Here is a 113,364-nt window from a genome sequence, read left to right as displayed (position 1 = left end):
TTCCTAGAAGTGACCTCAATGCCCCTGCAGGGGCATTGGGGATCTTCGTCTTTCGATCAGGAGCGAGCGTGATTATTTCCAGGCAGTTAACCAGGTTGAGCCTTGCCGGTGTGTTGGTGGGCTTGAGTCTTGCGGCAAACGCGCGCAGCCAGCCGGAGCAGGCGACTGCCGACATCCGCCGCACCAGTTTCGGCGTGCCGCACATTCGTGCCGAGAACGAGCGCGGACTCGGCTACGGAATTGGCTACGCCTACGCGCAAGACAACCTGTGCCTGCTGGCCAACGAGATCATCACGGTCAACGGTGAACGTTCGCGGTACTTCGGCCCGAATCAGTTCACGGTCGAAGAGCGCGAGAATCAGGTCAGCGATGTGTTTTTCAACTGGCTGAACACCCCGCAAGCCGTCTCCGCTTTCTGGCAGGCGCAAACCCCGGAAGTCCGTCAACTCATCGAAGGCTACGTGGCGGGCTTCAACCGCTCACTGACGGAACGTCGAGCCGAGGGATTGCCGCCGCAATGCCAGGGCGCCTGGGTGCGCGAGATCACGTCTCAGGATCTGGTCAAGTTGACCCGGCGCCTTTTGGTTGAAGGCGGCATAGGGCAGTTTGCCGAAGCGCTGGCCGGCGCCACCCCACCCAAGGCCGTCGCGGAAAAAACCGCGGCCCCGGCGTCGTTCCAGGTGGCCGCTTCGCGCCTGCAGCGTTTTGCCCTGGATCGTGGCAGTAACGCGGTTGCCGTCGGCAGCGAGCGCTCCTTCAACGGTCGCGGCATGTTGCTGGCCAACCCGCATTTTCCGTGGGTGGGCGGCATGCGTTTTTATCAGATGCACCTGACCATTCCCGGCAAGCTGGACGTGATGGGCGCGGCGCTGCCCGGTCTGCCAATGATCAACATCGGTTTCAACCAGCACCTGGCCTGGACCCACACCGTGGACTCGTCCAAGCATTTCACCTTGTATCGCCTGCAACTCGATCCCAAGGATTCGACCCGCTACCTGCTCGACGGCAAGTCCTTGCCGATGAAAAAACAGACCGTGACGGTTAACGTGAAACAAGCGGATGGCCAGAGCAAAGCGGTTAGCCATGTGGTCTACAGTTCGCAATTCGGCCCGATCGTGCAGTGGCCCGGCAAGCTCGACTGGGACAACCAGTTCGCTTACAGCTTGCGCGATGCCAATCTGGAAAACGACCGGGTGCTGCAGCAGTGGTACGCGATGAACCGGGCTGTCAGCCTCAAGGAATTGCAGGCCTCGGTGCACACGATCCAGGGCATCCCGTGGGTCAACACCCTGGCGGCGGACGATCAAGGCCAGACGCTGTACATGAACCTTTCGGTGGTGCCGAACGTCAGCGCCGACAAACTCGCCCAGTGCAGCGACCCGCGAGCCGGGTTGCAGATGATCGTGCTCGACGGCTCCAACAGTGCCTGCGCCTGGGACATCGATCCGCAGGCGGCGCAAAAAGGAATCTATGCGTCAGACCAGTTGCCGCAACTGTCGCGCAAGGACTTCGTGCAGCACTCCAACGACTCGGCGTGGATGGCCAACCCGGCGCAACCGCTGACCGGATTTTCACCGCTGATCAGCCAAGACAGCCAGCCATTGGGTTTGCGCTCGCGTTTTGCACTGGATCGCCTGAGTACGCTGAACAAGGCCGGCCCGATTGCGGCGACAGATTTGCAACACATGGTGATGGACGACCAGGTGTATCAAGCCACCCAAGTGATGCCGGATCTGCTGCAATTCTGCGCGGCCGAACTGGGCGCCGATGCGCCAACGCTCACCCCGCTGTGTGCCAGTCTCAAGGCCTGGGATCGCAGTGCGAACCTGGACAGCGGTTTGGGGTTTGTGCATTTTCAGAACGTCATGGAATCACTGCAATCAGCACCGGATGTGTGGCGAGTCGGCTTCGATCCGAAAGACCCGCAACACACGCCGCGTGGCCTGGCGGTCGATCGCCCGGAAGTCGCCAAGGCGGTTCGGGAAGCGATGCTGGCGTCGGTCGAGCAGGCCAACAAAAGGGGGCTCAAGGCGGATAGCCGCTGGGGCGATATTCAGGTGGTCAGCAGTGGCGGTGAACAGACGCCAATTCACGGCGGGCCGGGCACGCTGGGGGTGTATAACGCGATTCAGAGCGTGCCCGGAACCGACGGCAAACTTGAAGTCGTCAGTGGCACCAGCTACTTGCAGGTCGTGACCTTCGACGACAAGGGACCGCACGCCCAGGGGCTGTTGGCGTTCTCGCTGTCCAGTGACCCGGCCTCGAAACATTCGCGAGACCAGACGCTGGCGTTTTCGAAGAAGCAGTTGAGTGTGTTGCCATTCACTGAACAGCAGATCACGTCCGATCCGCAGTACCAGACGCGGACGATCCGCGAGTAGGAGCTCGCTCCTAGAGAGATCGGCATTACGCACGGATGAAGGCCGCAACCCATAAGGGGCGCGGCCTTCAGCTTTTTGGGGCTTTCTGCGGAATGGAGTTGAGGACCGGGTTGCCGTCCTTGTTGCGGGTCAGGTACACCGGCAATACCTTGGGCAGGGACGACACCAGACTGTTGAGCTCTTTGATGTTGTAGATGCCGCCAATGCGGATCGAACCGGTGCTGTTGTCGGCAACCATCAGCGGTTTGTTCAGGTAACGATTGATCAGTGGCAGCGCTTCGGTCAGCGCCAAATCATCCAGTACCAGTTTGCCGCTACGCCAGGCCAATGCGTTGTCATGGTCATAGGTCTGACTGATCCGAGGAATCAAGTCGCCGTGGCCGTAGCTCGCCTGCATCGCAGGCCCGAGACGCAAACCATCCCCCGGAAGGTCATCATTGCTGGTGACCAGCACCGAACCTTCAATCAGGTTCACTTTCACTTGATCTTCATACATCCAGACGTTGAATTGAGTCCCGGTGACCCGAATCCGGCCTTCGGCCGCCTTGACGACGAAAGGGTGGCGGGTGTCGTGGCTGACGCTGAAGAAGGCTTCGCCTTTTTCCAGCGTGACCCGACGTTGATCCTTGTAGTTGCTGAACGTCAGCTCGGAACCGAGGTTCAGTTCCACCTCGCTGCCATCACTCAGCGTGACGTGGCGGACATTGCCGGTCGCCTCGAAGTATTGATATGAATTGGGCAACCAGCCCAGGTTCCAGCCGCTATACGCCGCCAGTGGCAACGCCAGGGCACACACCGCGGCCGCGATGCCGAAGGTGCGCCAAGGCATTTGTGGCTTGAGGCGAGTCACCGGCACGGCGGCCTCGGGGTGCGGCAGATCACCGGCCACATCCCAGATCTCCAGCATGGCCTCGTACTCGAACGCGTGAAGCGGATGAGCGTCACGCCACTGTTCGAACTTCAGCCGTTCTTCAACGGTGCAGTCAGTGGCGTGCAGACGCATGCACCAGTGCGCTGCGGCATCGGTGATGGCGTCATATTGGGCTTGCGAGAGAGGGTTGTCGGTCATTGACTCATCCTGATTTCGTGCATTCTAACCTTGAGGGGAAGTCTGCGAGAACAGTCGTCATGGCAATTACCCATCAAAGTTAAGCAATTTTCACTTCAGAACCCTGAAAAGCAGGCATCGGATCCAGTTGTCGTCCCATTTCACAAATCAAAAATGCAATTGAATCGGCATTGCGCAAAATGATATCCACCCGCGTGTCAGGGTTCTGTCGGTTGAAAAAAGCGTCGCGCGCGGCCTCCATGGTCTTGGCGCCAGCGATTTTCAGGACTTCCTTACCCACGTGAGTGGCCCCCGGAATCGAATCAAGACTGATCCATGATTGCAGCGTGTTGTTCCAGCGGGCGAACAATTCCTCCCTGGGTGTCGCCAGGGACAAGGCTTCTCGCTGGAAAACCAGTTGGGTTTGCTTCAGGGCTTGGCCATAACCGGTGATTGGCGCAACGAGATCACTGAAGGGGCGCCTGGCTTCAAGTGACGCCACGTCCACCGTTTTCGAAAACAGATGAGAAAATTCGTGTATCAACGTGGCGGCCTGACTATGCCCGTCGACATTGAACGGTTCAGTCAGACAGGACTTGTACCAATCGAGTTGCTGATCGAAAAATTTCTCGGTGAAATGCACAGTCTTCCGGGAGTCCTGCTCCACCACGAACGCGATCAAATCGGCATGCGCGTGTTTGTTTGAGCCGACGACAAAGCGTTCGGTATTCATCAAATCTTCGTCGGGATCAACCAGCGCCGTACAGATGGGAACGATGGCCTGTTTGATTTTATCCAGAAGGACGCTATCAACATTGTCGACATCAAAAAAGCCTTTGAGGAAGGTATCCAGCCGCGTGCCGGGGACGCGGTGCCTGAGCTGCGCCATGTTGTGCAAACTGTTGAGCGCGTAATAGCGAGCCATGTCGATGGCCTGCACGATCATGCGCGCTTTTTCCGGGTGGTTGGCGCGGATGGCTTGCATGCCCCGCGCTTCGATATTCAGTACCTGGCTGACCTCGTAGCTGGTCGCGTATTGATTGTGCATTTTCGACAGGGCTTTGCCGTAATGCACGGTATGCACGTCCGGATCGATCACCAGTTGCCGCGTCGGCGTTGTCTGCAGTGAAGGCCCGGCCTGTTCGGCATCGCGGATCTGCCAGACAGCACCGGGTTTGTCGACGCGGTAGACCTTTCCTGCAATGGGCGCGTACTGGTGTTTGCTGACCGGGTCGAGGTAAGTGCCATCGGCCGGTTTTTTTTTCAGATCCTTCAAGGCCACGGTCGGTGCTTCGAGCGGCTGCAAGGCCGTACGCTGCGGCGCTGTCGGCTTTATAGCCGACCATTTCGGCTCGACCACGGCGCTCTCGACAGGGGCCGTTTCGGCCGCCACCGGCTCGGTCGCCGCCGAGGCCTCCAGCGACAAGCGTCCCACGGCCACCATTTGCACGGCACCGGCAATAAACGCCTGCAAGGCCCGTTTCCAGTGGTGGTCCTGCAGCGCTTCGGCGGAGTCTTCGAAGTCTTTGAAGCTTTGCCACAAAAACAGTCCATAGGCGAGTTTGCCCGGCAACAGGCTCCCGACCATTTTGATGCCGGAGGTGAACAGATTTTTAGCGGCCTCCCAGTCTGCCTGGCCGGTGGTTTTGGACTGACTGCCGAGCATCCGCGCCAGAAGGGCAGTGTTGTCGCTGAACAACCGGACAAGCAGGTTTCCATCGATGGGGAAGAGGCTGAGCGTGATCTCGCTCAGTTGCCCGACAGTGGACTTGAAGAGGTTGTTGAACGTCGATTGCTGATTCTCGGGCAAACGCCGAATAATCAGGTCCTGGAGCGCCCCGGGCACGTTGATCGCCGCGACAACGCTGGCCTCGTTGTTGAATTCCGTGAACACCGAACCGGCGTGGTACGGCGCATACAGGATTTGCGGCCCGTCGTGCCCGGCGCCGGGGCCGATCAGGTACAAACCGAGGGTTTTCACCGCAGCGGCACCGGCTGTCTTGATCAATTCCAGCGGACGGACGATGGCATGCGCGCCTTGCACGGCCGCCCGGGCCATCGCGTCCGGCATGTCCAGCACTTGCTGGATCAGGTCGAAAGCGCCGGCGGAAAGACGTTGCTGCAGTTTCAACGCATGGGCATGTTGCAGTAATTGCCACGGCAGTTGCTGCACAAAGCGCCGCGTGCGACTGTCAGCGTCGGCACCGGCCTGGGTCAACTTATCCGTCACCAACTTGGCGTAGTCACTCTGGATGTTCAGTGATTGCAAAAGCTGTTGGACGGCCTCCTGGTTCAGACGCTCAGGCAGGGTTTGGGTGGTGGTCGACGCAATCGTGAACCCTGTGCCCTGGGCAATGTTGACGTGGTTGAGGGCAAACTCGGTCAGGGTCCGGGAAGGCCCGGCCAAGGCCAGGTTGGGAATGATTTCGATGTGGTCGGGGTCAAGCCGCGCCCCGGGAAATCGGCTGTTGAGCAGTGATTCCAATCGGTCATGGACGAAGGACGCCAGCGTTTGGATGTCGTGCAGGTAGTCTTTGTCGTCCGTCACGTTGTTGCGGTATTGCTCAAGCAATTCAAGGTGCAACTGCTGCTCTTCGACAGGAGCCATGCCGAGCCAGGCGGGCAGGGACTGCTGTCGGGCGATCGCTTTCGAGATCAGCGTGGCCCTGCGCAAGTTGGTATCGATGACCGTCTTCGCCTGTTCTTTCAGCGCCTTGTGCTTTTTTGCATCGGTCAGGTCCTGCGAGCGTAAGTGTTCGCTGGCCGCCAAAAAATGCTCGATAGATGTCTGCGAAAGGTGGTGAAGGACGTTGCCCTCGATCAGTCGCAACGCATTGAGCGAGTAGCGCTGGTGGAATTTGCGCTGGGTGGGGCTGAGGTTTTCCAGGAGTGCCAGGCGCTTGCGCGGATCAAGCAGGCGCCGGTTCAGTTCCAGTTTCGCGGCGCTGATCGAATCAAAGACTTCCAGCCCCCATGCGGGCGTCCACAGGACGGCACGTCCGGAATTCCCGGCGTCGATTCCGCCGCGCTCGGTCAACACCAGGCAATTGGCCAAGGGCAGTACATTCCTTTGGCCGGAACACTCAAGGACCAGCGAATAGGCGTCAGGCCGGAAACCATTGAGCGCAAGACGGCTGTTCCGATCCGGCTTGTCCGGGTTGAGCACCGTATCGACAATCGCCTGATCGGCGCTGCGTAACGAGGCGTCGAGCACCCGCAGGCTGGCTTCCCCGCGTATCCCGACGGACAGCGCATGAGCCAGTTGCGGTTTCATCTTCTCCAGGTAGACCCGTTGCAGGGCCAGCGAAACGACAGGTTGGGCCGCGAAATCGGCGCTGATCAGTGACTCGACATCGTTGAAGGTTTTCGCAAAGGCCGCTGCGGTGTCCGCCCGCACGATGGAAGGTTGTTGATTGCCCGTCAGCACCGGTCTCGTACTCCAGCGCCCTTGGGCATCCAGCGGCAGCAAGCGTTCGCTGATCATGCTGCGGATATCCAGCGCCTTGTCGAATAACGCATGGAGGTTGACGGCACCGTCACTGTGACAAAACACCTGAAGCGCGTGATCAATGTTGTGCAGTTGTTTGCTGATAATCGATTCGAACAACGTTGTAAAAATCGAACCGGCAATCACTCCACCGGTGACATGCGGCTGATCGAAACCGATGAAGCGGTTACGTTCCTCCAGGCTCAGGAGGCCGTACAGCTCATCCTCATGACCGGCCGCGCTGAATTTACTCAGCAAGGTCTGTTTCAGGTCCGAATAGTCCTTCAATACCTGTAACCCCAGCGTCGGCGTGTACAGAAAGGCGTTGGCGTGACTGATCATCAGGGAGCCCGCGAGCTCGACAAAATTGGCCTCGTGCTCCCAAAGCCGCACGGTCTCATGTGTGATCGACCGGGCCGCGTGGGGCGTTGGCTCGATCAACCCGTGCAGCGCCTGGCTTTGTTCCGCGCTGATGATGTCGGCCTCGCGGTTGAGCAACAGATTGGCTCGGGCCATTTCACGCAGGGCCCGGCTGACAAAATCGCGCCGTGACGCGCCATCGGCACTCGCCGTGTTCCAGAAGCTCTGCAGTTGCGCGCTCAGCAGACTGGCGAGTTTGCCGGACACGCCGATGACTGCGTTTTCCCAGCGTTGCCCGTCGCCGTCGGCGGGACGTTGCTTGGGATGGGAAAACTCAAGGCGCTGCCCGGTCGGCCAGCGCCGGTGACGGTAGTGCAGCAGTACGGCATCACTCAGGGACATGGCATTGATCCAGCGCTGCCCGGCGTAAACATTGACCAGGGTCTGGCGTTGATCCAGCCCGGCAAAGACCGGCGACAGCGCCTCATCCAGCGCCTGGTCGAGTAGCGACGTGAGCGTCGGCAGCTTGAGCAATTCGTCGAGCAGCGCCTGGTGGTTGCTTTGCTGTCCATTGTTAATGACCGCGCGCTGGTCATCGAACACATCGCCTTCAATGACTTCAAAGGTGACTTGAACGCGGGTGGCCGCCGCCAGCGTTTTTCGCTGAGCCAACGCCATGAGCGCCAGCAAGTCGTCGTCTTCGGTCGCACGGTTCAGTCGGCTTTTCAGGTGTTCGGACAAGGCTGCGCGGCTGTCGAATTTCTGGATGCCGCCGTACGGCGTGTAGAGAATCTCACCGTGGTCATCCGGGGTTGCGCTGAGCACGAAGCTGCCGGCCAACGGGATCGGGGCCAGGTTGCCTGTGCTGACCAGGATTTTTTCGGCGAGCATCGGCGGGCGCTGTTGGCTGCGCAACGTCTGGCTGGCCAGTTGCAGATGACTGAACCATTCAAAATCCTTTTGCGTGAGCCCGTGGGTGTTGCCAAGGTCGCTCCACAGGCCGGGTTGCTGGAACACTTGGGGGAAAAACAAGGGAGCAGGAGAGGTGGGCATCGTCGAGTCTCGTTCAGGGCGCCGCGATGTGCGCCTGTGGTTGGAGACTCGAGACTAAAAGTCGCTGCCGTGTCGCAGGTGGTAGATAGTTAACACATGCGCTGTCGGTGTTCGTGTAGGTGGGCGCTATCGAAGGGTTGACAGGTCACTCGCCGCGCGTTGTTAATCGTTCGTCTTCGTACGCTGTTGCCCCCTCCAATAATTAGTCTGGAGCTTCAGATGTCTGCGCCACACGATCATGTGTCTACTGTTGTCTCGCAAAACCTGTCCCTCGATGAGCTGACAGCCTTGCTTGAGAAGATATTCCTGCGCCACGGCACCTCGGCCGATGTCGCGCGGGTGCTGGCCGAAAACTGCGCCGGTGCCGAGCGCGATGGCGCGCACAGCCATGGCGTGTTCCGTATGCCGGGTTACGTGTCGACGCTCAAGAGCGGCTGGGTCAACGGCCAGGCAGTGCCGGTGGTCGAGGACGTGGCCTCGGGTTTTGTCCGGGTCGACGCCGGTAACGGTTTTGCCCAGCCAGCCCTCGCGGCGGCCCGCGCCTTGTTGGTGGAAAAGGCCCGCAGTGCCGGCATTGCGGTGCTGGCGATCCGTAACTCACACCATTTCGCCGCGTTGTGGCCGGATGTCGAACCTTTCGCCTATGAAGGGCTGGTGGCGCTGAGCGTGGTCAACAGCATGACCTGCGTGGTGCCGCACGGTGCCGATCGCCCGCTGTTCGGGACCAACCCGATTGCCTTCGCCGCCCCGCGCGCCGATGGCGAGCCGATTGTCTTCGACCTGGCGACCAGCGCCATTGCCCATGGCGACGTGCAGATCGCCGCACGCAAGGGCGAACGCTTGTCGCCGGGCATGGGCGTCGACAGCCTCGGCCAGCCGACGCAAGACCCGAAAGCCATTCTTGAGGGCGGCGCATTGCTGCCGTTCGGCGGGCACAAGGGCTCGGCGCTGTCGATGATGGTTGAACTGTTGGCGGCGGCGTTGACGGGGGGGAATTTTTCTTTCGAGTTCGACTGGTCCAACCATCCCGGTGCGAAAACGCCGTGGACTGGTCAGTTGCTGATCGTGATCGATCCGAGCAAGGCGGCCGGGCAGAATTTTGCCGAGCGCAGTCAGGAACTGGTGCGGCAGATGCATGGCGTGGGGCTGAAGCGGTTGCCGGGTGATCGACGCCACCATCAGCGCGCCAGGACGAACGCGGACGGCATCCAGCTCGATGCGCAGACTCTGGGCGAATTGCAGGCGCTGGCAGGACAATTGTCGGGCAGTTAATGCAATAAATGTGGGAGCGGGCTTGCCCGCGAAGGCGGTGTGTCAGGCAACATTAGTGTCGCCTGATGCTCCCTCTTCGCGGGCAAGCCCGCTCCCACAGGTTTTGTACGTCAATTGCAATTGTGGTTTTTTCGCGGTGCTTAACGACGGGCCAGCAGCAACCCCACTACCAAACCGAAACCGGCGGAGACGGCCACGGTTTGCCATGGATGACCACCGATGTAGGTTTCCGTGGCTTCGACCGCGGGCAAGGTCCGGTCTCGAACGCTGGTGACCGAGTCCCGGGCCTGTTGGAGTTTCTGGGCGATTTGCCCACGAAGCGTCTCCGCTTCCTCACCGACCAGTGAAGCACTGCTCTTGAGCAGTTTTTCCGACTCTTCGATCAACGACTGAAGTTCGCTGAACGCTTGATCCTTGATTTGATCCGAGGCGGTTTGCGCGGCGGTTTTCCGGGCCATTGAAGTACTCCTTGCAGGTGAATGGACAGTGAACAATGGAGTCCGGCGCGGGTGAAAAAGTTGCAGCGAATTTGCGCGGGGACTCGATCCTGATGAAAAATCCAACGCAGGACATTTCCGCCTACAGTGTAAGATGTCGCCTATTTTACGCAGCAGGTAATTCCCATGAGCTTCAATCTGGCCGACAAACCCCTCGCCGAGCGCGCTGCGCTGGAAGATGAGAAATCCCGTCTGTTCGATCTTTGGCAAACCAACCTGGGCAAATCCAAGGGCGAGGCCGCACGCTTGTTCGGCGAACGCGCCAAGCGCAAAGGCAAATGGGCCGAATGGGTCCGTTCCGAGCTCGACGGTATGTCGCCGCCGGAATACGCCAACATGGTGCGCAGTGAAGTCAACCGCCTCATGGCCGCCAAGTAACACGATCCCTGTAGGAGCACGGCTTGCCGGCGAAGGCGTCCTCGAGATCGCCATCGCCAACACGCCGGTTCCTACGCGCTGGCAAAGCTCGCGACAATCGCCTCGCGCACTTTCACCACCACCGGATCGAGCTGCGTGCTGGTACGCCAGCCCAGTTCGATCGGGTAACGTGGCAGCACCAGCGGGCAGGGCAGCAGCGCCAGGCCGCAGAGCGCGGCGATGCTTTGGGCCGCATGAGCCGGAATGGTCGCCACCGCCTGACTGCCCTTGAGCAAATGCGGCAACGCGGCAAAGTGCGTGGTCGAGGCGCACACCCGCCGACTCAATCCCACTGCCGCCAATCCCTCATCGGTAATCCCGATAAAACCGCCCGACGACACCAGAATGTGTTCACGGGCGACGAACGCCTCAAGACTCAGCGTCTGCTGTCCCTCAGCGAGGCTCAGCGGATCCACCAGGCACAGATAACCGCCTTCACCCAGCACCTGACGGCTGAGTAAGCGTTCGGCAAAACCGCCAGCGGTAATCGCCAGGTCGATGCTGCGTTCCATCAACGCGTGGGCGACGATCTGGCTGTGGGTCTGACGGAAAATCAGCCGCAGCTTTGGTGCGCAGATCGCGATGTGCTCGATCAAACGCCGACCGTAGGCGATTTCAAAATCATCCGACATGCCCACGGTGACCGAGCGTCCGTCGTAATGATCCGCGGCCGGATCGACCATCGCCAGGCTCTGGCGGCATTTGTTCAGCGCATCGCTCACCACCGGTTTCAACTGATTGGCCTTGAGCGTCGGGGCAAGGCCACGGCCGGTGCGCACGAACAGCTGATCGCCATACACGTCGCGCAGCCGACGCAACGCGGCGCTCACCGCCGATTGTGTTACGCCCAGACGTAACGCGGCGCGGCTCGCACTGGATTCCTCGTGCAAGGCTTCGAAGACTTTCAGCAGGTTGAGGTCGACGGAGGCGATATTCATTTGATTCATATCATTTAGCAGTGAATCGGGCTTTATTGATGATCCCGTGGCGCCAGAGAATGAGCAACACCTCATTGCTTTTCGGAGTGACTGCCATGCCCAAGTCAATCGTTGCTGCACTGCAAATCGGCGCTCTACCGGGCGGTAAAGCCGAGACACTGGAACAGATTCTGTCGTATGAAAACGCCATTCTTGAGTCAGGCGCCGCGCTGGTGGTGATGCCTGAAGCGTTGCTCGGCGGGTATCCCAAAGGCGAGGGCTTCGGCACTCAACTGGGCTATCGACTGCCGGAAGGTCGTGAAGCCTTTGCCCGGTATTTTGCCAACGCCATTGACGTGCCCGGCGCGGAGACCGAAACCTTGGCCGGCTTGTCGTCCCGCACGGGGGCGAACCTGGTGATCGGCGTCATCGAGCGCGCCGGCAGCACGTTGTTCTGCACCGCGTTACACTTTGATCCGCAGGCCGGATTGGTGGCCAAGCACCGTAAACTGATGCCGACCGGCACTGAACGGCTGATCTGGGGCAAGGGCGATGGTTCGACGCTGCCGGTGATCGACAGTCAGGTCGGGAAGATCGGCGCGGTGATCTGCTGGGAAAACATGATGCCGCTGCTGCGCACCGCGATGTACGCCAAAGGCGTGGAGGTCTGGTGCGCGCCGACGGTGGACGAGCGCGAGATGTGGCAGGTCAGCATGCGCCATATCGCCCATGAAGGCCGCTGCTTCGTGGTCAGCGCCTGTCAGGTGCAGGACTCACCGCACGCCTTGGGCGTGGAGATCGCCAACTGGCCAGCGGACCGACCCTTGATTGCAGGCGGCAGCATCATCGTCGGGCCGATGGGTGACATTCTGGCGGGACCGCTACGTGACCGCGCCGGTTTACTCACCGCGCAAATCGACACCGACGACCTGGTCCGCGCCCGTTACGACTACGACGTGGTCGGTCACTATGCACGCCCGGATGTGTTCGAGTTGACAGTGGATGAACGCGCCAAACCCGGCGTGCGCTTCAACACATAACCCCTGTGGGAGCGGGCTTGCCCGCGAAGAGGCCGGCACATTCAACCTCAATGTCGACCGGCGGACCGCTTTCGCGAGCAAGCCCGCTCCCACATTTGAATGGTGTCGGACGCGAGAACATTGGGATCGGGCGTTCGGTGCCGCGCGGGGGCGGGGCGTCGGTGTTACCAGGTGCCGGTCGTCGACGTGGGCAGGCTGAGCTTGCCACTGTCCACGAACCGCATCGTGCCAAACAGGCCGCCCGCCAGTTTGCCGCGCAGTACGTAAGGCAGGTTGTTCAGGGTTTGTGTCTGGCTCAGGCCGAGCGTCTGACGCAGCACCGAGAACGCCGAAACGCTAACGGGCACCGTCAGCACGGTCTCGGAAAAGCGTGTAATCGAGCCCGATTGATCGCTGACGCCGGAGGCGAGTGGCTGGCCGTTGACCTCCAGGTCCAGGGCGACGCCGTTGTATTCGATGGTGCTGTCATTGGGGTTCTGCACGCGGATTTTCACGGCAAAGCGCACTTCCATGTCCTGGCTTTGCAACGGCTCGAAACCCACCACGTTGATGTTCAGCGGATCGCGGTTGGGGAACAGGGCGCAGGCGCTCAGAGAGAGCAACAGAACGGAAAGAAGGACGGCGTGGACACTGCGCATGGATGTGCTCTCGTCTAAAAAAGGGTTGAACCGTCAGAGGCTCAACCCTTGAGCCTGTCTAGCGGTTCAACTGTGCGACAGCCCCGAGTGTGGCGGGTTCACCCTTGGCCGGGACATCCGGGTTTTCCATGACCTGGAGAATCGAGGCTTCCGGATCGAAATCGTCTTCTTCCAGCTCGATGAATTCCTCGGGCAGGAAAATATTCAGCACGATAGCGCACAACGCCCCGACGGTGATCGGCGATTCGAAGATGTTATGCAGCGCCTTCGGCAGCTCGCGCAATACTTCCGGCACCGCCGCCACACCCAGGCCCATGCCGAGGGAAATGGCCACGATCAGCATGTTGCGCCGATGCAGGCCGGCTTCGGCGAGGATCTTGATCCCGGCCACGGCGACGGTGCCAAACATCACCAGTTCGGCGCCACCCAGCACCGGCTTGGGCATCAGTTGCAGCACCGCGCCAATCATCGGGAACAACCCCAGCACCACCAACAGCCCGGCAATGAAGAACGCCACGTAACGGCTGGCCACGCCGGTGAGCTGGATCACACCGTTGTTCTGCGCGAAGGTCACCATTGGCATGCTGTTGAACACCGCCGCCATGGCTGAATTGAGGCCGTCCGCCAGCAGCCCGGACTTGATCCGGCGAATGTAGATCGGGCCTTTGACCGGCTGCCGGGAAATCATTGAGTTGGCGGTCAGGTCACCGGCGGCTTCCAGCGGCGACACCAGGAAAATCACCGCCACCGGCACGAACGCCACCCAGTCGAAATTGAATCCATATTTGAACGGCACTGGCACGCTCATCAGCGGTACGTCGGGCATGCTCGAAAAGTTGACGTCGCCCATGAGCCAGGCGACGACATAGCCAAGGGTCAGTCCGATGACAATCGCACCCAGGCGCAGGAACGGCACATCCACCCGGTTCAACACCACGATGGTCCCGAGCACCAGGGCCGCCAGGGCCAGATGGCTGGCGGCGCCGAGGTCCGTGGCGCCGAAACCGCCGGCAATGTCAGTCATGGCGACCTTGATCAGCGACAGGCCCATCAGCGTGATGATCGTGCCGGTCACCACCGGGGTGATCAGCATCCGCAGTTTGCCGATGAACTGGCTCAACACCACTTCGATGAAGGCTGCAAAAAAACACACGCCGAAGATTGTCGAGAGGATTTCATCGGTGCCGCCGCCGCGAGCCTTGACCATGAACCCGGCGCTGAGAATCACGCTGATAAACGAAAAACTCGTGCCTTGCAGACACAGCAACCCGGAACCGACCGGACCGAACCGCCGCGCCTGAACGAACGTGCCCAGACCGGAAACGAACAGCGCCATGCTGATCAGATACGGCACTTCACTTTGCAGGCCCAAGGCGCTGCCCATGATCAGCGTGGGGGTGATGATGCCGACGAAACTCGCGAGCACGTGTTGCAGGGCGGCGAAGACGGTCGCGGTCAGGTGCGGGCGGTCGTCGAGGCCGTAGATCAGGTCGTTGTGGCGCGGGGCCGGGGCTTTTTCGGAGGCGGTCATGGGTTTTATGCGTGCCAGAAGGCGGGCCGGGTCAGAAAATGGAGGCGCAGGATGCCAGAAAGCCCATTGGGTGGCGAGCGATGAGCCCGATACCTGGCGCAATCCCTGTGGGAGCGGGCTTGCCCGCGATGGCGGCGTATCAGGCAGCATCAATGTCGCCTGACACACCGTCATCGCGGGCAAGCCCGCTCCCACAGGGATTGGTGTGGGTTCAAGCGAACGCGGTGAGCAAGTCCTCCTCGAACGCCTTCTGTGCATCTCCCGGCACTTGCGCACGATGCCGCGCCAGATGAAACGCCACGTCGAAACTCATGTCCTCACGACGCACCGCCCGCAGCAACTTTTTGTCTTCCCAACTGCGGGCGAAGTGGCTGGGCAAGTAACCGACATGTTTACCGGACAGAATAAAGGCGAGGGTGCCTTCGACCTGCTCCGAACGCGCCGAACACCGTTTGCCCTGGAACGGCTCGTCACTGCGCAGGAAACGGTAAGGGTGATCGACCCGGTCGCAGGCCTGGAGCGCTTGATCGTCAGGCGCGTCATTCGTGAACAGCGGGTGCCCCGATGCGCAATACAAGTGTTGGGTTTCAGTGAAGAGTTGGCGGTAGTCAAACGCGCTTTGCACTTGTGAGAAATAGCCGATCGCCAAGTCCAGCCGTTGTTGCAACAGCAACCGCTCCATTTCGCCAGGCATGGCGCTGATCAGCTCGATGCGCACCGATTCGTCCCGTTCACGAAAGCGCCGGATCGCGTCCGCTACCCGTTGCAGCACCGATTGATCGAGTGCTTCGGACAAGCCCAGGCGCACTTCCCCGATCAAGCGCCCGGCGACGCCATTGGATTGATGGCGGAACGCTTCGATGGACTCGAACAACCCGCGCGTCGCGCTGAGCAGTTGTTCGCCTTTGGGGGTGACCTTGAAGCCGCCTTTGCCACGACTGCACAGGCGATAGCCGAGCCGGGTTTCCAGTTTGGCCATCTGCTGGCTGATGCTCGACTGGCTCAGGCCCAGTTCACCCTGCGCCGCGCTGAAGCCGCCGCATTCCACCACGCTGACGAAAAGTCTTAGCAGTTGCAGGTCCAGATCATGCAGTTGGCCGAGCATCAAACATTACTCCGGGATAAAGTCAGGATAACAAACTTGATATTTCGCCAATGTATCCGACGACGCATGCTGCAGCCACTTCCTCTGGTCAGGTGTTCGTCATGGCTCCCGTGTTCAAGTTGTGCTTCCCCGCGCTGTTCCTGGCCATGGCCGCGTCGGCCCAGGCTGAGGACAAGGTCGTCAACCTCTACAGTTGGGCCGATTACGTCGCCCCGGAAACCTTGCAGCGTTTCGAGCAGGAAACCGGCATTCATGTGCGCTACGACACCTTCGACGCGCCGGAAGTGCTGGAAACCAAATTGCTCACCGGTGGCAGCGGTTATGACGTGGTGGTGCCGTCGTCCAGCGTCCTGGCCCGTGGGTTGGCGGCCGGCGCGCTGAAAGCGATTCCTCACGAAGGCTTGAAGGGTTACGCCAACCTTGACCCGGATTTGCTGGCGAAACTCGCGGCGGTCGATCCCGGCAATCAATATGGCGTGCCTTATACCTGGGGCACGCTGGGGCTGGGGATGAATGTCGAAGCGGTGCAGAAGCGCTTGCCGAACGTGCCGCTGAACAGCCTCGACCTGCTGTTCAAACCGGAATACGCCAGCAAACTGAAGGACTGTGGCATCGCGATCATTGATTCGCCGCAGGAAGTGATCGGCCTGGCGTTGCACTATCTGGGCAAAGATCCCTACAGCACCGACAAGAGCGATCTCGACGCGGCGCAAGCGTTGTTGCATCAGTTGCAGCCTAACGTGCTGTATGTCGCCAGCGGCCGGCAGATCAACGACCTGGCCAACGGCAGCGTCTGCCTGGCCCTGGCTTACAACGGCGACGCGAGCATGGCCGCCGACCAGGCGCGCAAGGCCAACAAACCGTACGAAGTCGCCTACCGGATTCCCAGGGAAGGCACCCTCGTGTGGCAGGACAACCTGGCCATCCCCAAGGACGCGCCACACCCCGAAGCCGCCCGCCAGTTCATCGAGTTCATGTTGCGCCCCGAATCCGTCGCGGCGCTGACCAACACCTTGTTCTTTGCCACCGCCAACCAGGCCGCCACGCCGCTGGTGGATGAGGCGGTGCGCACCGATCCGGATATCTACCCGCCGTCCGATGTGCGTGGCCGGTTGTATGCCGACCGCAGCATGAGCCTCAAGGACATGCGTCAGCGCACCCGCTTGTGGACCACTTTCCGTAGCCGCCAATAAAAAGGAATACCTGATGGACGTCCCGATGCAAAACGATCAGGCCATGACCCGCGACAGCCTCTATGGCACTGCCGCCGAAAGTACCTACGCCGGCATCACCAGTTTCATGCGTCGTCGCTACAGTCGCGACTTGCGCGGTGTCGACGTGGCGGTCAGCGGTGTCCCGTTCGACACCGCCACCAGCAACCGTCCCGGTGCGCGTTTCGGACCGCGCGGCATTCGTGCCGCGTCCACCGGGATTGCCTGGGAACGCCACTGGCCGTGGACCTTTGATCCGTTCGATCATCTGGCGGTGATCGACTACGGCGATTGCGACTTCGATTACGGTTCGCCGCAGTCGGTGCCGGAAAGCATCGAAGCCCATGCCGAGCACATTCTCAACGCCGGCAGCGCGATGTTGACGTTCGGTGGCGATCACTTCATCACCTATCCGCTGCTCAAGGCGCATGCCCGGAAGCACGGAGCCCTGTCGCTGATTCACTTCGACGCTCATAGCGATACCTGGCCGGACGAAGAGGGCAAGCGCATCGACCACGGGACGATGTTCTGGCACGCGGCCAAGGAAGGTCTGGTGGACCCGTCGCGCTCGGTGCAGATCGGATTGCGCACCACCAATGACGATCATCAGGGATTTCAGGTGCTGGATGCGCGGCAGGTGCACCGGCAAGGGTGTGAGGCGATTGTCGAAGCCATTCGGGCGCGGGTCGGCGATCACCCGGTGTACTTGACGTTCGACATCGACTGCCTCGACCCGGCCTTCGCCCCGGGCACCGGAACGCCAGTGTGCGGCGGCTTGAGCACGGTGCAGGCGCTGGAAATCCTCGGCGGCTTGCGCGGGATCAATCTGGTGGGGATGGACGTGGTGGAAGTCGCGCCGGCCTACGACAGCGCGGACATTACCTCACTGGCGGCGGCGACGTTGGCAATGGAGATGCTGTGTTTGTATGCGGCGAAACATAAGGTCGACCGGTAATAAGGATTTTTGCTGGCTGTGAAGACGCCATCGCGGGCAAGCCCGCTCCCACAAGTACAGCGCAGTTCCTGTGGGAGCGGGCTTGCCCGCGAAGCTTGTTCAGGCGACCGGGATTATTGGGAGATCCAGAGTTTCAGCCCCGGTAAATCGCGAAAACGACCCGGCAATCGATTCATGGGGCACACCCTTCGCCACGTCACTCACGCCATCAAGCCGCGCCAACTGATCAGCACTTAACTGCACCTCCAGCGCACCCAATGTCGCGTCCAGCTGTTCGCGGGTGCGTGAGCCGAGAATCGGGATTAGCGCTGTGGTCGAGCGCCTGGCTTTTTCCCGCAACCAGGCAATGGCCACGTGAGTCGGGCTGGCAGCCAGTTCCGCGGCGACGGCCAGCAAGGCGTCGAGCAGGGCGGTTTCCCGAGCGCTCTTTTCGGCGTGAACCAGCATGCCGAGTTTGGTCGCACGGTTGTCCGCTTCGCTGGTGCGGTACTTGCCAGTGAGGAACCCGCCACCCAGCGGCGACCACAGCGTCGCGGCCAAACCCAGGGCTTCGGCCATGGGCAGTTGTTCCCGCTCGGCGGTGCGTTCGGCCAGGCTGTACTCGACCTGGATGGCCGCAATCGGCGCGAAACCACGAACTTCGGCCAGCAGATCAGCCCGGGCGATGCGCCACGCCGGGAAGTTCGACAGCCCGGCGTAGTGGATCTTGCCGGCGCGGACCAGATCGTCGAAACCGCGCAGGATCTCTTCCATCGGCGTCACGCCATCGCTCATGTGCGCCCAGAACAGGTCGAGGTGATCGGTCTTCAGCCGTGTCAGGCTTTCTTCCACGGCACGAACCATGTTTTTGCGGTTGTTGCCGGTGTGGGAAATGCCTGCGGCTGGCGTAGTACCGAGCGTGTATTTGGTGGCGATAACCAGGCGATCCCGTTCTGCGGCGATGAACTCACTGAGCATCGCTTCCGACTGGCCCGCTTGATAACCGTTGGCGGTGTCGATGAAGTTGCCGCCGGCCTCGAGGTAGCCATCGAAAATGCGCTTGGCTTCGTCGCGTTCGGCGCCATGTCCCCAACCGGTGCCGAAATTACCGGCGCCCAACGCCAGTTCGGAAACCCGCAAGCCGGTTTTACGGCCAAAGACTTTGTAGTGCATGGGATGACTCCTGAAGGAAAAGGCGTTGGGACGAAATATAAATGTCTAGTGACATGTATTAAATATGATTGCAGTAATATTCCACGTCAAGGTGCATTTTCATGCGCGGTAAAACGGCCGACCACCGGACTCACTGGCTACTGCCACTTTCTGACAGGGGCCTCTGCTAAGCTGCGGCAACTTTTACCGACAGAGCCAGCCTATCGTGTCGCGTACCACTCGTTTACTCACTTTGTTGCAAGTGCTGCGTGGCAAAAGCCGACCGGTCACGGCGGCGACGCTGGCGGGCGAACTGGATATTTCTGAACGCACGCTGTACCGCGACATTGCCGAACTCACTGCCCTGGGTGCGCCAATCTATGGCGAGGCAGGCATCGGCTACGTCCTGCGCAGCGGTTTGTTTCTGCCACCGTTGATGCTCAATGCCGACGAAACCGAAGCCATCGTGCTCGGTTTGCGCTACGTCGATCAGCGTGGGGACGAGGTCTTGAGCAAAGCCGCGACCGATGCGCTGGCGAAGATTGCAGCGGTGTTGGCCCCGGAAGCGCTGGAGGCGCTACGTAATCCGACGGTGCTGCCGGGGCCGCGCGGTTATGGCTTTGCACCGAACGCGGTGCCACTGAACGTGTTTCGCCAGGCCATCCGCGATCAGGCCAAGCTGCACATCGACTACGCCGATGCCCAGCAGGTGCCCAGCCAACGGCTGATCTGGCCGCTGGCCCTGGGGTTTCTCAATGAGGTACGAATCATCGTCGCCTGGTGTGAACTGCGCAGCGCCTATCGGACCTTTCGCACCGATCGGATCTCGGCCGCCAGCGAGCAGGGCGAGCGCTATCCGGGACGGCGCAGCGACCTGTTGCGCACCTGGCGCAAGCAGATGCAACTGGATGAAGCGGGGCGTTTCACTCCTGACAAGAACTGACACAGGCTTGTTTTAGCATGGTGCCAGAATCAACAAACAAGGAGCCGCAACCATGTCCAATTCCGCCTCTTCACTGGCGCCCGCCATCGCCGCGTACATTGCTGCCGCCAATGCACGCGACACCTCCAGGGTCACCCATTTTTTCGCTGAGGATGCCAATGTGTTCGATGAAGGTCAGCACCGGATCGGCACCCAGGCCATCGCCCAATGGATGGAAGACACCGCCCAGCGTTACCAGCCACGGGTCGAAGTGCTCGACGTGCAACTGCGCACGGGCAAGGTGCTGGTGCATAACCTGATCTCCGGCACGTTCCCCGGCAGCCCGCTGGAATTGCGCTATATGTTTCGCCTGAATGAACAGGGCAAGATCGCCCGGCTAGACATCTCCCTGTAACCGGGCCGTATACTGCCGCGCATGAATGTCGACTCCCCCCTCAGCGCCTGGCAGCGTGCCATCGAACAAAAGGGCTTCGTCCAGGACGAAGCCCAGGAGCACGCCGTCTGGGCGCTGCAAAAATGCTACGAGGCCTTGCACGAAGGACGCACGCCGATCACCGGCGTTTACCTTTGGGGCCCGGTCGGGCGCGGTAAAACCTGGTTGATGGACCAGTTTTACCAAAGCCTGAAGGTCCCGGCGCGGCGTCAACACTTTCACCACTTCATGGGCTGGGTGCATCAGCGTTCGTTCCAGCTGACCGGCACCGCCGACCCATTGAAGGCGCTGGCGCGCGAGCTGAGCGAGGAAGTGCGGGTACTGTGCTTCGACGAGCTTTTCGTCAACGACATCGGCGATGCAATCATTCTCGGGCGCTTGTTCCAGGTGATGTTCGAGCAAGGCGTGGTGGTGGTCTGCACCTCCAACCAGCCGCCGGATCAACTGTACGCGGACGGCTTCAATCGCGACCGCTTCGTGCCCGCCATCACGGCGATCAAGCAGCACATGCAGGTGATTGCCGTGGACGGTGGCGAAGATCATCGCTTGCACCCCGGCCAGGGTTTGCAACGTTACTGGGTGGCGGCGCCCGGACAGCCCGGCGCGTTGAGTGAGGTGTTCAAGGCGTTGACGGTTGGCCAGTCGGTGTCCAGCGAACCGATCAAGGTCGGTTACCGTTCGCTCAATGTGGTGCAAGCCAGTGAAACGGTGCTCTGGAGTCGTTATGCCGATCTCTGTGAACAGCCTTTCGCCGCCATGGATTTCATGGCCCTGTGCGACACCTTCAAGGCTATTCTGTTGAGTGACGTGCCCAACCTCAGCGCGCAAAAACGCGAAGGACGCATCGCTCGCGGGACTGAAGACGGTGTCGAGCGGGTGGTGGCGGGCGATCGCCAATTGCCGCAATTGTCGGTGCATGACGACGGTGTGCGCCGTTTCATCGCCCTGGTGGACGAGTGCTACGACCGCAAGGTGCCGCTGTACCTCGAAGCGCAGGTCGCCATGGAGTCGCTCTACACTGAGGGTTATCTGGAATTCCCGTTTCGCCGCACCCTCAGTCGCCTACAGGAAATGCAGCTGCAACGTTTCGCCGACGCTTGAATTCAAGGAGCCGCGAACATGAATCAGCCCCTGTCGCACCATTTGCTGACCATGGCCTATCAGAACGCCTGGGCCAATCATCGACTGGCCAAGGCCTGGAGTCAGTTGAGCGCCGCGGAATTGGCGGCGCCTCGGGTCAGTTTCTTTCCCAGTTTGCGCGCGACGCTCAACCACATTCTTACCTGCGACTGGTTCTACGTGGATGCGCTGGAGCGGGAGTTGCGCGGGGATGGCCCGCACCCGGATTGCTACGTGTTCTTCAACAACGACGAGCCGTTCACGCAGGCCGTAGACCTCAAGCGCGAGCAAGCCCTGGTGGACCGGCGCCTGATCGCCTATTGCGAGCAAATGCGCGACGCCGACCTTGAGAAAATCGTCACCATCGCCCGGGACACGCCGCAACATGACAGTCGCTTGCGCATGCTGTCCCATCTGTTCGAACACCAACTCCATCATCGCGGGCAAGTCCACGCCATGCTCAGCGGCACCTCGGTCAAACCGCCGCAACTCGACGAATTTTTCTGCGCCGGCGAGTCGGGGTTGAGGGCGGAGGATTTTGCCGAGTTGGGGTGGACCGAAGCGTTGATTTGGGGGCACTGAAAGATTGTCGGCACCCCAGCGCTCGCGATATCGTCGTTCGGCTGTCCAGTGCGAGCAGCGCGCTGGGGCTACTTGATGGGTAAACGAGGGTGGAAATGGAATCCGCAGAAATTCTTGTGCTTCAGGCCAGCTACACCAATGCGGTGCATGCCGAGGCGATTGGCCTGGTGTTGAACCATTACGCTGAAGACCCGATGGGCGGTGGACATTCCTTGCCCGCCGATGTGCTGCAACAACTGCCGGGGGAATTGGCCAAACGGCCTTATGCATTCAGCGTGCTGGCGTTCGTGGGAGGGGAGCCGGCCGGGTTGGTCAATTGCTTTGAGGGTTTCTCGACGTTTGCCTGCCGACCGTTGGTCAACGTGCACGATGTGATGGTGGTGAAGAAATTTCGCGGGCTGGGCTTGAGCCAGAAGATGCTGCAAAAGGTCGAGGACATCGCCCGCCAGCGTGGCTGCTGCAAAATCACCCTGGAAGTCTTGGAAGGTAACGCAGTCGCCCAGGCGTCCTATGGCAAGTTCGGTTTCGCGCCGGGCATGTTCGACCCGTCTCACGGGCGGATGCTGTTCTGGACCAAACCGCTGTAGTCGCAACGACGAAAAACCTTGTAGCAGCTGCCGAAGGCTGCGTCCGGCTGCGCAGCAGTCGTAAACCCTGAGTCCCCGGTGTTTCTGGTTCACCGCGTTGGCAGGATTTACGACTGCTGCGCAGCCGGACGCAGGCTGCGCCAGCGGCTACAGATTGTGTTGCGGCTTACTTCGGTTTATAGGTCTCAGTCACTTGAGCGGTTTGATCGTCCGGAACCCGGAGTTCAGCGCGCTTGCCCTCGGTGGTATTACCCAGCGCCTGCTGTTGGTGGTACCGCAGGGTTTCGAAGTAATACCGCATGCGTTCGGCGCCACCTTCGGCAAAGGCGCTTGCCGAAACGAACGTCATCAGTCCAGCGACGATCAGGGGTACAGGTTTCATGGTTTGCCTCCCACTGCGTAGATCGGGTGCGTTTTCGTCCATGAGCCAATGCAATCTCGAACGCGCCCATTATCCGCCGATTTCGTTACGTGGGAATTAATAACCCCTTAGAGCCTCCAGTCCAGGCTCAGGGTCACCGTGCGCGGGGCGCCCCAATAATTGCCGTTGTAGAACCCGACGTTCTCGTAATACTTCTTGTCGAACAGGTTATCGACGTTCAACGAGGCCGACAGCTGCCTGTCAAACGCATAACGCGACATCAGGTTGACCACGGTGTAAGCCTCCTGACGGATGTTCGCTTTTTCGGTGATCAGCTCGCCATCGGCGTCGCGTCCGACCGGGCGCCTCGCGGCGCGGAAGATATCGCTCTGCCAATTCACCGCGCCACCCACCGTCAGCGCCTGCCAGTCGCCGGGCAGGTGCCAGGCGGTTGAGAGTCTGACCATGTTCAGTGGCTGGTTGGTATTGCTGCGCTGCTTTTCGCCATTGAGCGAGTGGGTGTAGGTGTAACCGGCGGTCATGTTCCAGCCTGCCATGACCTCGCCCGAGACCTCGGCTTCGAAGCCCTGGACCTTGCTGCCTTTACCGCCGGACTTGAAGAATTCCTCGTTGGTCACCGGGTCCGGTGGCACCGAGTCGTCGAGCTCCGCGACGTTGTCCTGCTTGCTCCAGAACAGCGCGGTGGCAAGGTTCAGCCGCTCTTCCAGCAGGCTGCCCTTGAGCCCCAGTTCATAGTTGCTGCCCACCACCGGTTCGAGGTATTTGCGACTGCTGTCACGGTTGGATTGCGGCTTGAAAATGTCGGTGTAACTGACGTAAACGGTGTATTCCGGGGTGAGGTCGTAGAGCAGGCCGGCGTAGGGCGTCCACATGTCGTTGTGCTGCTGGCGGGTGTTCTCAGAGCCGCTCAGTTGCAGATTGGCGTCATAGCTATAGGACGTCTTCGAGGCTTTCCAGCTGCCATAACGGCTGCCGAGCACCGCGTGCAGTTCATCCGTCAGGCTCAGGCGAGTGGCGAGGTAACCGGCCTTTTGGCGGGTACTGTCTTTCGACGCGGGGAGGCTAGTGACCGTGTCGGGGAACTTGGCGATGTCACCCATGTATTTCCAGTCGCGGATGCTTGCGTAATCGTCGGCGATGGGGCCATCCACCGTGTAGGGATTGTCTTCACTGCGCTCGGCTTCGCCATATCCCACCATCAACTCGTGTTCCCGGCCTAGCAGCGAATAGGGGCCGGAGATATTGAAGTCATAAGCCTTCATTTTTTGCGTGCCTATCATGTGGCTGACGTTGGCGAACATGCCGCTGCGATCGGCATTCGGGAAGCCGCCACCGCCGTAGTAGATCTTGCCGTCGGTGTCGCTTTCGCGGTGGGTGTAGGCGGCTTTGAGGTGCCAACCAGCACCCAGTTGATGGTCAAGATTGGCGAACGCGGTTTTGTCCTTCAGCGGCCAGGAACTCCAGGACGTGGCCATGTTGGTGGAGCGGCCGAGGTTGGCTTTGCCGCCGTCAGAGTTCCAGTAAGGCACGGTGCCCCAGGACGTGCCCTGGACGTGTTTGTTCTGATAGTCGTAACCCACCGCCAGCACGGTGTCGTCGGTCAGGTCGGCTTCGAGAATCCCGTAGCCCACTTCCCGTTGCTGCTGATATTTATCGCGATAGGAATCGCTGTCGCGATAGGCCACCACTCCACGTCCGCGCAGCCGTCCGTCGAATGCCAAAGGGCCGCCGACGTCCAGGTAACTGTAGTAATCGTCATAGCTGCCGCCGCTGACACCGGTCTTGGCTTCCCACTGCGCCGTCGGCCGTTTGCGCACCATGTTGATGGTGGCGGAAGGATCGCCGGCGCCCGTGGTCAGGCCGGTTGCGCCGCGAACCACTTCGATGCGGTCGTAGATGATGGTGTCCGAATCGGACTTCATGTAGCTGAAGGTGTTCAGCATGCCATCGACCTGGAAGTTGTTGATCGAGTAGCCGCGGGAGTAGTAAACGACCCGGTCCGAGTCGTTGTGTTGAACCACCACGCCGGTGGTCTGGCTCATGGCTTTGGAGAGCGAGTCGAGCTTGAAATCGTCCATTTGCTGGCGAGTGACCACCGAGACCGATTGCGGTGTTTCCTTGATCGACAGGTTCAGGCGAGTGGCGGTGCTCATGGCGCCGGTGGTGTACGACTCAGTGTTTTCGGTGGTGCTGCCCAGGCCTTGGGCGGTGACGTTGGTGGCACCCAGTTCGAGGGTGCGGCCGGGCGCTTGGTCAGGCTCGGTTTCAGCCAGCACATCCAGGCTCAGGGCGGCACTGCACAGGCCCAGGGTAAAAGTCATGGAACGGGTGATAGGCGCGAACATCGCAGCCGACTCCTTGTCGTCGAGGGAAAAAATTCCGTTTGCTCAAAGACGAAGGAGGGCGGGGGGATTTAGTGATAAACGAGAATTGTTGCTATTTCAGGATGTTTCGAGGGCTCTGTAGGAGCGAGCCTGCTCGCGATGGACGTCAACGATAACGCGTATCCACTGGATAAACGCATCGCCCTAAGGCTCATCGTCGGAACGCCGCCCGGAGCAAGCTCGCTCCTACAAGTTCAGGTGCAACGGATTACTTCTGAACGACTTCCGCTGCCACCTTGGGTTTCATCAGGCTGAAGTCGATCAAGGCCTTTTGTTCGCGCTCGTACGGGTTGCCGATCATCAATGGGCGCGCCTTGAAGCTGTCGCTGACCAGGCTCTTGCTGCGGTCCAGTTCATCGAAACTCAGGCCGGCGAGGTCGGCCCAGGTATGGATCAGGTGCGAACTGCTGTACGGCCGCGACAAATCACCGGCGAAACTCCAGTCATGGGTTTCACGCCATTTCGGCGAAGCCCAGGCCATGAAGGGAATGGTGTACATCGGCGCCGTCGGTTTGCTCTCGTTGCGGCCCAGGGTGCTATGGCCAGGGGAGTCGAACACGTCTTCGCCGTGGTCGGAGAGGTACAGCAGGAAGCCGTTCGGATCAGTCTTGGCGTAGTCCTTGATCAGGCTCGACACCACGAAGTCGTTGTACAGCACCGCGTTGTCGTAGCTGTTGTACGTCGGCACCTGATCGTCGCGCACGCCGTCCGGAACACCTTTGCGATCCTTGAACTTATCGAAGGTCGACGGGTAACGGTATTGGTAGCTCATGTGCGTACCGAGCAAATGCACCACGATCAGCTTGCGCGGCGCGGCGTCGGTCAAGGCCTTGTTGAACGGCTCGATCACATCGCCATCGTACTGGGCGGCGTTCTGGTTGCGGTTGTTGTTCAGGTACACCTGCTCGTCGGCCTGCTCGGAGAAGGTTGTCAGCATGGTGTTGCGCTTGGTCATGGTCTGCTGGTTGGTGATCCAGAAGGTCTTGTAACCCGCCTGTTTCATCATGCTGACCAGCGACGGGGTCGACAGGTACAGGTCCGGGCTTTCTTCATCGGCAAAGGTCAGCACCTGCTGCAACGCCTCGATGGTGTACGGGCGCGGGGTGATGACGTTATCGAAGACCGCCAGTTGATCCTTGAGTTTGTCCAGTCCCGGGGTGGTTTCCCGAGGGTAGCCGTACAGGCTCATGCGCTGACGGTTGGTGGACTCGCCGATCACCAGCACCAGCGTCGACGGCTGATTGGCCATCGTGTCTTTCAGGTTGTGCAGCGGTGGAATCTTGCTGGCGCTGTTGAGCATGTCTTGCATGCCGGCCAGGGTGTCGAGGTAACGGTGGTAAGCCACCGCCATCTGCCAAGGCACCGCGGGCTCGATGCGCGTTTCGAACTTCTCGAAACCGGCGGCCAGGCTGCCGGTGCGCAAGGTTTGCTTGACCATCGGATAACCGATAACGGCCACCAGAATCGCGGTGGCGGCGACCAGCGCCTGACCGCGGGGCAGGTACACCGGGCGCAAGCGGGTCCACAGGAAATAGGCAAACAGCGTGTGAGCGAGGAACGCCGCCACCATCCACCAGGCGAAGTACTGCGTCATGTACTCGCCGGCTTCCGACACGTTCGATTCGAACATGATGAAGATGACGCTTTGGGAAAATTCCTGCTGATAGATGAAGAAGTAACCCAGGCTGGCCATCGAGCAAGCCCACAGCACCACGCCGATCAGCGCGGCCATTACCCGTGTTTGCTTAGGGAACAGCAACATCGGCGCCAGCCAGATGGCACTCATCACAAAGGCTTGGCGGAACCCGGTAAAACCGGAGGTGCCCGTCAGTTGGATCAGCAGTTGGGTGATGCCGGAAAAATACCAGAAGAACAGGAACAACCAGAGAAAACCTGTCCAATCAAAACCTTTCGCAGACTTACTGCTGCGTTTAAACAAAGCCATTCAGCACTCCAGCCAGAATTCACTTGCATCGCCGGGTCGCCGACGAATGGGTGGCGCACGGATACCGAGCGGCCACAATGAGCCGGAGTATCAACAAATGGATGTGAAAACTTCGTGAGCTGCCTGGATCAGGCACGGCGTGACAGGTCGGAAACAGCAGGAGGCTGCTTCCGAATTGCAGGAGGGGTCAGGCGTGTGGAGCGCGGTGGGCGACAGGTAAAGACTGGGCCTGATGGCCTTGTGTGAGCATGCGCAATTGCGCCAGCTCCCGCTTCAATTGCTCGCGCTCGTCTTTCAACTGGCGCAATTCATCTCGACGAATCGTAACGTAGAGGGTTTGTGCAGGTTCTGCTTTGTATACTGTGCCCATTGCTCACCTCGCAAATGGCTTGCCTCAACTGTAAATCGGCCCCGAAATCGGATGCTGACTTACTATCGGCCCTGATATTGATTTCTTTTGCCCCTGAAGGGAACTTTTTTATTTTTCATGGTCGTTGTGTCTTCGGCGCGATTACCGACGTTATCAATCAGGATCGGGCACAATGCCCGGAAACTATGTGCCAGCGCTCTGGACTAACCCTCATTAGTCGCGTTGGGCTATAACCTTTGACACACTTTATTTGTAGTAGGGAGCATCAGCACATGCAACTCGGGATTATTGGACTGGGCCGCATGGGCGGCAATATTGCGCGGCGCCTGATGCTCAACGGGCACACCACCGTTGTTTACGACCGCAATACCGCCTTCGTCGACACCTTGAGCGAAGAGGGCGCCACCGGCGCTGCCGACCTGCCAGCACTGGTCGCCGGCCTGGCCAAGCCGCGCGCGGTGTGGGTCATGCTGCCGGCCGGCGCGCCCACCGAAGACACCATTGACACCCTGAGCTCTTTGCTCGAAGCCGGCGATACCATCATCGACGGCGGCAACACCTTCTATAAGGACGACATCCGCCGGGCGAAAACCTTGTCGGAAAAAGGCCTGCACTACATCGACGTCGGCACCTCCGGCGGCGTCTGGGGCCTGGAGCGTGGTTATTGCATGATGATCGGCGGTGAAGCCGATGTGGTGAAGCGCCTCGACCCGTTGTTCGACAGCCTCGCACCGGGCCTGGGCGACATCCCGCGCACCAAGGACCGCAAGTCGGACGATGACCGTGCCGAGCGCGGTTACATCCACGCCGGCCCCGCAGGCTCTGGCCATTTCGTCAAGATGATCCACAACGGCATCGAGTACGGAATGATGCAGGCCTTCGCCGAAGGCTTCGACATCCTCAAGACCAAGGCCAGCACCCAGCTGCCGGAAGATCAGCGTTTCGACCTGAATGTCGGCGACATCGCCGAAGTCTGGCGTCGTGGCAGCGTGGTATCGTCCTGGCTGCTCGACCTGACGGCCGATGCACTGGCCGCCGATCCGAAGCTCGACGGTTATTCCGGCTCGGTGGCTGACAGCGGTGAAGGTCGCTGGACCATCGAAGCGGCCATGGAACAGTCGGTTCCTGTACCGGTGCTGTCGAACTCGCTGTTTTCACGCTACCGTTCGCGCGGGCAAGGTACCTTTGGCGACAAGATTCTTTCGGCCCAGCGCTTCGGCTTCGGTGGCCACGTGGAGACCTCGAAAAAATGACGCGTCTGATCCGCAATAAATCCAAGGCCGAACCTGCACCACCGACCACGCTGTTTCTGTTCGGTGCCCATGGCGATCTGGTCAAGCGTCTGCTGATGCCGGCGCTGTACAACCTGAGTCGCGACGGTTTGCTCGGGGATGGACTGCGGATCATCGGCGTTGACCACAACGCCATCAGCGATGACGCCTTCGCGAAAAAACTCGAAGACTTCATTCGCACTGAAGTGGCCACCAAGGTCGGCAAGGGCGATCAAGCCCTTGACCCGGACTTGTGGGCCCAGTTGGCCAAAGGCATCAGCTACGTCCAGGGCGACTTCCTGGACGACAGCACCTATCAAGCCCTGGCGGCAAAAATCGCCGCCAGCGGCACCGGCAACGCGGTGTTCTACCTCGCCACCGCGCCGCGCTTTTTCAGTGAAGTGGTGCGCCGTCTCGGCGCCGCCGGTTTGCTGCAGGAAACACCCGAAGCGTTCAGAAGGGTGGTGATCGAAAAACCCTTCGGTTCCGATCTGCACACCGCCGAAGCCTTGAACGCTTGCTTGCTCAAGGTGATGACGGAAAACCAGATCTACCGGATCGACCACTATCTGGGCAAGGAGACGGTGCAGAACATTCTGATCAGCCGGTTCTCCAACAGCCTGTTCGAAGCGTTCTGGAACAATCACTACATCGACCACGTACAGATCACCGCCGCCGAAACCGTCGGCGTGGAAACCCGTGGCAGTTTTTATGAACACACCGGCGCCCTGCGGGACATGGTGCCCAATCACTTGTTCCAGTTGTTGGCAATGGTGGCCATGGAGCCACCGGCCGCGTTTGGCGCCGATGCGGTCCGTGGCGAGAAAGCCAAGGTGGTCGGCGCAATTCGCCCCTGGTCGGTCGAGGAGGCGCGGGCCAACTCGGTACGCGGCCAATACGCCGCCGGCGAGGTCGATGGCAAGTCGTTGCCAGGCTATCGCCAGGAAAACAACGTGGCGCCCGACAGCACCACCGAAACCTACGTCGCGCTCAAAGTCATGATCGACAACTGGCGTTGGGTTGGCGTGCCGTTCTACTTGCGCACCGGCAAACGCATGAGCGTGCGTGACACCGAGATCGTCATCTGCTTCAAACCAGCGCCCTATGCGCAGTTCCGCGATACCGAAGTCGATGAGTTGCAGCCGACTTACCTGCGGATCCAGATTCAACCCAACGAAGGCATGTGGTTCGATCTGCTGGCTAAACGGCCAGGCCCGGCGTTGAAAATGGCCAATATCGAGCTGGGTTTTGCCTATAAGGACTTCTTTGAAATGCAGCCGTCCACCGGCTACGAAACCTTGATCTACGATTGCCTGACCGGCGATCAGACGCTGTTCCAGCGCGCCGACAACATCGAAAACGGCTGGCGCGCCGTGCAGCCATTCCTCGATGCCTGGCAGCAGGATTCGAGTGTGCAGAGTTATCCGGCTGGCGAGGATGGGCCTCAGTCTGCCGAAGAATTGCTGACCCGCGACGGTCGCGTCTGGCACAGCCTCGGATGAGTGATGTAACGCAGCACCCCGTGCGGTTTTTGCTCAGCGACATGGACGGCACGTTGTTGCTGCCCGATCACAGCCTCAGTCAGCGCACCATCGATGCGGTGCGTTCATTGCGCGAGGCCGGCGTGTTGTTCAGCCTGGCCACCGGGCGTCCGCCCAAAGCCATGTTGCAACAGATTGAAGCCTTGGGCGTCGATCTGCCGACAGCGGCCTTCAATGGCGGCACGATCGTCAACCCGGACGGCAGTTTGCTGGTGGCGCATTACTTGCCGGCGACGGCCGCGCTGACCGCATTGACGCTGTTTGCCGATCAGCCGGACCTCGAGGTCTGGGTGTTCAGCGGCGGCGATTGGTTATTGAAAGACCCGGACGGGCCGATGGTGCCGCGCGAGCAGCATGGCCTGGGCTATCCGCCAGTGGTGGTGGAGAGTTTCGAACCGTATCTTGAGCGCGTCGACAAGATCGTCGCCACCAGCAACAACGCGGCATTGCTGATTGAACTGGAGGCGCAGTTGCTGCCCAAGGTCGAGGGCCAGGCGCAGGTCTCGCGTTCGCAGCCGATCTACCTGGACGTGACCGCCATGCAAGCCAACAAGGGCGACGCGCTGGCGACACTGGCCGAGTTTCTCGGTGTGCCATTGGCACACACCGCCGCCCTGGGCGACGGCGGCAACGACCCGGCGATGTTTCATCGTGCCGGATTGTCGATCGCCATGGGCCAGGCGGAAGACGCGGTAAAACGTCAAGCGGACGTGGTCACCGGCGCCAACACCGAAGACGGCGCCGCCCAGGCAATCGAACGCTACATCCTCCCTCGCTGACACCACCAAACCCTGTGGGAGCGAGCCTGCTCGCGAAGGCGGAGTGTCATTCAACATCAATGTTGACTGACATGGCCTCTTCGCGAGCAGGCTCGCTCCCACATTTGGTCGGTGTTTACAGCCAGTAGCTCACGGCGTACCAGCCGAGAACACCCATCACCACCGTGTACGGCAACGCCATCCACACCATCCGCCCGTACGACAAGCGAATCAGCGGTGCAATCGCCGACGTCAGCAGGAACAGGAACGCAGCCTGGCCGTTGGGCGTCGCCACGCTTGGCAGGTTGGTGCCGGTGTTGATCGCGATGGCCAATGTCTCGAAGTGTTCACGGCTCATGTGACCGGACAGGAACGCCTGTTTCACTTCGGTGATGTAGATGGTCGCGACGAACACGTTGTCGCTGATCGCCGAGAGCAATCCATTGGCAATGAACAACATGCCCGGTTGTTGCTCCGCTGGCAGCGCCAGCACCCACTGGATCAACGGCGTGAACAGTTGCTGATCGTGAATCACCGCCACCACGGCGAAGAACACCACCAGCAGCGCAGTGAATGGCATGGCGTCCTTGAACGCGTTGCCGATGCGGTGCTCTTCAGTGATGCCGGTGAAAGCGGTGATCAGCACAATCACCATCAACCCGATCAAGCCGACTTCAGCGATGTGAAACGCCAACCCGGCAATCAGAATCAACGCCGCCACGCCCTGCACGATCAGCGCTGCGCGTTGGCGCGAGGTGCGTTCGGCGTTGTCTTCGGCGGCGTAGTTGGCCAGCACGGCGCGCACGTTGTCCGGCAGCAGCGTGCCGTAACCGAACCAACGCAACTTCTCCAGCAGGACGCAAGTCACCAGGCCCGCCACTAGCACCGGCAACGACACCGGCGCGACTTTCAGAAAGAACTCAGCGAAGTGCCAGCCCATCTCGTGGCCGATCAGCAGGTTCTGCGGCTCGCCGACCAGCGTGCAAACACCGCCCAACGCAGTGCCCACGGCGCCGTGCATCAACAGGCTGCGCAGGAAGGCGCGGAATTGTTCGAGGTCGGCATGGTGAAGGGTGGGCAGGTGCTGGTCGTCACCGAACGCGCTGTCCTGGCGCGGATCAGTGCCCGACGCAACGCGGTGATACACCGAGTAAAACCCCACGGCCGCACTGATGATCACGGCGGTCACGGTCAAGGCATCGAGAAACGCCGACAAAAATGCCGACAGAAAACAGAACATCAACGCCAGCAGCGCCTTGGAGCGCACCCCCAGCAGCAAACGCGAGAACAGAAACAGCAACAGGTCCTTCATGAAGTAAATGCCGGCCACCATGAACATCAGCAGCAGGATCACCGGGAAGTTGTGCACCAGCTCATCATAAAGCGCTTGGGGCGTGGTCATCTTCAGTAGCAGCGCTTCGACCAGCAACAGGCCGCCGGGCATCAATGGATAACACTTGAGCGCCATGGCCAGGGTGAAAATGAACTCAAGCACCAACAGCCAACCGGCCGCCACCGGGCCGACCGTCCATAAAACCAGCGCGTTAAGTATCAGGAAACCGACGATACTCGCCTTGTACCAGCGAGGTGAATGCCCGAGAAAGTTGTGTGCGAACGCCTGGGCCATAGAACCGGACATCGGCTACTCCTTGTATTAAGAAGCGCGCAACTTGCCGCAAGCGGAAAGGAAGATCAAGCGTAGGAAAAAAACATCGTTTCAGGTGAGGTAACGCGCCACGACTGCCCGGTAGTTTCCATCCAGCGAATAACCTCCCACGACAATCCCGCCATCGGCTTGCACGGCCAGTGAAGTGGCGATATCCAGGCTGCGACCCAGGCGGGTACGCACCCAACCGTTGCCCTCACCGAAGCGGCTGTCGAGCTGTCCGTCGGGCAAGTGCCGGGCCACAATGAAGTCGGCTTCGACGCCGCCGATCATTGCCCCAACCGTTAACACACTGCCATCCGCCAGTGCCTGGGCGGCGCTCCACTGGCAGTTGCTGTGACCGATTTTCAGCAGCTGCGGATGACCGCCGTTGCAATGACTGTCCGGGCGGCCGTTAGGGTGGACTTTCAACGCCATGCATTGCATCGGCTCGCGACTGCTGCCAAAGCATTGCAAGTCGCCATTTTCATGCTGCACGATCTGACGCACCTGTGCGCCGTGCCCCTGCGCCTTGAAGGTCATGAAACCATCCACGGCGAAACTCTCGTCCAGACTGCCATCGGTGTGATAACGGGCCAGCAAGCCCTCTTCGGGAAAGTTGATCGAGCCGCCCACCAGGATCCGGCCGTCCCGCTGCACCGCCAGGCTGCTGATCCAGGTGTTCATCAGCAAGTGCCTGATGATCACGAAACCACGACCGTTGAAAGACGTGTCCAGCGAGCCATCGACGTTGAGCCGTATCAGCACGCCAACATGATCGGCCCGTTCGAAATGATGATTGGCCAGCAACAGGATTTGACCGTCTTCCTGAACGCACACCCCACAGATTTCGGCGCCCGGGACACCGTGTGGCAGCGCGGCATCACGCACACCCAGGGACAGACCGCCCGGTAAGCGCACAATGCAGCGTCCATTGGCGCCAAACCCATGAGCCGGGCGGCCTTGAGGATCAAACAGGGCCAGGGCGGGCAGTGTCTGCTGCGCATTTTCGTAGTGCAGGCCAGCCACCAGAATGTGCCCGTCGGGCAGTACATGGACGTTGCCGGCCATGGCCTCGAAGCACGGTTCAAACTGGCCGATGACGCTGCCTTGTCTGCCGAATGCCAGGTCTGCCGAACCGTCTTCCAGCAAGCGAGCCAAGCCAAAGCGGCTGCCGCCCGGCACGCCGACTTTCGCTGCCACCAACAGCCTGCCGTGCGCATCAACGGCGATGCCATTGGCCATGCTTGACGTGGTGCCGGCGAAATACACTTGCGTTTTGCCTTGGGCGGCAAAGGTTGTATCGAGGTTTGCACCGTCGTTCAGGGTGGCAGGTACGGCAAACGCCGTCTGGAGTGACATGCACGCATCTCCTTGCGAGTCGTCCTGATCCAGGAGTTGGGGGCGGCGACTGCCTTAAGAAAAGCATTCAAACCCTGAATGAGCAGGCGCACAACTGTCGAAACCAACAGGCGGAGAGTCGCTTTGTGCCAGAAGAGTGTCTTTTCGAACCAATGGCTAGCCAGCCAAGTAATTGCGGCAACTTCGATTAAACAAACATCATCAGTGCAGAGGGCGAAAGCCAGCTAACTAACGCACGGGGGAGGAGGGTGCGGATTACCGCGAAGTAATCCGCAAAAGGCTTAGTGTGGCATCAACCACGACTGGAGTTGGTAGCCTTCCTGGCTCAATTCGGCTCGCGCTTGTTCCAGCACGTGTTCGAGTTGTGCGGGATCGGAATACGCACTGCTTGGGATTTGTGCGCGGCCGATGCGGGTGTTGGTGCGATCGATCACGGACAGGCAGAGCTCGCCATTTCCGTCTTGTGGAGCCCAGGCCACGCATTGGAACGGTTGGAATGCGCGGTTGGCAATCAAAAGAGCTTCGTTGATACGGAGCGGGGCGTTCATGGGATTTTCTCTCTCTATGCCCAATCAAGTGATGTGCCGTCGGTTGGGCTTACCGTTCGGCTGCTTACTTGTACTGATGCCCGCAACCGGGGAACGGGTCACATACAATTAAAAGAATTTTCAACTTTCTTTCAACGGTTAAAGGTTCAGACGGTTGTTGAAAGCTGAATGAAAGGGTGGAGTCGTTAGGTAACTAACAAAGTGGGTTCTTATAACTAATTAAGCAGCAGGTCTATAGTCAAACGATACAAGGGCGTGTCAAATTCTTGCTAATGTTACAGCCAGGTCCGCCAAATGACTGTTTTTAATAATATTTCCTAAAATTTGGCGCCAAGGAACAGTCATGATCGAAGCGCCTGCCTTACGACGTCTGTTAGTAGTGGACCCTTGCGACGACTGTCATCGTCTTTTGCCGGGTTTACGCTCTGTGGGTTGGGATGTTGACAGCTGCACGCTGGAAAACGCCGGTGACAAAACCTGCGACGTTGGCCTGCTGCGATTGCAACCTTTTCACCTGGAGCGCCCCGAGGCCGTCAAAGAGCTGATCAGTCGCAGCGGCACCGAGTGGATCGCTGTACTCAACCAGGAAGTCCTGCGGCTGCAAAATGTCGGGGACTTTGTCTGTGAATGGTTCTTCGATTTCCATACCCTGCCGTTCGATGTCTCCAGGGTTCAAGTGACGTTAGGCCGGGCCTTCGGCATGGCCCGTTTGCGCGGGCAGGGCACGGTTCACATTGATCAGCCTGAGCACGAACTGCTCGGCGACAGCAAACCTATTCGTGAATTGCGCAAGTTGCTGAGCAAACTGGCGCCCACCGAATCACCCGTATTGATCCGGGGCGAAAGCGGGACGGGTAAAGAACTGGTCGCCCGCACCCTGCATCGACAATCCCAGCGTCACAGCAAACCCTTTGTCGCGATCAACTGCGGCGCGATACCCGAACACCTGATCCAGTCCGAACTGTTTGGCCACGAGAAGGGCGCGTTTACCGGCGCCCATCAACGCAAGGTCGGACGGATCGAGGCCGCCAACGGCGGGACCCTGTTTCTCGATGAAATCGGTGATCTGCCCCTGGAGCTGCAAGCCAATCTGCTGCGCTTCCTGCAAGAAAAACACATCGAACGCGTGGGCGGCAGTCAGCCGATTCCGGTGGATGTGCGGGTATTGGCGGCGACGCACGTCGACCTTGAGGCCGCCATCGAGAAGAAACGCTTTCGCGAAGATTTGTACTATCGCCTGAACGTGCTGCAAGTCGCCACCGCACCGTTGCGTGAGCGACACGGTGATTTGTCGATGCTGGCCAACCACTTCTCCCATTTCTACAGCCATGAAACCGGTCGCCGCCCTCGCAGTTTCAGTGAAGACGCGCTCATTGCCATGGGCAAGCATGACTGGCCGGGCAATGTCCGCGAGTTGGCCAACCGGGTGCGCCGCGGGCTGGTGTTGGCCGAAGGCCGGCAGATCGAGGCGCGAGACCTGGGGTTGATGAGTCAACAGGCCTTCGCCACGCCCATGGGCACGCTGGAGGACTACAAGATTCGCGCCGAGCGCCAGGCCTTGTGCGATGTGCTCAACCGCCATAGCGATAATCTGAGCATCGCTGCCAAGGTGCTGGGGATTTCCAGGCCGACCTTCTACCGGTTGTTGCACAAGCATCAGATTCGTTGAACTGCACGTAAAAGCTCAACAAAAAACCCGCCTTAAAGCGGGTTTTTTGTTGAGGCCGGATTAGAAGTAGTACGGGAATTTCAGGCTGAAGGAAAAGTCCGGCGAGTCATCCGTCAGGCCAATGGACAGGTTGGGAACGATCGTCAGGTTATCGGTGGCTGCCAGGGTCATGCCGATGTTGAAGTTAGCCGAGTTGTAATCGCTGTTGGAAATCGATTGCCAATCGCCGCCGTCCGGTTTGATCTTGCTCTTGCCAGCGAACTGATCGGTGAACGAGAACGACATACTCATCTTCTCGTTCAAGGCAAACGCAATGCCCGCGCCGATTTGCCAGGAGTCGCCCAGTTTCACGTCGCCCTTGACCTTGGAGTCAACCTGCGGGCTGATGTCGCTGAAAGAGTCTTGCATGTTGTAGGTGTACGACAGGCTGCCGAACAGCACGGCCGGGTCGAAGGTCTTGACCAGCGAGATACCCGGGGTGATCGACCAGATACCGTTGCCGGTAGGCAAGCTCTCCGGTACCGCGAGGTTATCGTTGCTCGGATCCTCGACCAGCTTGATGCCGTAAGGATCTTTACCGGTTGGCGCCTTGACGCGCAGTGTAGCGACCGCGTCGGGCAGGTTGGCCGACTCATCCAGAAACTTGTAAGCCACGCCAACGTTGACGTCGCCGATGGTCGGGTCGCGCGTAACGGTTGCGTCCGACGTCACCGGGCCTGCGCCACCCGCGCCACCGGAGGAATACGTGGATTCGCGATAAACAACGGGGACGTTAATGTCGAACTGCCAGCGCTGTGCCACGTTGTAGCGGGCGGTCAGGTCCAGGGTCCAGTTGTCGGCCTTGATGCGGTCGAGGTTGATGTTGCCGAGAAAAATCGAGTCCAGAGCCAGGAAGCCGTTGAGCGTCAATGCACGGGTATCGTAGTGCGTGTAGGTCAGGCCGGTTTCGACGCTGAACTTGCCGCCGCCGAAGAAGCCGCTGGCTTCGTCATACAGGTTGGACACGCTTTGCGCGGGTTCGGAATCATCTTTGAGCGATTGGCCGTATGAACTCCCGGTGGTTCCTGGCGCACCGGCGGCCACCGCCTGACCGCCCCTGGCCGGTTCGGCGGGGGATTTGGTCAGGCGTTTGGGAGCAGGTGTTGCAGGTGCTTCTTCGACTTGGCGAACGCGTTGCTCAAGTACCATCAGCGCGTTCTGTTGTGCTTCGTAACGCTGTTTCAACTCCATGAGTTCTTGTTTTAGTAATTCGACCTGGGGGTCCGGTGCTGCGTATAGCGCTGTGGCCGGCGCCAGGCTACTCAAACATACGATAGCGTTGAACGTTAAAGATCGGTGCATGGGTTAGCCGTCCCTTCTGACTACATCTGAATGAGACTGAGCGTAGATCAGAATCCGATAGTGCGTAGGCCCCTCAGCTGGTCTAGATTGCCGTTCAGCGATCCAGCTGTCGGTGCATTGTCACGCAGCACGACATTGAGGGACGTGAGGTTTCTGACCTGGTTGCTACCGCCGAGCAACGTTGTGTTCTGCATCAGCCCGCCTTGGGCCAGGCGTTGTACGGTGCTGCCTTGGTTGTTGTTGGCAACGATGTTGAGTTGCATGCCCGAACCCGTCGAGGACACGCTCAGCGAGCCCGCGCCATTCGAGCCGACCATTGTCCCGCCTGCGGCCAGTGCCTGGCCCTGCTGTTGCGTTGTTGGCGCCTGGTTAGCCTTTGAGACATTGATATCAACGTTGTTGTAGGCCGTGTTGTTGTCGCCGGCAGCACGCACGACCTGAGTGACGCCTTCGGTGCTGTTGAGGCCGCTGCCGCCCGTGACGGTGCCGGTACCGGTGCCTTGCGAACGCGCTGGGTCGCCTTTTTCGTCGATCATTGACACATAGAACTGTGGCTGGCTGGTCGATTGTTGAATTTGCATCGAGGACGTTGCCCCAATCACGTCACCTTTGGCATTTTGCCAGGTGCTGGTCATGACCACACCGAAACTGATGATCCGGCCCGGCATGACAAAGCGGCCTCGCAGGTTCGCCAATTCCTGATCCTTGAGCTCAATGGGTTTGAAGGTCTGTGCCTGGGTCGGCAGGCTGGCGGTCAGGCAAACCACGGCCAGCCAGAGTGAAGTCTTCATTGGATGCTCCCGGAGCGTCGTGCTCCCTTATTATTAGAAGAAGTCGCTTTTGATGAATCCGAAATCCATCAATTCTGCGTCTTGCACCGGGTTGAAGGTGTTGAGGCGGTTCTTGGCGGTCAATGGCATGGGTGGGTCGAGCAACGCGTTGGTTTTGTCGTAACCCTGGCCGATGACGGCGAAGATGATGCCGTTCCAGCCTTTGACAAAGTCGTCGACTTTGTAGCGTTTATGACCGAGCACCGGATCTCCGATATAGACCCAGCCGTCTTGGACCTTCTGCATCACCACAAAATGTTTGTAGCCACGGATATCCAAGAGAACAACAACCGGAATGCGGATTTCGTTCAGCGTTTCCGTCGCTACCCGGTAGCCACGGGCCCGCATGCCGATACTTTCCACGTAACGCTTCATGTCGAGCATGGAGAAGCCCTGGACGCGGACAAGGTCTTGATCGGAGTGAGCCAGCATGCCTTCGATGATTTGTTCTTCGTTCACGTCCAGCCAATAGGCTTGGCGCAAGATGGTCGCCAGCGCCGCGGCGCCGCAACTGAAGTCGGTTTTCTGTTGTACCAGGTCGGCAAACTTGCGCTCACGTATGCTCTGGATCGGCTTATAGATCACCGCGCCGCCCGGCAGGACGGAAAGCGGCAGTTGTGCAGCCTCGATCACGCTGGCCACGCAAAGCAAAAATGCCAAGGCGATAATGCGCATTGTGGGATGCCTTCTGGTGGGGTTGAAAAAGGCCCCCGTAAGGGGGCCTCCAGAGACAACTATTAGAACGAGTTGTTGGAAATGGCCAGCGAGTTGCTTTGTTGGTTGCCCACACCAGCAGCCACGTTGACGCCCAGGTTGCCACTGCCGCCATTCACCGAACCGCTCAGGGTTGCAGTGTTGGTCACAGGGTTTGCCCAGCCAGTTGGAGTCAGCACTTGATAAGAGTAGGTGTTGCTCAAATCATAAGAGCTGCTTTCGCTGTAGCTTTTCGCTTTGTCGTATGCGGACTCGGACGATTTGCTACCCGATTTTTCGTACGAGGAGTCAGACGACTTCGTGTACGACTTGTCGTACGATTTTTCGAACGACGAATCGCGTGATTTATCGTACGAAGAGTCGCGCGATTTGTCGTACGAGGAGTCGTGCGATCTGTCGTACGATTTGTCTATCGAAGCATCAAGCGTTGCGTCGAGCGAGGCGTTAAGCGATGCCTCGGAAGACCTGCTGCGAGTGCGATCGCCCCAGCCGTTGTTGACGGTAGTGGAGCTCGAAGCCGCGGCAGCTGCGTCCAGCGTAGCGTTCAAGGAAGCACTCAAAGAAGCGCTCGAAGAACCGCTAGCACTGCTGCTGTTGGAACCGCTGGCATTGCTGCTGCTGGAACCGCTGGCATTGCTGGCGCTCGAACCGCTTATATCAACGCTTTTTGAACCGCTGGCGTCATAGCTCTTGGAACCGGCCTTGTTCCAGCTTGAAGAAGCGCTTTGACTGCCGCTTGCCTCAAACGATTTATCTTTCGAGAAACTACCGCTGGCCGAATTGGTAACGGTGATGGTATCCACACGATACGTCCGATCGGCGTTGTTATTCACAATCAGGCCAGGACCTTGTTGATCGGCGGAAGCGGTGGCCGTTGCGTTACCCAGTGGAGCATTGGTATTGGCAATCGCCATGGTGTTTTTCTGCTGGTTCAGATCGCCGCCAGCAATGTTGATCCCCATGTTGCCGCTGCCGCTGTTGCCCGATCCGCTCATGGCGGCAGAAGCAGTGCTGCCATAGTTGTCGACGCGGTTATTGTTGCTGTATTGACGCACGCTGGCGGTAGCGGAAGCAGTACCGAACACGAAGCTGTTGTCGAGACTGGAGTCTGACGCAGCGTTTGCGATGGCGGCCGCGTTGTCTTGTTGGTTGCCACTGCCTGCCGCCACGTTGACGCCGACGTTACCGCTGGTGCCGGTGGCAGAGCTGGTCATCTCGGCATCGTTGACAGTCCCTTCATTGCGGATGCGGTTGCCGGTACTGCTTTGGTTATCCCAGGCATTGGCAGTTGCATAAACCGGGATCTTGGTTGGAGGAGGGGTGTGATGACCGTTGTTATTATGGCCATTGTGGTGGCCATTATGGTGGTCGTCACGCTGCCCAGCTTGTACAGCAACAGCCATGACCGCAGCAATTGCGAAAACCAGAGGCTTGATTGCCATCGAAGGTTTCATGGTGATTCTCCGTACTTATTTTAGGTTAAGTGTTGTTTCTACCTTTTTGGGTCAATCCGCGACCCGTACGCTCAGGGTGTTGGCCGTTCGGTTTCCCACCCCGGCGCTCTGATTCAACTGAATCACCCCACGGCTACCGGTGAAGGCCTGGTCGCTGGTAGCGACCTGGCGATAGCCTGGTGCAGAAGCAGTTGGATCGGAGTTGGTGACCAGCGCCACGTTCTGTTGCCTGAGGACGCTGTCGTCGATACTTTGCGGCTGAGCACTGATGCTTATCCGCAGGGCATTGGCTTGCTGGTTGCTGGCGCCCGCGCTCTGGTTGACACCCAGTACGCCGTTGCCGTGACTGAAGGAACTACCCTGGATGCTGGAGGTGGCATCGATCGTGGGGTCGACGTGGCTGCGCAACCGTTGGCGAATCTGCGTGGTCGCGCTGGCGTTATGACCAACGGCGATGGCCCGGGCGTTAGCCTGTTGCTGCAGATCGCCGGCAGCCTGGTTAACCGCGAGGTTGCCTTGGTACTGCATGCCCGAACCGTCGATGTCGGCGTTGTTGATGACGGGAGGTTGGGCAAAGGTCGAAGCACTGCAAAACATGGCGATAATCAGCAGCGTACGATTCATCTTAACGGTCTCCCGTTATGATTTTCAGAGCACCCAGGCCTTGCTGGATGTTTGAATTGACCATGTTGGCAATACCATTGCCCGAATTTCCCGAACGTCCGGCAGGGAGGTTGGAAAGCTGGGTCTGGTTGCTGATATTGCCGCCCAGGTTGTTGGTGTTTTGAGTGATCAGGCGGGAGATGCTTGCACCACTGGCGACATTGGCAAAGTCGCCGTCGCTCAACTCGTTCGTTTGACTGAGGATCTGTTTGGACGGGTTGGCATTGACGGTCGTGGGGTTTGGATCGGGAATCACGGGTGGAATCGTTGCGTTGCGCGTTTGGACATCGCGTTTGATCGTAATAATGCCGTTGTCGGCCTGTACTGGCAGGCAGACAACTGAGCCCAGCGCGCATCCAATTAAAAGAAGGCTATAGAGGCGGTTATCAAATTTCCCCACGGCGGCAATTCCTTCTGTAAGTGGAACGCTGGGCCCTTATCAGCGTTGTGAGGGAGAGAGCAGAAGGTGTGCCGGTTTTGGTTTTCCGTTTAAAACCAATTAGTTGGATTTATTAATCGCATGGGTCAAAAAAAATTTGTAACGCCGCTGAGACAGATCCACGCAAAAGCGCCGTCCATGCTGGCGGCAGTGCTCGCTAAAGGGCTCTGAAGGCAGGGTGTATCAGTGGCGTAACATTTTCTTGCGGGCGAGCTTGAGCCGCTTTAGATCGCGGGTTTTCGCACAGAAGAGTGTTTCAGAAATGGACATTTGTGGCGGGGCCGGGATGCCCTGTCAGGCCTTGACCAAACGCGTCACGGCCTCGAATGCCGCGTCCTTGCGCTGTTTCCAGTCTCCTTGCAGCACCTGAAAAGGCTGGCGGTGCCGCTCAAGCCATTGGCGACTGGCCTGGAAAAACGCCTGGCGTTCTGTCAGTTGCGGCTGGCAACGCTGCCCGTCGTCATGCCAGGTCACGGTGTCTGGGCTCAGCAGCAGATGCAGGTCGTAGTGCCGTGCCAGCAATGCTTGCTCGATCCAGGCCGGACAAGCACTGAACAGCGTGCGGCTCCAAAGGATATTGCTCAAGAGGTGCGTATCGAGAATCAGCAGTGACGGTTGATTGGCGCGTGCTTCGTCTTCCCACGCCAGCTGGCCCTGTGCGATGGCAGTGATGTCGTCGTAGCAGGTTTCGCGGGCTTCAGTTTCGATGAAATGCCGAACGTATTCACCGACCAACAGGCCGCCAAATTGGGCCTGGATCTCGCTCGAAAGCCAGCTCTTGCCGCTGGATTCCGGCCCTGCCAGCACCAGCACTTTCATGTGCGCAACGCCGGATCGGTACGCCATTCTCGCCAGCCTTGCACGGCAATCAGGGTGAACAGTGCATAGAGGCCAGCGGTCAGGTACATGCCTTTGTAGATAAACAGTCCGACGAAGACCACATCCAGAGCGATCCACAACGGCCAGCATTGCACACGTTTTTGCGCCATCCAGAACTGCGCCACCAGGCTGAAGCCGGTCAGCGCCGCATCCAGCCAGGGTTGGGCGGCATCGGTCCAGTGCGCCATTGCCGCGCCGAGCAACAGGCTGCCGAGCGCGCCGATGGCGAGGCCGAACGCGACCGATTTGCCTTCAAGCAGGCTGACCCGCCGACCCTGATGCGATTCACCGGCACGGGTCCATTGCCACCAGCCATAGAGCTGAAACCCGGCGTAGATCACTTGTAGCAGCATGTCCGAGTACAGCTTCACCTCAAAAAAGATCCAGCTATAAAGCAGCACCATGACCAGGCCGATGGGCCAGCACCAAGGGTTCTGTTTGACCGTCAGCCAGACGGCAATCACGCCGAGGCTGGCGGCAAACAGTTCAAGCCCGGACATGGAGGTTCCTTGGGGGAAGCGAAGAGGGGGACGGATTGTACCGGCAGGCGCTGCCGAGTAAAACCAGCAGCGCCATCCCTCGTGGCAGCTTTACAAGGATCGCTGCTACACCCGGAATTGCTTGAGCAACCCGTTCAACTGTTCACTCAATTCCTTCAAGCGAACACTGGCCAGGCTCGACTGTTCCGCCGCCAGTGCCGTGCTATGCGACAAACCCGCCGCCTGGGTGACGTTCTGGTTGATGTCCTCGACCACGTGCGCCTGTTGCAGGGTCGCGCTGGCAATCGAGGCGTTCAGCCCGTTGAGGTTACGCAGCGCCTGGCCAATGGCGTTCAGGCTCGCACCGGCAAGACCGGCCTGCTCGATGGTCAATTGCGATGCGCGACTGCTGTCGCCGATTACCTTCACCGCCGCTTCGGAGTGGCTCTGCAGGCGTTCAATCATCGACTGAATCTCAGCCGTGGACTTCTGCGTGCGCTGGGCCAGTAGCCGCACTTCATCGGCCACCACCGCAAAGCCGCGACCCTGTTCACCGGCACGGGCGGCTTCGATAGCCGCGTTGAGTGCCAGTAGATTGGTCTGCTCGGCAATCGAACGGATCACTTCCAGAACGCTGCCGATCTGCGTGCTTTCGGCGGCCAGTGTGCGAATCACTTCAACCGCCTGATCGATGGTCGAAGACAACTTGTCGATCTGTTGCAGGCTGCCATCGATGTTGACCTGGCCTTGCTGCGCCTGAGACTCGGCATCGCGCATTTCACTGGCGGCGTGCTCGGCGTTTTTCGCCACGTCTTGCACACCGTAGGTCACCTCATTAATAGCCGTGGCCACCAGCTCCATCTGTTGCGATTGCTGTTGGCTGCGTTGCTGGGCCTGGGCGGCGTCGTTGCCCAAGTCGCTGGAAGACTGGCCCAGGGCACTGGCGGACAGCTGCAACTCACTGATCACCAGGCGCAATTTGGTGGTGAATGCGTTGAAGTGGCGTGCCAGTTGCGTGACTTCATCCTGGCCGTGGGTATCGAGGCTGCGGGTCAGGTCGCTCTCGCCGCTGGCGATGTTGGCCATGGCCGTCACGGTTTCCTGGAGCGGACGGACGATGCTGCGGGCAATCAGGATCACCAGCAGCGCCATGATCAGGGCAATCACCAGCCCGACGAAAGAAGCCTTCCAGACCTGGCCATAAAACTCGGCCTGCACGTCATCGACGTACACGCCCGAACCGATCACCCAACCCCAGGGCTCGAACAGTTTGACGTAGGAGGTTTTCTCGACCGGTGCGTTGGCACCCGGTTTCGGCCAGCGGTAGTCAACCGTGCCGGCACCCTTGGACTTGGCGATGGCGACCATTTCATTGAACAGCGCAAAACCGTCCGGGTCGCGGATCGTCGAGAGGTTCTGGCCTTCGAGTTTCGGGTTGGCCGGGTGCATCACCATCACCGGCGTCAGATCGTTGATCCAGAAGTAATCGTTCTGGTCATAACGCAGGCCGCGAACAGCCGTCAGTGCCTGTTTCTGCGCGACGTCACGGGTGAGCGTGCCGGCTGTTTCCAGGTCGTGATAATAAGTCAGGATGCCACTGGCGGTCTGTACCACGTGCTGGGTTTTCTGAACCTTGGCGGAGTAGAGGTCATCGTGTATCTGCTTGAGCATCAACACGCCTAACGTCAATAGCATCATCACGGCCACGATCAAGATCAGCCACAAACGGCGGCTGATCGACATACTGCGCAAGCTGTTCATAACGCTGTCACTCCGGATTCTTTTTCTTGTAGTAAATGATCGCCAGCATCCAATCACACTTTGCCAAACGGGCCTATGAGACCCAAGTCCAATACGCGGCAGCGTAAAACGGACTTGTCTGATAGGATTTCGGCCCCGCACGGAAAAACCTGAATCCAAGTTGATTTTTCACAGGATTTTTACGGCTGTGCGTGGATCTTGCGCTCGCGGGTTGTTAACCACGCTGTTCGCAGTCAAACGCTCTGAAAAATATTAACGGGGCATGCCGTGGCGCATCGCTTCTTGGGGGATTGATGGATCTTTGGACCGCCTTTCAGGCATTGATTCTTGGGGTTGTAGAAGGGCTGACGGAGTTTTTGCCGATCTCCAGTACCGGGCACCAGATCATCGTGGCCGACTTGCTCGACTTCGGTGGCGAGCGGGCCATGGCGTTCAACATCATTATCCAGCTCGGGGCAATCCTGGCGGTGGTGTGGGAGTTCCGGCGCAAGATCCTCGACGTGGTGATTGGCCTGCCGACACAGCCAAATGCTCGACGCTTTACCGCGAACCTGTTGATTGCGTTCTTGCCGGCCGTCGTGTTGGGAGTGATATTCGCAGACCTGATCCACCACTACCTGTTCAACCCAATCACCGTTGCCACTGCGCTAGTCGTGGGCGGTATCGTGATGTTGTGGGCTGAACAGCGCCAGCATGAAGTGCATGCCGAAACGGTTGATGAGATCACCTGGAAAGACGCATTGAAGGTCGGCTTTGCCCAGTGCCTGGCGATGATTCCGGGCACCTCGCGCTCCGGCTCGACGATCATTGGCGGTTTGCTGTTCGGCTTGTCGCGCAAGACCGCCACTGAGTTCTCGTTCTTCCTGGCGATGCCTACCATGGTCGGCGCGGCGGTGTACTCGGGCTACAAGTATCGGGACCTGTTCGTGCCGGCGGACTTCCCGGTGTTCGCCATCGGCTTCGTGACGGCGTTCATCTTCGCGATGATTGCTGTCAGAGGCTTGCTCAAGTTCATCGCCAGCCACAGCTACGCGGCGTTCGCCTGGTACCGGATCGCGTTCGGCCTGTTCATCCTCGCGACCTGGCAGTTTGGCTGGGTCGATTGGGCCGCGGCCAAGCCATGAGCGATTCAAGCGCGCGCCACAACCCCGGGCGCCCGTCCGGGGGTGAGATGCAGCATCTGCGCCTGAAACTCGTGGTGTTCGCGATCCTCTGCGCGCTGCCGCTGTTTGGTTCGATGTCGCTATGGCTGCGCGGGGTCTCGGTGATTCCCCTCGCGGCGTACGGCATCGTCAGCGTTCTGGCGTTCTTCCTGTACTGGAGCGACAAGCGCAAGGCGCGCGCCGACACCTGGCGCACCCCGGAGAACGTGTTGCACGCGCTGGAACTGGGCGGTGGCTGGCCGGGTGCCTTGATTGCGCAGCAGGTGTTTCGGCACAAGACGCGCAAGCTCTCGTTTCAGGTGGTGTGCTGGGCCATCGTGCTGTTGCATCAAGTGTTCTGGATCGACCAGTTGTTCCTCGGCGCCCATCTGCTCGCGCTGTTCTGAATCAGCGGGTTCTACAGCAGCAAGCCGACCTGAGTACGCTTGGGCAGTTTGCTCACCACCAGTTGATGGGAACGTTGCAACAACCCTTGTAGCTCTTCGGCACCCAGCGGGTAGGGCGTTTCCATGATGATCCACTGGGCCCGTGCCAGATAAGGCGCCGGGTGAATGCCCGGACGGTCGCAATGGCCGAGAAACAAATCCTTGTCGACCTTGAACGCCAGGGACGCGCCACGCAGGTTCTGCAAGGCGAACATCTTGTTCCCGGCAATCGAAAATACCCGCACGCCACCCCACTTGTAGTCTTCCCGCGCACCGGGCAGTGCGAGGCAGAATTGCGCGACGTCCTCTTCGCTCATGCGTCCAGCCTTCATATCAGTCGGTCCCCACAGGCATTGAAAGATTCGATCAAATGGTCGATCCAGGCATGCACGGCGGGCATCACCCCGCGACGATGAGGGTAGACCGCTTGCAGCCAGCCGCCAGGCAATGACGCGTCGGGCAGCAATCGCATCACTGCTCAATATGAACAATTTGATCCGCCTGCCTCAAGCTGTTGTCCTCTATGCATTCTTGTACGAGAGGCGTGAGCAATTGATCTGATGGGGAACGGCGGATCTGAAAGTGTTCAGAGATTGAAGGCTACCCGTAGAATGCCCTCAAGATCTTTCGGCCTGCGTCCCAACAGTTTTTCAAGCGTAGGACTGCTCTGATCGAAAGCGCCTTTATCGATAGCATTACCCCAACCGCTGAGGAAGTTCGCGAGCGATGTTGGCCAGCCTTCAGCCTCCCGAGCGGCGATGAATGCTTGAACGGACATTGGCTGGTAATGAACCGGCTTGCCCGTCAGTCGAGCCAAGCCGTCAGCGATGTCCTGGAATGACCACGTTTCTCCCGAGTTCAGCAGGCAAGTACGATTTTCATACCCTGTTTGGGTTAACAGTGCGGCACCGGCCTCTGCCAGCTCGGCATACGTGGCGAAGCTGGCTCGACCTCGACCTGTTGGGGCGCTGAAGCCTTCTTTTGCTGCATCGGCGCCGATGAGGAAGGGCAAATCGTCGGCGTATAGCGGATGTTGAATAATCGTGTACGTGAGGCCCGATTTTTCAAGCAGTCGCTCGGTCGCTATATCGCTCTCCGTCACTCCTTCAATAGGTGCCAGCTCATCGTTGATCCGTTGAATACTGGTGTAAACCACATGGCGTACACCCGCCCGGCCGGCGGCAACGATCACGTTTTTATGCTGGGCAAGACGATCACTGAACGCTACGGCTGACACCAGGTAGATTTTTTCTACGCCTTCGAATGCCGCCACCAACGAATCGTAATCGGTGTAATCCCCGTAGCGCACTTCTATACCTAGTGCAGCCAGAGGCTCAGCCTTTTCAATATCACGTGCCATTGCCACAACAGTCGATGCCGGGATTTTTTTTACCAGTGAACGCAAGACAGCATTGCCCAATCGGCCTGTCGCGCCAGTAACGAGAATTTTTGCCATGATGCTTTGCTTTCCAATCTTGATGACCAGGAGGAAGCCCATCATGACCAAAGCATCAAAGATAAATTAGTCTTCAATAGGTAGAATCAGCTTCAACCAAAAGTTGGAGATGATCGTGGAAACCCTGGGTAATCTTGAATCCTTCGTCCGTGCAGCGGAAGCCAGCAGCTTTTCCGAAGCCGCTCGGCGGATGGGGGTTACCTCTGCTGCCGTGAGTAAGAATGTGGCGCGGCTTGAAGCCAAACTGGGTACGCGGTTGTTTCACCGCAGCACGCGAAGTCTCACCCTCACCGAGGCGGGAGAGTTGTTTTACCAACAGGTCGCAGAAGGCCTGGAAACCATCCAGGGCGCCATCAACCAGATAGGCGAAGCCCGAGAAGTCCCCGCAGGGCGATTGCGGGTCAATTTGTCACCGTCATTCGCTTACGATTATGTATTGCCATTGCTCAAGACTTTTAAGCAGCGTTACCCCGCTGTGGTACCGGATTGGCACTTGGAAATCCGACGCGTAGATTTGATCGGCGAAGGTTTTGACGTCGCTATCGGTGGCGGCATGGAATTGTCACCTGGCGTTGTGGCCCGAGAACTGGCCAAACTTCATCTCGTGGCTGTCGCTGCTCCGTCATGGCTGGAAGGCAAGCTGCTACCCACTACGCCCAGCGAGTTGCAGGGGGTGGAGGGCATCGTAATGCGTTCGACCAACTCAGGGCGTTTGCTGAACTGGACGCTTCGTGATCATGGGGAAGGGCGGTTCGACCTCAACCTGAAACCAACAGCCATCATGAACGACCCAGAAGCGCTGTGCAGCTGTGCTGTGATGGGGCTAGGTGTTGCGCTGCTGCCTTTGGATCGTGCGTGGCCCTGGTTGCAACGCGGTGAGCTGATTCGATTATTACCTGATTGGTATGTAGATCTAGGCGTGGTCTCGGTTTACTACTCTTCCAAAAAATCGTTGCCGGCCAAAACACGGGTGTTCATCGATTTTCTGTTGGAGCATTTTCAAGCATCGCTCTGCCAACACTTCCGTGCCGATTGAAGCCTACGGCAATTGAGCCAGCAAAATGTCTGCTACACGCCGCAATTCAGCTTTGCTTGCCCCGGCTTTAGCTTGTACAGCCATACCCTGAGTCACCGTCATCACGTAACGTGCCAGGTCTTTTGGCACGACGCTTGGCGGTAGATCTCCCTCATCCTTGGCTTGTTGCAGACGTACGGCCAAAGCCTTTTCGGACTGCTTGCGGCGCCGGACAAGCTCCAGGCGGACGGGCTCCGAGGGCTCGGTGCATGCGATCGCGCCATTGATGCCGAGGCAGCCTTTTGCAGTTTCCTGCGCAGTTTGCAGATTGATCGAGCCACTCAGGATCGCCCCAATTACGGCTTTTGCTTTCGACAATGCAAGCGCTTGCCCCATGAATCCCATGTAGAGCGTTTCGTAGCGGTCAAGCGCTTTGAAGAATAGCTCCTCCTTGTTACCAAAAACTGCATACAAGCCGGGGCGAGCGACACCGGTCGCTGCGCTGAGGTCTGCATAGGATGTGCCTTCATAGCCCTTGCTCCAAAACTCGGTCAGAGCTGCGTCAAGTGCATCGTCGGGGCTAAATTCTCTCTGCCGTCCCATATCGATTCCTGAAAAAAAGGCGTTTCATTATCCGCCATAAACTTCGTGGATGCCTAGAAAAAATACAGATCGTTACTGAATCTGTTGACTCTGGTTCTGGTTATCAATACCGTGCGTTATCATAACGATCGGTATTTAATAGAGCCTTTCCATGCCTTCATCCTGCGAGAACGTAGAACGTCCACCGACAACTTGGCAGGCTTGGCTGGCCGTTCTCTCGGTCGCCGCGGGTACATTCCTGCTGGTCACCAGTGAGTTTTTACCGATAGGCCTCCTGACACCGATAGCAGACAGTCTCGATATCACCAAAGGAATCGCCGGCCTGAGCGTCACTACTCCAGGCTTCGTCGCTGCGTTCGCAGCTCCTGCTTTGACATTGCTGGCGGGGCGTCTGGATCGCCGCTTGATGCTGTTCTGCATGACCGTGCTGATTTGCGTGTCGAACCTGATCGTCGCATTCGCAAGTGACGTGACACTGCTGTTAGTAGGGCGGGTATTTCTAGGCGTGGCAGTTGGTGGCTTCTGGACGTTTGCCGTATCCGCGGGTCGAAGGCTCGTCCCACACGCATCAGGTGCTCGTGCTACCGCTCTGATTTCAGCGGGCATATCGATCGGCATGATTCTCGGCGTTCCAGCCGGATCCCAAATCGGCGAGTGGCTGGGCTGGCGCCAGGCATTTTTGGCAAATGCAGGGTTGGGGATGATTGTGCTGATGAGCCAGCTGGTGTTGGTGCCCTCTTTACCGGTCCATCAGTCCATTGGTCTTCACCATTTGCGCGCCTTGTTTACCGTCACGCAGGCACGGCTGGGCTTGCTGGCCACGCTGTTTCTCTTCGCTGGGCAATTCGCTGGCTACACCTATTTGGAACCGTTTCTGAAAACGTTCACGGGTGTCGATCAGTTGACCCTGACTCGCTTGCTTTTCACCTATGGCCTATTCGGCATTGCCGGAAATTTCTTTGCCGAAATAGCAGCTGACAAAAGCATTCGCCGAGCGTTCATCGCTATGTCGGTGTTGTTGGGAACCACCATTTTGCTCGGCGGATTACTCGTGCAGGGCCCTCTGTCCGCTTACCTGTTCTCGGCAGTATGGGGCTTCGCTTTTGGCGCGATCCCGGTATGTATGCAGATCTGGATGTACCAAGCCGCTCCCGACAATTACGAAAGCGGTGCCGCACTTTTTGTGAGCGTTGCCCAAATCGCGCTGGCATTTGGCGCTTTCAGCGGTGGACTGATGATCGAATCGATAGGGCCTAGCGACACACTGATTGTCGCCGGGGTGCTCTGTTTGATCGCTGCGTTGCTGCTAGATGGCCTGAGCAAAGATTCGAAAACCAAACCCATCGTTATACCCACGAAGTAGAGAAGGTGTTCCATGAGCAAGATTTTCACCGGCAAGGTTGTACTGATTACCGGCGGTTCCCGCGGTCTTGGCGCTGCCACTGCACGGGCGTTCGCTGACGAAGGCGCCGATGTCGCAATCACCTATGTCGAGTCCGAAGGAAAGGCGTTGTCGGTAGTGGCTGATCTAGAGTCGAGAGGCGTCAAGGCCCGTGCGATCAAGGCAGATCAAGGCGCCCCTGAAACAGCCGATGCATTGATGGCAGAGGTGGTCGAATACTTCGGCCGACTCGATGTTTTGGTGAACAACGCAGCCGTGGCCTGGCAAGGCAAGACGCTGGACGACCCGAGCATCGACAACGATGCAATGGATCGCCAATGGACAATCAACGTCGCAGGTGTGGTCGCCAATATCAGGGCCGCAGTGAAGTATCTGCCAGAAGGCGGTCGCATCGTTTCAGTTGGTTCCGGTCTCGGTACCCGTGCCGGATTTCCTGGAACTGCTGACTACGCCGCCACCAAGGCCGCTGTAATTGGCTACTCGAAGGGTGCCGCCCGCGATTTGGGGGCACGCAACATTACGGTCAACGTCGTCCAGGCAGGCCTGATGGCTACAGACATGGCTGCTGCCTCGAAAGATGGTTTGCCACCAAGCCTTATGGATGTACATGCCATTCGCCGCATGGCGACCGTCGAAGAAGTTGCAGCGGGTATCTTGTTCCTGGCGGGACCAACAGCCAGTTACATCACCGGCTCCGTGTTGGATGTGAACGGCGGCTACCTCGCCTGATTCATAGGTCGAGTTGTTTCGACCAACTTCAAGTGGTTGCGCTGCTCAAACGATCGATCGGGCGGCGCATACGCTGTGTAGGAAGTGACACTTGGAATACCAGATGATACAGAGCCAGTTCCCAAATGCGCCTAATGGGATAGAGAGAAGACCAAGCCCCTGTTGAAAATTTAAGCAGTCCTCGCATCGATTGGCACCAGTCTAGTGAAGGTTGTTCCCGAGCTGGATCGGCTATTCGGAATATTTCGTGAAGATCAGGTCCGTCGCAGGGGGCAATTTCGTATGGCAAGCGAAGCAGCCATTGATGATCTTTTCACTGGGATTGGGCTTGCCGTTTTCAAACTGCCCGTAACCCCATCCGCCTGTACTGGCGTAACGCTTGGAGTCTTTGACTTCGATCTGGACGTTCGTGGGCTCGCCCGCGATGAAAGACTGGTCTCGACCAAACACAGCATTGTTTTGCGCGGAGGATTCATATTTATAAGCGAGTCGAGCGATGATAGTGCCATCTGGAAATGGAAGAGTCCCATCCCTAAACGCTTTCATGGCGACATCATTTCCCAGAATTACACGGATGTCAGGTTTATCACCTTCTTCATGAGCAATGCTGACAAATTGCCAGTTCCGGTAGCCCGGTGGGAGTGTCACACCGAAAACTGGCGATCCCTCTGCGGCTGGACCAGGGGTTGAATCAGCGGATGCAACAATAGAGAAAGCTAGCCCGCAGAGAATACTGGCGGTCGCGGTTAGAACGAGCACTTTTGAAGTCATCACAAACTCTCCAACGATGAGTGTACGCAGTTTTGTCGACTACATTGTCGAGGGTCTGCAAGTGCATCCGGCCTTTCGGCCAGATGCTGGTTGAACGGAAGCCGCGACCGTTCCGTGACGGTTGCAAGCAATCGTCATTTGGCAGTGGCAGCCGCTTCAATCAGGCTGGCAACGACCTTCGGATTGGACACCATCACGACATGAGACGCGCCTTTGACCGCCACGGTCTGTTTGGCATGCGCTCGTTCAGCCATGAACGCCTGGGCTTGCGCAGGGATGTTCTTGTCCTTGTCACCGTAAACGAACCATGAAGGAATGGTTTTCCACGCGGGTTCGCTCGACTTTTCGTTGAGCGCCGCTGCGGTCACAGGGCGTTGGGTCGCAGCCATCACCTTGGCGTCGGCGTTCGATACGTCCGCGGCAAACTGATCGTGAAACTTGTCCTGTTGGATATAGAGGTCCTTACCACCGTCGGCCAATTCAACCGGTGATGCCAGGGTTGGGCCAAGCGTGTTACCTGGGAAGCGACCTGCCAGGTCTGCGGTGGACTCACCTGCATCGGGTGCAATAGCAGCGACGTAAACCAAGGCTTTGACGTTGGCATTTCCGTAGGCAGCTTCGCTGATGACCGGACCGCCATAAGAGTGCCCAACCAAGACGATTGGAGTCTTGATGCTCGCCAACACATCAGCTACCGACTGTGCGTCACCCTTGAGCGAGCGCAGTGGGTTGGAGGCTGCAATTACCGGATATCCATCCTTTTCCAGAATTTTTACCACACCGTTCCAACTGCTGGAGTCGGCGAAGGCGCCGTGCACCAACACAACGGTTGGTTTGACCGGAGCGGCCATTGCCGCGGTCGAACTGATCATTGCTGCGAGAGCAAGCCCTGCAAGTAGCTGTTTCATCGAGTGTTCCTGTGTATAGAAGATTGACGCAGTCAGGTAAATTTGACACGGGTGCAGAACCGCCTGCCCACAGGTCATCGAGCACCGATCTGCAACCTGTTACGAATGGATCGACTGCGTGGATCATGGTCTGCTTGTATCAATGGCGTGAGAACGACCAAAAAGAACAATCTAATATTTCACTCTCTGAAATGGCCGGGGGTTGAGCGTTGATACGTCGATTGCCTTCTTACTGGGCAATCACCTCCGACAGAGTGTTTCCTCTCTCGATCGGGGCTTTATCACGCAGAGTCTGGATATAGCGACGGCCTTTCAACCGTTGCTGTTACACCGCCTGGAGAGGGCTGTAGGACGGTACGATGTTGCCTGATGGCTAAATTACGAACCCGAACTTGAGCGCACAAGCAGACGAATCGCGTCAAACAGTAGAACTAAATCCCGCGGCGCAGTTTTCCCGGTGCTTCCCCGTAAAATTCCTTGAATTTCTTGCTGAATGCCGACTGCGACTGGTACCCGACCTGCACGGCAATATCGCTCAACCCCAAATGAGAGTGGCGCAGCAGATTGAACGCCATTTCCATACGAACCCGAGTCAACAGCACCCAGGGTGATGCGCCTGCCACGCGTGCAAAGGCGCGCAGAAATGTTGCGCGGGACATGCTCGCCATTTCCGCCAGTCCTTCAACGGTCCACTCGAATGCAGGGTCGGCCAACATGGCCTGCCACGCGCGTCCAAGGCGTTTATCGCTGAGCAAGGCGATTGAGCCGGTGGTCTGGCCATCGCTTGCCAGGTGCGCTCGCAGGATCAAGGTGAACAACGCCTGGGATAGCGCGTCGAGCATGAATCTGGAGCAGACCTGGTCGCCGTCCGCTTCACCGCGCAGCATTTCCACCAGCGCAGGCAACTGCCCAGCGGCGGTGGGCGGGATGACCAGGTATTCGGGCAATGCGGCGAACAGCAGTGAAGTGCGATTGAAGTGAAACCCGCCACAAAGCATGTCGAAGTCGCGACTTGCCCGGCCAATACGATGCATCGGCACAACACCACCTTCGGTGACTTCCGGCACGGTCGGCGCCACGGTTTTACCAGGGCTGTGCATGACATGCGGCGCGCCACTTGGCAGCAGTAAAATGTCCCCGGCCTTCATGGGAACGCGTTGACCATCGGGAAAATCTACCCGGCACTCTCCGGCCAGCACGATGTGATAGGGCGCCTTGCCCAGGGGCTCCTGCTCATGCTCCCGCGCCCAATCCCCTTCGAACTGGCAGCGCAAATCCAGGCTGCCGCGAACATTGGCCAAGCTGATGAGTTTATCGATTGAATTCATGTTGAGTCTTTCGCAATAAAAGCTGAGCCGATTGAGCATCTGTTCGCTACGCACGCTCGAAGCGTTTGATACGCTGAAAAACCAGTCTGACATCGCGTCCACCGCAGCCTCGGCACTACAAAGTGCCGAGGCTTTTTTACGTCATTGAAGCGTGAAGGTCACGTTGAGACGATCAAGCAACAACTTGAGCATGACGAACAAAAGCACCGTTCGCCAAACCCGCAGACTAGCTCCACATTCAATGTTCTGGAGAAGTCTCATGCTCACCTCATTTACCACCTGGTTACGGTTCCTCAGCAAAGTCGATACCTTTGGCGCTTCGCTCATGCGACTGGCAATCGGCGTCGTTTTCCTGTGGATCGGCGCACTCAAATTCGTCCCCTACGAAGCCGATAGCATCACACCATTTGTCGCCAACAGCCCCTTCATGTCGTTCTTCTACGAACACCCGCAAGCGTACAAGGCTCATCTGACACATGAAGGCGAACTGAACGCGGACAAGCGCGCCTGGCAGACAGCCAACAACACCTACGGGTTCTCGACCGGTCTGGGCCTTGTCGAACTCCTGATTGGACTGTTGGTGCTGTCCAACCCGCTCTCACGACGCACCGGCTTACTCGGTGGTGCATTGGCCTTCGGTACGCCGCTGGTGACGTTGAGCTTTCTGATCACCACGCCCGAAGCCTGGGTGGGGGCTCTGGGCGACGCTCAACACGGTTTTCCCTACCTGTCCGGTGGCGGTCGCCTGGTGCTCAAAGACGTATTGATGCTGGCAGGCTCCCTTACTGTGATGGCCGACTCAGCTCGTCAGTTGCTGCGGGAAAGTCGCGCATGAATTGCTTATCGCCAAACATTGAAAAACCGATGGTTGCTCTGGCGTTTGCCACTGTGAGGCTATCAATGAGCTCGCCAGAGACGCTCATGCCGCGCCTGATCAGTATGTGCAGAGCAATACCTCACTGGATTATTTCACTCAGCACAATTAAGTCATGAGATCCCTGCTGGTTCTCTTATTGCCCCTGGATGGTGAGACTGAACCCAGAAGCAATTGACCCATTTTTGGTTAACGCAGTGTCCATTGAGGGAGTCCCCACATGATTGATGTCGCTCATTCCTGCGACGGTAACCCTTGGTTGGATACGCCAGCCATGGCTCATACCGAATACGAAGGCGGCTTTTTGCTGCCCCAATTGATGGGAGCGCTGGCTAGCGAATACAGGTCGGCTCCTGTCACGCACAGATCCAGCTCGCATCAGAACAAGGCTTCGGTCTTGACACTGTGCGCCCCGATTTTGCGTGCATTGAAACTTCGTTTTTCTCCCCTTTAACGATATTTGGCTGCATATGCGTTGTGCGACCTTGCAGAGAATTGAGATGACCTACGACTTCGATTTATTTGTGATTGGTGCAGGATCCGGCGGTGTTCGTGCAGCGAGGTTTGCCGCAGGATTCGGCGCGAAAGTGGCGGTTGCCGAGAGTCGCTACCTCGGTGGCACCTGCGTCAACGTCGGCTGTGTGCCGAAGAAACTGCTGGTCTACGGCTCCCATTTTGCCGACGACTTCGAACAGGCCGAGGGCTTTGGCTGGACCGCCGGCAAGGCGCAATTCGACTGGGAAAAATTGATCTCCAACAAGAACCGTGAGATCGAACGACTCAACGGCATTTACCGCACATTGCTGGTCAACAGTGGCGTGACCTTGCTCGAAGGTCATGCACGGCTGACCGATGCCCATCACGTCGAAATCAACGGCCAGCGTTACAGCGCCGAACGCATTCTGATTGCCACCGGTGGCTGGCCACAGATTCCGGATATTCCAGGTCGCGAGCACGCCATCACCTCGAATGAAGCATTCTTTCTCAAGCAACTGCCCAAGCGTGTATTGGTGGTCGGCGGCGGTTACATCGCCGTCGAATTTGCCGGGATCTTCAATGGCCTGGGTGCCGACACCAGCCTTCTTTACCGTGGTGATCTGTTCCTGCGCGGGTTCGATAAGTCGGTTCGAACGCACCTTGTGCAAGAGCTGACCAAACGCGGTCTGCAATTGCAGTTCAACACCGATATCGTGCAGATCGACAAACAGGCGGACGGCAGTCTGTTGGCGACGCTCAACGACGGTCGTCAACTGGAGACCGACAGCATTTTCTACGCCACTGGCCGCCGGCCCATGCTCGACAATCTGGGCCTGGAAAACACCCGCGTTGAACTCAATGACAAGGGTTACATCGACGTCAACGACAACTTCGAAACGCGCGAGCCATCGATTCTGGCATTGGGCGATGTGATCGGCCGAGTGCAACTGACCCCGGTCGCCACGGCGGAAGGCATGGCGGTCGCGCGTCGCCTGTTCAAACCCGAAGAATATCGCCCGGTGGATTACCGACACATCCCCACCGCCGTGTTCAGCCAACCCAATATCGGCACCGTTGGACTGACTGAGGAACAGGCGCTGGACAATGGCCACCCGGTAGTGATTTTCGAGAGCCGATTCAAACCGATGAAACTGACCCTCACGCAATCGTCCGAGCAGACGCTGATGAAGTTGGTGGTGGATGCTGAGACTGATCGGGTGCTGGGCGCGCACATGGTCGGCCCCGACGCCGGAGACATCATCCAGGGGTTGGCCATCGCGCTGAAAGCGGGCGCCACCAAGCGCCTGTTCGATGAAACCATCGGTGTGCATCCGACTTCAGCGGAAGAGTTTGTGACCCTGCGTACGCCTGTCTCTGGCAGATGACGGCAAACGGCCAACCCCATACATTTTTTTCAAGAGTCTTGCCATGAAAGTCCAATTACCTCGTTACGAAGGCTGGTCGCTGTTCGGTCTGCTGTGTTTGCTGATATTGGTGATGACGGCGTTGATCCTGGCGTTGAATCCAGACGTGATAGAAGGCCTGCGCAGCGCTATCCGCGCCACGGCGCGTACGTCATTTTCGCTGTTTCTCGCGGCGTTCACCGCCTCTGCATTCGCAGTTCTGATACCGTCGCCGTTTTCCAGAACGCTGGTTCGCGAGCGTCGTTTCATTGGACTGGCGTTCGCGTTCTCTCACTTGCTACATGCGATCCTGATCTACAAGTACGGTCAACTGAACACTGAATTCTGGCCCGGTCGAAGCACCCTGACCAACCTCCCTGGAACGCTTGGCTATCTGTTCATCCTGTTGATGACCTTGACGTCCTTCAAGACCACCACACGTCTGATAGGTCGCAAAACCTGGAAGGCCTTGCACGTCAGTGGGATGTGGGTGCTCGCGGTCGTGTTCACGTATTCCAACTTCAAGCGCATACCCCTGAGCGCCTGGTATGTAGTGCCGTTCGGCATCATGTTTTCGGCCATTGCGATTCGGTTGGTAGGCAAGCTCGCGCAGAAAACAAAGCGGAGTCAGGCGCGCGCTTTTGCTTGAAATTGAGTGGGATTTGAACGGAGCGGGAAGAGCGAGCATCGGATGGTCTACATTAAATGGGCTTGCCGAGGTGTACGACACCACCAACATCGGTTATAGCAACGTCTGACTGACGTTGACCTCCCTCGCGGCCTTCATGCCGCCGTAGGCCCCGTATGCCGACAAGCTTGTGCTTATCTGTCGATGACTCCGGACGCAGAGCAAGTATTTGCCATCAGTGGCTTCGCTGATTGGCGGCACCGGATTCAGGAACTGCCCAGCTTCAAAGCCACACCGCCGCAATAGGGGACTGTTGCATGGTGTTTCTCCTACCGGGTTTGCTAGGTGGCGGTTGTCAGGTTGCTCCATAGCGTCCAAGACCGATATACAATGCGGCGCATAAGTAGGGCCTATAGAGGGGGAATCCCATGCTGCTACGACACTTGCGCTATTTGTTGGCCGTCGCCGATAACGCCGGCTTCACCCGCGCCGCCGAGGCGCTGCATGTTTCCCAGCCGACCTTGTCGCAACAGATCCGGCAGTTGGAAGAGACGCTCGGCGTTGTGCTGTTCGACCGGACCTCGCGCACGGTAAAACCTACTGATGCGGGGCAGGCTTACATCGAATGTGCACGTCGCGTATTGGTTGAGTTGGAAGCTGGCAAGCGTGCATTGCACGATGTAAAGGATCTGTCCCGCGGCACCCTGCGCCTGGCCATGACACCGACGTTCATGGCGTACCTGGTAGGATCGTTGGTGCGCGACTACATGGCTCTCTATCCGAACATCCATCTGGAGATCTTTGAACTCTCCATGGCCGATATCGAAACCGGCCTGGCGGATGATTCACTGGATATCGCCATTGCGTTTGACGATGTAAGAAATGCCGACATCGAAACAATCCCGGCTTTTATTGAAACCCTGGGACTGATGGTGGGGCGGAATCATCCGTTATACGACTGTAAGGAACCGTTGACCGCCGAGCAGGTCGCTCAGCTGGACTTTGCGTTGCTGACTCCCGACTTCGCCACCCGCATCTGTATTGACGAATACTTCGCCAAGACGCAGATCACTCCCAAGGTGGTGATCGAGGTCAATTCGGTCAACACGTTGCTGGAAGTCATGCGGCACACGGCGGTCGCCACTATTCTTCCTGAACCCATCGCTACCCAGGACCGCGCCCTGCGCAAGCTCGCGCTGCTGGACAAGGGGCCTCGGCGCGGAGCCGCCTTGCTGCGGCGTAAAAACAACTATCACAGCGCGGCGTCAGTCGCCTTTAAGGAGTTGATGCTGGGCGTGCAGGTGGGTCAGTAGGTTCGGCAAAGAACTGATCATTACACGCAATGAAATGCTGGATTGTAATTGCTGGTCATTCCGCTGTTTATGAGAGGAGGGGAAGATAACTCCATCGACGCGATCACCGGGTCGAACTCACATAACAATCGGAGTACGTCATGTCCCAGCAAGCGATCAAACTTTATCGTCACCCTTTGTCTGGCCACTCTCATCGGGTCGAATTGATGCTGTCCCTGCTGGGACTGCCAACCGAACTGGTATTCGTGGATCTGATGAAGGGCGCGCACAAAGCGCCTGACTTCCTGGCGCTCAACCGCTTTGGCCAAGTGCCGGTGATCGATGACAACGGTACCGTCCTGGCAGACTCCAACGCCATCGTGGTTTATCTCGCCGCCAAATATGGCAAGGGCCAATGGCTGCCGACCGATCCGGTAGAGCAAGCCAAGGTTCAACGCTGGTTGTCGGTGGCCGCCGGTCAAATCAATTCGGGCCCTGCCACCGCGCGATTGATCACCGTGTTTGGCGCCGGTTATGACGCCGATGAAACGATCAAACGTTCTCATGCGCTGCTCAAGGTCATGGAGGAGGAGCTGGGTCAGAGCCCATTCCTGGCCGGCGACAAGCCGACCGTCGCCGATGTTGCTGCCTACACTTACGTGTCCCACGCACCGGAAGGTAACGTGGCGCTGACTGACTACCCGAATGTCCGTGCCTGGTTGAGCCGCATCGAAGGGTTGCCGAACTTCGTTGGCATGCAACGTACTGCTGTAGGCTTGCAAGAGGCTTGACTCGATTCTGAAGGCGCTTGCCGGGAGAATAATTCCGGCCAGCTCCTTTTCATTTGTTTCGCAGTTCTTCCAGGACGCTTTACGTACATGCAGCCAGCCCGACGGCGCGTGCGAAATTCGCTGTAGCCGACGATACTGGCAATCAGGCCTTCCCGCGCAAGCGGCCAGATACCTCGCTGTCCTTTCATCAAGACAGGGGCGACTATGGATCGTTTTCAAGAAATGCAGATATTCATGGCCGTAGCCGAGGAAGAAGGCTTTGCCGCCGCCGCCCGCCTGTTGAATATCTCTCCCCCCAGCGTGACTCGTGCCATCGCCGCGATGGAAGAGCGAATCGGCACACAGCTCCTTTCTCGAACCACTCGCAGCCTGCATCTTACCGAAGCGGGTCAACGCTTTCTCGAGGATTGTCGGCGAATCCTCAGTGATATCGACGAGGCGGAGGAGGCTGCTGCCGGTAGTTACTCGATACCGTGCGGGCATTTGACCGTGACCGCGTCGGTGCTGTTTGGCGAGTTGTACGTCGCGCCGCTGCTGGCCGAGTACGTGGACCAGTTTCCTTCGGTGCACCTCAATGCCTTGCTGGTGGATCGTGTCGTGAACATGGCCGACGAGGGTATTGATGTGGCCATCCGCATTGGTCATTTGCACGAGACCAATCAGCACGCCATAAAAGTCGGCGAAGTACGCCAAGTGATCTGCGGTACTCCCGATTATTTCGAACGCTACGGTAGGCCGCGTCATCCCGGTGAACTCAGTACCGCCAACATCGTCATGTCTTCGGCCAGTCATTTGCTGAGCGACTGGCAATTCGTCAACGACGGCAACGCACTGAGCTTTCGATTCGAACCGCGATTGGTAGTCACCGCCAATCAGGCCGCGATCAATATCGCCAGTCTGGGCTGGGGCGTCACGCGGGTGTTGTCCTATCAGGTGGCCAACCAGGTGGCGGCTGGCGAACTGGAATTGGTGCTGGAGGACTTCGAACCACCTGCGCTGCCCATTCAAGTGGTCTACCTCAAGAGCACCCGCATACCGGCAAAGGTTCGTACCTTCGTGGATTTTCTCGCGGATCGACTCGGCAAGGATTCGGCGCTCAAGGCTGTGGTGAAGGGGTCCAACTGATGGATCGCTACCATCAAGTGCTGATGTTCGAAGCGTTATCGGAGCATCCCAGTCTGGCTGCTGCGGCCCGTCGTCTGGAGGTGTCCGGACCTACGGTCGTTCGTGCCATTGCACGGCTGGAGGAACGTCTCGGCGTGCCGCTGTTACTTCGAAGCACCCGCGGGGTGTCGCTGACCGAGGCCGGCACCGGCTTCATGGCCGATTGTTCACGCATTCTCAGGGCCATCGAAGACGCAGAGGCTTCGGCCAAGGGCTTGCACGTTCACGCCCAAGGCAATCTCACGGTGCTGATGCCTTTGCTGTTCAGCCGTTATGTCATGACCTCGATTCTGACGGACTACATGAGTCTGTATCCCGAGGTAAAAGTCTTTGCGCAATACCATGATCGTTTTCCGAACATGAATGAAGAGGGCATCGATGTGGCGGTGCTGGTCGGCAATCTTCCGAGTTCGCAATTGATCGCACGACAGGTGGGCTATGTACGCTCGATGGTATGCAGCAGCCCTGCTTATCTGGCTACTCACGGTGAGCCCGGCGTACCGGAGGATCTGCAAAATCATCGACTCGTCGCCACCCATGCTTATCGAGACAATGTCCAGTGGGACTTCCACCACGACGGTGAGGTGAATCACCTAAAAGCCCGGACACGGATCAATTGCGCGACGGTACAGGCGGCCATCGATGCAGCCGCTCATGGCGCCGGCATTACCCGTTGTCTGAGCTATCCGTTGTACGAGTATTTGAACACTGGGCGATTGCGGCGTGTGTTGCAGCCCTATGAGTTACCGGCGCTGCCGGTGCACGTGGTGTACCGCGAAGGGCGCAAGGCCTCGATGCGGGTGCGCAGTTTTGTTGACCACATCGTCGATGGCCTGCGCGAGCATCCAGCCATGCAGCCGGATACTCCTTGATCCCAGGCATTTCAGTCAGCGAAATAGTGGATTGTATTTTGTGGTCGTTCTCTGTACCGCGGTTAAGGCGGAGCATAAGCACACACACTCTTCCATGCTGTACAGCAAAGGCTCATGACCGATGAAACGCGTGCTTATGTTACTGGCCAACGGCGTAGAGCCACTGGAAATGGCCGCTTTTACCGATGTGCTTGGCTGGGCCAACCTGTTGGGTGATTACCCTGTGGAACTGGTCAACGCCGGCCTGCGCAGAAAGATCGTGACCACCTTCGGTCTCACGCTCAATCCGGGTTTTTTATTGAGCGAACTGGACGTGAGCAGCTTCGATGCCTTGGCACTGCCGGGTGGTTTTGAACCGTCGGGTTTTTACGAGGAAGCCTTGAGCGAACCCTTCCTGGCGACCATCCGGCATTTCGTCGAAGCCGGTAAACCCGTTGCCAGCGTTTGCGTGTCTTCCGTGTGCCTGGGCGTGGCCGGCGTGCTGCGTGACAGGAACGCCACGACCTACCACCAGGAGGGCGGCAAGCGGAAAAACCAACTGTTGGAAACCGGTGCACGCTTTGTCGATCGCCCCGTGGTTGTCGATGACCAGATCATCACTTCAAGCGGGCCGGGCACTGCCACCGAAGTTGCATTCGTACTGCTCGAAAAAATAACCAGCGTCGAAAATGCCGCTTTTATCCGCAAGAAGATGCGCTTCGCCACCCCCGACCGTGATTGGTACGAAACGCCGCAAGTGCCCTGAAATGATCCGCCAACTCCGACGGCGTTCATGGCTGCCTTGAGCTGAGCACTGACGAGTATGTGGCCTAGGTTTTCATTCTGCTGCCGAAAAAGGTCACCCAATGTTCAATCTCTCCAATGCCGTCGATTACTACTACTGGCCAACCCCCAATGGGCAGAAGGTCGCCATTTTTCTTGAGGAGTTGGAACATCCCTACGTCGCGCATCCCGTCAATATCAGCAATGGTGAGCAATTTTCCACTGAGTTCACCCGAATTTCGCCCAATCAGCGCATTCCCGCGATAGTCGACAGAGAGACGGGTGTATCGGTCTTTGAGTCAGGGGCGATTTTGTTGTACCTGGCTCAGCGTCGCGGGCAATTCATCCCCGCCGATGCGAAAGGGGCGGCTGAAGTCATGCAGTGGCTGTTCTGGCAAGCGGCGAACCTGGGGCCGATAGCGGGACAGGCAGTGTTCTTCCTTAATTACGCCTCTGAACAGGTGCCGCTCGCCGTGGCTCGGTTCAGTAAAGAAACCGAACGTTTGTATGGCGTTCTGGAGCAGCAATTGAGCGAACGACCTTACGTCGCCGGCGAGTACTCCATTGCCGATATGGCGATCTATCCTTGGGTGCTGCAACATGACAAGCAAGGAATGACGCTCGATGGTTATCCTAACGTCGCCGCTTGGCTGGAAAAAATCAGTAGGCGCCCCGCAGTGGTTCGGGCCTACGCCAAAGGGGAGCAAATTCGTCCATCGGGTCAAACTGACCAAGACAGAAAAAAGCTTTATGGGCTTCCATAGCGGGGTCACTGCCCACTTGGGCGACTTCAGGTTGCTCGAGTGCGTGCAGGGTCTGTCTCAAGTTTCATGAGGTTGCAAAGCGCAGAGTTGATGATCACCGGCAACTGCGTAATAGACCCCGCTGCCGGGGATTCAACCATTCCTCGCCGGGCGGCGGGTGAAGGGCACCTGTTTACGAATGCGTAGAGGTGATCATGAATCAGTCGGACGCGCCAGGAGCATCCCCTTGGCATGCGGGTGAGCGTGAATTGCAGGAAAGTGTCGGCGTCGCCGATCAAATGGAGATATTCGGACGCAAGGTTGTACGGGACCACATGCCTGATCAGCATCGATTGTTTTACAACCAGTTGCCTTACCTGGTGGTGGGCGCGGTCGATGAACAAGGGATGCCTTGGGCCACGTTGATCGAAGGCCCCCCTGGCTTCATCCATTCGCCCGATCCGCGTGTATTGCAACTCGACCGGCTCCCCGCCGAGGGTGATCCGGTCAGGGCGGCCCTTAAGCAGGGCGCTGCGGTGGGACTGCTGGGCATTGACCTGAAGACCCGAAGGCGCAATCGCATGAACGGCAACATCAGGACCGCCTCGACAGGCGGTATTGCCGTTTCTGTGGTGCACGCTTTCGGCAACTGCCCGCAGTACATTCAGTTGCGAGGCGTTGAACCGGTCAGCCTTGGCCACGCCTCAGCCAATGTTGCGGCCGAATATCTCAGCGAACTGGATGAAGCCGCGAAATCGGCCATCAGCAAGGCCGATACTTTTTTCCTCGCCAGCTATGTCGACCTGGATGGCGATGCATCCCGGCGCTCGGTGGACGTTTCTCACCGGGGTGGCAATTCAGGTTTCGTCAGGGTCGAAGGCAACGTGCTGACGATTCCCGATTTTGCCGGCAACCTGCACTTCAACACCTTGGGTAATTTCCTGCTCAACCCGCGCGCGGGGCTGGTGTTCATCGATTTTGAAACAGGCGACATGCTGCAAGTCAGCGGGCGTACCGAAATCATTCTCGAGGGGCCGGAGATTGCTGCCTTTCAGGGGGCTGAGCGGCTCTGGACGCTGACCGTGGAACAGGTGGTCCGACGTCAGGCCGTGTTGGCCCTACGTTGGCGGTTTGAAGGTTTTTCGCCCAATAGCCTGCTGACCGGAAGTTGGGCGCAAGCTGAGGGCCGATTGCAAGCCGATAACCTGCGCGATCAGTGGCGACCGCTGCGGGTGACGCGGATCGTTGACGAGAGCAGTTCCATTCGCTCCTTCTACTTTGAACCGGCCGATGGCGCGGGCATACCTCGCTTCGAGGCTGGCCAACATCTGCCGGTGCGCTTTTGCCTTGCTGAAGGCCAGGCGCCTCTGGTCAGAACCTACAGCCTGTCGAGTGCGCCGTCGGACAGTTTTTTCCGCATCAGCGTCAAGCGTGACGGGCTCATCTCGTCGCATCTGCACGACCGCGTTAAGGTGGGGGATCTGGTTGAAGCCCGTGCCCCTCAAGGGCGCTTCACGGTGCAAGCCGATGAGCATCGTCCGTTGGTTTTGCTGGCCGCGGGCGTGGGCGTGACCCCGCTGCTGTCGATGCTGCGTGAAGTCATTTATGAAGGCGAACGTATCCGTCGTACTCGACCCACCTGGTTCATCCAAAGTGCGCGCAGCCTGGGGGAACTCGGGTTTCGCGATGAGCTTTACGAACTGGCGACCCGTGCCAAGAATAAAATTCATGCGCTGCGTCTGCTCAGTCAGCCGGAAACTCACGCTCGCGTTGGTGAGGATTTTGAGGTGGCGGGGCGGGTGGATGTCGAGCTGCTCAAGGCATTGCTGCCCCTGGACGATTACGATTTTTACTTATGTGGCCCTGGTGCTTTTACCCAGGCGCTGTACGACGGCCTGCGTCAGTTGCGTATTGGTGATGATCGTATTCACGCGGAGACTTTCGGCCCTTCGACTCTGGTTCGCCAACGGGATCATCTAACCCCGGCGGTCGAGCAGATACCCGCGGCAAGCAGCCCGGTCAAAGTGCTGTTTTCGGCGTCGGCAAAGGAAGCTCGTTGGGAGCCGGGTGGCGGGAGTTTACTGGAACTGGCCGAGAGCCGTGGCCTGAACCCGGACTTCAGTTGCCGGGGCGGATCGTGCGGTACATGCCGGACCCGATTGGTCAGTGGCCAAGTGCATTATCTGAACCTGCCGGCTGAGATGCCGGCCGAAGGAGAGGTACTGATTTGCTGTGCGGTGCCAGCGCAAGCCAAGGGGGGCGACGCCCCCCTGGTGCTGGATGTGTGAGCTGGCGTCATCGGTGCTCATCCCGCCATGCGCGGGTTGAGTACCTGGTCGATGCCGCCTTCGCTTTCAAGTTGAGCCAAGTCATCGAAGCCGCCAACGTGCCAGTTGCCGAAGAAGATCTGCGGGACGGTACGGCGACCGCTTCGGCTGACCATTTCGTTCTTCACATCGACTGAGCGTACATCGATTTCCTTGTACGCAATCCCTTTGGCATCAAGCAAGCGCTTGGCATTACGGCAGTAGGGGCAGGTCGTGGTGGTGTACATGGTGACTTCAATCATGTTGAGGACTCTCGAAAATTAGAGGCTGATTCAGGCAACAGCTTTTGCTGGACGGGCATGAACGGCAACGGTGTTCGGATACTTGACCAGTGACTTGAAGGTCTTGTTGTCGGCGTCCAGGGCGTCGATTGAACCGGTCCCGATGTCGTAGACCCAGCCATGCAGATTCACCAGACCTTTTTCCTGAGCCAGGCGCACGCTTGGATGAGTCTGAATGTTCGCCAGTTGGGCGATGACGTTTTCACGCACCATGGAACTGACTTTGGCGGCTTCACTGACGTGAGGACGGGATTCGTTGATGACTTTCGCTGACTCGGCATGTTGCAACCAACCGGCGACCGCTGGCAGGTGATCCATGCACTTGCACTTGGCGACAGCGGTCATGGCACCACAATCGGAATGGCCGCAGATCACGATATCAGTCACGCCCAGTACGGCGACGGCGTATTCGACCGTGGCCGACACGCCACCGGAGTGCGGGCTGTAGGACGGCACGATGTTGCCGGCGTTACGGATCACAAACAGTTCGCCAGGCTCTTGCTGGGTCAGCAGTTCCGGTACAACTCGGCTGTCGGAACAGGTGATAAACAACGTGCCTGGATGTTGCGTGGTGGCCAAGTGTTTGAACAGGTCAGTGCGTTGTGGAAATGCTTCTTTTTGGAACTTCAAAAAACCTTCGATGAGCGCTTTCATGATGGTTACCTTTCATTGGGTGTTGAGTAAGTGACGATCAGTTGGTGCAGCCGCTGCCGATCACGCTGTATTCCAGGATGTGGGTATCACCGTGCGAATCGCGGTAAGTCATTTGCACGGGCATCGGGCCGCAGACATCCGCCGTCGGGGTGATGTGAATCACCTTGGCGATATCCAGGTGCATGCCATACGCATAGGGAACGGCATCCGGTGCGACCACGGCTGGCTGGGCGTAGGCCGACAGCGAGGCGGTCAGGGACAGGGCGAGAAACAGAATTTTTTTCATGACGAATCCTCCATTCAAATGTGGTGATTGATCGAAAAGGGTTAAGAAATTTGTTGAAGCAGGCCCGCAAGGCTGCGGGCCGATTTACAGGTCCGGTTGCATCCTTAGAAAGGACGCAGTGGCAGGAACTTGCCATCGAGGGTGATCACTGCACGGTGACCGCCTTCCGGGTCTTCGACTTTCTTCATGTCCAGTTTGAAGTTGATCGCGCTGATGATGCCGTCGCCGAACTGTTCGTGAACCAGGGCTTTCAAGGTGGTGCCGTAGATCTGAATCATTTCGTAGAAGCGGTAGATGGTCGGATCCGTTGGAACACCCGACAGGCTGCCGCGCAGTGGGATGATTTGCAGACGGGCGACCGAGTCGGCGTCCAGGTCCAGTTTTTCGCCGATCACTTTGGCAGCGGCTTCAGGCAGCGGGTGCTGGCCGAGCAGGGCGGCGGTGACGTAAGCCAGGCCGAGGCCGGTGCCTTCAGTCACTTGTTCGAAGGACAGGTTTTTGCGCGCCTTGGCGTCAAGGATTTTCGCGGTCAGCTCAAGGCTGGTGTCGTTGTAAGCGTGGGACTGTTGCATGGTGTTTCTCCTATCGGTTTTGCTGGGTGGCGGTTGCCAGGTTTGTGTTGCTTGGGTGTGAAGCAATCTTCTGCCGTTTGCTCGATAGCGTCCAAGACCGATATACAATCCAACGCATAAGTCGTTCCTATAGATGCAGGTCAAAGTGTTCATGAACGTTGAAAACTCGGAGGCGCTGCTGTTGATCCCCAACGGCTTTCCAGTGTGGATTGACGTGGCTCAGGCAAGCATTGGAGGGGCGGGCACGGCGATGCGCTTTGTATTGCCCTTGCATGCTCACAACCTACCGTTGATGCATCGTCAGGAAACCAAACTGGTGGTGGCGCTCAAGGGCGAACTGGATATTCGTGCCGGTCGACAGCGAATTGCGTTACTTCAGGAAGGCGAGGCTATAAAACTCAACCCCGGGATCGCTCACCGCATCCATCAGTACGGAACGGTGGCGAGCACTGTCGGTGCGGTGTTATGGCCAGGTGCGGTCGAACAGGCCTTTCGAGAGCTTGCGGTGGCCGCCCTTCAAAAGACTTATCAGCGCAGCGACATGATTGAGATCCTCGCTCGTTACGATGTGGTCTGGACCACGCAATTTCATCAACATGATCCTGAATCGATAACGGTCCGGCCTTTGCGGGATTGGCTAAGCGATCTGCCAGAGGCATTGGCGAGGCTATTGGAGCTGCGATGGGGAGGGTGAAGCTTTCGCCTCGATCTGGCCGACGAGGCGAAGCTTTGTGTAAGTCGCAGAGGTAAAAGACAGGAACTGGCGCAATCTACTTCCACTGCCGTAAATTTTTCAGGGAGTAACGGCATGCAGTCGTCTGCCTTTGACACTTACCTGTTGGCCGATGGCAAACTCTTCGCGCGGAGAGCGCACGACTTGCTCTTCGCCTGTACTACTCCGAACGGTGTAAGCGCGCTCCTCCAAACCGCTGGCTGTCTGGACCTCACGGCCTCCCAGCAATCCTAATCCTGCTCCGATCAACGCGCCTAAAGGTCCGCCGACTGCACCTCCAATTAATACTCCGGTTCCTGCGCCAAAGGCGGCGCCTGCTGTGGTGTCGCCAGTTTGTGAGAGAACCTCGTCGGCTCGCGTTGTACCTGCGCTGAACAGTGAAAGTCCGACAATAACGGCTAAAACACTTAGGTTTTTCATGCTGCCTCCGAATGGCAAGCACCCGGTACCTACCATATTGATCATCATGAGCGACTGACATACATCGCTCCCTAACCTTTCTTGAACGTCAAACAACACGGATAGAGGGAAGACCTATTCCTTGAGTTTCGCTGCAATTTTTGCGACGTATTGCCCTTGGTGGCGAGCAATACCTAATTCACGCGGGTCGGGTTGGCGGGAGCCATCAGCCCCTGCAATGGTGGATGCCCCATAGGGCGTACCGCCGCCTGGTTGCGATACATCGAACAAGGCGGGATCGGAATAACCGATAGGCACAATGACCATGCCGTGATGAGCAAGTGTCGTCCACGTCGAGGTGATGGTCATCTCTTGGCCACCGCCAGTACCTGTTGATGTAAATACACTGGCGACCTTGCCAACCAGTGCTCCGCTAGCCCATAGGCCGCCAGTCTGATCGAGGAAGTTGCGCATCTGTCCTGACATGTTGCCAAAGCGGGTAGGCGTGCCAAAGATGATGGCGTCGTATCCAGATAACTCGGCAGGACTGGCTATGGGAGCCGCCTGGTCAGTCTTGCCATGTGCCGCTTTGAAAGCTTCAGGATCCATGAGTTCGGGAACGCGCTTCACAGTGACCTCTACGCCTGGAACACTTCGAGCGCCCTCGGCCACATGCTGCGCCATCGTTTCAATGTGGCCATACATCGAATGATAGAGAACCAGTAATTTGACCATCTTCACTTCCTCTTTCACTGCATCGATTGGCATACGGCGCTCGTTACAGGCCCAAATCAGAGAGTCCAGGATGATCGTCAGGGCGACGGCCTAGCGGCCAGCGAAATTTTCGCTCCGACTCTTTGATTGGCATGTCATTGACGCAGGCGAAGCGATGGGCCATCAAGCCGTTTTCTGCGAACTCCCAATTCTCGTTTCCGTAAGAGCGATACCAGTTACCTGAGTCATCGTGCCATTCGTAGGCGTAACGCACAGCGATGCGGTTATCGGTAAAAGCCCACAGCTCTTTGATCAGTCGGTAGTCCAGTTCTTTGTTCCATTTGCGTGTCAAGAATGCTGCGGCCTCGGCCCGGTTTACCGCGAAGTCGACGCGATTGCGCCACCGGGTATCGGGTGTGTAGGCGAGTGAAACTTTTTCTGCATCGCGGGAGTTCCAGCCATCCTCTGCAAGCCGGACTTTGAGAATTGCCGATTCGCGATCGAAAGGGGGGAGTGGTGGACGGGTTTCAGATTCAGGCATGATTTTCACTCCGTACGTGTGGGGACATCGTGGTCGAGCAGGCAATGTGCTCAGGGAGCTGGTGAGCCCTATGCCGTTGTTTCCGGAAACTCCGCCAATGGAACGAATATGTTGGTTCTGCCATCGAGCGCGACGATGGACCCTGTTCCGATGTCATAGACCCAACCCTGCAGATACAGCTCTTGCTGTGTAAGCAACTCCGGAATGACGCTACTGTCGGAGCAGGTGATAAATAAAGTTTCTGGGTTTTGGGTCATGGTGAGCTGTTTGAAAAGGTCCATTCGCTTCGGAAAAACTTGTTTTTGAAACTTGATGAAGCCTTCGATGAGTGCTTTTATGTGCAAGTTTCGGCGTTCAGCGCGAAGACCGATGTTAGAGGCCTGGCTAAATACCGTCCAAGAACAAGAGGGAGTAATGATTTATTTGTTATATAGGATAAATCTAATGCTGTTGAACTTTTATGCTGCCTGCGTATGACTTAAGGTGAGTCGTGTCTTTGCTCTTCAATTACTGAAATAATCAGGCTTGGTGAGCCTGGACTATTGACGGAAATTTTAAGCCGCTTCTTTTTTTGCACTTATTTCGAGCAATGTTCCACTTTTTTCGCTCAAATAATCAGCAATGCGGGAGCGTAACCAACGCTCCCCTGGATCGTTATCCAGCGTGGAGCTCCATGACATGGATAGATCAAGGGCCGGTAGACTCATTGGAACGGGGTCTGCACGTAAACCACCTTGCCGCGTCATGGCTTTGGCGACGTAATCGGGTACGACGGCCAACATCTGCGTGTCCTCAAGCAGTGTTTTAAGTGCGCTAAATTGCGGAACAGCCAGGACGATCTGACGTTGCCGCCCCAAGGATCCCAACGCTCGGTCAATGTAATCGGACGCTTCGCCGTTGACCGAAACAGAGACGTGTGGGCGATTACAGTACTCGTTGAGGTCCAGAGGCCCCGCCATGGTGTTGGCACTTAAAACAGTGGGGCGGATGCTGCGCAGGAATTTTCGTTTGGCATTGGCGGGAAGTTCGCGGCAATGGCACACACCCAGTGACACTTCGCCTGTAGCCAGCTGGTTGGCCAGCAATGAATGGTCGGTACGGCGCACGACGAAACTGACTTGAGGCGCTTCCATACGCAGTTGGCGAAGCAGGCCTGGCAGCAAGGAATACTCCACATCATCGGAAAGTCCAATTCTGAAGACGTTGGTACTGGTCGTGGGGTCAAATTCGCTCATGTTGCTCAGCGCAGCCGCCATGGTGTCCAGCGCAGGAGTCAACGTGAGTTGTATTTCAAATGCTCTGCTCGTGGGCTCCATGGTTCTACCCATCCGAATGAACAGCGGATCATCGAAAAACTGACGCAACCGATTCAAGGAAGCACTGATTGCCGATTGACAGAGAAATAATTTCTCACCCGCACGGGTAAGATTTCGTTCGTGCATCAACGTTTCGAAAACGATCAAAAGACCGAAGTCGATTTTGCGAAGATCGTTTCTATTCATTGTCATCACCCAAAGGGTTGCGGCCCGTCATTGTGCTTCGGTGCGCAAAGAGCGATGTTCAAAGGACATCTGACTCATTGCCTGTGAGCCTCTAAGCGGACGGTAATAACCCAATCAATTAAACAGCTTTGGAGGCCTGTATTTAATTGAAATGCCGCTGTCGTTGGCTTGGTTGTATAGTGATTGATGATGGCTTGATTAGCACTTCTACGTAGGTTTGATTTATCTAAGGTGTAAGTGGTAGCGGCTAATACTTGAGTATAAGGGGGTGCATTGAGTCGGTTGGAGGAGGGCTTCGGAAAAGTGAAAATTATATGGTGCAATTAAACAGTTGGGCTTTGCCGGACGCCTCGCGGTTGTCAATTTACGATAAGACTGTCTCTCTATTTCTCAGGATTTGCTCAATACAGTCAATCATCACCTGTCCGTCAAATGGTTTGCTGAGAAAACAGATCGCTCCCGCCGATTGTGCACGTTTGCGAACCGACTCTTCCGGGTAGGCGGTGATGAAAATAATAGGGATGTCGTGCCCTTTACTGAGGAGTTCAGATTGCAGGTCCAGGCCCGTCATGCCCGGCATTTGAACATCCGAGATCAGGCAGTCGGTGCCGTAGCTTTTGGCGCAGGCGAGAAAATCTTCGGCGCAGGAAAAAAGACTGGGTTCACAGCCCATGGAACGCACCAGGCTACTGAGTGCGATTCGGCCAGATTCGTCATCGTCGACAATGGCGATCACAGGGGCTTTATTCATTGCGCAGATCCTGGCGCGACATCAATGGATTCGAAACAGCTGAAAAACTATCGCGCCAATTCCACTCTATGTGCCGATAGCCTTGAAAGAAATCATACACACGTATGTGTTGCTCAGCGTTTTGGTCCGATCCCCAGGTTTTGTGCCGTTCGAACCAGGTCTGCAAACGACTTTGCGTGCATTTTTTTCATCACATGCCCGCGATGGATTTTGACGGTGATTTCACTTAGATTCATTTCTCCCGCAATCTGTTTGTTCATCAGACCCTTGGCTGCGTAGGCCATGACCTCTCGTTCACGGGCTGTCAGCGTTTGGTAGCAGGCATGCATTTGGGCGTCCTGCTGGTCGATTTCCCGACGCTTGGCGTCCCTGTGGTGAGCAGCGGCGACGGCGTCCAGCAAATCCTGATCGCGGAACGGTTTGACCAGAAAATCCACAGCCCCGGCTTTCATCGCCTTGACTGACATGGCGATGTCCCCATGCCCCGAGATGAAGATGATGGGCAATGCGATCTTCGATTCCACCAACTGATGTTGGAACTCCAGGCCACTGGCGCCTTGGAGCCGTACATCGAGGACCAGACAACTGGGCGCACCGGGATCGGGTATTCGTAGAAATTCTGTCGGCGAGGCAAAAGTCTGCACCTGAAGCCCCACCGATCGAAAGAGACTACTGAGTGCTTCGCGCATGGGCGCCTCGTCGTCAATCACAAAGACAACAGGGCCCTTGTCCATGGGCGCCTTATCCATGGAAGCATTATTTTCGTTCATGCAGGCTCCTCATTGCTGGAGGGGAAGGACAAGTGGAATACCGCGCCTTCACCGGCTTCACTTGTTGCCCAGATGCGGCCACCATGGGCATCAATGATCGATCGACAAATGGATAACCCCATACCCATTCCGTCGGGCTTGGTAGTGTAGAAAGCGTTGAAGAGTCTGGGCATGCTTTGCGGCGAAATGCCGGGGCCGTTGTCTTTGACATCTACGCACAATTCGCCCGCGTCAGAACGCCTGAGACGCAAATGGAGCGTGCGCTGTTTACCTTTGGTATTGGCCATTGCCTGCACACCATTCATGATCAGATTGATGATGACCTGCTGGAGTTGGACGCGGTCACCAATAATCCGGGCTGTCTCGGTATCGTATTGATGGTCTAGCACAATTTTGTTCCGTCTGACCTCCCTGTCGACCAGCGCCAATGACTCTTCTATGACTTCCTGGAGATCAACCGGGACGCTTTGAGGATCGGTCTTGCGTGACATTGCCCGGATACGTCGAATCACCTCGCTCGCTCGATGGGTCTCGCTCATCATCCGCTCCATGGCACTGCGCACCTCGTCGATGTCTGGCACCTCGCGATTCAGCCAACGCAAGCCGGCAGTGCCATTGGTGGTTACGGCGGCCAATGGCTGGTTGACTTCATGTGCGATCGACGCCGCCAGTTCACCCAATGTTGTGATTCGGGTCACGTGAGCCAATTCTGTCTGCGAGCGGTGGAGCGCTTCCTCAGACATTTTTGCATCAGTCACATCCATCAGTGCCCCGATGTATTCAAAATTTCCGGCGGCATCCTGGACGGGATGAGCCAGCATTTGCACATGCTTGATCCGCCCGTCGGTCATCAAAAGCCGATATTCCACCTTGATGTGCGGCTCTTTCTGATAGGCGTGCTTGATCGATATTTTGACCAGGTCCAGATCATCTGGATGGGTTTTTTTAAGGACGCTGGACAGCAGCGGTTCCTCGTCTTCGCCGAACTCGAATATCCGCCGAGCCTCGTCGGACCAATACATCTCGCCGCTTGGGATTTTCAGACCAATGCTCCCGGTCTGACTCAGCCATTGAGCACCGGCCAGAAACGCTTCGCTGCGTCGCAGGGCATTGATGGCCCTTTTTTGCTCGGTGATGTCGTTGTGAGTGGCCAAAACCGCTTTTGGTTGATTGCTCTCGTCCCGTGACACGGAGCAACGACTTACAACCGTCACGGGCGTTCCGTCACGTCGGTGTTCCACAACTTCGCCTTCCCATCGGCCGGTTTCAATCAGCGAATTCATCATTTGCTCCCAGCTGAGCGTCAGTTGAGGCCGCAGAAGTTGTCGAAAATCCTGACCGATAGCTTGTGCTTTCGACCAGCCATACAAGGCTTCGGCGCCCGGGCTCCACGCAGTGATGATGCCATTCATGTCTCGAACGATGATGGCGTCGTGGGTTTGCGCGAGCATCCGCACCTGCTCCTGCAACTCGTCATTGGCTGCTTTGTTTTTCAGTGCCAGTAAAGTGGTAATACCGATTGCGGACAGGCTGACCAGGCAACGGGCGAACGCGTCGCTGTTGAAGTCGCTGCCATGTGAAATGAAAAACGCGGCCAACGTCAATCCAAAGCAGGAGAGCGAAACGCCAATGACACCTTTGCGTGAAAACAGGTTTACCGACATCAGAATCACGGCGACGTAGAGCACCGCTATGGCGATATGGATGGAAGTGAGTGTGTCGATGATGAAGATGGCGCCGGCCAGCGTGGCGGCGCCAAATCTCTGGAGGTGCGTATGAGGGGTGGGGTGCGCGGGATTTTTTACAGCTACCGTCGGTTCAATTGAGATTTTCATATCAATCAATAGGCCTGCTGGGAATGCAATTCATCACGGGTGATTGCAGTGAACACCCCAGGCGAAATTGCAGCAAGCAAAACCCATAGTGGATAGCGAAGTGTGTTGGTCCGTTCCGAGAAACGACGTCGCTCCCGAGTTTCTATAAGTGGAGACAGTTAACGTAAAGTAGGGGGAAACGTACGACAGAGACTAAGCAATCAAACCTGTCCTCGACGAGAAGAGCATGCGCACCAGGCCGAAAGGGCGATGGAGGTACTCGGCAACTTGTGCGCTGTAGCTATTGCCGTTGATGCACCAATTGCAAAAGTGTTCGCAGTTGTTTGACAGGATTTTGTACTGTGATTCTCCGACTCTCGACAGGGCCCGTACAATGATCTCGTCGCTGGAAAAGGCACATTGTTCCTCATGCACCCAGATGGAACTGCCGTTGCCGAAGCGATCCAGGTCAGTGACTTCGATCGGGCCGGCTTGCAGTGATGCACTCAATCCCGAGTAATGAGCGACCTTGCCATCGCCAAGGTAGATGCCGTGATGAACATAGAACTTGCGCGGACTGACCAGGTGCGATCCTGCGCTCAGGCGATCAGCGTCGCGGACTATGAAGGCTGCATGCTTTGAGTTTGCTTCCCGTGGTGTTGGCGCACTAATAGCGTTGCAGGCATGGGAACCGTTTTCAAAAAACGGGTCATTCACGTTTGACTCACATTCCATATTGACGACTGCCGAGTTCAAACAGATCGAACCCAGGGAGGATACAATGCCAATTGTTTTCATCAGTAGCTTGTTCATGATGAAGTCCTCTGGAACCTTTGAAAGTAGAGTATCTTTCCAGAGAGAAATAATCAGTCGTGCATAGGTGTGTAGCCGATAGTCACTTTATATGTGCGTCTCATACTTTTGTATTATTCGGGGCGCCGATCGAGTTCTATCCGAATCGATGATTCATCCGAGAGCCATACGCACTGGTTGAGCCAAACCTGCCCGAAGGGTTTGCACCAGAACGCTTCCCCAATCTTCCCTGCTTACGGAGAGGTATCAGTGTTGGTCAGCTTCTGTGCGGATGCCGTCCAGGTTTTACCTTCAGCGCCTGATCAAGGCAAAGACTACGTCTTGTGCCTGGCTGTTCGAATGGGTAAGGGGCGTATCTGCCATACATTTTTTACGCTTTCTTTACGGTAGGTGTTTCTACTCGCAACGATACTGGCGGCGATTTTAGATCGTCCATCCGCCGGGCCTATCAACGGCCCTGGAAAACCGCATTGCCCGAGGAAGGTATGCCTATCCTCCCCGCAATTTGAGAGAAGCGACCCTTGAGTGAAACTGCGACCGGTGCACATGAAGACTCCCATTCAAAAACGTCAGGAGTGGGCTTGCTCATCGCCGCTGTCGGCGTGGTATACGGGGACATAGGCACCAGTCCCCTGTACACGCTGAAAGAAGTATTTTCCGGCCACTACGGCGTTCAGGTAAATCACGACGGAGTGCTAGGCATTCTGTCGTTGATCTTCTGGTCACTGATCTGGGTGGTCTCGATCAAGTACGTGCTTTTCATCCTGCGAGCCAATAATCAGGGCGAAGGCGGCATCATGGCGTTGACGGCGTTAGCCCGCCGCGCAGCAGCACCTTATCCGCACACGAGCAAGGTATTGGTACTGCTCGGCCTGTTCGGTGCGGCACTTTTTTATGGGGACAGCATGATCACCCCGGCTATTTCGGTGCTCTCTGCGGTTGAAGGGCTACAGCTGGCGTTTGACGGAATAGAGCACTGGGTTGTGCCCTTGTCAGTGATCGTGCTGGTGGCGTTGTTCTTGATCCAAAAGCACGGCACGGCTCGCATCGGTATCCTGTTCGGCCCCGTGATGGTGCTGTGGTTTGTAGTATTAGGTGCGCTAGGAATCTATGGGATTTTGCAGCGCCCGGAAGTACTGCAAGCGCTCAACCCGTATTGGGGAGCACATTTTTTTATCGCTCATCCGGGAATCGGTGTGGCCATCCTGGGTGCCGTCGTATTGTCATTGACCGGTGCTGAAGCACTGTATGCGGACATGGGCCACTTTGGTCGCAAACCGATTTCACGTGCCTGGTTCATTCTCGTGTTGCCCGGTTTGGTGCTCAACTACTTTGGCCAAGGCGCCTTGATCCTGGGAAACCCGGAGACTGTGCGCAATCCGTTCTATTTGTTGGCGCCCGAGTGGGCACTGTTGCCGATGGTCGCGCTCTCCACACTGGCGACCATCATCGCTTCTCAAGCCGTGATCTCCGGTGCTTTCTCCCTGACTCGCCAGGCCATACAGCTGGGTTACGTCCCTCGCATGTTTATCCAGCACACCTCCAGCCAGGAGCAGGGACAGATCTACATTGGCACGGTGAACTGGGCGTTGATGGTCGGTGTCGTGTTGTTGGTGATTGGTTTCGAGTCGTCCAGTGCTTTGGCCGCAGCTTATGGCGTCGCTGTGACGGGGACCATGCTGATCACCACAATCCTGTCTTCGGCTGTCGTCCTGCTCCTATGGAAAACGCCGCGCTGGTTGGCCATCCCGATGCTGCTCGGATTTTTGCTGGTGGACAGTCTGTATTTCGCGGCCAACGCGCCGAAGATTTTTCAGGGCGGTGCGTTCCCGGTGATTGCCGGCATCGGCCTGTTCATTTTGATGACGACCTGGAAGCGGGGCAGGAAGATTGTTGTTGAGCGGCTGGATGAAACCGCGCTTCCTCTACCGCTCTTCATCGGCAGCATCCGTACGCAGCCTCCCCATCGCGTACAAGGCACGGCGGTGTTTCTGACGGCCAGGGCCGATGCTGTTCCTCATGCGCTGCTGCACAACCTGCTGCATAACCAGGTTTTGCATGAGCAAGTGGTATTGCTCACCGTGGTGTCTGAAGACAGCCCTCGCGTCAGTGCTGACAGAAGGTTTGAGGTCGAAGCCTACGGTGAAGGCTTCTTCCGGGTCAGTTTGCACTTTGGCTTTATCGAAGAGCCCGATGTCCCTTTGGCGTTGAGTCTCTGTCACTTGGCTGAGCTGGACTTCAGTCCGATGCGCACGACCTATTTTCTCAGCCGAGAGACGGTGATCCCGACCAAGCGCATAGGTATGGCCCGTTGGCGAGAAAGCCTGTTCGCGTTTTTGCTCAAGAACGCCAACAGCAACTTGAAATACTTCAAGTTGCCGCTGAATCGGGTGATTGAGCTGGGCACACAGGTCGAGATGTAGCGGTAACAGGCCGCTGATTCCGGTAACCCTGCGCTCAAGGAATAAAACGACACCCAACACCGGTTTCGGTGATGAGGTGTCGCGGTCTCTCTGCGATGATAAAGTCCTGCCTCCTCGAACCCGAGTAAATAAACCCGTGTACGACTTCAACGATTTGTATTTCTTTGTCCAGGTGGTCGAACACGAGGGATTTACCGCTGCTAGCCGAAAGCTAGGCGTGCCAAAGTCCAAGCTCAGCAGACGTATTGGGCAGTTGGAAGAGCGCTTGGGAGTTCGGCTGATACAGCGTTCAACACGCAAGTTTACGGTGACGGATATTGGTCAAGACTACTATCGGCACTGCCTGGCGATGCTTGTTGAAGCTGATGCTGCGGAGCAGGTTGTTGCGCATTCACGATCTGAGCCTCAAGGAATTGTTCGAATCAGTTGCCCTCCCGCCCTGGGCGCCATGGGCGTCAGCGACACAATCGCAAAATTCATGGTGTTGCACCCAAAGGTACAGGTCCAGATCGATAGCACCAATCGCAGGGTGGATGTCTTGGGTGAGGGTTATGACATTGCTCTTCGTGTTCGCTTTCCACCCCTTGAGGATGCGAATTTGGTGATGCGGGTTTTCGGTGACAGCCATCAAAAGTTAGTGGCATGCCCATCGCTGATCGCCGGAATGAAGTTGGAGTCGCCTGCGGATCTGGCTGGGCTGCCGAGCATGGATTTGGGCCCACCTAACCGTGAGCATAGGTGGACGTTTATGGGCCCCGGAGAATCAACATTTGATGTGATTCACGCCCCACGATTTGTAACGTCGGATCTCGACGCCTTACGCCGCGCGGCCATTCAAGGTGTGGGAGTGGTACAGATGCCAGAAATCATGGTCAGGCATGCTCTGGACGATGGCCGTCTAGTTGAGATACTGCCGATGTTTCCTCCTCCAAGTGGATTGATCCATGCGGTATTCCCATCCAGGAGAGGGTTGCTGCCTTCTGTTCGCGGACTCATTGATTTGCTAGCGGAGGATTTTGGCGCAAATGCCGAGGCGGATCGGCTGGCGTGTGAGCGGGCCGGAAAAATTCATCCATTGAGTGGCAAGTAAAGTAGCGGTAGGGAGCAGTCGCCTTGCGTAGTGGGCGCTGATCAGACGACGCTGAGAGTTCAGCGTGATTGTTCTATCAGTAGGACAAACTATCGCATTGTTGCCGACTAATCAGCCATTGGTTTCGTCTGTAGGATCGCCCCCATCAGATCGCCACGTAGCGATCCTCACCTGGAGATCCCACATGAAACTGCTGCATATCGATTCGAGCATTCTTGGTGACAACTCGGCTTCCCGCCAGCTGAGCAGTGAAGTCGTCAAAGCCTGGCAAACCGCCGAGCCAACGGCCGTGGTGACCTACCGCGACCTGGCCGCCGACGCCATCAGCCATTTCTCCGCGACGACCCTGGTCGCCGCCGGCACCACCGCTGAACTGCGCAACGCTGCCCAACAGCACGAAGCCGAGCTGAGCGCTTCGACGTTGGCCGAATTTATCGCCGCTGATGCCGTGGTGATTGCAGCCCCGATGTACAACTTCACGATCCCGACTCAACTGAAGGCCTGGATCGACCGCATCGCCGTTGCCGGTCAGACCTTCCGCTACACCGAAGCCGGCCCTGAAGGCCTGTGCGGTGGCAAGAAAGTCGTGATCGTGTCGACTTCCGGCGGCTTGCATGCTGGCCAAGCGACTGGCGTTGCTCACGAAGAATACCTGAAAGTGCTGTTCGGCTTCCTCGGCGTCACCGACATCGAGTTCGTCCGCGCCCATGGTTTGGCTTACGGTGATGAAGTGCGCAGCAAAGCGATGAGCGACGCGCACACGCAAATCAGCGAGCAGTTGTTCGCCGCCGCGTAAAGCGTCTGTAAAAAAAATCAAACAGCTCAAGCAACTCCCAAAAAACTCTGTATTCTGATCACGCAAGTGCCAGATGCGGAGTTTTTTGTTTCTGGTCATTTCAATTTTGTAGAAGATTCTGGCCCAGGTTATGCACTCGAGGGTTAACGTCCCCGTTTTGCAACGACCTTGGTCGCCGCGCATTTCTGGCCCAAGGCCGCTTCTTCGGTGTCTGAAGAAGAACGGGCTTCCCGGTCAAGTACCAAAGGTGGGGCATCCCATGATGCGTCTTTGTGCAACGTTACTGATTTGCCTGCTCAGCAGCCTGAATTCAGTGCACGCCGCGCCTGCGCCACACCCTCATTGGAGTGTCGGCTTCCATGAGATGAGTTTTCTCGACCCGCTGGATCTGCAGCCGATGCGGGCCATTGCCTTTTATCCTTCCAGCGATAAAGAACACGCCAGCAAACTCGAGGGTTACACCGTCGAAGCTGGCGAAGATACGCGTGTCGCCATCGGCCGTTTCCCAATGTTGATGCTGTCCCACGGCAACACCGGAACCCCGCTGGCCCTGCACGACCTGATGACGTCGCTGGCACGCAAAGGGTTTGTGGTGGTGGCGGTGATTCATCCCGGCGACAACTCAAAAGACCACAGCCGCCTCGGCACACTGAGCAATCTTTACGGCCGGCCGATCCAGATTTCCGAAGCCATTACCGCGACCTTGGGCGACCGCATGCTCGCACCCTTCGTCAATGCCGATCAGGTGGGCGTGATCGGTTATTCGGCGGGTGGCGAGACGGCGTTGATTCTGTCCGGGGCGACGCCTGATCTCGACCGTCTGCGGCGCTATTGCCAGGAACGCCCGGACGACCACGATGCCTGCAACACTCAGGGCGAGCTGATCGCCGACCGTGATGATTTGCAACCGGTGGCGGACCCACGCGTGCATGCTTTGTTGTTGATGGCGCCGTTGAGCCTGAAGTTCGGCCGTCATACCCTGGCCGATGTGCATGTGCCGGTGCTGCTCTACAGCGGTGACGGCGACAAACTGGTGGCCTTCGACAAAAACGCCGCCGCCCTGGCGCGCAAACTGCCCATCGCGCCGGACTTCAAGTTGCTGGCCGGGGCAGGGCACTTCGTATTCATGGCGCCTTGCAACGAAGAGCAGATCATCGCCATGCCGGCGCTGTGCACCGATGCCGATGGCGTCGATCGCGAAGACATTCACCGCAACATGATTTCCGAAGCCGGACGCTTTTTCTCCCGCACCCTGGGCAAACCTAATCGCGCCGGAATGCAAACCGCCGATCAATAATGCCTCTAACACTGCAAAACGCTTGCTCGCGAAGAGGCCCTGTCAGACAACATTGATGTTGAATGACACGCCGCATTCGCGAGCAAGCCCGCTCCCACAAGGTTTTGCAGTGTCAGGCCATTGCGCGGCGTTTCAGGAGAAGGGTCAAGCCGAGGCCGGTGACCGACAATAAGGCCGCGCTGAAGAAAATCCACGAATACCCCAAATTCAACGCCACCGCGCCCATCAATGGCCCGGCAATCGCCAGCGCCAGGTCGAAAAACACCGCATAAGCACTCAACCCCGCGCCGCGACTGGAGTTGGGCACCTGCTTGATCGCTTCCACCCCCAGTGCCGGGTACACCAGCGACAGGCCAAAACCGGTCAGGCCGGCACCGATCAGCGCATACCCGGTGGACGGTGCCAGCCACAGCAACACCAGGCCGACGGTCTCGATGGTCATGCAGGCAATGGCCGACGTGAAACCGCCAAAACGGCTGATGGCGGAAATAAACAACAGGCGCGACAGGATGAAACATACCCCGAACACCGTCAGGCAATACGCGGCGCCGGTCCAGCCACGATTAACGTAATACAAGGTAATAAAGGTGGTCAGGGTGCCATAGCCGATAGACGCCAGGCTCAAGCTCGCCCCGAACGGTGCAATGCGCCCGAACACCGCCCAGAACGGCAGACGCTCGCCGCGAATCACCGGCACCGACGGTTTGTTGCGAATCAGCACCAGCGCCGCCAGTGCCAGCAGCGACAGCACGATCCCCAGGCTTTCAAACCCGTACTCGGCGACCATCACCACCCCCAGCGGCGCGCCGATGGCGATGGCGCCATAGGACGCAATGCCGTTCCACGAGATCGAGCGTGCGGTGTGCTCAGCGCCGACCTGGCCCATGCACCAACTGATCGTGCCAACCCCGATCAACCCTTGGGCGATCCCCAGCAACAGCCGGCCAGCGATCAGGATCAACAGGCTCACCAGCGGAATGCTCTGGAGCAAGGTCGAGAGCAATGTCAGCAGGCCGCTCAACACAATCCCCGACAACCCGTAAACAATCGCCCGTTTGGTCCCGATGTTGTCCGACATGCGCCCGGCCATGGGGCGACTGAGTAGGGTGGCCAGGTATTGGGAACCAATCGTCAGCCCGGCGACGATGGCGCTGAAGCCGAGTTGTTCGTGGACATACCCCGGCAATACCGCAATCGGCAGGCCGATGCAGAGGAAGGCGATAAAGGTATAGAAAACGATGGAGACGATCTGCAGGGTGATCGCCGTGGAGCTTTGCGGTGGCAGCTGCTGCACAGACATGAGGGCTCGTTCGCGGGCGGCGGTAGGAGAACTGCATCATGGCAAGGGCGGGGGATAAAAGGAAGCAGGCTAACGATAATCGCCTGGCGTGAGGGACCCTTCGCGGGCAAGCCTCGCTCCTACAGAGGCAGCGCACAACCTGTAGGAGCGAGGCTTGCCCGCGAAGAGGCCATCAGCACCAGCAAAAACCTTTCACCCTGAAATGCAAAAAGCCCTGTCACCAGGACAGGGCTTTCAATTGCAGCAAGCTTACTTAGAACACAACGCCCTGGCTACGCAGGTAATCGTCATAAGTACCGCTAAAGTCGATCACGCCGCTAGGGCTCAACTCGATAATGCGGGTAGCCAACGACGATACGAACTCACGGTCGTGGCTGACGAAGATCAGCGTGCCCGGGTAGTTCTCCAGCGCCAGGTTCAGCGCCTCGATGGACTCCATGTCCAAGTGGTTGGTCGGTTCGTCCATGATCAGCACGTTCGGCTTTTGCAGGATCAGCTTGCCAAACAGCATGCGACCTTGCTCACCACCGGAGATGACCTTGACCGACTTGAGGATCTCGTCGTTGGAGAACAGCATACGGCCGAGGGTACCGCGAACGATCTGCTCGCCGCCCTGGGTCCATTGGCCCATCCAGTCGAACAGGTTGCAATCGTCTTCGAAGTCGTGCGCGTGGTCCTGGGCGTAGTAGCCCAGTTCCGCGGCGTCGGTCCACTTCACGGTGCCGGCATCCGGGGTCAGTTCGTTGACCAGGGTGCGCAGCAATGTGGTTTTGCCGATGCCGTTCGGGCCAATGATCGCCACGCGCTCGCCGGCTTCAACCTGGAAGCTGAAATCCTTGAACAGCGGCTTGCCGTCGAAGCCTTTGGCCATGCGCTCGACGATGACCGCCTGACGGTGCAGCTTCTTGGTTTGTTCGAAGCGGATGAACGGGCTGACGCGGCTCGAAGGCTTGACCTCGGCCAGCTGGATCTTGTCGATCGCCTTGGCGCGGGAAGTGGCCTGCTTGGCTTTCGAGGCGTTGGCCGAGAAGCGGCTGACGAACGATTGCAGTTCCGAAATCTGCGCCTTCTTCTTGGCGTTGTCCGACAGCAGCTGCTCGCGGGACTGGGTCGCCACGGTCATGTACTCGTCGTAGTTGCCCGGGAACAGGCGCAGCTCGCCGTAATCCAGGTCAGCCATGTGGGTGCACACGCTGTTCAGGAAGTGACGGTCGTGAGAGATGATGATCATCAGGCTGGAGCGCTGGGTCAGAATGTTTTCCAGCCAGCGGATGGTGTTGATGTCCAGGTGGTTGGTCGGTTCGTCGAGCAACAGCACTTCAGGATCGGAGAACAGTGCCTGAGCCAGCAATACGCGCAGTTTCCAGCCTGGGGACACTTCGCTCATCGGGCCGAAATGCTGTTCGATGCCGATACCCAGGCCCAGCAGCAATTCACCGGCACGGGATTCGGCGGTGTAGCCGTCCATTTCAGCGAATTCGGTTTCCAGCTCGGCCACGGCCATGCCGTCTTCTTCGGTCATTTCCGGCAGCGAGTAGATGCGATCGCGCTCGGCCTTGACCTTCCACAGCTCTTCGTGACCCATGATCACGGTATCGATCACGGTGAATTCTTCGTAGGCGAACTGGTCCTGGCGCAATTTACCCAGACGCACGTTCGGCTCAAGCATGACCTGGCCACCGGAGGGCTCAAGGTCGCCACCGAGGATTTTCATGAAAGTCGACTTGCCGCAACCGTTGGCGCCGATCAGGCCGTAGCGGTTGCCCGCGCCGAACTTGACCGAAACGTTTTCGAATAGCGGCTTGGCGCCGAACTGCATCGTGATGTTAGCTGTAGAGATCAAAGGTTTTTCCTGCGAAGCATTCAGAGTAGCTAGGGTTGCGGCAGTACCGATTCAGTACCCGTTTCCGGATTTCAAACCACGGGAAATGCATCCCGGTCAGAAGCGGAAGGTCCATCTGGCAATAAGTGGACAGCTGCATATGGAGCGCTTGGCCCGAGTCGAAGTGCGCTGAGACGGGTTCATTTCCGTCATCAACCAAGGGGGGCGCGTAATGTTTGGCGGCGATTGTACTGGTCTGGCTCTTTAAACGATAGGGCATTGAGGCCGCACGGGCGCTTTGGCGGCACCAGCGGACAGATTTTCACATCTGAATGCTAACAACTGGTTACAAACAGTGGCTAAAATGCCATTTTTCATCCTGATGCCGACCGACGGCAGTGCCTCAAGGCCGCCCCATTGGGACCGCTGTTTCGTATTCAGACGCTGCACAATGCCCTCGGACCGTTTGGCCGGCAGGGGACGCAGTTTGTTCACTTCTGACGTGTGACGATATCTGTGAAACTTCTCATCGCTGCTATTTATGTTGTCTCCATCGCGTACGTCCACCTGCGCGGTCGGGTGCGTCACAAACTCGGTCGCCAACTGAGCGACCATTCGAGCTTTCTGGCGCCGATCAATTGCTTCCTTTATCTGTTCTCGAAAATCCCCAACAAGCCTTACCTTGATCCCGCCGATTTCCCCGACTTGAGTCCGTTGCAGACCCATTGGGAAGAAATTCGCGCCGAAGGCCAGAACCTGCTCAGGGCCGGGGAAATCAAACGCTCGAACCAATACGACGACGTGGGCTTCAACTCCTTCTTCAAGACCGGCTGGAAGCGTTTCTACTTGAAGTGGTACGGCGACAGCCACCCCTCGGCGATGAAGCTGTGCCCACGCACCACTGAACTGGTGCAGAGCATCGGCTCGATCAAAGCCGCGATGTTCGCCGAATTGCCACCGGGCTCCAAGCTGGTTCGTCATCGCGATCCGTACGCCGGTTCCTACCGTTATCACCTGGGCCTGGAAACGCCGAACGATGCCGGCTGCTACATCAACGTCGATGGCGAGCCTTATCACTGGCGTGACGGTGAAGCGGTGATGTTCGACGAGACCTTCATTCATTACGCCGAAAACACCACCGGGCAGAATCGCATCATTCTGTTCTGCGACATTGAGCGCCCGATGAAATATCGCTGGGCAGCGGCGTTCAATGGCTGGTTCAGCCGTAACGTGATGTCAGCGGCGGGTGCGCCGAATGATGGGGGCGACAAGACCGGGGGAATTAATCGCCTGTTCGCCAAAATCTATAAGATTCGTCTCCGTGGCAAGGCGCTGAAGAAGCGTAATCGCAAGCTCTATTACCTGGAGAAGTGGGCGATTTTTGGTGGCCTGCTGGCGGTTTTTGTACTGATCTAGTCTTTCGCGTTAAGGCAGATAAAGCATTCGCGAGCAGGCTCGCTCCCACAGGGGATCGAGTTCCAATGTGGGAGCGAGCCTGCTCGCGATGGGGCCATAACAGTCACCGCAATACAATCAATCAGCCACGAGACGTCTTCGTGGCTTTTTTGTTCGCGGCGGGTTTCGCGGCCGGCTTGGCTTTACCGGCGCTCTTGCCGCCAAGGCTGCGTTTAAGCAGCTCGGTCAAATCGATAACATCCGCCGTTTTCCGCTCTTCTTCGCCAGTCGCTGTCTCCACATCCTCGATCTTGCCTTCATTGGCCTTCTTCTCGACCAGCGCCATGATCTTGTCTTCAAAACTGTCGCGATAGTCGTCAGGTTTCCAGTCGGCGCTCATGTCTTCAACCAGACGCTTGGCCATGTCGAGCTCACCCTTGGCCAGTTCCGGTTTGGTCACTTCGCTGCCCAACTCAAGCGTGTCGAGGCTGCGCACTTCCGCCGGCCAGCGCAGCATCACCAGGACCATCGCCGATTCCAGCGGCATCAGTGCCGCCAGGTGCTGGCGGGTATGCAGCACCACATGGGCGAGGGCGACCTTGTTGGTTTTGCTCAGGGTTTCGCGCAACAGTGCATAGACCTTGCCGCCGCGCTTGTCCGGTGCCAGGTAATAGGGTGTGTCGATGTTCTGCAGGGGAATCTGGTCACTGTCGACAAAGGAAAAGATGTCGATGGTTTGCGTGGACAGCGGATGCGCCGACTTGATCTCCTCCTCACTGAGCACCACGTAGCGGCCCTTTTCATACTGCACACCTTTGACGATGTGCTCCTTGGTGACTTCCTTGCCGGTGACCTTGTTCACGCGTTTATAGCCCACCGGTTCCATGCTGCGGCTGTCGAGCCAGTCGAAATCCACCCCTTGCGAAGACGTCGCCGAGACCAGCGCCACAGGGATATGCACCAGCCCGAAACTGATTGCGCCTTTCCAGATTGCCCGTGCCATGGTCGTCTTCTCGTGAGTGATGTTCAGGTGACCGGTGACGCCGTGCAAAAGTTTCAGCGCGCTGCGGCCCGGCCCTACGGGCGGATCGGCGGTGTGGTCAACTCGTGTTACACCTTGTGAAGCATGTTTTAGTTAACAAATCCGAACCCCGGGCGTAGCGTGCTATCGAAGGTCCTATCCACGCTGATGTCGAGAGGCTTCCCATGAACAGATTTGTGCTCGGCTGCACCGCGTTGGCGTTGAGTGGCTTGCTGAGCCCGCTGGCCCAGGCCGGGAGCGCACCGGCAACGCCTTCGTTGCTGTTGGCCCAGAGCCCGACGGGCAACGCCAGCAATCCTTACAACAGCCCGATTCGCCGGGCCAACCCCAACAGCATGCAAGGCACGCAACCCAGCGCGCCAGCCATTCGTGGGCCCAATACCGTGCCCGTGCCTCGACCGCCGACCCTTGACAATGGTGGCGTCGGCAACCGTTATCCTCAGGACCGACCACCTCCCGCCAGCCAGCCAAAATTCATTCCCAACCCACCTCATCGAGACGCGGACACCAGCAACCGTTGAACGGCAGGACAGCGTTCTTGCCAGCCATTCGAACGACAAAAGGAATCGTGCATGTTGCGTAAAACCCTCCTGGCCACCTTCTGCGCCAGCGCACTGATCACCGCTGCAGCGCCTGTTTTCGCGGCGCCGACGCAAGAGCTGAACAGCGAACAGGGCACCCTCGAAGTCACGACCATTGCCAAGGGGCTGGAGCATCCCTGGGCCTTGGCCTTCCTGCCGGATCGCAAGGGAATGCTGGTAACCGAGCGGCCCGGCAACCTGCGCGTCGTCAGCGCCGACGGCAAGCTCTCAGACCCGATTGATGGCGTGCCCGAAGTCTGGGCCAAGGGGCAGGGTGGTTTGCTGGACGTGGTGTTGTCGCCCGACTTCAAGCAAGACCGCACGGTCTACCTGTCGTATGCCGAAGGTGGCGGCAAGGGCGACAAGGCCGGCACCGCGGTGGGTCGCGGACAGCTGTCCGAAGACCTGACGACCCTCAAGAACTTCAGGGTTATATTCCGTCAGGAACCCAAGCTCTCGGTCGGTAACCACTTTGGCTCGCGGCTGGTGTTCGATCGCGATGGCTACCTGTTTATCACCTTGGGCGAGAACAACGACCGGCCAACGGCGCAGGACCTCGACAAGCTGCAAGGCAAGGTCGTGCGAATCTACCCGGACGGCAAAGTGCCGGATGACAACCCCTTCGTCGGTCAGGCCGGCGTACGCCCGGAAATCTGGTCCTACGGCCATCGCAATCCGCAAGGCGCGGCACTCAACCCGTGGACGGGCACCCTCTGGGAAAACGAACACGGCCCCCAGGGTGGCGATGAGGTCAACATCATCGAACGTGGCAAGAACTACGGCTGGCCGCTGGCAACCCACGGCATCAACTATTCCGGTGGGCCAATTCCGGAGGCCAAGGGCAAAACCGCCGAAGGCACCGTTGCACCGCACCATGTCTGGGAAAAGTCGCCGGGGCTCAGCGGCTTGGCCTTCTACGACGCGGATCGGTTCAAGGCCTGGCAGCACAACGCATTTATCGGCGCGCTGGTGAGCCAAGAGTTGATCCGCCTGCAATTCGACGGCGACCGGGTGGTTCACGAAGAGCGATTGATGGGTGAACTCAACAAGCGCATCCGCGATGTACGGCAGGGCCCGGACGGGTATTTGTATGTGCTCACCGACGAGGATGACGGCACGTTGTACAAAGTCGGCCTGAAATAACCCACCAGAGTGATCGTTCCCACGCGGAGTGAACGATCAGTCTGAAGGGGCATACAGAATCACCGCCGCCCTCAATTTGCCCCGGCCAAAGCTGCTCATTTTCTCAAACTCGGCATGGCTGACCGGCAAATGCTGGCAGTCCATCGGTTGACGATGTTGGCTGTGATCGACATCAGGGTCATGCAAATAGACGAATTCATCATCGCAATCGGTGACGATCACCCAATGCGGTGATTTCGAGCGGGTCAGCCGATAACTGCTGATCAGCACCAACGGCTGGCCGCCGGCGTCCAGTAACCGTGGCAGCTGCAACGGCCCGCCGATCACCCGTTCGACGTCGGTGGCTTGCAGCTGTTCGGTGAACTCATCATGCACCAAACGCATTACGTCTTTTTTATGCTCATCACGCACACCATCGAGGAACAATGGTCCGGCCATGCTCAGTTGCAGGCGCACCCGAAACCCGCGTCTTAAAGCGGCCAGTGCCAGCCCTTGCGGGCTGCAACCACCGTGGCCGGAGGTCATGAACACGGTGGTCGCTTCGCGCCAGATCTGCAGTTCTTCGCGGCGTTCCAGCGTTCGATCCTGTTGCAACGCACCCATGGCCATCAGCAGGCAGGCCGGGCCGCAGGTGAAATCGGTGGTCTGCGGGTAATACGGCACCTTGATGTTGCGTGAGTCGCGGTGCTGGAGGATGCGTTTTTCCAGGCGCAGCGCATCGGCATGGTCCTGGTAATAGTCGTGAATCAGCGCGAAACGCCGATAACCGTTGCGCTCATACAAGGCGATCGCCGCCGGGTTATCGATCCGCACCTCCAGCCGCAGGTAGGCGCAATCGTGCTCAAGGGCGCAGGCCTCGATGCGTTCCAGCAATTGCTTGCCCAACCCGCTGCCACGCGCCTGTTCAGCAATGGCGATCGAGTAGAGACGCGCCAGCGAAGTGCCCCGATGAAACAGCACCACGGCGTAACCCACCAGGTGTTCGCCGCGCTGGGCCACCAACAGTTGCCCGTGGGCGCGGCTGATCATCCATTGAAAACTGCGGCTGTTGAGCCGATCCGTGGTGAAGCATTGTTGTTCAAGTTCCAGCAGTGCCGGCAAGTCTTCAACAACCGCCAGGCGAAAAACCAGATTCATATGACCACCGTAAAAGTTGCGTAACGAAACGAGACTTTCAAAAAACTTCGTGCTTAATAGGAAAGGTCTTGTTCTCCAACGGATCAATCACTATGTCAGCGGTACAAGGTCATTGGCGCGAAGTATCCGAGCAAACTTTGCCGGCAGCAACTTATTTAAATGACGCAGCTAGAACTTCAAGTCAATTGATTATCATCGTCGAACGCAAGGAAGACTGGGCGTCGTATTTCCCAAGTGAGGACATTGTCAGCGCCCAGGAATACCTTGAGCAGACGCGGGACAATGAGCAGGGCAAACGGGTCCAGGTGATCAACCTGTGCCGCAGCTACAAGTACCTGGGGCACGGGTATTACTGCTCGTTGCTGGCGGAGGCACGGGGGCACAAAGTGATTCCGTCGGTGCGAACCATCAGCGAGCTGACCAAAAAATCCTTGTACGGTCTGTCCCTGGACGACCTGGATAAACCTTTGGAAAAAGCCCTCAGCAATCATCTTTACAGTGACACCGAAGGTTTTACCCTGACGCTGTACTTTGGCAGGACTAACATCGAACCGTTGCAGGATCTGGCACGTCAGTTGTTCGAAGTGTTCCCGTGTCCGATTTTGTTAGTTGAGTTTCGCCGAACTAACGGTTGGCACATCGAAGGCATAAAGTCCGGCGCCTTGCATAAGTTGCGTGAGGATCAGGAAGATCAATTTGCCAACTCGCTCGACAGTTTCAGTCGCAAGATCTGGCGCGTGCCACGCTCCCGCCGGTTGGCGCGGTATGACCTGGCGATTTTGCACGACCCGCAGGAAGCGTTGCCACCGTCCAACGCCAAGGCCCTCGACAACTTTGTCCGGGTGGGCAAGACATTGGGCATCGACGTCGAGTTGATCGAGCGCAAGGACTACGCGCGTATCGCCGAATATGACGGGCTGCTGATTCGCGAGACCACCAGCGTCGATAACCACACTTACCGCTTCGCCAAGAAAGCCGAGAGCGAAGGCTTGGTGGTGATGGACGACCCGGCCTCGATCCTGCGCTGCACCAACAAGGTGTACCTGACGGACCTGCTCAAAAGCCATCAACTGGGCATGCCCGCCACCGAAATTCTGTACAAGGAACGACCGGAAGATTTCGAACGTGTCGGCGAGCGCCTGGGCTTTCCGTTGGTATTGAAGATCCCCGACGGCTGTTTCTCCCGTGGCGTGATCAAGGTCGAAAGCCAGCAAGCCTTGCTTGAAGCCACCGCTGAACTGTTCGAACATTCGGTGCTGTTGCTGGCCCAGGAATTCTTCTACACCGAATACGACTGGCGCATCGGCGTGCTCAACCGCAAACCGATCTTTGCCTGCCAGTACTTCATGTCCAAGGGCCATTGGCAGATCTACAACCACAAGGCCAAGGGTCAGGACATCAACGGCGAGTGCCGCACGTTGGCGGTCCACGAGGCACCACGGGCGGTGGTGGAACTGGCGGTGAAGACCGCGAACCTGATCGGCGATGGCCTCTACGGCGTCGACCTCAAGCAGTCCGGCGACAAAGTGGTGGTGATCGAGGTCAACGACAACCCGAACATGGACGCCGGCATCGAAGACGCCTACTTGCAGGACGATCTGTATTCACTGGTGCTGGAGGAGTTCGTGCGTCGGTTGGAACTCAAACGCCGCGGCCAGGCCTGGTGAGCGGCCGATGATCAAGAGTTTCCAACTCAGCAACGGCGCGCTGCACGCCGTAGAACGGCTGGACGCCGAGGTGATGCTGTTCAGCAACCCGGATGCGGCCGAACGGGACTTGCTGCACAGCCATTTCAAACTCGATGAACACGCGCTGGCCTCGGCCCTGGACCCTGACGAGGTGTCGCGCATCGAGTTCCATCCCGACAACCTGTTCCTGATCTGGAAACGCCCGGAAAACTACTCCGGCGCCGGCAGCCTGGCCTTCGAAGTATCGTCCTGCGGCTTGCTGTTTTCCCCGGGGCGTTTGCTGGTCATCGCCACCGACGACTCGCCGCTCAGTGGCCTGGGCATTCGGCAGCAGTTGAACACGCCGCTGGATGTGTTGCTGCACCTGCTGTTCAACAACATCCATCACTATCTGGGCCACCTGAAGGTGATCAAGTTGGTTGCGCGGGAGTTGCAGCAGAAATTCAACGCCTCGATGCAAAACCAGCACCTGATCCAAATGTTCAACCTCAGTGAAAGCCTGATCTATTACATCAATGCGATCCACAGCAACGGTGCGGTCCTGACCCGGCTGCGCAACCATGCGGAAAAGGAACACTTCAGCGCAGCAGCCATCGGCCTGATCGACGACCTGATCATCGAAAACAACCAGTGCTACAAACAGGCGGAAATCTACTCCACGGTGTTCTCCGGGCTGATCGACGCCCGGGGCAATCTGATGAACAACAGCATGAACAACCTGTTGCGCAAGCTGACGTTGATCAACGTGGTGTTTCTGCCTCTGAACCTGATTGCGAGCATTGGCGGGATGTCCGAATTCAGCATGATGACGTCGGGCACGCCGTGGTGGGTTTCGTATCCGTTGTTTCTCTCGGCGATGATGCTGGGGGCGGGGGGGATGGTGCTCGGGCTCAGGCGGCTGGCCAAGTGAATGCGGTGACTGTCAGGCCGACTTCGCCAGCAGGCTGGCTCCCACAGTTGACCGCGTTCTCATGTCGGACCCGGTGAAATGTGGGAGCCAGCCTGCTGGCGAAGGCAATCTCATGTACGCAACTTCCTATCCTGCAAACCACGAACCACCAGATACAACAACGGCCCGACCGACACAAAAATCGCGGTAATCAACAGGTAAGGAACAACCGACCACCCCGACTGCCCACGCTTGCGCGCATCGCGATACATCCAGATACCCGCCAGGACTGCCAGCAAGTAAAGATCAATCACCACCTGCGCCGTATCAGGCCGCGACATCAGGCTGATGCCAAAGTCGATCAATGACTGTTCAGCCTGGAGCATCACCGACACGGTGTAGCTGGCGAAGGCGATAAGGGCTACGAGGGGCAGGGCGACAGACTTCATGGTGTCCTTCCTTGGGACGATGAGCAGAATCGCCAGCCTACAGAGCCCGGACAAAATTGGCCATTGACTTGCCATTAGCGCCCGGCTAGTTTTCACACATGACTTCCACCGTATTGCGCTGCCAGCCAAGCATTATTACCGCCATTCCTTATCTGGCGGGCTAGCTCACGACTGCAGCACCCAACCCGCCCTAGAGGCGGGTTTTCATTTTCTGTCTCCGGGGCGCCGATCTTAGCCAGGAGATGACCATGAGCAGCACCCAGGCCCAGCAAACCTTGCTTGAGCATTACGTGAAAAAAATCCTCGCCGCGCCCGTGTATGAATTGGCGGTACGCACGCCGCTGCAAGACGCTCCGGCGCTGTCCGAAGCCTTGGGCAATCGGATCCTGCTCAAGCGTGAGGACTTGCAACCGACCTTTTCCTTCAAGATTCGCGGTGCTTTTAACAAGCTGGTGCAATTGAGCGATGAGCAAAAGGCTCGCGGCGTGATCACCGCATCGGCGGGCAATCATGCCCAAGGCGTGGCGTTGGCCGCTCGCGAATTGGGGATTGCCGCCACTGTCGTCATGCCGTGTACGACACCGGAATTGAAGGTGCTCGGTGTGCGCAGTCGCGGGGCCGATGCGGTGCTGCACGGGGAGAGCTTTCCGTTTGCCCTGGAACATGCCTTGAATCTGGCACAGCAAACCGGACGCACCTTTGTCTCGCCTTTCGATGACCCGGAGGTGATCGCGGGGCAGGGCACGGTGGCGATGGAAATCCTGCGCCAGCACCAAGGACCGCTGGACGCGATCTTCGTCCCGGTGGGTGGAGGTGGCTTGATCGCCGGCATCGCCGCGTACGTCAAATACCTTCGACCTGAAGTCCGCATCGTCGGCGTCGAATCGGAACATTCCGCGTGTTTGTCCGCTGCGTTAGAGGCGGGTGAGCGAGTCGTCCTGCCCACCGTAGGCACCTTCGCCGATGGTGTAGCCGTCGCCCAGATTGGCGCTCATGGTTTCGAAGTTTGCCGGTTTTGCGTCGATGAGGTGTTGACGGTCAACAATGACGAACTGTGCGCCGCGATCAAGAATATCTACGACGACACGCGCTCGATCACCGAGCCTTCCGGCGCACTGGCCGTGGCTGGAATCAAAAAGTACGTGGCGCAAACCGGCGCCCGTGGTCAGACCCTGGTGGCCGTCGACTCGGGGGCCAATATCAATTTCGACAGCTTGCGTCATGTGGCCGAGCGCGCGGCAATGTGCGACGCGCTGGCGTAAGGGGATGCCTCGGTTATTCCTGTATGGCTTTCTCGACGGTGCTCGATGCCGACCAGATGCGGTAGCGGACGTCGACGTCCTTGGGCACGTAGAGCACGATCGGCAATTTGCTGTTGTAACGCAGCAGGAAGCCGTCGCCGACCACCGGCACGAAGTCCTTTTTGCGCTTGCCATCCGGGCAGGCCATGAGAGTGCTCATCGGGCCGATGACTTTTTCCAGTCGGTAAAACGGGTAGCCCCAGCCTTCAAGGTTTTTCTCCTCAAGAATGCCGCCCAGGCGTTGGCGATTACAGTCGACGTCCAGGGTTTTGCCGGCGAGGATTTCGACCTGGAAGCTGTCTTCCTGAGCCTGTGGGGCGAGATGGATCACTTGGCGGGTAAAACCGCTTTCAGGTTTCGGGAACGGTGCGATGTCTTCGAGTTTCGCTCCATGAGCGACAGTCGACAGTGCGGCAACCATTAGCCCGACGGTCGTTTTACAGGTCAAACAACCCATGATGCCTCCTTGCGTGTGAGTGGGGTGGGCAGATATTCAATGGCCTCGCGGCATTCTTGCTGCCGTGCGCGGCTATTGCAAACTCATCGCGGCAAGAATGCAAATTGCAGGGGTGTCACAGGGCTTTCTTGCAGATTGCATGAGGGTATTTACAACTAGTTACGCTAAACGCTTGATTTGCCGATGAGCTGCACGGCGAAATTCTGGGCATGTTTTATGCTGTAGCTGCTCTTAAGCTGACCGCGGATTTCAGGAGTCGGCGTTGATACTTTATTGGCAGTCTCATATTAAGGAGAGGGTCGCCATGTTTCTTTCTGCCTTGGAACTTCGCAATATCGTTGAAAGCAGCTTTCTGCCGAAACGCTGTCAATGCACGCTGTCGCCGGACCTGTCGATGACCGTAAAAGTGTATGCGGACGGTAAAACCGATCAACTTGATCTATTGGTCACCGGTATCAATGCCAAACGGCTCAATGGCTGTCGCGAGATCAATGACCTGATCGCCGAGTTGCGCTCGGACATGCAGCACAAGACGAATGCCGAGACTCTGCATCCGGATAGAAAAGCTCTCTAACCTACGCCCACTCTTACGCCCATTCTATCGACAGTCGCTTGGCCTGGAAAAAACCCCAGGCCGAGCGCCAGGTTCGGTCAGTTCTGCATGCTGCAAGCGTCGGACAACTTCCTGTAGGTGACTTCCGAGGGTTTGCCGTTGGTGTCGATGTACTTCATCTCAGCCTTCACCACTTTGCAATCCAGGGTGTTGGGTTCGGTCAACGAAACGACCTTGCCCACGTTTAGCGGCATGCCGTAATGGTACGACGGAGCAGTGGCTTCAGAGGATGAGGTGTCGTTGGCTTGGGCAAGACCGCTAAGGCCAGTGCAGGCGAGGGCGGCGGTAACCCACAGTATGCGCATGTTCATGAACGTTCTCCGGTGCGGACGGAAAGTCAGCTCGACGTAACGGATGTCGAACCTGCCGCACTGGGCGTCAGAAGAGTCTGAGGGCGTGCGGTCCAGTAAAGTGTTGGACCGCGGGATTAAGCGTTGGTTAACCTGGCTGAACGCCACCTGTCGCCTGGCTAAAGGTTTTCGGTGTGAGGAAGACCGCTATCGCGAGCAGGCTCGCTCCCACAGTGGAACTTCGGTGAACACAGAGTTTGTGTTCGGCAACGATCAAATGTGGGAGCGGGCTTGCTCGCGAAGAGGCCCTCAAACTCAGCGAAGATCCGACTGCCGCCGATACGGCAAATCCGGCCCGGTCTTGCTGCACGTCAGTGCCGCCGCCTGCACCGCAAACCTGAGCATCGCATCGATCTGCTCTCGCCCCAGCCGCTGCAATCCTTCAATCGAATCCAGCTGCTGCTCCGTCAACCAGGTAATCAAGGCCGCCTGGAATGTATCGCCAGCCCCGACGGTATCGGCAATTTTCACCGAGCTGGCCGGCACCGACCACGCACCATGAGCCCGGCTGAACACCGTCGCCCCCTCGCCACCACGGGTCAGGAACACCAACTGACAGCGGTGTTGCAGCCAGCCTTCGATCACCCGCTCAGGGTCTTGCTCGGGATAGAGCAGGCTCAAATCTTCGTCACTGACTTTGATCAGGTCGGCCAACTCGACCAATGAAGCAATCCGCGAACGCCACAGCTCGATATTCGGCTCAGGGTTGAGCCGCACGTTTGGGTCAAGACTGATCAGACGCTTACCACTTTCCCGGCGCACCAACGCCAGCAACGTATCGGCAATCGGTTGCACCACCAGCGAATACGAACCGATGTGCAAACCGCGCACTTCAGGCCCCAGCGCCGGCAAATGTTCCGGTTTCAACTGCCGGTCAGCGCAACCTTCACCGCGGAAGCTGTAGTGCGGGGAACCGTTGGCACCGACCGCGACCATGGCCAGCGTGGTGGGCGCGGCGAAGTCCACCAGGTAGTCCGGGCGCACGCCTTCGTCCTGCAGCACCTGCTGCAAACGTCGACCCAAGTAGTCGGTCGACAACCCGGCAAACAATGCCGCGTCCACGCCCAACCGGCGCAATCCCACTGCGACGTTGAACGGCGAGCCGCCGGCGATCGCCTTGAAATTCACTTTTGAAGCCAGGCCGCTGGCGTCTTCTTCACTGAAGAAATCGAACAGCGCTTCACCACAGACCAGATACATAGTTGTTCGCTCTTTAAAAGGTTGCGACATGCTGTTGATAGCGTTCATAGGCCTGCTGACAGGCCGCCACGTTGTCGGCGATCGGCAAGGTTTCACTGGAGAGATCGAGCTTCACACAACGCTCGCAAAGATCCGCCAGGCTGTCCTCGCGCCCGTTTGCCCAGGACGTGCACCACGCCGCCTGAATCGCCGCCCCGAGGGCAGCGGCTTCGCTGTGTTCGGTGCAGATCACTGGCGTGTTCATGATGTCGGCGACCATCTGCCGCCACACCAGACTTTTCGAACCGCCGCCAATCAGGCAAATGCTGCGGCTTTGTAAGCCATTGCGACGCAACAGGTCCAGTCCATACCGCAAACCGAAGGTCGTGCCTTCCACCACGGCGCGGCACAGGTTGGCCTGGGTCAGGTTGGTCATCGTCAGGCCCAGCAGGCTGCCGGTGGCATGGGGCAGGGCGGGGACGCGCTCACCGTTGAGAAACGGCAGCATGCACACGCCTTCGGCACCGATCGGCGCTTGCTCGACCAGAGCGTTGAAACGTTCGATGTCCAGCTCGAACAACTCGCGAATCGCCCCGGTGGCATTGGTCAGGTTCATCGTGCAAATCAACGGCAGCCAGCCGCCGCTGGAAGAACAGAACGTCGCGACCGAGGCATCCGGGCTGACGTTCGGCTGATCGGCATAGGCGTAGACCGTCCCCGAGGAACCGAGGCTCATGGTGATCGCGCCGGGTTGTATGTTGCCGGTGCCGATGGCGCCCATCATGTTGTCGCCGCCGCCGCTGGACACCAGTGCTTGCGGATTGATGCCCAGGTGTTCGGCGATGCTCGGCAGGATCGTGCCGACCGCCTCGTGGGCGTCGATCAGCTCCGGCAGCGCGGCTTGCAGGCGGCCAGTGGGGTCGATGTCGCGCAGCAACTGCAAGTCCCACTGGCGGGTGCGCACGTCGAAATACCCGGTGCCCGAGGCATCGCCGTATTCGCTGCAACTGCGGCCGGTGAGCCAGAAATTGAGGTAGTCGTGGGGCAGCAGGATGCGCGCGATTCGGGCGAATACTTGCGGGTGCTGTTCTTGGGTCCAGAGCAGTTTGGAAACGGTGTAGCCCGGTGCGATGACCACGCCGAGGCGTTCCAGCGAGCCTTTTTCACCGCCCAGATGCGCCAGCAAGCGCTCGTTCTCCCGGGTGGATTCGGTGTCGCACCAGAGCTTGGCCGGGCGCAGGACCTGGCCTTGGTCGTCGAGCAGCACCAGGCCATGTTGCTGGCCGGAGACACCGATGCCGAGGATGTCCTGGCCGTCGACATTCGCCGCGAGTAAAGCGCGGTGAGTGGCCAGGCTGAAGGCTTCCAGCCATTGGCGGGTGTCTTGCTCGCGGCGGCCGTTGGCACCGCTGATCAGCGTATGGGCAGCGGCGCCTTGGCCGAGCACCTGACCGCTGATGGCGTCGAGGACGATGGCTTTGGTGCCTTGGGTGCCGCAGTCGATGCCGAGGAACAGGTGTTGGTTTGCCATGGAAGATCCTTGGTGTGTCAGGTCGATTTCAGTGCACATTCAACATCATGTCGTTTGTCAGGCCGCCATCGCGGGCAAGCCCGCTCCCACAGTTATCAATGTTGTTCACGAAATATGTGTTCGCAGAAGAACCCTGTGGGAGCGGGCTTGCCCGCGATGACGGCAGCAACGTCGCCGCTCAATTCAGGCCAGCACCCGCTCCAACGTCCGCGACACCCCAACATCGCGCAAGCTGTTGCAGCACCACTCAAACGCCGCTACAAACGCCGGCGAACGTGGAATCGCCGCACCAAAAATCTCCTCAACCACCAACAACCGCTGGGTGATCAACGCATCATCAACCACCAGCGCCTGACAGAACGCCGCCCGCGGATCCGGAATGGCATAGGTCTCGCCATTCTCATCCACGCCCTTCAAATACAACGCCCATGCTGCCACCACCAGCGCCGCACGTTTGGTCTCTCGACCATCGGCAATCAGGCGGTTAATCGTCGGCACGGTGAACTTGGGAAACTTCGACGACCCATCCGAACACACCCGCTCAAGCTGATCGGCAATCGCCTGATTGGAAAACCGCGCCACCAGCGTGTTCTTGTACTCAGTCAGGTCAATCCCCGGCACCTCGGGCAGTTGCGGGGTCACGTCCAGGTCCATATACGCTCGCATGTACCGCACAAACAGCGGGTCGTTCATGGTTTCGTGAACGAAGCGATAGCCCTTCAAAAACCCCAGGTAAGTCAGTGCCAGGTGACTGCCGTTGAGCAGTTTGATCTTCATCTCTTCGTATGGCGTGACGTCGTCGGTGAACTGCACGCCGACCTTTTCCCAGGCCGGACGACCGTTGACGAACTTGTCTTCCAATACCCACTGCACAAACGGTTCGCAGACCACCGGCCAGGCGTCGTCGACCGCGTGTTTGTCGTGCAGTTGCAGCTTGTGTTCGGTGCTGGTCATCGGCGTGATGCGGTCGACCATCGCGTTGGGAAAACTGACGTTGCTGGCGATCCAGTCCCGCAAGTCGGCGTCGCGTAGCGCAGCGAAAGCCAGCAGCGCTTTGCGGGTGACCGCGCCGTTGTGCGGCAGGTTATCGCAGGACATCAAGGTGAACGCTGGCGTACCGGCGGCGCGGCGTTTGGCCAACGCGGCACAGAGAAAACCGAACACGGTTTTGGGTGAATCCGGGTGCGTCAGGTCGTGCTGGATCTGCGGCAAGTGCGCCATGAACTCGCCGTTGCTGTCGTCGATGCAGTAGCCGCCCTCGGTGATGGTCAGCGAGACGATGCGGATATCGGGGCTGGCGAGTTTGTCGATTAGCGCCGCCGCGCTGTCTTCGGCCAGCAGCATGTCGCGCAGGGCGCCAATGACCCGGACTTCGGTGTCGTCGGTGTCGCCCAGTTCAAACAAGGTGAACAGGTAATCCTGCTCCTTCAGGTCGTCTCGGGCCCGACGGTCTTCGGCGCGCAGGCCGACGCCGCAAATCGCCCAGTCCAGGCCTTCGCCGGTGTTCATCAGGGCGTCGGTGTAATACGCCTGGTGCGCCCGATGGAAACCGCCGACGCCGATGTGTGCGATGCCTTGGCGCGTATCGCTCAGGGCGTAGGCGGGCAGGACCACCTCGGGGGCGAGGCGGTTGAGGTTGTGTTTATTCAGTTTCATCACAGGCTCTCTAAATCAGGCTGCAGCGCGCAACGGGCGGGTCAGCGCCACGCCGTCGGCATCGAATAAATGGCAGTGTTCGGCGTCCAGGTGCAGGCTCAGTGCTTCGCCGTAACGACTGGCCAGATCGCCGCGAACACGCATGGTCAGCGCTTCACCGGAAGCGGTCATGACGTGGCAGAAGGTGTCGCTGCCCAGGCGTTCGCTGACGTCGGCGGTGACTTGCAGTGTGCAGTCGCCGGTGTGCGCCAGGTTCAGATGCTCCGGGCGAATCCCCAGGGTCACCGCGCCGCCGACGTTCAGATTGGCACCGCTCAGCGGCAGGGTGATGCGGGTGCCAGCGTCCAGCAGTACTTCGACATTCTGGCTTTCGACGCGGGTGACCTGGCCTTTGAGGAAGCCCATTTTCGGCGTACCGAGGAACCCGGCGACAAACAGGTTGGCCGGCTGGTGATACAGGTCCAGCGGCGAGCCGACTTGCTCGATCTTGCCGCCATTGAGCACGACGACTTTGTCGGCCATGGTCATGGCTTCAACCTGGTCGTGGGTCACGTAGATCATCGTGGCTTGCAGTTCTTTGTGCAGGCGCAGCAGCTCCAGGCGCATCTGCACCCGCAGGGCGGCGTCGAGGTTGGACAGCGGTTCGTCGAACAGGAAGATTTTCGGGTTGCGCACAATGGCGCGGCCGATGGCGACGCGCTGACGCTGGCCGCCGGAGAGCTGTTTCGGCTTGCGTTCAAGCATCGGCCCGAGTTCAAGGATGCGCGCCGCTTCACCGACTTTCTTCTCGACTTCGGCCTTCGGTACGCCGGCCAGGTCGAGGGCGAACGACATGTTCTTTTTCACGGTCATGTGCGGGTACAGGGCGTAGGTCTGGAACACCATCGCCAGGTCGCGCTTGGCAGGGCTGACTTCGGTGATGTCGCGGCCATCGAGTTCAATGGTGCCGCCGCTGACTTCTTCCAGGCCGGCGATCAGGCGCAGCAGCGTGGATTTACCGCAGCCCGAGGGGCCGACGAAGACCACGAATTCCTTGTCGTTCACTTCCAGGTCGATGCCTTTGATGATGGAAAAGCCTTCGAAGCCTTTTTGCAGATTCTTGATTTTCAGGTTGGCCATGATGATGGGCCTCCACATTTTTGTTCAGTTGAGCCAGGTGGGCTTTTTTGTGGGAGTGAGCCTGCTCGCGATGAGGCCGTGTCAGTCGACATCACTGTTGAATGACACTCCGCCATCGCGAGCAGGCTCGCTCCCACAGGGGGCGAGGCAGATTTACTTCACGGCGCCAAACGACAGGCCGCGCACCAGTTGTTTCTGACTGATCCAGCCGAAGATCAGGATCGGCGCGCAGGCCAGGGTCGAGACCGCCGACAACTTGGCCCAGAACAGCCCTTCAGGACTGGAGTACGAGGCGATCAACGCGGTCAGCGGCGCGGCTTTCGACGAGGTCAGGTTCAGCGACCAGAACGCTTCGTTCCAGCACAGGATCAGCGACAGCAGCACCGTGGACGCCAGGCCACCCTTGGCGATCGGCAGCAGCACGCGGACCATTTCCTGCCACAGCGTGGCGCCGTCCAGGCGGGCGGCTTCGAGGATGTCCTTGGGGATGTCCTTGAAGTAGGTGTAAATCATCCAGACCACGATCGGCAGGTTGATCAGCGTGTAAATGATGATCAGCGCGATGCGCGTATCGAGCAGGCCAAAGCTCTTGGCCAGCAGGTAGATCGGCATCAGCACGCCCACCGGCGGCAGCATCTTGGTCGAGAGCATCCACAGCAGCGTGCCTTTGGTGCGCTGGGTTTCGTAGAACGCCATCGAGTAGGCCGCCGGCACCGCGATCAACAGGCACAGAGCCGTAGCGCTGAACGAAATCACCACCGAGTTCCAGGCGAAGCTGAAGTAATCGCTGCGCTCGTTGATGTGCAGGTAGTTCTCCAGTGTCGGCGTGAAGATGAACTGCGGCGGCGTGGCGAAGGCGTCGATTTCGGTTTTAAAACTGGTCAGCACCATCCAGAAGATCGGGAAGAAAATCAGGATCGCGATGGCCCAGGCCAGCGTGCCCAGCAGCAGGCTTTGCAGACGGCGGGATTGTTGAAGAGTCATGGCGCAGGCCTCAGGCTTTGTCTGTCAGGTTTTTGCCGATCATGCGCACCAGCACGATGGCCGCGATGTTGGCGATCACCACCGCGATCAAGCCGCCAGCGGACGCCATGCCGACGTCGAACTGCACTAGCGCCTGGTTGTAGATCAGGTACGCGAGGTTGGTCGAGGCGTAGCCCGGGCCGCCGTTGGTGGTGGTGAAGATTTCGGCGAACACCGAGAGCAGGAAAATGGTTTCGATCATCACCACCACCGCAATCGGCCGCGCCAGGTGCGGCAGGGTCAGGTGCCAGAAAATCGCTATCGGACCGGCGCCATCGAGGCGCGCGGCTTCTTTTTGTTCCTGATCGAGGGACTGCATGGCGGTCATCAGGATCAGGATTGCGAACGGCAGCCATTGCCACGACACAATGATGATGATCGACAGCAGCGGGTAATGCGCCAGCCAGTCCACGGGCTGCGCGCCGAACAGCTTCCAGACGTAGGCGAGAATCCCCGACACCGGATGGAAAATCAGGTTCTTCCAGATCAGCGCGCCGACCGTGGGCATGATGAAAAACGGCGAGATCAGCATGACCCGGACGATGCCGCGACCGAGAAACTCACTGGCCTCCAGCAACGCACTGATCAACACCCCGAGCACCACGCTGATCAGCAGCACGCTGCCCACCAGCAACAAGGTGTTGGTGGCGCCGGGCATAAAACCCGAGTCGGTCAGGAAGTAGGTGAAATTCTCCATCCCGACAAATTCGTTCTCGCCGGGGTTGAGCAGGTTGTAGCGAATCACCGAGAAGTAGAGGGTCATGCCCAGCGGCACGATCATCCACAGCAGCAACAACGCCACCGAAGGGCTGACCAGGAACCAGCCGGGGTTACTCAACCGGCTTTTACGCACCGGTTGGGGAATGTCCATGTGAGCTTTGGCAGTTGAAATATTCATGGCGATAGAACCGATTTAAGAACAGGAGCAGAACGCGAAACCTGTAGGAGCGAGCGATGCGGTTACTTGGGGTAACCGGCGCGCTTCATCTCACGTTCGGTGGTTTGCTGGGCGGCGGCCAGGGCCTGGTCGACCGTGGTTTGACCAATCAGCGCTGCCGAGAACGACTTGCCCACCTGAGTGCCGATGCCCTGGAACTCAGGAATGGTCACCAGCTGGATGCCGATGTAAGGCACTGGCTTGACGCTCGGTTTGCTCGGGTCGGCGGCTTTCAGCGACTCGAGGGTCACCTTGGCGAACGGCGCGGCGCTCATATAAGCCTCGCTGTAGGTCGAGGCCCGAGTGCCTGGCGGCACGTTGGCAATGCCGTCTTTTTCGGCGACCAGCGCGCCGTACTCCTTGGACGTGGCCCAGGCGCTGAAGGTTTTCGCGGCGTCCTTGGCCTTGGAACTGGTCGGAATCGCCAGCGCCCAGGAATACAACCAGGCCGAGCCTTTGTCGGTGGTTTCATGCGGCGCGTAAGTGAAGCCAACGTGCTCGCTGACCTTGCTTTGGGTCTTGTCGGTGACAAAGGAACCGGCGACGCTGGCATCGACCCAGATCGCGCATTTGCCGCTGTTGAACAGCGCCAGGTTCTCGTTGAAACCGTTGCTCGACGCTCCCGGCGGGCCGGATTTTTTCATGGTGTCGACGTAGAAATTCAGGGCGTTTTTCCATTCCGGACCGGTGAATTCCGGCTGCCACTTCTCATCGAACCAGCGCGCACCGTAGGCATTGGCCACGGTAGTAATCAGCGCCATGTTCTCGCCCCAGCCGGCCTTGCCGCGCAGGCAGATGCCGTACTGCTCTTTATCCTTATTGGTGAGTTTGCTGGCGAACTCGCCGATCTGGGTCCAGGTCGGACGCTCGGGCATGGTCAGCCCGGCGTCCTTGAACAGGTCGGTGCGGTAATAGGTGATCGAGCTTTCGGCGTAGAACGGCAGGGCGTAGAGCGATCCTTTGACCGACAGGCCTTCACGTACCGACGGGAATACGTCGTCGAGCGCGTAGCTGGCGGGCAAATCCTTCATCGGCTCCAGCCAACCCTTGGCACCCCAGAGTGCGGCTTCGTACATGCCGATGGTCAGCACATCGAACTGGCCGCCCTGGGTGGCGATGTCGGTGGTCAGGCGCTGGCGCAGGACGTTTTCTTCCAGCACCACCCAATTGAGCTTGATGTCCGGGTGCTCGGCCTCGAAGGTTTTCGAGAGCTTTTGCATGCGGATCATGTCGCTGTTGTTGACGGTGGCGATGGTCAGGGTCTGGGCGCCGAGGCTGACGCTGCTGAGGGTCATGCAGGTGAGGGCAAGCAGAGCTTTTACAGAAGGTTGCATCGTGCACTCCTTTTCTGCACCCGGTGGGTTACAGAAGGACAGTTATTGTTTTTGTGTCTTCCGATGACAGGAAGAATGTGCACTGATTACAGCCTTCAATTGACGATGAGACAAATCATCCATCGCACTTGAATCGATACTATTTTGCACTGGGGTTTGGAGCGAGAGGTGCGTGGGACGGCTTTTTGGCCGATAGCACCGTTGGAATCTGTACAGGTTTTCGGCATGAATACAAAACCCTGTGGGAGCGGGCTTGCCCGCGAAGAGGCCATCAGATCCAACATTTATATTGGCTGACAGTCCGCTTTCGCGGGCAAGCCCGCTCCCACAGGGGATGGGCGTTAACTCAGATTTTGTTCGGTCAGCCGCTGCACCGCCAACCGCCGGTAATGCGACGGCGTCATGCCCTTGAGCTGCTGAAACCGCCGGTTGAAGTTGGAAATATTGTTAAACCCCGACTCGAAGCACACATCTGTCACCGGCTTATCACCATCGGCCAGCAGCTCGCAGGATTTGCTGATGCGCAGGCGATTGACGAACTCGATGAAGCAGCGCCCGGTGGCTTGCTTGAACACCCGGCTGAAGTAGGTCGGCTTCATGCCCAAATGCTCGGCCACCTCTTCCAGCGACAAGTCACGGGCGTAATGCGCAAAAATGTAATCCACGGCCCGGTTGGTCCGGTCGATATTGTGCTCGTCAGCCAGTTGCGGCGTCGTCGCACCGGACAGCAACTGATAATCGTCAGAGGCCGCGAGCAATTCCAGCAGAATGAAAAAGTGCCCGAGCCGGGTCACGCCTTGGGTATCAGCAATGCGCTGCATCAGCGTCATCGCCTGGCGGATGGTGCGCTTGCAGCGAAACTCGATGCCGTACTGCGCACGCTCCAGCAAGGGCGCCAGCGCCTTGAGTTCGGCGAACACCAGGTGGCCGCTGTCGAACAACTCGTCCGTGAAGTTGACCAGCATGTCGCGCTTGGGCACCACTTCGTCTTCGGCCACCTGGCTGATCCAGTTGTGCGGCAGGTTGGGACCGGTGAGGAACAGGCTTTCGGGGTAGAAGTTACCGATGTAGTCGCCGATGAACACCTTGCCGGAGCTGGCGACGATCAGGTGCAGCTCGTATTCCTTGTGGAAATGCCAGCGCACCAGCGGGCAGGGAAAGCCATGCTGACGATAGATGATGGACAACCCGTTGTGGTCGTCCATCAATTCGTAGGAGGGGTCGGTGACTCTGGCGGTTCGGGACATGTCGGGGCGCTTTTGTTGTTATCGCGCCTTGATCATGCCCCTATCGAGGCGGGCAATGCCAGCTCACCGATTTAAAAAACTAAGGTGTACCTGGCCGCTCATGCAGGGCGTGACCGTAAACGGCTTTCATGCTGCTGGCGCTCCAGCAGTAACGGACGATCTCGGATTCCTCGAAAAAATCGGTGCTGATGATGCTGCAGCGCGTCACCCAGTTTGCCGTGGTGTTGAACCACTCGTTGATACGGTGCTTGATGTCTTGAGGCCCGCCGAGCAAGGAATAACAGGTGGCCGACAGTGACCATAAAAACGTTTCGTGTGGCACACGGGCCAGCGTTGATGCGATGTGGCGTTGCAATTCCGTGGTGGAGGTGAATGTCTGGCCATGCCACCGGTGTGAGATGGCCGGCCAGAAGTATTCACGGTCCAGTTGCGGATTGAAGGAGGCGGCCATGACGATCCGGCGCTGTGCGCTGGATCGCTTGAGCACCGCCACGGTACTCAGCTCGTCGCGGGGCAGGATGATTCGTTGCCCGAGGCGGCGCACCAGCCAATCACTGAGTGCTTTGTGATTGAACGGTTTGTCGCCATCGCCCAGTTGATGAAAGTCCAGTACGATGAACTCATCCGGGTTTCGATCAAGGAATGGCAGCAGCGCATCGATCAAGTCATCCAGGACGCGACCCGATTGATAGCCATTATGGTGAAAGTAAAACACCGGCTCAGGGCCTTCGGTATAGCCGAGGCGTATATCGAAGACCCGTGCGCCATTCTCCAGTTGCCAGGCGAATGTATCGTTCTGACAACTTATCCAGTTCCCCAATAGCGCGTCTTGTTTGGGCGCCTTTTTATCCATGCCTGCGTTATGGGCGCAGGGCCAGACAATATCGCTGAGTTTGAGTTTGTCGATGTCCAGGACTCTACTCATCCAGTTCTGTTTATTAAGCATTGCTGTTTTTTTATCAGTCATTGTTCTTCCTTTTTCTGAGCAAACCCTTCCATGGAAAAAGTGGCTTAGGGTGCATGAAGCCTGAAATTACCTGACGGATAAAAACAAGGGTGTTACTTATTTATTGCGTTGATGGGCCTTGCGTATGTTAGAGGCCCGGCAGTTGTACACCAGACGGGACTCTTCAAAAAAATCCGCATTGATGACGCTGCACCCGTGAACCCAGTTGCCGGCCTCGACATCGAACCAGCGATCGAGGTGTTCCTTGATGTCCACGGGCCCCAACGCGATGCTGTAGCTGGTGGCGGAGAGCGACCAGGGCATCGAACCGGACGGCGGGCTTTTCATCACTTGGGTGATGTGTGCTTCCAGTTCATCGACACTGGTGTCGCCGATGCCGCTCCACTGATGCTCGACTTTTGGCATAAACCAGTCCCTGTCCAACGCCCAGTGGCGCTCAGCCGCCACCCATACTCGCTGAACTGCATTGACCTGTTTCAACTGGCCGAGATTCAAGTGCCGGTTGCTCGAAGGAATGATTCTGGGCCCAAGGTGCGCCAGCAAAAACCGATTGAACTCTTGATAGTCGAAGGCAGTGTTGGCGGGTTCCAATTTGTGGAAATCAAGCAGTACAAACTCGTCGGGGTTTTCCTGGAGAAAGCGCATCAACTGCATGATCAGGTTTTCCATCGAACGGGATGACCGTACGCCGTTGTGCTGAAACCAGAATGTACCTACGCCTCGGGAATCCACGTCGTACTCGACCCGGACATCCAGCGCGCGGGCGCCGTTTCGCAACTGCTCGTAAAAGGAATTGTTCTGGCACGCTATCCAGTGCGCCAAGCCGGGTGCTGCGTAAGTTGCCTTTCGGTCGACGCCGCTATTGTGGGCGCCGGGCAAAATCAAATCGCCAAGGGCCAATGAATCGATGTCTAATGTGGAGGCCATCCATTGACTTGGCTCATAGTGTTCTAATGCTGTATTGCTCATGAATGCATCCTTGCATTGATTAATGGTGCGACTGTTGGTTCGCGCCGAATTAAAGTAGAAAAAGTGCGCGGCAGTTATAATTGCCGGGCACTAAAATGCCAAGCGCCGAGTTGATACAGTAAGTATCAAGTCGGCGTTAAAGTTGCTGTTCGATATAGCCTGTCTGGATCTAGGCGTGCGTTGATTATAGGGCTTCTACCGGATTGCGATTCTTTGCTTCAATCCATTGCGCCATGTACTGAGTGCTTTTATGGTGATGGTGGCGCAACATGCTGCCGGTGAAGTTATCCCTTCTAAGTTGCACGAGATGCTGTTGGCAATCCATCAGCCTTTCGATCAGCGCCGGGCCGTGGACGTATTGCTGGTAACGGCTGGCCAACAGGGGTTGCGCATGAGCCTGGGCGATCAGCCATTGGGCCTTGTCGTCATGCAGCCGAACGGCGTTATCGGCGAACTCTCGAGCGGTCCGGGTAATCGCACCGGGCCAGACTTCGTCGCCATACATGGCTTCGGCGCCAATCGGCGTGGTGACATTCGGCGTGCCGCAGAGCATCGCATCGACAATCTTGCCTTTGACCCCCGCGCCGAAACGCAGCGGCGCCAGGCACACCCGCGCCGCCGACATGACTTGCAAGGCGTCTTCCGCCCAGTTCATTACATGAAAACCCTGGGCCGGGTTGTGCAACGCAGTGGCCTTGGGCGGCGTGTAAGCACCGTAGATATGCAACTGAGCGGCGGGCAATCGCTCGCGGATCATTGGCCAAATGGCGGTCTTCAACCAAAGCACCGCATCCCAGTTGGGCGCATGGCGGAAGTTACCGATGTGCAGAAAATTCGCCCGGTCTTCAAAAGGTACGCACGGCTCGCTCGGCAGATCAACCATCAGCGGGCACCAGAACAACAGGCTGCGTGGCACCTGGAATTGCTCGACCAGCAGTTCGATTTCCACTTCCGAGACCATCAGCGTCAGGTCGCAACGATACATCGCCGCGATCTCCCGTTTGGCCAGGTCCATGTCGGCCATGAACTCGAATTCTTCACGCAACGTCGGCGCGAAAAATTCGCTGAAATCGTTGGCGTCATCACTGGCCTTCAAGCGCTCCTTGAGGCGCTGATGCCGAGCATGCCGCAGGCTTTGCAGGTCGCAACTTTCAAGCACGCGCAGCGCTTCGGGGCAGTGCTTTTCGACGCGCCAGCCAAACTGTTCTTCCATCATGAATTGATCGAACAACACGATGTCCGGGGCCAGTTCGCTGACGAAGGTGTCGAAACTGCTGTTGTTCAGCTCGATCGGCACTTCACGGATGCCCAATTCCGTCAGGTCGGCCTTGTGTTCACCGATCCCGGCCGGGCTGCTGAACGTAATGTCCCAGCCCTGTTGCCTGAAACTCTCGAGAATTTGCATCACATGCCCACTGGCCGCTGAAGAGCGGGGCTCGGGCCAGACGTAACCAATGACCAGGACTTTGGTTGCGCGGGGCTGAATCATCAACGAAATTTCCTTGAAACGGGTAGGGACCGGAAAAAAACGGGGCGCAATTAAACCACAGCCGATCGAGATCCTTGCGTGCGCTTGAGCGGGTCTCAGGACGACGCGAGCATGCCTCTGACCTTGTCGCGCAACTGATCAATGGAGAACGGTTTGCCAATAACCTGCATGCCTGCGGGCACGTCAATGCTTTCGGCGTAGCCGCTGGCGAACAGAATGGGCAGCTCGGGACGCAGCATGCGCGCCTGGGTGGCCAGTTCACGACCGTCCATCACCGGCAAGCCGACGTCGGTCATCATCAGGTCGATGTACTGGTCTTCGTCATTGAGAAACTCCAGTGCCTGTTCGCTGCCGTCAGCCTCCAGCACCTTGAATTCCAGCTCCTCCAGCACATCGACGATCAACATGCGCACAATGGCATCGTCTTCGACTACTAGGATGATGGACGCATCGGAGGACATAGTAAGGGTTCCCAAAGATTGAAATTCACGGTGGCGGGTCGATTGAAATCGCCGGTCTCTTGCATGAGTAAGTGGCGGATCCCGACAAGTTCCCAACGCTTTACAAAAAAGAATAGCCGCGCCAGAGGCAGCAAGGATAACTGCTCCCTTGCACCGTCGCTGGGGAATGTAGGATTTTGCGCGAAAATCTGTCAGATAGTTGGATCAATGTGCCACTTTTGGGGCAAACTCCCTGGTTTTCAACAGTTCGACAAGGCCACCCCATGACCTCCGCGTCTTCGGTTGATGAGCAACGATTCCGCAAACTCCTGAGCCGCAACATCAGCCTGCCGCTGGGTGTTGGTGCCATCAGTGCTGTTTTCTTTGTTTCCCTGATTACCTATTTGCTGTCGACGATCCAGTGGGTCGAGCACACGGACCGGGTGATCAATAACGCCAATGAAGCGATAAAACTGACAGTCGATCTGGAAACCGGCATGCGCGGTTTCCTGCTCAGTGGCGACGACACGTTTCTGCAACCCTACGAAACAGCCAAGCCGAGAATCGCGGTTGCCCTCAAGACCTTGCTTGAGCTGACAGCGGACAACCCGATCCAGACCGACCGCCTCAACCGCTTGAAAGCCCTGCAGCAGGACTGGGCCAACTACGCGCAAAACATGATCGACTTGCAACGCAACGGCGGCGATTACCGCAGCGTGATCAAGGCCGGGCAGGGCAAGCGCCTGACTGACGAGATCCGCAAGCAATTCGAAGAAGTGATCGACATGGAGCAGCAGTTGCGCGCCGCGCGCAACGAGGACGTGCGCCGCACCACGGTGTGGAGCATTGGCCTTTATCTGTTGTTCATCGCCGGTATCAGCGCGATGCTTGCCTACATTGGTCGTCGGGACCTGCTCAATCTGTCCAACAGCTACAGCGCCAACTTCGCCGCGCAAAAGGCCAGTTCCCTGCGTCTGGAGCAACAAGCCTGGCTGCGCAATGGCCAGACCGAACTGGCCGAGCAAGTGTTGGGGCAGCTGTCGCTCAATTTACTGGGCCGCAACATCCTGCAGTTTTGCGCGCAGTATCTGGGCACGGCCGTGGCGGCTATTTATGTGCGCGAAGATCATGGCGGCCTCAAGCGTATCGCGTCCTACGGTTTCTCCCGTGAACAGGAAGCGCTTCAACAACAGATCTACAGTGGCGAAGGGATTGTCGGCCAGGCGGCACAACAGGCTCGTTTGATTCGTCTCGACGAGGTGCCAAGTGACTATTTCAAGGTCAGCTCCGGCCTCGGTGAAGGTCTGCCGCACAGTGTGCTGGTGGTGCCGACCAGCGACGACGACCGGGTCAACGGCGTGATCGAGCTGGGCTTTTTGCGCACGCTGGATGACCGCGACATCGAATTGCTTGAACTGATTGCCGGCAACATCGGCACCTCCATCGAAGCCGCGCGCTATCGCCAGCGCTTGCAGGAAGTGCTGGCCGAAACCCAACAGCTCAACGAAGAACTGCAAGTTCAACAAGAAGAACTCAAGACCGCCAACGAAGAGCTGGAAGAGCAGTCGCGGATTCTCAAGGAATCCCAGGCGCATCTGGAAACCCAGCAGGTCGAACTGGAGCAGACCAACGAACAGCTCGCCGAGCAGGCGCAGATTCTGGCCGAGCAACGCGACACCGTGGACCTGAAAAACACCGAACTGAATCAGGCCCAACTCCTGCTCGAAGAACGCGCTGAAGAGTTGCAGCGCTCGAGCAAGTACAAGTCCGAATTCCTCGCCAACATGTCCCACGAACTGCGTACGCCGTTGAACAGTTCGTTGATCCTGGCCAAGTTGCTGTCGGAAAACCCCCAGGAAAACCTCACCGCCGAGCAGGTCAAGTTCGCCGAGTCGATCTATTCCGCGGGCAACGATTTGCTCAACCTGATCAACGATATTCTCGACATTTCCAAGGTCGAGGCCGGCAAACTTGACATGCGCCCCGAGAACACCAGCGTCGCGCGCCTGGTGGATGGCTTGCGCGGAATGTTCGAGCCCTTGGCGGCGGACAAGCAACTGGATTTCCGTGTGGACGTGCAGGCCGGTGCGCCGTTGATGATCTACACCGACCGCCAGCGCCTGGAGCAAGTGATCAAGAACCTGCTGTCCAACGCGGTGAAGTTCACCGAAAAAGGCACGGTCAGCCTGACCGTGGCCTCGCAGCCGAACGAAGGCATCGCTTTTGTCGTACGCGACTCCGGGATCGGTATCGCGCAGGAGCAGCAGGAAAGCATTTTCGAGGCGTTCCGTCAGGCCGATGGCACCACCAATCGCCGTTACGGCGGTACCGGCCTGGGCTTGTCGATTTCCCGTGACCTGGCGGCATTGCTCGGCGGGTCCATCAGCGTCACCAGCGAACCGGGGCAGGGCAGCGTGTTCACCCTGGTGCTGCCGCAGCAGTACGTTGAACCGGGCGATGAGCCCGTCGAACCGATGAGAGCCTCGCCGGTTGCCGCGACACCGAAGGTCGCTCCGGTCGCGCTGGTGCCGCTGATTGCCGAGGTCGATATTCCGCGTTTCGACGACGATCGTAGCCATTCACCGTTCGCCACCCGCTGCATTCTGGTGGTGGAAGATGAGCCGAACTTTGCGAACATCCTCTACGACCTCGCGCATGAACTGGGTTATCAGTGCCTGGTCGCGCACGGTGCCGACGAAGGTTACGACCTGGCCAAGGAGTTCATCCCAGACGCCATTTTGCTGGACATGCGCCTGCCGGATCATTCCGGCTTGACCGTGTTGCAGCGCCTGAAAGAACACGCCGAAACCCGGCACATTCCGGTTCACGTGATTTCGGTCGAGGACCGCGTCGAGGCGGCCATGCACATGGGCGCCATCGGCTATGCGGTCAAGCCGACCACCCGTGAAGAGCTCAAGGACGTATTTGCCCGTCTCGAAGCCAAGCTGACCCAGAAGGTCAAACGCGTCCTGCTGGTGGAAGACGACGACTTGCAGCGCGACAGCATTGCCCGGTTGATCGGTGACGAGGACATCGAGATCACCGCGGTCGGCCTGGCGCAGGATGCGCTGGAGCTGCTGCGCACGACGATTTTCGATTGCATGATCATCGACCTGAAACTGCCGGACATGCTCGGCAACGACCTGCTCAAACGCATGTCCACCGAGGATATCTGCTCGTTCCCGCCGGTGATCGTCTACACCGGGCGCAACCTGACCCGGGACGAAGAGGCTGAACTGCGCAAGTATTCGCGCTCGATCATCATCAAGGGCGCACGCTCGCCGGAGCGTTTGCTGGATGAGGTGACACTCTTTCTGCACAAAGTCGAATCCAAGTTGTCCCATGAACGGCAGAAGATGCTCAAGACCGCGCGCAGCCGCGATAAGGTCTTCGAGGGTCGCAAGGTGCTGCTGGTGGACGACGATGTACGCAATATCTTCGCCCTCACCAGCGCGCTGGAGCAAAAAGGCGCAGTCGTGGTCATTGGCCGGAACGGTCGTGAGGCGATTGAAAAGTTGAATGAAGTCGAGGACATCGACCTGGTGCTGATGGACGTGATGATGCCGGAGATGGATGGCTACGAAGCCACCATCGA

The 113,364-nt window shown here is 58.1% G+C and carries 105 protein-coding genes and 2 pseudogenes (1 of these 107 cut by a window edge); 44 read left to right on the top strand and 63 right to left on the bottom strand.

All coding sequences use genetic code 11. The features are described 5' to 3' along the window. Window positions 1-68: 68 nt before the first annotated feature. Entirely contained in the window at window positions 69-2,381 is a 2,313-nt protein-coding gene (pvdQ, locus tag ACA057_RS17175; RefSeq protein ID WP_497340702.1) for a bifunctional acylase PvdQ, read from the top strand. Between the two features lie 67 nt (window positions 2,382-2,448). Here pvdQ and ACA057_RS17170 read toward each other — a convergent pair whose 3' ends face one another. Next, window positions 2,449-3,450: a FecR family protein gene (locus ACA057_RS17170; protein ID WP_497340700.1), complete on the bottom strand. Its 1,002-nt coding sequence runs from the start codon at window positions 3,448-3,450 to the stop codon at window positions 2,449-2,451. Between the two features lie 79 nt (window positions 3,451-3,529). After that, window positions 3,530-8,329: a dermonecrotic toxin domain-containing protein gene (locus tag ACA057_RS17165; protein ID WP_497340698.1), complete on the bottom strand. Its 4,800-nt coding sequence runs from the start codon at window positions 8,327-8,329 to the stop codon at window positions 3,530-3,532. A gap of 219 nt (window positions 8,330-8,548) precedes the next feature. Between ACA057_RS17165 and ACA057_RS17160 the strand changes: the two genes are divergently transcribed. Continuing rightward, window positions 8,549-9,601 (top strand): Ldh family oxidoreductase, encoded by a 1,053-nt coding sequence (locus tag ACA057_RS17160; protein ID WP_497340696.1) that lies wholly within the window; start codon window positions 8,549-8,551, stop codon window positions 9,599-9,601. Window positions 9,602-9,741: 140 nt separating this feature from the next. On the opposite strand, the gene ACA057_RS17155 is transcribed toward ACA057_RS17160, so the two are convergent. Beyond that, window positions 9,742-10,059, bottom strand: a complete 318-nt coding sequence (locus tag ACA057_RS17155; protein ID WP_401353089.1) for an ElaB/YgaM/YqjD family protein — start codon at window positions 10,057-10,059, stop codon at window positions 9,742-9,744. A gap of 165 nt (window positions 10,060-10,224) precedes the next feature. Between ACA057_RS17155 and ACA057_RS17150 the strand changes: the two genes are divergently transcribed. Continuing rightward, window positions 10,225-10,476 (top strand): hypothetical protein, encoded by a 252-nt coding sequence (locus ACA057_RS17150; RefSeq protein ID WP_059405118.1) that lies wholly within the window; start codon window positions 10,225-10,227, stop codon window positions 10,474-10,476. A gap of 71 nt (window positions 10,477-10,547) precedes the next feature. Here the strand turns inward: ACA057_RS17150 and ACA057_RS17145 are convergent, their stop codons facing one another. Then, entirely contained in the window at window positions 10,548-11,462 is a 915-nt protein-coding gene (locus tag ACA057_RS17145) for a LysR family transcriptional regulator (RefSeq protein WP_497340693.1), read from the bottom strand. An 86-nt stretch (window positions 11,463-11,548) separates the two neighbouring features. Here ACA057_RS17145 and ACA057_RS17140 point away from each other — a divergent pair, with 86 nt between their 5' ends. Further along, window positions 11,549-12,472: a carbon-nitrogen hydrolase family protein gene (locus tag ACA057_RS17140; protein WP_497340691.1), complete on the top strand. Its 924-nt coding sequence runs from the start codon at window positions 11,549-11,551 to the stop codon at window positions 12,470-12,472. 164 nt (window positions 12,473-12,636) lie between these two features. On the opposite strand, the gene ACA057_RS17135 is transcribed toward ACA057_RS17140, so the two are convergent. The 3 genes from ACA057_RS17135 to ACA057_RS17125 all read right to left on the bottom strand — a co-directional run bounded on the left by ACA057_RS17135 (window position 12,637) and on the right by ACA057_RS17125 (window position 15,746). Further along, a complete protein-coding gene (locus tag ACA057_RS17135; RefSeq protein ID WP_497340689.1) occupies window positions 12,637-13,110 on the bottom strand; it encodes an LEA/WHy family protein in 474 nt (157 codons plus the stop codon). A gap of 58 nt (window positions 13,111-13,168) precedes the next feature. Continuing rightward, on the bottom strand, window positions 13,169-14,641 hold the full coding sequence (locus ACA057_RS17130) for a nucleobase:cation symporter-2 family protein (RefSeq protein WP_497340687.1): 1,473 nt from the start codon (window positions 14,639-14,641) through the stop codon (window positions 13,169-13,171). Between the two features lie 211 nt (window positions 14,642-14,852). Next, the gene (locus ACA057_RS17125) at window positions 14,853-15,746 is read right to left on the bottom strand and encodes a LysR family transcriptional regulator (RefSeq protein ID WP_497340685.1); all 894 of its coding nucleotides are present in this window, start codon (window positions 15,744-15,746) and stop codon (window positions 14,853-14,855) included. 101 nt (window positions 15,747-15,847) lie between these two features. Here ACA057_RS17125 and ACA057_RS17120 point away from each other — a divergent pair, with 101 nt between their 5' ends. Next, complete coding sequence (locus tag ACA057_RS17120; protein ID WP_497340683.1) at window positions 15,848-16,939, top strand: polyamine ABC transporter substrate-binding protein; 1,092 nt, start codon at window positions 15,848-15,850, stop codon at window positions 16,937-16,939. A gap of 13 nt (window positions 16,940-16,952) precedes the next feature. Then, the gene (gene speB, locus ACA057_RS17115; protein ID WP_497340681.1) at window positions 16,953-17,912 is read left to right on the top strand and encodes an agmatinase; all 960 of its coding nucleotides are present in this window, start codon (window positions 16,953-16,955) and stop codon (window positions 17,910-17,912) included. A gap of 99 nt (window positions 17,913-18,011) precedes the next feature. On the opposite strand, the gene ACA057_RS17110 is transcribed toward speB, so the two are convergent. Next, complete coding sequence (locus ACA057_RS17110) at window positions 18,012-19,064, bottom strand: aldo/keto reductase (protein WP_497340679.1); 1,053 nt, start codon at window positions 19,062-19,064, stop codon at window positions 18,012-18,014. Window positions 19,065-19,269: 205 nt separating this feature from the next. Between ACA057_RS17110 and ACA057_RS17105 the strand changes: the two genes are divergently transcribed. The 5 genes from ACA057_RS17105 (at window position 19,270) to ACA057_RS17085 (ending at window position 22,707) form a co-directional block, all read left to right on the top strand. Beyond that, a complete protein-coding gene (locus ACA057_RS17105) occupies window positions 19,270-19,986 on the top strand; it encodes a helix-turn-helix transcriptional regulator (RefSeq protein WP_497340677.1) in 717 nt (238 codons plus the stop codon). Window positions 19,987-20,038: 52 nt separating this feature from the next. Further along, window positions 20,039-20,380: a nuclear transport factor 2 family protein gene (locus ACA057_RS17100; protein WP_497340675.1), complete on the top strand. Its 342-nt coding sequence runs from the start codon at window positions 20,039-20,041 to the stop codon at window positions 20,378-20,380. 21 nt (window positions 20,381-20,401) lie between these two features. Further along, entirely contained in the window at window positions 20,402-21,520 is a 1,119-nt protein-coding gene (zapE, locus tag ACA057_RS17095; protein WP_497340673.1) for a cell division protein ZapE, read from the top strand. 18 nt (window positions 21,521-21,538) lie between these two features. Further along, window positions 21,539-22,120: a DinB family protein gene (locus ACA057_RS17090; RefSeq protein ID WP_497340671.1), complete on the top strand. Its 582-nt coding sequence runs from the start codon at window positions 21,539-21,541 to the stop codon at window positions 22,118-22,120. A gap of 95 nt (window positions 22,121-22,215) precedes the next feature. Next, a complete protein-coding gene (locus ACA057_RS17085) occupies window positions 22,216-22,707 on the top strand; it encodes a GNAT family N-acetyltransferase (protein ID WP_497340669.1) in 492 nt (163 codons plus the stop codon). Between the two features lie 166 nt (window positions 22,708-22,873). Here the strand turns inward: ACA057_RS17085 and ACA057_RS17080 are convergent, their stop codons facing one another. The 4 genes from ACA057_RS17080 to ACA057_RS17065 form a co-directional block, all read right to left on the bottom strand. Continuing rightward, on the bottom strand, window positions 22,874-23,089 hold the full coding sequence (locus ACA057_RS17080) for a hypothetical protein (protein ID WP_497340667.1): 216 nt from the start codon (window positions 23,087-23,089) through the stop codon (window positions 22,874-22,876). Between the two features lie 107 nt (window positions 23,090-23,196). Next, window positions 23,197-25,434, bottom strand: a complete 2,238-nt coding sequence (locus ACA057_RS17075; protein WP_497340665.1) for a TonB-dependent siderophore receptor — start codon at window positions 25,432-25,434, stop codon at window positions 23,197-23,199. A gap of 247 nt (window positions 25,435-25,681) precedes the next feature. Then, a complete protein-coding gene (locus tag ACA057_RS17070; RefSeq protein ID WP_497340663.1) occupies window positions 25,682-27,418 on the bottom strand; it encodes a phosphoethanolamine transferase CptA in 1,737 nt (578 codons plus the stop codon). A gap of 187 nt (window positions 27,419-27,605) precedes the next feature. Then, entirely contained in the window at window positions 27,606-27,788 is a 183-nt protein-coding gene (locus ACA057_RS17065; protein ID WP_497340661.1) for a DUF6026 family protein, read from the bottom strand. 272 nt (window positions 27,789-28,060) lie between these two features. Here ACA057_RS17065 and gnd point away from each other — a divergent pair, with 272 nt between their 5' ends. The 3 genes from gnd to ACA057_RS17050 are packed head-to-tail and all read left to right on the top strand — an operon-like array spanning window position 28,061 to window position 31,379. Further along, window positions 28,061-29,041 (top strand): phosphogluconate dehydrogenase (NAD(+)-dependent, decarboxylating), encoded by a 981-nt coding sequence (gene gnd, locus ACA057_RS17060; RefSeq protein WP_497340659.1) that lies wholly within the window; start codon window positions 28,061-28,063, stop codon window positions 29,039-29,041. Beyond that, window positions 29,038-30,561 carry a glucose-6-phosphate dehydrogenase gene (gene zwf, locus ACA057_RS17055; RefSeq protein ID WP_497340657.1) on the top strand — a complete coding sequence of 508 codons (1,524 nt, stop codon included), beginning with the start codon at window positions 29,038-29,040 and terminating at the stop codon, window positions 30,559-30,561. Before gnd ends, zwf begins: the two co-directional genes overlap by 4 nt. Next, on the top strand, window positions 30,558-31,379 hold the full coding sequence (locus ACA057_RS17050) for an HAD family hydrolase (RefSeq protein ID WP_497340655.1): 822 nt from the start codon (window positions 30,558-30,560) through the stop codon (window positions 31,377-31,379). The genes zwf and ACA057_RS17050 overlap by 4 nt, the downstream gene beginning before the upstream one ends. Window positions 31,380-31,494: 115 nt before the next feature. On the opposite strand, the gene nhaB is transcribed toward ACA057_RS17050, so the two are convergent. The 3 genes from nhaB to ACA057_RS17035 form a co-directional block, all read right to left on the bottom strand. Then, window positions 31,495-32,997: a sodium/proton antiporter NhaB gene (gene nhaB / locus ACA057_RS17045; protein ID WP_497340653.1), complete on the bottom strand. Its 1,503-nt coding sequence runs from the start codon at window positions 32,995-32,997 to the stop codon at window positions 31,495-31,497. 78 nt (window positions 32,998-33,075) lie between these two features. After that, window positions 33,076-34,365: a hypothetical protein gene (locus tag ACA057_RS17040; protein ID WP_497340651.1), complete on the bottom strand. Its 1,290-nt coding sequence runs from the start codon at window positions 34,363-34,365 to the stop codon at window positions 33,076-33,078. A 281-nt stretch (window positions 34,366-34,646) separates the two neighbouring features. Further along, window positions 34,647-34,913 (bottom strand): hypothetical protein, encoded by a 267-nt coding sequence (locus ACA057_RS17035; protein WP_497340649.1) that lies wholly within the window; start codon window positions 34,911-34,913, stop codon window positions 34,647-34,649. Window positions 34,914-35,256: 343 nt separating this feature from the next. Here ACA057_RS17035 and ACA057_RS17030 point away from each other — a divergent pair, with 343 nt between their 5' ends. Next, entirely contained in the window at window positions 35,257-36,582 is a 1,326-nt protein-coding gene (locus tag ACA057_RS17030) for a sigma-54 dependent transcriptional regulator (protein WP_497340647.1), read from the top strand. A gap of 60 nt (window positions 36,583-36,642) precedes the next feature. On the opposite strand, the gene fapF is transcribed toward ACA057_RS17030, so the two are convergent. The 9 genes from fapF to ACA057_RS16985 form a co-directional block, all read right to left on the bottom strand. Beyond that, complete coding sequence (fapF, locus tag ACA057_RS17025) at window positions 36,643-37,923, bottom strand: fibril amyloid transporter FapF (RefSeq protein ID WP_497340645.1); 1,281 nt, start codon at window positions 37,921-37,923, stop codon at window positions 36,643-36,645. A gap of 47 nt (window positions 37,924-37,970) precedes the next feature. Beyond that, window positions 37,971-38,714 (bottom strand): fibril amyloid subunit FapE, encoded by a 744-nt coding sequence (gene fapE / locus ACA057_RS17020; protein WP_497340643.1) that lies wholly within the window; start codon window positions 38,712-38,714, stop codon window positions 37,971-37,973. A 33-nt stretch (window positions 38,715-38,747) separates the two neighbouring features. After that, complete coding sequence (gene fapD, locus ACA057_RS17015) at window positions 38,748-39,428, bottom strand: fibril amyloid maturation endopeptidase FapD (protein WP_497340641.1); 681 nt, start codon at window positions 39,426-39,428, stop codon at window positions 38,748-38,750. 62 nt (window positions 39,429-39,490) lie between these two features. Next, window positions 39,491-40,921, bottom strand: coding sequence for an amyloid-like fimbrin subunit FapC (gene fapC / locus ACA057_RS17010; protein ID WP_497340638.1), 1,431 nt, complete (start codon window positions 40,919-40,921; stop codon window positions 39,491-39,493). Between the two features lie 51 nt (window positions 40,922-40,972). Next, complete coding sequence (gene fapB / locus ACA057_RS17005; RefSeq protein ID WP_497340636.1) at window positions 40,973-41,545, bottom strand: fibril amyloid subunit FapB; 573 nt, start codon at window positions 41,543-41,545, stop codon at window positions 40,973-40,975. 1 nt (window position 41,546) lies between these two features. After that, entirely contained in the window at window positions 41,547-41,984 is a 438-nt protein-coding gene (gene fapA, locus ACA057_RS17000) for a functional amyloid chaperone FapA (protein ID WP_497340634.1), read from the bottom strand. Between the two features lie 333 nt (window positions 41,985-42,317). Next, window positions 42,318-42,842, bottom strand: coding sequence for an AAA family ATPase (locus ACA057_RS16995; protein WP_497349938.1), 525 nt, complete (start codon window positions 42,840-42,842; stop codon window positions 42,318-42,320). After that, window positions 42,839-43,402 carry a nicotinamide riboside transporter PnuC gene (gene pnuC / locus ACA057_RS16990; RefSeq protein WP_497340632.1) on the bottom strand — a complete coding sequence of 188 codons (564 nt, stop codon included), beginning with the start codon at window positions 43,400-43,402 and terminating at the stop codon, window positions 42,839-42,841. The genes ACA057_RS16995 and pnuC overlap by 4 nt, the downstream gene beginning before the upstream one ends. Window positions 43,403-43,507: 105 nt before the next feature. Continuing rightward, on the bottom strand, window positions 43,508-45,142 hold the full coding sequence (locus ACA057_RS16985) for a methyl-accepting chemotaxis protein (protein ID WP_497340630.1): 1,635 nt from the start codon (window positions 45,140-45,142) through the stop codon (window positions 43,508-43,510). A 293-nt stretch (window positions 45,143-45,435) separates the two neighbouring features. On the opposite strand from ACA057_RS16985, the gene ACA057_RS16980 reads away from it, so the two are divergent. Then, window positions 45,436-46,266, top strand: coding sequence for an undecaprenyl-diphosphate phosphatase (locus tag ACA057_RS16980; protein ID WP_497340628.1), 831 nt, complete (start codon window positions 45,436-45,438; stop codon window positions 46,264-46,266). Next, window positions 46,263-46,691 (top strand): DUF1294 domain-containing protein, encoded by a 429-nt coding sequence (locus ACA057_RS16975; protein ID WP_497340626.1) that lies wholly within the window; start codon window positions 46,263-46,265, stop codon window positions 46,689-46,691. The genes ACA057_RS16980 and ACA057_RS16975 overlap by 4 nt, the downstream gene beginning before the upstream one ends. Before the next feature lie 11 nt (window positions 46,692-46,702). Here the strand turns inward: ACA057_RS16975 and ACA057_RS16970 are convergent, their stop codons facing one another. From ACA057_RS16970 to ACA057_RS16960, 3 genes and pseudogenes are all read right to left on the bottom strand, one after another. Next, window positions 46,703-47,062, bottom strand: a complete 360-nt coding sequence (locus ACA057_RS16970; protein WP_497340624.1) for an MmcQ/YjbR family DNA-binding protein — start codon at window positions 47,060-47,062, stop codon at window positions 46,703-46,705. Next, window positions 47,059-47,205 (bottom strand): annotated as a pseudogene (locus ACA057_RS16965) (LysR family transcriptional regulator); the annotation flags it as partial. The pseudogene ACA057_RS16965 and the gene ACA057_RS16970, both read right to left, overlap by 4 nt. A 111-nt stretch (window positions 47,206-47,316) precedes the next feature. Next, entirely contained in the window at window positions 47,317-48,231 is a 915-nt protein-coding gene (locus tag ACA057_RS16960) for an NmrA family NAD(P)-binding protein (RefSeq protein ID WP_497340622.1), read from the bottom strand. 70 nt (window positions 48,232-48,301) lie between these two features. On the opposite strand from ACA057_RS16960, the gene ACA057_RS16955 reads away from it, so the two are divergent. After that, window positions 48,302-49,222, top strand: a complete 921-nt coding sequence (locus ACA057_RS16955) for a LysR family transcriptional regulator (protein ID WP_497340620.1) — start codon at window positions 48,302-48,304, stop codon at window positions 49,220-49,222. A gap of 3 nt (window positions 49,223-49,225) precedes the next feature. Here the strand turns inward: ACA057_RS16955 and ACA057_RS16950 are convergent, their stop codons facing one another. Then, window positions 49,226-49,804, bottom strand: coding sequence for a TetR/AcrR family transcriptional regulator (locus ACA057_RS16950; protein WP_497340618.1), 579 nt, complete (start codon window positions 49,802-49,804; stop codon window positions 49,226-49,228). A gap of 151 nt (window positions 49,805-49,955) precedes the next feature. Between ACA057_RS16950 and ACA057_RS16945 the strand changes: the two genes are divergently transcribed. Both ACA057_RS16945 and ACA057_RS16940 read left to right on the top strand, forming a co-directional pair. Further along, window positions 49,956-51,167: an MFS transporter gene (locus ACA057_RS16945; RefSeq protein WP_497340616.1), complete on the top strand. Its 1,212-nt coding sequence runs from the start codon at window positions 49,956-49,958 to the stop codon at window positions 51,165-51,167. Window positions 51,168-51,179: 12 nt separating this feature from the next. Next, on the top strand, window positions 51,180-51,935 hold the full coding sequence (locus tag ACA057_RS16940) for an SDR family NAD(P)-dependent oxidoreductase (RefSeq protein ID WP_497340614.1): 756 nt from the start codon (window positions 51,180-51,182) through the stop codon (window positions 51,933-51,935). Window positions 51,936-52,166: 231 nt separating this feature from the next. On the opposite strand, the gene ACA057_RS16935 is transcribed toward ACA057_RS16940, so the two are convergent. The 3 genes from ACA057_RS16935 to ACA057_RS16925 all read right to left on the bottom strand — a co-directional run bounded on the left by ACA057_RS16935 (window position 52,167) and on the right by ACA057_RS16925 (window position 54,942). Beyond that, a complete protein-coding gene (locus ACA057_RS16935) occupies window positions 52,167-52,706 on the bottom strand; it encodes a cytochrome P460 family protein (RefSeq protein ID WP_497340612.1) in 540 nt (179 codons plus the stop codon). A gap of 134 nt (window positions 52,707-52,840) precedes the next feature. Beyond that, entirely contained in the window at window positions 52,841-53,614 is a 774-nt protein-coding gene (locus tag ACA057_RS16930) for an alpha/beta fold hydrolase (protein ID WP_497340610.1), read from the bottom strand. A 431-nt stretch (window positions 53,615-54,045) separates the two neighbouring features. Then, window positions 54,046-54,942 (bottom strand): cupin domain-containing protein, encoded by an 897-nt coding sequence (locus ACA057_RS16925; RefSeq protein ID WP_497340608.1) that lies wholly within the window; start codon window positions 54,940-54,942, stop codon window positions 54,046-54,048. A gap of 259 nt (window positions 54,943-55,201) precedes the next feature. On the opposite strand from ACA057_RS16925, the gene rclC reads away from it, so the two are divergent. The 11 genes from rclC (at window position 55,202) to ACA057_RS16870 (ending at window position 66,236) form a co-directional block, all read left to right on the top strand. Further along, on the top strand, window positions 55,202-55,777 hold the full coding sequence (gene rclC / locus ACA057_RS16920; RefSeq protein WP_497340606.1) for a reactive chlorine resistance membrane protein RclC: 576 nt from the start codon (window positions 55,202-55,204) through the stop codon (window positions 55,775-55,777). Between the two features lie 259 nt (window positions 55,778-56,036). After that, window positions 56,037-56,270 carry a hypothetical protein gene (locus ACA057_RS16915; protein ID WP_497340604.1) on the top strand — a complete coding sequence of 78 codons (234 nt, stop codon included), beginning with the start codon at window positions 56,037-56,039 and terminating at the stop codon, window positions 56,268-56,270. Between the two features lie 46 nt (window positions 56,271-56,316). Further along, complete coding sequence (gene gorA / locus ACA057_RS16910; protein ID WP_497340602.1) at window positions 56,317-57,678, top strand: glutathione-disulfide reductase; 1,362 nt, start codon at window positions 56,317-56,319, stop codon at window positions 57,676-57,678. Between the two features lie 43 nt (window positions 57,679-57,721). Then, window positions 57,722-58,345, top strand: coding sequence for a ferric reductase-like transmembrane domain-containing protein (locus ACA057_RS16905; protein ID WP_497340600.1), 624 nt, complete (start codon window positions 57,722-57,724; stop codon window positions 58,343-58,345). A gap of 407 nt (window positions 58,346-58,752) precedes the next feature. Continuing rightward, complete coding sequence (cynR, locus tag ACA057_RS16900; protein WP_497340598.1) at window positions 58,753-59,637, top strand: transcriptional regulator CynR; 885 nt, start codon at window positions 58,753-58,755, stop codon at window positions 59,635-59,637. Between the two features lie 140 nt (window positions 59,638-59,777). Then, the gene (locus ACA057_RS16895) at window positions 59,778-60,407 is read left to right on the top strand and encodes a glutathione S-transferase family protein (RefSeq protein ID WP_497340596.1); all 630 of its coding nucleotides are present in this window, start codon (window positions 59,778-59,780) and stop codon (window positions 60,405-60,407) included. Between the two features lie 204 nt (window positions 60,408-60,611). Next, the gene (locus ACA057_RS16890) at window positions 60,612-61,532 is read left to right on the top strand and encodes a LysR family transcriptional regulator (RefSeq protein ID WP_497340594.1); all 921 of its coding nucleotides are present in this window, start codon (window positions 60,612-60,614) and stop codon (window positions 61,530-61,532) included. Next, window positions 61,532-62,443 (top strand): LysR family transcriptional regulator, encoded by a 912-nt coding sequence (locus ACA057_RS16885; RefSeq protein ID WP_497340592.1) that lies wholly within the window; start codon window positions 61,532-61,534, stop codon window positions 62,441-62,443. Before ACA057_RS16890 ends, ACA057_RS16885 begins: the two co-directional genes overlap by 1 nt. Window positions 62,444-62,564: 121 nt before the next feature. Next, the gene (locus ACA057_RS16880) at window positions 62,565-63,188 is read left to right on the top strand and encodes a DJ-1/PfpI family protein (protein ID WP_497340590.1); all 624 of its coding nucleotides are present in this window, start codon (window positions 62,565-62,567) and stop codon (window positions 63,186-63,188) included. A gap of 100 nt (window positions 63,189-63,288) precedes the next feature. Further along, entirely contained in the window at window positions 63,289-63,969 is a 681-nt protein-coding gene (locus ACA057_RS16875) for a glutathione S-transferase family protein (protein ID WP_497340588.1), read from the top strand. A gap of 194 nt (window positions 63,970-64,163) precedes the next feature. Next, on the top strand, window positions 64,164-66,236 hold the full coding sequence (locus ACA057_RS16870; RefSeq protein ID WP_497340586.1) for a 2Fe-2S iron-sulfur cluster-binding protein: 2,073 nt from the start codon (window positions 64,164-64,166) through the stop codon (window positions 66,234-66,236). 17 nt (window positions 66,237-66,253) lie between these two features. Here the strand turns inward: ACA057_RS16870 and grxC are convergent, their stop codons facing one another. From grxC to cynS, 4 genes are all read right to left on the bottom strand, one after another. After that, on the bottom strand, window positions 66,254-66,517 hold the full coding sequence (gene grxC / locus ACA057_RS16865; protein WP_075944497.1) for a glutaredoxin 3: 264 nt from the start codon (window positions 66,515-66,517) through the stop codon (window positions 66,254-66,256). A 30-nt stretch (window positions 66,518-66,547) separates the two neighbouring features. Next, entirely contained in the window at window positions 66,548-67,210 is a 663-nt protein-coding gene (locus ACA057_RS16860) for a carbonic anhydrase (protein WP_497340583.1), read from the bottom strand. Window positions 67,211-67,247: 37 nt separating this feature from the next. Then, on the bottom strand, window positions 67,248-67,496 hold the full coding sequence (locus tag ACA057_RS16855) for a DUF2790 domain-containing protein (protein ID WP_497340581.1): 249 nt from the start codon (window positions 67,494-67,496) through the stop codon (window positions 67,248-67,250). Window positions 67,497-67,600: 104 nt separating this feature from the next. Next, the gene (gene cynS / locus ACA057_RS16850; RefSeq protein WP_110962439.1) at window positions 67,601-68,068 is read right to left on the bottom strand and encodes a cyanase; all 468 of its coding nucleotides are present in this window, start codon (window positions 68,066-68,068) and stop codon (window positions 67,601-67,603) included. A gap of 151 nt (window positions 68,069-68,219) precedes the next feature. Between cynS and ACA057_RS16845 the strand changes: the two genes are divergently transcribed. Further along, window positions 68,220-68,762: a hypothetical protein gene (locus ACA057_RS16845; RefSeq protein WP_497340579.1), complete on the top strand. Its 543-nt coding sequence runs from the start codon at window positions 68,220-68,222 to the stop codon at window positions 68,760-68,762. Between the two features lie 99 nt (window positions 68,763-68,861). Here the strand turns inward: ACA057_RS16845 and ACA057_RS16840 are convergent, their stop codons facing one another. The 9 genes and pseudogenes from ACA057_RS16840 to ACA057_RS16800 form a co-directional block, all read right to left on the bottom strand. Then, on the bottom strand, window positions 68,862-69,221 hold the full coding sequence (locus ACA057_RS16840) for a YMGG-like glycine zipper-containing protein (protein WP_497340577.1): 360 nt from the start codon (window positions 69,219-69,221) through the stop codon (window positions 68,862-68,864). A 114-nt stretch (window positions 69,222-69,335) separates the two neighbouring features. Further along, window positions 69,336-69,935 (bottom strand): NAD(P)H:quinone oxidoreductase, encoded by a 600-nt coding sequence (gene wrbA, locus ACA057_RS16835; protein WP_497349936.1) that lies wholly within the window; start codon window positions 69,933-69,935, stop codon window positions 69,336-69,338. Window positions 69,936-69,978: 43 nt separating this feature from the next. Then, a complete protein-coding gene (locus ACA057_RS16830; protein ID WP_497340575.1) occupies window positions 69,979-70,455 on the bottom strand; it encodes a nuclear transport factor 2 family protein in 477 nt (158 codons plus the stop codon). Between the two features lie 179 nt (window positions 70,456-70,634). Next, window positions 70,635-70,793: pseudogene (locus ACA057_RS16825) on the bottom strand (carbonic anhydrase); the annotation flags it as partial. A gap of 216 nt (window positions 70,794-71,009) precedes the next feature. Next, window positions 71,010-71,957, bottom strand: coding sequence for a LysR substrate-binding domain-containing protein (locus ACA057_RS16820; protein WP_497340573.1), 948 nt, complete (start codon window positions 71,955-71,957; stop codon window positions 71,010-71,012). A gap of 364 nt (window positions 71,958-72,321) precedes the next feature. Beyond that, the gene (locus tag ACA057_RS16815; RefSeq protein ID WP_497340571.1) at window positions 72,322-72,708 is read right to left on the bottom strand and encodes a response regulator transcription factor; all 387 of its coding nucleotides are present in this window, start codon (window positions 72,706-72,708) and stop codon (window positions 72,322-72,324) included. Between the two features lie 113 nt (window positions 72,709-72,821). Beyond that, window positions 72,822-73,478: a response regulator transcription factor gene (locus ACA057_RS16810; protein WP_497340569.1), complete on the bottom strand. Its 657-nt coding sequence runs from the start codon at window positions 73,476-73,478 to the stop codon at window positions 72,822-72,824. Further along, window positions 73,475-75,313: a PAS domain-containing sensor histidine kinase gene (locus ACA057_RS16805; RefSeq protein WP_497340567.1), complete on the bottom strand. Its 1,839-nt coding sequence runs from the start codon at window positions 75,311-75,313 to the stop codon at window positions 73,475-73,477. Before ACA057_RS16805 ends, ACA057_RS16810 begins: the two co-directional genes overlap by 4 nt. 192 nt (window positions 75,314-75,505) lie before the next feature. Beyond that, complete coding sequence (locus tag ACA057_RS16800) at window positions 75,506-76,105, bottom strand: lecithin retinol acyltransferase family protein (protein WP_497340565.1); 600 nt, start codon at window positions 76,103-76,105, stop codon at window positions 75,506-75,508. A 521-nt stretch (window positions 76,106-76,626) separates the two neighbouring features. Between ACA057_RS16800 and ACA057_RS16795 the strand changes: the two genes are divergently transcribed. The 4 genes from ACA057_RS16795 to ACA057_RS16780 all read left to right on the top strand — a co-directional run bounded on the left by ACA057_RS16795 (window position 76,627) and on the right by ACA057_RS16780 (window position 81,711). Further along, window positions 76,627-78,528, top strand: a complete 1,902-nt coding sequence (locus ACA057_RS16795; protein ID WP_497340563.1) for a potassium transporter Kup — start codon at window positions 76,627-76,629, stop codon at window positions 78,526-78,528. Between the two features lie 136 nt (window positions 78,529-78,664). Beyond that, window positions 78,665-79,618, top strand: coding sequence for a LysR substrate-binding domain-containing protein (locus ACA057_RS16790; RefSeq protein WP_497340561.1), 954 nt, complete (start codon window positions 78,665-78,667; stop codon window positions 79,616-79,618). Window positions 79,619-79,802: 184 nt separating this feature from the next. Beyond that, entirely contained in the window at window positions 79,803-80,414 is a 612-nt protein-coding gene (locus ACA057_RS16785) for an FMN-dependent NADH-azoreductase (protein WP_497340559.1), read from the top strand. A gap of 259 nt (window positions 80,415-80,673) precedes the next feature. After that, window positions 80,674-81,711, top strand: coding sequence for an alpha/beta hydrolase family protein (locus ACA057_RS16780; RefSeq protein ID WP_497340556.1), 1,038 nt, complete (start codon window positions 80,674-80,676; stop codon window positions 81,709-81,711). Between the two features lie 112 nt (window positions 81,712-81,823). Here ACA057_RS16780 and ACA057_RS16775 read toward each other — a convergent pair whose 3' ends face one another. Then, window positions 81,824-83,011 (bottom strand): MFS transporter, encoded by a 1,188-nt coding sequence (locus ACA057_RS16775; RefSeq protein WP_497340554.1) that lies wholly within the window; start codon window positions 83,009-83,011, stop codon window positions 81,824-81,826. 253 nt (window positions 83,012-83,264) lie between these two features. Beyond that, window positions 83,265-84,854, bottom strand: a complete 1,590-nt coding sequence (locus ACA057_RS16770) for an ABC-F family ATPase (RefSeq protein WP_010460520.1) — start codon at window positions 84,852-84,854, stop codon at window positions 83,265-83,267. 495 nt (window positions 84,855-85,349) lie between these two features. Here ACA057_RS16770 and lpxO point away from each other — a divergent pair, with 495 nt between their 5' ends. Next, the gene (lpxO, locus tag ACA057_RS16765) at window positions 85,350-86,249 is read left to right on the top strand and encodes a lipid A hydroxylase LpxO (RefSeq protein ID WP_497340552.1); all 900 of its coding nucleotides are present in this window, start codon (window positions 85,350-85,352) and stop codon (window positions 86,247-86,249) included. A 121-nt stretch (window positions 86,250-86,370) separates the two neighbouring features. Here lpxO and ku read toward each other — a convergent pair whose 3' ends face one another. Continuing rightward, window positions 86,371-87,231, bottom strand: coding sequence for a non-homologous end joining protein Ku (gene ku, locus ACA057_RS16760; protein WP_497340550.1), 861 nt, complete (start codon window positions 87,229-87,231; stop codon window positions 86,371-86,373). Between the two features lie 203 nt (window positions 87,232-87,434). Here ku and ACA057_RS16755 point away from each other — a divergent pair, with 203 nt between their 5' ends. Further along, window positions 87,435-87,791, top strand: coding sequence for a hypothetical protein (locus tag ACA057_RS16755; RefSeq protein WP_497340548.1), 357 nt, complete (start codon window positions 87,435-87,437; stop codon window positions 87,789-87,791). A gap of 51 nt (window positions 87,792-87,842) precedes the next feature. Further along, complete coding sequence (locus tag ACA057_RS16750; protein WP_497340546.1) at window positions 87,843-88,994, top strand: PQQ-dependent sugar dehydrogenase; 1,152 nt, start codon at window positions 87,843-87,845, stop codon at window positions 88,992-88,994. Window positions 88,995-89,030: 36 nt separating this feature from the next. Here the strand turns inward: ACA057_RS16750 and rimI are convergent, their stop codons facing one another. Continuing rightward, a complete protein-coding gene (gene rimI / locus ACA057_RS16745) occupies window positions 89,031-90,131 on the bottom strand; it encodes a ribosomal protein S18-alanine N-acetyltransferase (protein WP_497340544.1) in 1,101 nt (366 codons plus the stop codon). A gap of 92 nt (window positions 90,132-90,223) precedes the next feature. On the opposite strand from rimI, the gene ACA057_RS16740 reads away from it, so the two are divergent. Both ACA057_RS16740 and ACA057_RS16735 read left to right on the top strand, forming a co-directional pair. Then, on the top strand, window positions 90,224-91,798 hold the full coding sequence (locus ACA057_RS16740) for a RimK family ATP-grasp domain-containing protein (protein ID WP_497340542.1): 1,575 nt from the start codon (window positions 90,224-90,226) through the stop codon (window positions 91,796-91,798). Between the two features lie 7 nt (window positions 91,799-91,805). Further along, window positions 91,806-92,729, top strand: a complete 924-nt coding sequence (locus ACA057_RS16735; protein ID WP_497340540.1) for a magnesium transporter CorA family protein — start codon at window positions 91,806-91,808, stop codon at window positions 92,727-92,729. A 110-nt stretch (window positions 92,730-92,839) separates the two neighbouring features. Here the strand turns inward: ACA057_RS16735 and ACA057_RS16730 are convergent, their stop codons facing one another. Then, complete coding sequence (locus ACA057_RS16730) at window positions 92,840-93,157, bottom strand: DUF2834 domain-containing protein (protein WP_497340538.1); 318 nt, start codon at window positions 93,155-93,157, stop codon at window positions 92,840-92,842. Between the two features lie 248 nt (window positions 93,158-93,405). On the opposite strand from ACA057_RS16730, the gene ilvA reads away from it, so the two are divergent. After that, window positions 93,406-94,419 carry a threonine ammonia-lyase, biosynthetic gene (gene ilvA / locus ACA057_RS16725; RefSeq protein ID WP_497340536.1) on the top strand — a complete coding sequence of 338 codons (1,014 nt, stop codon included), beginning with the start codon at window positions 93,406-93,408 and terminating at the stop codon, window positions 94,417-94,419. Between the two features lie 13 nt (window positions 94,420-94,432). Here ilvA and eco read toward each other — a convergent pair whose 3' ends face one another. After that, complete coding sequence (gene eco, locus ACA057_RS16720) at window positions 94,433-94,915, bottom strand: serine protease inhibitor ecotin (protein ID WP_497340534.1); 483 nt, start codon at window positions 94,913-94,915, stop codon at window positions 94,433-94,435. A gap of 304 nt (window positions 94,916-95,219) precedes the next feature. On the opposite strand from eco, the gene ACA057_RS16715 reads away from it, so the two are divergent. Beyond that, on the top strand, window positions 95,220-95,489 hold the full coding sequence (locus ACA057_RS16715; protein WP_497340532.1) for a DUF1652 domain-containing protein: 270 nt from the start codon (window positions 95,220-95,222) through the stop codon (window positions 95,487-95,489). A gap of 77 nt (window positions 95,490-95,566) precedes the next feature. Here the strand turns inward: ACA057_RS16715 and ACA057_RS16710 are convergent, their stop codons facing one another. The 13 genes from ACA057_RS16710 to ACA057_RS16650 all read right to left on the bottom strand — a co-directional run bounded on the left by ACA057_RS16710 (window position 95,567) and on the right by ACA057_RS16650 (window position 109,790). Further along, window positions 95,567-95,839 (bottom strand): DUF2790 domain-containing protein, encoded by a 273-nt coding sequence (locus ACA057_RS16710; RefSeq protein WP_497340530.1) that lies wholly within the window; start codon window positions 95,837-95,839, stop codon window positions 95,567-95,569. A gap of 294 nt (window positions 95,840-96,133) precedes the next feature. Continuing rightward, window positions 96,134-97,078: a carbohydrate kinase family protein gene (locus ACA057_RS16705; RefSeq protein WP_497340528.1), complete on the bottom strand. Its 945-nt coding sequence runs from the start codon at window positions 97,076-97,078 to the stop codon at window positions 96,134-96,136. A 13-nt stretch (window positions 97,079-97,091) separates the two neighbouring features. Then, window positions 97,092-98,588, bottom strand: a complete 1,497-nt coding sequence (xylB, locus tag ACA057_RS16700) for a xylulokinase (RefSeq protein WP_497340526.1) — start codon at window positions 98,586-98,588, stop codon at window positions 97,092-97,094. Between the two features lie 183 nt (window positions 98,589-98,771). After that, window positions 98,772-100,244: a mannitol dehydrogenase family protein gene (locus ACA057_RS16695; protein WP_497340524.1), complete on the bottom strand. Its 1,473-nt coding sequence runs from the start codon at window positions 100,242-100,244 to the stop codon at window positions 98,772-98,774. 15 nt (window positions 100,245-100,259) lie between these two features. Beyond that, window positions 100,260-101,363, bottom strand: a complete 1,104-nt coding sequence (locus ACA057_RS16690) for an ABC transporter ATP-binding protein (protein ID WP_497340522.1) — start codon at window positions 101,361-101,363, stop codon at window positions 100,260-100,262. A 153-nt stretch (window positions 101,364-101,516) separates the two neighbouring features. Beyond that, window positions 101,517-102,347, bottom strand: coding sequence for a carbohydrate ABC transporter permease (locus ACA057_RS16685; protein ID WP_109786963.1), 831 nt, complete (start codon window positions 102,345-102,347; stop codon window positions 101,517-101,519). Between the two features lie 10 nt (window positions 102,348-102,357). Next, window positions 102,358-103,284 carry a carbohydrate ABC transporter permease gene (locus tag ACA057_RS16680; RefSeq protein WP_497340520.1) on the bottom strand — a complete coding sequence of 309 codons (927 nt, stop codon included), beginning with the start codon at window positions 103,282-103,284 and terminating at the stop codon, window positions 102,358-102,360. Window positions 103,285-103,346: 62 nt separating this feature from the next. After that, a complete protein-coding gene (locus tag ACA057_RS16675) occupies window positions 103,347-104,657 on the bottom strand; it encodes an ABC transporter substrate-binding protein (protein WP_497340518.1) in 1,311 nt (436 codons plus the stop codon). Window positions 104,658-104,998: 341 nt separating this feature from the next. Further along, window positions 104,999-105,904: a helix-turn-helix domain-containing protein gene (locus ACA057_RS16670; protein ID WP_497340516.1), complete on the bottom strand. Its 906-nt coding sequence runs from the start codon at window positions 105,902-105,904 to the stop codon at window positions 104,999-105,001. Window positions 105,905-105,983: 79 nt separating this feature from the next. Next, window positions 105,984-106,871, bottom strand: a complete 888-nt coding sequence (locus ACA057_RS16665; protein WP_497340514.1) for a phosphatidylinositol-specific phospholipase C domain-containing protein — start codon at window positions 106,869-106,871, stop codon at window positions 105,984-105,986. Between the two features lie 96 nt (window positions 106,872-106,967). Continuing rightward, window positions 106,968-107,840: a phosphatidylinositol-specific phospholipase C domain-containing protein gene (locus ACA057_RS16660; protein WP_497340512.1), complete on the bottom strand. Its 873-nt coding sequence runs from the start codon at window positions 107,838-107,840 to the stop codon at window positions 106,968-106,970. Window positions 107,841-108,024: 184 nt separating this feature from the next. Continuing rightward, window positions 108,025-109,329, bottom strand: a complete 1,305-nt coding sequence (locus tag ACA057_RS16655; RefSeq protein WP_497340510.1) for a glycosyltransferase — start codon at window positions 109,327-109,329, stop codon at window positions 108,025-108,027. A gap of 95 nt (window positions 109,330-109,424) precedes the next feature. After that, window positions 109,425-109,790: a response regulator gene (locus tag ACA057_RS16650; protein ID WP_497340508.1), complete on the bottom strand. Its 366-nt coding sequence runs from the start codon at window positions 109,788-109,790 to the stop codon at window positions 109,425-109,427. A 263-nt stretch (window positions 109,791-110,053) separates the two neighbouring features. Here ACA057_RS16650 and ACA057_RS16645 point away from each other — a divergent pair, with 263 nt between their 5' ends. After that, window positions 110,054-113,364, top strand: the 5' portion of a protein-coding gene (locus ACA057_RS16645) for a response regulator (RefSeq protein ID WP_497340506.1). It continues 181 nt past the right edge of the window; 3,311 of the gene's 3,492 nt are visible here — the first part of the coding sequence; the start codon lies at window positions 110,054-110,056; the stop codon falls past the right edge of the window.

It is taken from the genome of Pseudomonas sp. LBUM1661 (genome assembly GCF_059695925.1).
The sequence above is the reverse complement of the archived record's forward strand: the minus strand, read 5'-3'. Positions and strand labels throughout refer to the sequence as shown.

What these genes read in the sequence shown, in the direction of transcription:
- ACA057_RS16915 (WP_497340604.1), top strand. Translation starts at nt 56,037, where the DNA reads ATGATTGATGTCGCTCATTCCTGCGACGGTAACCCTTGGTTGGATACG.
- ACA057_RS17125 (WP_497340685.1), bottom strand. Translation starts at nt 15,746, where the DNA reads ATGCTCGGCCAACTGCATGATCTGGACCTGCAACTGCTAAGACTTTTC.
- xylB (WP_497340526.1), bottom strand. Translation starts at nt 98,588, where the DNA reads ATGGCAAACCAACACCTGTTCCTCGGCATCGACTGCGGCACCCAAGGC.
- rimI (WP_497340544.1), bottom strand. Translation starts at nt 90,131, where the DNA reads ATGAATCTGGTTTTTCGCCTGGCGGTTGTTGAAGACTTGCCGGCACTG.
- ACA057_RS16830 (WP_497340575.1), bottom strand. Translation starts at nt 70,455, where the DNA reads ATGCCTGAATCTGAAACCCGTCCACCACTCCCCCCTTTCGATCGCGAA.
- ACA057_RS16805 (WP_497340567.1), bottom strand. Translation starts at nt 75,313, where the DNA reads ATGAAAATCTCAATTGAACCGACGGTAGCTGTAAAAAATCCCGCGCAC.
- ACA057_RS17040 (WP_497340651.1), bottom strand. Translation starts at nt 34,365, where the DNA reads ATGTCACTCCAGACGGCGTTTGCCGTACCTGCCACCCTGAACGACGGT.
- gnd (WP_497340659.1), top strand. Translation starts at nt 28,061, where the DNA reads ATGCAACTCGGGATTATTGGACTGGGCCGCATGGGCGGCAATATTGCG.
- fapF (WP_497340645.1), bottom strand. Translation starts at nt 37,923, where the DNA reads ATGCACCGATCTTTAACGTTCAACGCTATCGTATGTTTGAGTAGCCTG.
- ACA057_RS17030 (WP_497340647.1), top strand. Translation starts at nt 35,257, where the DNA reads ATGATCGAAGCGCCTGCCTTACGACGTCTGTTAGTAGTGGACCCTTGC.
- ACA057_RS16690 (WP_497340522.1), bottom strand. Translation starts at nt 101,363, where the DNA reads ATGGCCAACCTGAAAATCAAGAATCTGCAAAAAGGCTTCGAAGGCTTT.
- nhaB (WP_497340653.1), bottom strand. Translation starts at nt 32,997, where the DNA reads ATGTCCGGTTCTATGGCCCAGGCGTTCGCACACAACTTTCTCGGGCAT.
- ACA057_RS16995 (WP_497349938.1), bottom strand. Translation starts at nt 42,842, where the DNA reads ATGAAAGTGCTGGTGCTGGCAGGGCCGGAATCCAGCGGCAAGAGCTGG.
- ACA057_RS16985 (WP_497340630.1), bottom strand. Translation starts at nt 45,142, where the DNA reads ATGAACAGCTTGCGCAGTATGTCGATCAGCCGCCGTTTGTGGCTGATC.
- ACA057_RS16960 (WP_497340622.1), bottom strand. Translation starts at nt 48,231, where the DNA reads ATGATGGGCTTCCTCCTGGTCATCAAGATTGGAAAGCAAAGCATCATG.
- ACA057_RS16905 (WP_497340600.1), top strand. Translation starts at nt 57,722, where the DNA reads ATGAAAGTCCAATTACCTCGTTACGAAGGCTGGTCGCTGTTCGGTCTG.
- ACA057_RS16950 (WP_497340618.1), bottom strand. Translation starts at nt 49,804, where the DNA reads ATGGGACGGCAGAGAGAATTTAGCCCCGACGATGCACTTGACGCAGCT.
- ACA057_RS16810 (WP_497340569.1), bottom strand. Translation starts at nt 73,478, where the DNA reads ATGAACGAAAATAATGCTTCCATGGATAAGGCGCCCATGGACAAGGGC.
- fapD (WP_497340641.1), bottom strand. Translation starts at nt 39,428, where the DNA reads ATGCGCATTATCGCCTTGGCATTTTTGCTTTGCGTGGCCAGCGTGATC.
- ACA057_RS16935 (WP_497340612.1), bottom strand. Translation starts at nt 52,706, where the DNA reads ATGACTTCAAAAGTGCTCGTTCTAACCGCGACCGCCAGTATTCTCTGC.
- ACA057_RS17135 (WP_497340689.1), bottom strand. Translation starts at nt 13,110, where the DNA reads ATGCGCAGTGTCCACGCCGTCCTTCTTTCCGTTCTGTTGCTCTCTCTG.
- ACA057_RS16665 (WP_497340514.1), bottom strand. Translation starts at nt 106,871, where the DNA reads ATGACTGATAAAAAAACAGCAATGCTTAATAAACAGAACTGGATGAGT.
- ACA057_RS16675 (WP_497340518.1), bottom strand. Translation starts at nt 104,657, where the DNA reads ATGCAACCTTCTGTAAAAGCTCTGCTTGCCCTCACCTGCATGACCCTC.
- ACA057_RS16980 (WP_497340628.1), top strand. Translation starts at nt 45,436, where the DNA reads ATGGATCTTTGGACCGCCTTTCAGGCATTGATTCTTGGGGTTGTAGAA.
- ACA057_RS17065 (WP_497340661.1), bottom strand. Translation starts at nt 27,788, where the DNA reads ATGGGCACAGTATACAAAGCAGAACCTGCACAAACCCTCTACGTTACG.
- fapE (WP_497340643.1), bottom strand. Translation starts at nt 38,714, where the DNA reads ATGAAGACTTCACTCTGGCTGGCCGTGGTTTGCCTGACCGCCAGCCTG.
- ACA057_RS17050 (WP_497340655.1), top strand. Translation starts at nt 30,558, where the DNA reads ATGAGTGATGTAACGCAGCACCCCGTGCGGTTTTTGCTCAGCGACATG.
- ACA057_RS17165 (WP_497340698.1), bottom strand. Translation starts at nt 8,329, where the DNA reads ATGCCCACCTCTCCTGCTCCCTTGTTTTTCCCCCAAGTGTTCCAGCAA.
- ACA057_RS17160 (WP_497340696.1), top strand. Translation starts at nt 8,549, where the DNA reads ATGTCTGCGCCACACGATCATGTGTCTACTGTTGTCTCGCAAAACCTG.
- ilvA (WP_497340536.1), top strand. Translation starts at nt 93,406, where the DNA reads ATGAGCAGCACCCAGGCCCAGCAAACCTTGCTTGAGCATTACGTGAAA.
- ACA057_RS17110 (WP_497340679.1), bottom strand. Translation starts at nt 19,064, where the DNA reads ATGCACTACAAAGTCTTTGGCCGTAAAACCGGCTTGCGGGTTTCCGAA.
- speB (WP_497340681.1), top strand. Translation starts at nt 16,953, where the DNA reads ATGGACGTCCCGATGCAAAACGATCAGGCCATGACCCGCGACAGCCTC.
- ACA057_RS16780 (WP_497340556.1), top strand. Translation starts at nt 80,674, where the DNA reads ATGATGCGTCTTTGTGCAACGTTACTGATTTGCCTGCTCAGCAGCCTG.
- ACA057_RS16660 (WP_497340512.1), bottom strand. Translation starts at nt 107,840, where the DNA reads ATGAGCAATACAGCATTAGAACACTATGAGCCAAGTCAATGGATGGCC.
- fapB (WP_497340636.1), bottom strand. Translation starts at nt 41,545, where the DNA reads ATGAATCGTACGCTGCTGATTATCGCCATGTTTTGCAGTGCTTCGACC.
- gorA (WP_497340602.1), top strand. Translation starts at nt 56,317, where the DNA reads ATGACCTACGACTTCGATTTATTTGTGATTGGTGCAGGATCCGGCGGT.
- ACA057_RS16740 (WP_497340542.1), top strand. Translation starts at nt 90,224, where the DNA reads ATGTCAGCGGTACAAGGTCATTGGCGCGAAGTATCCGAGCAAACTTTG.
- grxC (WP_075944497.1), bottom strand. Translation starts at nt 66,517, where the DNA reads ATGATTGAAGTCACCATGTACACCACCACGACCTGCCCCTACTGCCGT.
- zapE (WP_497340673.1), top strand. Translation starts at nt 20,402, where the DNA reads ATGAATGTCGACTCCCCCCTCAGCGCCTGGCAGCGTGCCATCGAACAA.
- cynR (WP_497340598.1), top strand. Translation starts at nt 58,753, where the DNA reads ATGCTGCTACGACACTTGCGCTATTTGTTGGCCGTCGCCGATAACGCC.
- fapC (WP_497340638.1), bottom strand. Translation starts at nt 40,921, where the DNA reads ATGAAACCTTCGATGGCAATCAAGCCTCTGGTTTTCGCAATTGCTGCG.
- ACA057_RS16655 (WP_497340510.1), bottom strand. Translation starts at nt 109,329, where the DNA reads ATGATTCAGCCCCGCGCAACCAAAGTCCTGGTCATTGGTTACGTCTGG.
- ACA057_RS17120 (WP_497340683.1), top strand. Translation starts at nt 15,848, where the DNA reads ATGGCTCCCGTGTTCAAGTTGTGCTTCCCCGCGCTGTTCCTGGCCATG.
- ACA057_RS16785 (WP_497340559.1), top strand. Translation starts at nt 79,803, where the DNA reads ATGAAACTGCTGCATATCGATTCGAGCATTCTTGGTGACAACTCGGCT.
- ACA057_RS16775 (WP_497340554.1), bottom strand. Translation starts at nt 83,011, where the DNA reads ATGTCTGTGCAGCAGCTGCCACCGCAAAGCTCCACGGCGATCACCCTG.
- ACA057_RS16885 (WP_497340592.1), top strand. Translation starts at nt 61,532, where the DNA reads ATGGATCGCTACCATCAAGTGCTGATGTTCGAAGCGTTATCGGAGCAT.
- ACA057_RS17085 (WP_497340669.1), top strand. Translation starts at nt 22,216, where the DNA reads ATGGAATCCGCAGAAATTCTTGTGCTTCAGGCCAGCTACACCAATGCG.
- ACA057_RS16750 (WP_497340546.1), top strand. Translation starts at nt 87,843, where the DNA reads ATGTTGCGTAAAACCCTCCTGGCCACCTTCTGCGCCAGCGCACTGATC.
- ACA057_RS16970 (WP_497340624.1), bottom strand. Translation starts at nt 47,062, where the DNA reads ATGAAGGCTGGACGCATGAGCGAAGAGGACGTCGCGCAATTCTGCCTC.
- rclC (WP_497340606.1), top strand. Translation starts at nt 55,202, where the DNA reads ATGCTCACCTCATTTACCACCTGGTTACGGTTCCTCAGCAAAGTCGAT.
- ACA057_RS16705 (WP_497340528.1), bottom strand. Translation starts at nt 97,078, where the DNA reads ATGTATCTGGTCTGTGGTGAAGCGCTGTTCGATTTCTTCAGTGAAGAA.
- ACA057_RS16685 (WP_109786963.1), bottom strand. Translation starts at nt 102,347, where the DNA reads ATGACTCTTCAACAATCCCGCCGTCTGCAAAGCCTGCTGCTGGGCACG.
- pnuC (WP_497340632.1), bottom strand. Translation starts at nt 43,402, where the DNA reads ATGTCCGGGCTTGAACTGTTTGCCGCCAGCCTCGGCGTGATTGCCGTC.
- ACA057_RS17155 (WP_401353089.1), bottom strand. Translation starts at nt 10,059, where the DNA reads ATGGCCCGGAAAACCGCCGCGCAAACCGCCTCGGATCAAATCAAGGAT.
- ACA057_RS16840 (WP_497340577.1), bottom strand. Translation starts at nt 69,221, where the DNA reads ATGAAAAACCTAAGTGTTTTAGCCGTTATTGTCGGACTTTCACTGTTC.
- ACA057_RS17080 (WP_497340667.1), bottom strand. Translation starts at nt 23,089, where the DNA reads ATGAAACCTGTACCCCTGATCGTCGCTGGACTGATGACGTTCGTTTCG.
- eco (WP_497340534.1), bottom strand. Translation starts at nt 94,915, where the DNA reads ATGGGTTGTTTGACCTGTAAAACGACCGTCGGGCTAATGGTTGCCGCA.
- ACA057_RS16925 (WP_497340608.1), bottom strand. Translation starts at nt 54,942, where the DNA reads ATGAATTCAATCGATAAACTCATCAGCTTGGCCAATGTTCGCGGCAGC.
- ACA057_RS16715 (WP_497340532.1), top strand. Translation starts at nt 95,220, where the DNA reads ATGTTTCTTTCTGCCTTGGAACTTCGCAATATCGTTGAAAGCAGCTTT.
- ACA057_RS17075 (WP_497340665.1), bottom strand. Translation starts at nt 25,434, where the DNA reads ATGTTCGCGCCTATCACCCGTTCCATGACTTTTACCCTGGGCCTGTGC.
- ACA057_RS17035 (WP_497340649.1), bottom strand. Translation starts at nt 34,913, where the DNA reads ATGAACGCCCCGCTCCGTATCAACGAAGCTCTTTTGATTGCCAACCGC.
- ACA057_RS16890 (WP_497340594.1), top strand. Translation starts at nt 60,612, where the DNA reads ATGGATCGTTTTCAAGAAATGCAGATATTCATGGCCGTAGCCGAGGAA.
- ACA057_RS16730 (WP_497340538.1), bottom strand. Translation starts at nt 93,157, where the DNA reads ATGAAGTCTGTCGCCCTGCCCCTCGTAGCCCTTATCGCCTTCGCCAGC.
- ACA057_RS17150 (WP_059405118.1), top strand. Translation starts at nt 10,225, where the DNA reads ATGAGCTTCAATCTGGCCGACAAACCCCTCGCCGAGCGCGCTGCGCTG.
- ACA057_RS17070 (WP_497340663.1), bottom strand. Translation starts at nt 27,418, where the DNA reads ATGGCTTTGTTTAAACGCAGCAGTAAGTCTGCGAAAGGTTTTGATTGG.
- ACA057_RS17100 (WP_497340675.1), top strand. Translation starts at nt 20,039, where the DNA reads ATGTCCAATTCCGCCTCTTCACTGGCGCCCGCCATCGCCGCGTACATT.
- ACA057_RS16680 (WP_497340520.1), bottom strand. Translation starts at nt 103,284, where the DNA reads ATGAATATTTCAACTGCCAAAGCTCACATGGACATTCCCCAACCGGTG.
- ACA057_RS16895 (WP_497340596.1), top strand. Translation starts at nt 59,778, where the DNA reads ATGTCCCAGCAAGCGATCAAACTTTATCGTCACCCTTTGTCTGGCCAC.
- ACA057_RS16710 (WP_497340530.1), bottom strand. Translation starts at nt 95,839, where the DNA reads ATGAACATGCGCATACTGTGGGTTACCGCCGCCCTCGCCTGCACTGGC.
- ACA057_RS16860 (WP_497340583.1), bottom strand. Translation starts at nt 67,210, where the DNA reads ATGAAAGCGCTCATCGAAGGTTTTTTGAAGTTCCAAAAAGAAGCATTT.
- ACA057_RS16755 (WP_497340548.1), top strand. Translation starts at nt 87,435, where the DNA reads ATGAACAGATTTGTGCTCGGCTGCACCGCGTTGGCGTTGAGTGGCTTG.
- ACA057_RS16870 (WP_497340586.1), top strand. Translation starts at nt 64,164, where the DNA reads ATGAATCAGTCGGACGCGCCAGGAGCATCCCCTTGGCATGCGGGTGAG.
- ACA057_RS17145 (WP_497340693.1), bottom strand. Translation starts at nt 11,462, where the DNA reads ATGAATCAAATGAATATCGCCTCCGTCGACCTCAACCTGCTGAAAGTC.
- ACA057_RS16875 (WP_497340588.1), top strand. Translation starts at nt 63,289, where the DNA reads ATGTTCAATCTCTCCAATGCCGTCGATTACTACTACTGGCCAACCCCC.
- ACA057_RS16880 (WP_497340590.1), top strand. Translation starts at nt 62,565, where the DNA reads ATGAAACGCGTGCTTATGTTACTGGCCAACGGCGTAGAGCCACTGGAA.
- ACA057_RS16940 (WP_497340614.1), top strand. Translation starts at nt 51,180, where the DNA reads ATGAGCAAGATTTTCACCGGCAAGGTTGTACTGATTACCGGCGGTTCC.
- ACA057_RS16800 (WP_497340565.1), bottom strand. Translation starts at nt 76,105, where the DNA reads ATGAACAAGCTACTGATGAAAACAATTGGCATTGTATCCTCCCTGGGT.
- ACA057_RS16945 (WP_497340616.1), top strand. Translation starts at nt 49,956, where the DNA reads ATGCCTTCATCCTGCGAGAACGTAGAACGTCCACCGACAACTTGGCAG.
- ACA057_RS16975 (WP_497340626.1), top strand. Translation starts at nt 46,263, where the DNA reads ATGAGCGATTCAAGCGCGCGCCACAACCCCGGGCGCCCGTCCGGGGGT.
- ACA057_RS16650 (WP_497340508.1), bottom strand. Translation starts at nt 109,790, where the DNA reads ATGTCCTCCGATGCGTCCATCATCCTAGTAGTCGAAGACGATGCCATT.
- wrbA (WP_497349936.1), bottom strand. Translation starts at nt 69,935, where the DNA reads ATGGTCAAATTACTGGTTCTCTATCATTCGATGTATGGCCACATTGAA.
- ACA057_RS16930 (WP_497340610.1), bottom strand. Translation starts at nt 53,614, where the DNA reads ATGAAACAGCTACTTGCAGGGCTTGCTCTCGCAGCAATGATCAGTTCG.
- ACA057_RS17130 (WP_497340687.1), bottom strand. Translation starts at nt 14,641, where the DNA reads ATGACCGCCTCCGAAAAAGCCCCGGCCCCGCGCCACAACGACCTGATC.
- ACA057_RS17170 (WP_497340700.1), bottom strand. Translation starts at nt 3,450, where the DNA reads ATGACCGACAACCCTCTCTCGCAAGCCCAATATGACGCCATCACCGAT.
- zwf (WP_497340657.1), top strand. Translation starts at nt 29,038, where the DNA reads ATGACGCGTCTGATCCGCAATAAATCCAAGGCCGAACCTGCACCACCG.
- ACA057_RS16820 (WP_497340573.1), bottom strand. Translation starts at nt 71,957, where the DNA reads ATGAATAGAAACGATCTTCGCAAAATCGACTTCGGTCTTTTGATCGTT.
- ku (WP_497340550.1), bottom strand. Translation starts at nt 87,231, where the DNA reads ATGGCACGGGCAATCTGGAAAGGCGCAATCAGTTTCGGGCTGGTGCAT.
- ACA057_RS16845 (WP_497340579.1), top strand. Translation starts at nt 68,220, where the DNA reads ATGAACGTTGAAAACTCGGAGGCGCTGCTGTTGATCCCCAACGGCTTT.
- ACA057_RS16735 (WP_497340540.1), top strand. Translation starts at nt 91,806, where the DNA reads ATGATCAAGAGTTTCCAACTCAGCAACGGCGCGCTGCACGCCGTAGAA.
- cynS (WP_110962439.1), bottom strand. Translation starts at nt 68,068, where the DNA reads ATGCAACAGTCCCACGCTTACAACGACACCAGCCTTGAGCTGACCGCG.
- ACA057_RS17090 (WP_497340671.1), top strand. Translation starts at nt 21,539, where the DNA reads ATGAATCAGCCCCTGTCGCACCATTTGCTGACCATGGCCTATCAGAAC.
- ACA057_RS16695 (WP_497340524.1), bottom strand. Translation starts at nt 100,244, where the DNA reads ATGAAACTGAATAAACACAACCTCAACCGCCTCGCCCCCGAGGTGGTC.
- ACA057_RS16855 (WP_497340581.1), bottom strand. Translation starts at nt 67,496, where the DNA reads ATGAAAAAAATTCTGTTTCTCGCCCTGTCCCTGACCGCCTCGCTGTCG.
- ACA057_RS17140 (WP_497340691.1), top strand. Translation starts at nt 11,549, where the DNA reads ATGCCCAAGTCAATCGTTGCTGCACTGCAAATCGGCGCTCTACCGGGC.
- ACA057_RS16815 (WP_497340571.1), bottom strand. Translation starts at nt 72,708, where the DNA reads ATGAATAAAGCCCCTGTGATCGCCATTGTCGACGATGACGAATCTGGC.
- ACA057_RS16670 (WP_497340516.1), bottom strand. Translation starts at nt 105,904, where the DNA reads ATGTCCCGAACCGCCAGAGTCACCGACCCCTCCTACGAATTGATGGAC.